Raw genomic sequence first — 115,343 nt, 5'->3', positions numbered from 1 at the left:
GAGACCCCCTGCGATCTCAGCCGACCTCAGGATATCCCGCTGGAAGACACGGCATACATCCGCGTTTGCCGGGATGAGGAAATACTGAAACACTGTGATATCATTGACCTGCCGGGTATTTCTGATCCCAATATGGCGGCAGATGTCTGGGAACGCATGCTGCCCCTCGCCGACGGTGTGGTATGGTGCAGCCCGGCGACACAGGCCTGGCGACAGAGTGAGGCCGCGGTCTGGGAGGCAGTTTCATCCGACAAATATGCGCATTCGATCCTGCTTCTTACCCGCGGTGATATGCTTGTGCGCGACCGTGACCGTGAACGCGTACTCCGGCGCGTTCGATCCGAAACCCGCGACCTCTTTGCTGAAACACTGATGGTTTCCCTGGTACTCGCCCGGGATTGCGGCGATGACGAGGAGATGTGGGAGCAAAGTGGCGCAGAACCCTTTGTCACGCGGTTTCTTGATATTGTTGAGACTCTCAAGGAAGTCGTGGCATCCCGCGGTGAAACGGATAGCGGCACAGTTCTTCCTGTGGCGTCACCTGAGGAAGACAGAGTTCTTCCGGACAACGCTCCGGCAAAGCGCGTGCCGGGGCCTGTGGCCGATGGCACGGTCATGCCCAGACGACCGGTTGCGCGCGGCCGCCGCGGTGCCGGTACCCCCCGTCCTTTGGCAGAAGACGAAGATGAACAGTCATTTGCGCCCAAATTCTCCTGAGGGCGTTAACCAAAATTGCATGATCCGAAGATACTCATAAACAGCGTTCCTGACCCGGACGCTGGTTCAATGTTGTTCTTCGGTGGCTGCGATGACGATGAATGCCCGGCTGAATGATCTGCGTGCCCGGTTTCCCGGATGCAGTATTGCTGCATTTGCGGATCTGTCGACGGGCATGGTTCTTGTCTCCAGCACACAAAAACCGACCGGGCAGGAAACCCTCGATGCGCTCTGCCACGCAGCACTGCGATTGTTTGCGCCAGGCATGCCCACAGGGCTGAACAGTGCTCAGTCCGGTCCTTCAGGTAACACGCCATGGTACGCGGTTTCCTGCTTTCGTGGACAGTTGGCGTGTTTTGTACGCTCTCCTGTTCTTGCCGAAGAAGCTGTTTGCATGGTGTGCAGTGACCCCGCCGAGATCCAGCAACTGACGGCAGCGGCACACGGGTTGCTCTGCGAAACCGGTGTTGATGCATGAGCAAAGGTGCAGAACACTCTGGTCTGACCGATGCAGTCGCGGCGCTGCGACACGCGCCGGGCGAACGTGGCGCACACGGCAGAAGTATTTTCCCTGCTGGCACGGCCGATCCATTCCACGCGGTTGTCAAGGAGTTGCACGAAACCATACTTACACGCGTTCTGACATTTGTCCGGCAGGACGGTACCGAACTCGCAGTTCTTGCCAGCGACCGCCGGCTGTGCAGGGCATTGCCTTCCGGGGGGCTGGGGGCGTCGGCTCTTTCAGGACAGAACCTGACCGAAAACGAAGCCGAAGACCTGAGAACCGCAATGATCCGTTTCTGTAACACGGCCGAAACAATTGATGTCGTTACGCAGTTTCCCGAACCAGATATCGGTGAGATAGCATCAGGCATTCCGGCTATCGACCTTCTCGGGGCAGGCAAAACCGGTCCGGACGACTCTGAAGCGCTGCTCGCGATCGTTCTGGAAGCATCCGGCGCTACCCTGGAACTGGAGGACGGCGAGACAAAAACCAAGAAGGGGGATGCCTCGGTGCTGTCTGAGCTGCTGGCGTTTCGCGACTGGTTTTATGCGCTTCAGGAGACAGATGAAGAAACCGAGACGATCCTCTGGACGGGCGTATTCAAGGATGACACGTCTGTAGTGCTGCATCGCCGCGGCACGTCGGAATTATGGGCTCTGGCGCACATGGATACAAAAGAGACAGTTTTCCGGTTGATTGCTGCGGCCGCCTGATACTGTGCGCGAGCTGATCTTCAACACTTGTTTTGGTTGGACATCCGTGGAACCGTCCCCGCAACAAATACAAAGCACAGGACATGGAGGCGGACATGGGGCAGACTCTTGACTGGGCCACAATGCGTGCGGCAGATTTCGATACCATTGATCCGATGGATACGATCGCAGTTGTGCCTGTTGCCGCCGTAGAGCAACACGGTCCGCACCTGCCTCTGGGAACAGATATGCTGATCGCAGAAGGCATGCTCGAAGAACTCAGGCGGCAGAATACAGACGGCCTGGATCTGCGTATTCTGCCCGTGCAGCCCATCGGGAAATCGGACGAACATGCCCATCGTGCGGGAACTGTTTCACTGGGCCGTGACACAGCAATGGCAATGTGGTCCGATATCGGCCTGTCGGTCGCCCGGGCCGGCATCAGAAAAATTGTTTTTGTGAACAGCCATGGCGGAAACGCAGATCTGCTGTCAGTCCTCGTGCGGCAACTCCGGATTGATGCGGACATGCTGGCGGTGCGCTGTCAGTGGGGCGCATTCGGGTACCCCGACGGCCTTTTTTCCGAGCAGGAACTGACACATGGGCTGCATGGCGGGGACGTTGAAACATCGCTGATGCTTGCGTTTCGTCCGGATACGGTGGACATGGAAGCTGCCGCAGACTTCAGATCAGCCGCTGAAACGTCGCCGGTGATGCCGACCGGACCGGTTGCCTGGGGCTGGATTGCATCTGACCTCAACCCGGACGGTGTGACGGGAGAGGCTCACCTTGCAAGCGCACAGAAAGGTCGGACGACAGCGCATCACCAGGTGCGCGGGTTCATCCAGATGTTGCGCAGGCTTGTGCAGATGCCACTTCCCCGACCTGCCGCCTGAAAAGCTATCCCGCGACGACGACGCCGGTATCCCAGCCACGGCATCGTTCGGCCAGTTCACTGGGCAGCGGAAGATCTGTAAATACAGTGCTGAGGGATCGCATAGAGGCGATGCGCGCCGGTGCGGTTCTGGAAAACTTGGAATGATCGGCAACAAGAAACGCTTTGCGGGACTGGGTGATAATCGTCTGACTGACACCGACTTCCTGGGTGTCAAAGTCCAGCAGATCGCCGTCGGTATCCATTGCCGAACAGCCGATTACAGCAATGTCGAATTTGAACTGGCGGATCGTATCGATTGTCACATTCCCGATCAGCCCCCCATCGGCACGACGCACGGTGCCACCGGTCACGATGACCTGGCAATCGGGGTTTTCGACAAGGATATTCGCAACATTCATATTGTTTGTGACGACCATCAGATCGCGGTGACGCAACAGCTGACGGGCAACCGCCTCGGTGCTGGTGCCGATATTAAGAAAAACAGAACACCCTTCCGGAATATGATCAGTGCAGGCCCGGGCGATGGACAGCTTGGCGCCCTCATTCAGGTTCCGGCGCTCATCATAGCCGATATTTGTGGTGCCTGAGGGCAGTATCGCACCGCCATGAACCCGCTCCAGTTTATTGGCTTCGGCCAGTTCAGTCAGGTCGCGCCGGATAGTCTGCAGTGTGACGCCAAAATGTGCGGCGAGCTCTTCGACGGTCACTTTCCCCTCGCGCCTGGCGATCTCCAGGATATCAGGGTGACGGAAAGTCTGGGACATATACGCGGTCTCCTCATCCCGAGTGTGGTGCACATTTCTTTCGTTTTCAATGCTGTGCGCGATTTCATTCGAATACGCAGACGAGTTTCCGAAGGGCAACAAAGGTGAATGCAGATAAAAATATTTTAAATCAGCTATATAGATCGATTTTAGTAGAATATTACTCCTGAGATCGATCAGGTTGCCCACGTGCAAAGCGAACAAAAGCGAAAATATTGACTTGAAAGCGCGCATTACCTGCGGTAGTGATCTGGCCTGAGGATTGAAGAGTCGGGAGGGACCTTTGTCACGCAGCGAGAGCCCAGTTTATGACGTTTTCGTCATTGGTGGCGGGATCAATGGCTGCGGTATTGCGCGTGACGCTGCAGGTCGCGGGCTGAAGGTCGGACTGGCCGAAATGAATGATCTGGCCTCTGCCACGTCGTCTGCGTCCACCAAACTTTTCCATGGTGGCCTGAGATACCTCGAATATTTTGAAATCCGGCTGGTGCGGCACGCTCTTGAAGAGCGGGAGACACTGCTGCGGGCCATGCCGCATATCAGCTGGCCCATGCGTTTTGTGCTTCCATACCATCCTGACATGCGGTTCGAGGGGTCGACGCCGACCTCGCGCATTCTGAACACGGTGATGCCCTGGATGAAGGGGCGCAGGCCGGCATGGCTGATCCGCTTCGGTCTTTTTCTGTATGACAGTCTCGGGGGGCGGAAGATCCTGCCATCCACGACAACTCTGTCGCTGGGCGGAACACCCGAAGGCGCGCCGATCGAGGAGCGTTTTGAGAAAGCCTATGAGTATTCCGACTGCTGGATCGAGGACTCGCGGCTGGTGGTTCTGAACGCGCGTGATGCCGAACAGCGCGGCGCAGACATCATGGTGCGCACGCGCGTTGTCTCGGCATCCCGGGTGGACGACGTCTGGCAGGTCGTGACCGAAGACACCATGAGCGGCGAGCAGCGACAGGTTTCTGCGCGCATGCTGGTCAATGCAGGCGGCCCCTGGGTCGGCGACATTATTCAGCAGAAGGTGCGGATTAATTCGACCGAAGGTGTGCGTCTGGTACGCGGCAGCCACATTGTCACGCGGCGCCTCTATGACCACGACAAGTGCTATTTCTTCCAGGGAGCAGACGGGCGGATTATCTTTGCGATACCCTATGAAACTGATTTCACTCTGATTGGCACGACCGATGCGGAGCACAGCGATCCGGACACAGTACCGCACTGCACCGACGAAGAGCGCGATTATCTCATCAGTTTTGTAAACCAGTATCTGCGCCGGGATATCAGCGCCGAAGACGTCGTCTGGAGCTATTCCGGGGTGCGCCCGCTTTATGACGATGGCGCAAGCAGTGCGACTGCGGCAACGCGCGATTACACGCTAAAGGTGGATGACACCGGCGGCGCGCCGATACTGAACGTTTTCGGGGGCAAGATTACGACTTATCGAAAGCTCGCCGAAGATGCGATGGAAAAGATCGTGCCGTTCTTCAGCGGGACATCCGGGCACTGGACTGCCGGAGTGGCGCTGCCGGGTGGTGATTTCGCGGTCGATGGTTTTGACATGCTGGTCACGCGCCTGCACGAAGACTATCCGTATCTGTCTGAATTCTGGGCACGCCGGCTGGTGCGTGCCTATGGCACCGACAGCTGGAACGTGCTGGGGGATGCGGCCGGTGAAAAAGCGCTGGGGCGCAATTTTGGCGCGACGCTGACCGAACGCGAAGTGCTCTGGCTGATGACACGCGAATACGCCCGAACGGCCGAAGACGTGGTGTGGCGGCGCAACAAGCTGGGCCTGAGACTGACGGATACAGAAGTGGCCGATCTGGACGCGTTTATGCGTGAACAGTGGCCGAACCTGCAGTCGGAGGCTGCAGAATAATAAGGGGGAGGATGGCATGACCCTGATTCTTGAGGGAGTGTCGAAAACGGTAGGTGGGGAAACCCATATTTTCCCGACTGATCTGGAGCTGCAGAGGGGCACGATGAATGTGCTGCTCGGGCCTACCTTGTCGGGAAAAACATCGCTGATGCGGCTCATGGCTGGTCTCGATGTGCCGGCAACGGGGCGCGTGATCTGGAATGGCGACGATGTTACGGGCATGCGCGTGCAGGACCGCAAGGTGGCCATGGTCTATCAGCAGTTCATCAACTACCCGTCGATGACCGTCTACGATAACATCGCCTCGCCGATGAAGCTGATGGGGCAGACGCGCAAGGAAATCGATGCGCGTGTCCGCGAGACGGCGGAGCTTATGCAGCTGACGCCGATGCTCGACCGCAGGCCGCTGGAGCTTTCTGGCGGGCAGCAGCAACGGTGTGCGCTGGCGCGTGCCCTGGTCAAGAACGCAGGTCTGGTGTTGCTGGACGAGCCGCTTGCAAACCTCGACTACAAACTCCGCGAAGAACTGCGGGCCGAAATTCCGCGCATTTTCGAAGAGTCCGGGTCCATTTTTGTCTATGCCACCACCGAGCCGGAAGAAGCACTGCTGCTGGGCGGAAATACTGCGGCCCTGTGGGAGGGGCGTGTAACTCAGTTCGGACCAACGCCATCGGTTTACCGGCGCCCGGTCAATGCAACGACCGCCAGAGTGTTCTCTGATCCGCCTATGAATTTTCTGCCCGTCCGCAAGGAGGGCAGTGAGCTGCGCTTTGGTGCGGGCCAGTCGACGCCCGTTCCTGCGACCGCGTCGGGTCTCAGTGACGGTGAATATACCGCCGGTTTCCGCCCCAATCACCTGGAACTCGCGCCGCATGTTGCTGGCACCATGCGGTTCGACACGCGGCTGAGCGTAACCGAGATCACCGGGTCGGAAACATTCGTGCACCTTGATCACGGCGGAGCGCGCTGGGTCGGGCTGGTCCATGGCGTTCACAGCCTTCAGCCGGGCCAGGATCTCTCTGTCTACCTTGATCCTGCGCATGTCTATCTCTTCGGAACCGACGGCGCGCTTGTGTCGGCAGCACCCTATGCGGAGGCGGCGTAATGGCCAAGATCACCCTCGATAACCTGGCGCATTCCTATCTTGCCAACCCGAAATCCGAGGACGACTTTGCCCTCAAAGAGCTGAACCACGACTGGGTAGATGGTGAGGCTTATGCACTGCTTGGCGCGTCCGGTTGTGGCAAATCCACTCTTCTGAACATCATTTCCGGCCTTTTGCACCCCAGTCAGGGACGCATTCTGTTCAATGACGAGGATGTCACCTACGCACCAACGGCCGAGCGCAACATTGCACAGGTTTTTCAGTTTCCGGTTGTGTATGACACCATGACGGTACGCGACAATCTTGCGTTCCCGCTGCGCAACAGGGGCGAGGACGCGGCCTATGTCGCGCAACGGGTGTCACAGATCGCTCAGATGATCGGCATGGAGGCAGAACTGGACCGCAAAGCCCGTGGGCTGACCGCCGATGCCAAACAGAAGATCTCTCTGGGTCGTGGTATGGTGCGCGAGGACGTGAATGCACTGCTTTTTGACGAGCCGCTGACGGTGATCGACCCGCATATGAAGTGGGAGCTGCGTACGCAGCTGAAGTCTCTGCACCACGAATTCGGCCACACCATGATCTACGTGACCCACGATCAGACAGAGGCACTGACCTTCGCGGACAAGGTGGTGGTGATGTATGATGGACGGGTTGTGCAGATCGGAACGCCCCAGGAGTTGTTTGAGCGGCCTGCACATACTTTCGTGGGCTATTTCATCGGCTCGCCGGGCATGAACCTTTTTGATGCTGAGATCGACGGCCACACCGCGCGTATTGCCGGTGTCCGCGTGCCACTCGGCGCTGCATATCAGCCTGCAGGCAGCAAGCTGCAGGTCGGCGTGCGTCCGGAGTTTATCAGGATCGGCAATGCCGAAAACGGCCTGCCTGCGCGGATCAAACGGGTCGAGGACGTCGGTCGCCACAAAATCGTGCGCCTTGATGTGGACGGGACCGAAATCAGCGCCATCGCCGGTGAGAATGACCAGATATCGGCCGATGCACCGCGCGTCACCTTCGATCCGAAGGGCATCAATGTTTACGCCGACGACTGGCGCGTACCACCGCAGGGGGAGGCGGCCTGATGAACAAGACAGTCAATCAGAAAGCCTGGTTCCTGGTGCTGCCGGTTCTTGTACTGGTGGCTTTTTCGGCGGTGATCCCGCTGATGACCGTGGTCAACTACTCGGTTCAGGACACATTCGGGAACAATGAGTTTTTCTGGGCAGGGCTCGAGTGGTTCGAGGTTATGCTGGCAGAAGAGCGCATGTGGGACGCGCTCTGGCGCCAGCTGATGTTCTCGGGAATTATTCTTGCGATTGAGATTCCGCTGGGAATTTACGTGGCGCTGAACATGCCAAAGGGAGGGTTCTGGGCCTCTTTCTGCCTGGTTCTGATGTCACTGCCGCTGCTGATCCCGTGGAATGTGGTCGGTACGATCTGGCAGATTTTCGGCCGCGTCGACATCGGCCTGCTGGGATACACGCTGGATAAAATGGGTATCTCCTACAACTATACACAGGATATCGTTGCCGCCTGGGTTACCGTGATCGTCATGGATGTGTGGCATTGGACGTCGCTTGTGGCACTGCTGGCCTATGCCGGGCTTCAGTCGATCCCGAACGCCTATTACCAGGCGGCCAAGATCGACCAGGCCAGCCGCTGGGCCGTGTTCCGCTATATTGAACTGCCCAAGATGGCCGGCGTTCTGATGATCGCGATCCTGCTGCGGTTTATGGACAGCTTTATGATCTACACCGAGCCCTTCGTGGTGACCGGCGGGGGGCCTGGCAATGCGACGACCTTCCTGTCGATTGACCTGGTGAAAATGGCGCTGGGTCAGTTTGACCTCGGACCGGCAGCTGCCTTCTCGATCATGTACTTCCTTGTGATCCTGCTGATCTCCTGGGTGTTCTACACCGTGATGACGAACCTCGACAAAAGGGATGGTGTCTGATGTCTGATGCAACTGTTCAGGCCCCTGCGGGCACCGTATCCAGCAGCAGCGCCGCGGTTGCACGGCGCAGGCAACCCCGGATCAACCGGTCTGCCATCGTGATGGGGCTTTATCTGCTCTTTCTGCTGCTGCCGATCTACTGGCTGCTCAACATGAGCCTCAAGACGAACACCGAAATTCTGGGTGAGTTTTCTCTGTTCCCGCGCGACCTGACGCTGGCCAATTATGTGAAAATTCTGACGGATGAGAGCTGGTACATCGGCTATGTCAACTCGCTGATCTACGTGGTGATGAATACCGTGATCAGTCTGGCTGTGGCGCTGCCTGCGGCGTACGCGTTCAGCCGGTACAGTTTTATGGGGGACAAACATCTGTTCTTCTGGCTGCTGACGAACCGGATGGCGCCGCCAGCCGTTTTCGCGCTGCCGTTCTTTCAGCTTTATTCGTCGGTCGGCCTTTTTGATACGCATATCGCGGTGGCTCTGGCGCATTGTCTCTTCAACGTGCCGCTGGCGGTCTGGATCCTCGAAGGTTTCATGCGCGGCGTGCCCAAGGAAATCGACGAAACAGCATATCTTGATGGCTATTCTTTCCCGCGTTTCTTCGTGCGCATTTTCATGCCGCTGATCGCGAGCGGGATCGGCGTCGCGGCATTCTTCTGTTTCATGTTCTCCTGGGTAGAACTGCTGCTCAGCCGTACTCTCACAACGGTTGACGCCAAGCCGATTGCTGCCATCATGACGCGAACGCAGGGGGCTGCGGGCATCGACTGGGGTGTGCTGGCCGCGGCAGGTGTCCTGACGATCGCGCCGGGGGCTTTGGTGATTTATTTCGTGCGCAACTACATCGCCAAGGGCTTTGCCCTGGGCCGGGTATAAGGGGGGAAGCACTATGGCATGGATGGCCTGGACGATACCGACCGCAATTTTCTTCGGCGTGATCGCCTGTCTGCTGATCACCTTCACAATTCTTGCAATCAAATTTCCGGAGACGCCGCGCGTCGGCATTCTCCGCATTGAAACAACGCGGGGTGACCGTCTGTTCATCACGCTGTTGGGCTCGGCCTTTATCAATCTGATCTGGCTGGGTCTTGAGGTCGCACCGCAGCCCTATGCGCTGCTGGCGTGCCTTGTCTGGGCCGCAGTGGTTTTCCGCTGGGTCTGAGACAGGAAGAATGGTGCGTCCGGCTACGTTCCGGGCGGCCGTACATACAGTTCAAAGAGTCTAAGGGAGGGCCAGAATGAACTTTTCACTGAAATCAACCACAGCTGTGGGCGCGATGGTCGCGTGTATGGCAATGCCGGCGTGGGCCGACATGGAGGCTGCAAAGGCGTTTCTCGACAACGAGATTGCCGGACTGTCCGTGCTGGACCGTGCGGAGCAGGAAGCGGAGATGCAGTTCTTTGTTGATGCTGCGGCACCGTTCCAGGGCATGGAAATCAAGGTGGTATCCGAGACGATCACCACACATGAATATGAAAGCCAGGTTCTTGCACCGGCATTCACAGCCATTACCGGCATCAAGGTCACGCACGACCTGATCGGCGAAGGTGACGTTGTTGAGAAGCTGCAGACACAGATGCAGTCGGGCGAAAACATCTACGACGCCTATGTCAACGACTCCGATCTGATCGGCACGCACTGGCGCTATCAGCAGGTGCGCAACCTGACCGACTGGATGGCAGGCGAGGGCGCGGATGTTACGCTGTCCACGCTGGATGTCGATGATTTCATCGGTACGTCCTTCACCACCGGACCGGATGGTAAACTCTATCAGCTGCCCACACAGCAGTTCGCGAACCTGTATTGGTTCCGCTACGACTGGTTCAATGACGAAAAGAACAAGGCCGATTTCAAAGCCGCCTACGGGTATGATCTCGGTGTTCCGGTCAACTGGACAGCCTATGAGGATATCGCTGAGTTCTTCACAGGTCGTGATCTGAGCCATATGGGTGTCGAAGGCGAAGTCTTTGGCAACATGGACTACGGCAAGAAAGACCCGTCGCTTGGCTGGCGTTACACCGATGCGTGGATGTCCATGGCTGGCATGGGCGACGTTGGTGAGCCAAACGGTCTGCCGGTGGATGAATGGGGTATCCGTGTGAACGAGAACTCCCAGCCGACAGGATCCTGTGTGGCCCGCGGTGGTGCGACCAACTCGCCCGCTGCTGTTTACGCGGTGACCAAGGCCATTGAATGGCTGCAGAAGTACTCGCCACCAGCCGCTGCCGGTATGACCTTCGGCGAAGCGGGTCCGATCCCGGCGCAGGGTAACGTCGCCCAGCAGATGTTCTGGTACACGGCCTTTACCGCGGCAACAGTCGAGCCCGGTCTGCCCGTGATGAACGAGGACGGCACGCCCAAGTGGCGCATGGCGCCCAGCCCGCACGGTGTTTACTGGAAAGAAGGCCAGAAGATCGGCTACCAGGACGCAGGCAGCTGGACACTGATGGAATCCACACCTGTGGACCGTGCAAAGGCCGCATGGCTCTATGCGCAGTTCGTGGTCTCCAAAACGGTTGACCTGAAGAAGTCTGACGTTGGTCTCACGTTCATCCGTGAATCCACCATCGACAGCCAGCACTTCACCGACCGTGCCGACAAGCTGGGTGGTCTGGTTGAATTCTACCGTTCGCCGGCGCGCGTTCAGTGGTCTCCGACCGGTACAAACGTACCTGACTATCCGAAGCTGGCGCAGCTGTGGTGGCAGAACATCGGCGACGCAATGTCCGGTGCCAAAACGCCTCAGGAAGCACTTGATGCTCTGTGCGAAGATCAGGAGCGCGTGCTTCAGCGTCTTGAGCGCGCAGGCGTCCAAGGAGATCTGGGTCCGGTCCTGAACGAAGAGCAGGACGCACAGTACTGGTTTGATCAGCCTGGCGCGCCCTATGCCAAGCTGGAGAACGAGGACGAAGAGCCGATGACCGTCAGCTACGACGAGCTGATCAAGTCCTGGCAGTAAGTCTCTGAGACCGGGGCCGGGGTGCGCTGACTTGCGCCCCGGCCTTTTTTGCGGGTTAATCCCGCCCGAAATACACATCAAATGTCCGGGGGACCCATGACCCATATTCTCGCCATTGATCAGGGAACCACATCGTCGCGCGCCATTCTGTTTGACGCCGACATGAAGATTAAAGCGACCGCCCAGGAAGAGTTTCCGCAACACTTCCCTGACAGTGGCTGGGTCGAGCATGACCCGGGCGATCTGTGGTCGACAACCGCAGGGACCTGTCGGGCGGCAATCGAGAAAGCGGGGCTGGGCCCGGACGAAATAGCCGCCATCGGCATCACAAATCAGCGCGAAACTGTCGTGGTGTGGGACAGGGAGACCGGCAAGCCTGTGTATAATGCAATCGTCTGGCAGGACCGCCGCACAGCGGATTACTGTCGCGAACTGCGCGATGCCGGACACGACAAGATGATCACGGCCCGGACCGGTTTGCTGGCAGATCCTTACTTTTCGGCGACCAAACTGAAATGGATTCTCGACAATGTCGAGGGCGCGCGGGATCGCGCGGGCCGCGGCGAATTGCTGTTCGGGACTGTAGACTGCTTTCTGATCTGGAAGCTGACCGGCGGAGCGGCGCATGTAACTGATGCCACCAACGCGGCGCGCACATCGCTTTATGACATTCACAAAGGGCGCTGGAGTACGACGATCTGCGAGCTCTTTGACATCCCGATGAACATGCTGCCCGAAGTCAAAGACTGTGCCGCAGACTTCGGCATGACCCGACCCGACCTCTTTGGTCGTCCGTTGCCGATCCTGGGTGTTGCCGGTGACCAGCAGGCAGCGACCATCGGCCAGGCGTGTTTTGAGCCCGGCATGCTGAAATCGACCTATGGCACGGGGTGTTTTGCACTGCTTAATACCGGTGAGACCGCTGTGACATCGAACAACCGGCTGCTGACGACCATCGCCTACCAGTTTGATGGCAAACCGACCTATGCCCTCGAAGGCTCCATTTTCGTGGCAGGTGCGGTCGTGCAATGGCTGCGTGACGGGCTGAAAATTATCCGCGATGCTGCAGAAACCCAGCCGCTGGCCGAAAAGGCCGACCCGAACCAGAACATCGTTCTGGTACCAGCGTTTGTCGGCCTCGGTGCACCTTACTGGAACGCGGAGTGCCGCGGCGCGATCTACGGTCTGACCCGGAACTCGGGCCCCGAGGAGTTTGCGCGTGCGGCGCTGGAGAGCGTGGGATACCAGACCCGCGATCTGCTGGAGGCGATGCAGGCCGACTGGCAGGGCGAAGGGGCGGGTGCGACCCTGCGCGTGGATGGTGGCATGTCGGCGTCTGACTGGGCGATGCAGTTCCTGTCTGACATTATTGGAGCGTCGGTCGACCGGCCCGAGGTTCTGGAAACAACGGCGCTGGGTGCTGCATGGCTCGCGGGGCAGCGGGCGGGGGTCTACCCGGACAAGGAAGGTTTCGCGCAGAGCTGGCGACTGGAGCGGACATTTGATCCGCAGATGCCCGAAGACCTGCGCTCAACAAAATATGGCAACTGGAAACGCGCTGTGTCTTCTACGCTGGCGTACTGAGGTCTGGTGCTGACACCGTTCACCTTTCTGACCGCAGGTCGCGTGGTTTTCGGCCGCGGGGTATCTGATCAGGTCGCCGGCATCGTTTCGGGCTTTGGCGCGCGTGTCCTGCTGGTCAGGGGCCGCTCGGTGCCCTTTGCAGACAGCCTTGTCCGGGCGCTCGAGGCATCGGGCGCGCAGGTCACGCCTGTCAGTTGCACGGCAGAGCCCGACGTGCGGATGGTTTCCAGAGGGCTGGAGGCGGGACGCGGCGCGGCATGCAATGTCGTGGTTTCAGTCGGCGGTGGCGCTGTGATCGATCTTGGGAAAGCGATCGCCGCACTTCTGCCCGGAGGCGGGCAGGTTCTTGATCACCTCGAGGGTGTCGGCGGCGGTGCCCCTCTGATGCAGAATCCGTTGCCCTTTGTTGCCGTGCCGACAACCTCCGGAACCGGTGCCGAAGTGACCAGGAACGCAGTGATCGCGGTGCCGGAGGCAGGTCGCAAGGTCAGCCTGCGCGATGACAGGATGTTGCCGGATGTTGCCGTAATCGACCCTGCGCTGACAGATGGGTCGCCACGGTCCGTTACACTCTCCGCCGGGCTGGATGCGGTCACACAGGTGATCGAGCCGCTGCTGTGCAACAGGCACAATCCGGTAACCGACGCCTTATGCCGCGCTGCGATTCCGCAGGGTCTGCAGGCGCTTGCGGTTCTTGAGCAGCGCGAGGACCGCGATGCGCGCGATGCGATGGCTTTTTGCAGTCTGGCCGGCGGATTGGCGCTGGCCAACGCAGGGCTTGGCGCTGTGCATGGCCTTGCAGGCGTGCTGGGTGGCCGCCTCGGCGCGCCGCATGGTCTGATCTGCGGCCGTCTTCTTGGTCCGGTTCTTGTGGCGAACAGGGATGAAATGCAAAAGAGTGGCGCAGACGTTGCAAGATTTGACGAAGTCCAAGCGATGTTTGCCGGCGCGTTTCACCTGCAGGGGGACGTATTCGCGCAGATCCAGCCGATGCTGGACCGCTGGGGCGTTGCCCGTCTTGGGGCCTGGGTGCGCGATGATACTGATCTTTCTGCCATTGCAGATGAGGCCGAAACGGCGTCTTCCATGAAAGCAAACCCCTGCGGGCTGTCACGCGACACGCTTGTCAGCATCATGCGCGACGCGATCTGAACTCTGTTTCCAAGGTAAACTGTCGGAAGCGGGTTTCCGCACTATCTGGTTTCAGGAGGCTGTCCGGCGCGCAGATATGACGCACCCCGTACGCACGTCAGATGCAAATCAGGCATTGCACTTTTTGCCGGGATGTGATCGTTAGCGCTAACAAGACTTCAGATTGCCCGATGTCATCGCGGGCCAGACGATTCAGGAGAAACACCATGTCGCATACTGTCGGAATAAACGGATTTGGTCGCATTGGCCGTGGCGTGCTGCGTGCGCTGGCAGAAAACGACATTTCCGATGTTGAAGTAACCGCCATAAACGATCTGTCGTCGCCGGAAACGCTGGCGCATCTGCTCAAGTACGACTCTGTTCACGGGCGCTTTCAGGGTGAGGTTTCCGTTCAGGGCAATGCACTTGTTGTTAATGGAAAAACTATCGAGGTCACGGCGACGCGCGATCCGGCAGAACTGCCATGGGACGGTGTGGATGTTGCTATGGAATGCACCGGTTTCTTTACCAAGCGTTCCGCTGCTGAGGCACACCTGAAAAACGGATCCGGGCGCGTTCTGATCTCTGCGCCGGGTACAGATGTTGACCGGACCGTAGTGTTTGGCGTCAACGACAAGGACATGACCAAAGATGACGTTATCGTCTCTAATGCATCTTGCACAACGAACTGCCTGGCGCCTGTTGCCTATGTTCTCGACAATCTGGTCGGTATCAAAACGGGCTATATGACGACAATCCATGCCTATACAGGCGATCAGCCCTCGCACGATTCCGCCCACAAGGACCCATACCGGGGCAGGGCAGCGGCCTTGTCTATGGTGCCGACCTCCACCGGGGCTGCGCGTGCGATTTCGCTCGTTCTTCCGCATCTGGAGGGCCGCCTCGAAGGATCGGCAGTGCGGGTGCCGACGGCGAACGTATCGCTGGTGGATCTGGTCTTTGTGCCGGAGAAAACAGCAACCAAAGACGAGATCAACGCCGCCATGAAGGCCGCGGCAGAGGGTCCGCTCAAAGGTATTCTCGGGTACGAAGCTGATCCGCTGGTATCGATCGACTTCAACCATGATCCGCATTCGTCGACATTCGCTCCGGCACAGACCAGCGTGACGGCAGACGGGCTGATCCGCGTGGTCAGCTGGTATGACAACGAATGGGGCTTTGCCAACCGTATGGTCGACACTGGCCGCAAGCTGGCCGCATTGTCCAAATCCTGACGCGGCCAGTCCGTTACAAACCTTCTCTGAGGAGGTACTATGACACTGAATGACACGATCGCGCGCGTCACTGATCGCATTATTGCGCGCAGCGAAGGCCCGCGGGGCGACTATCTTAACCGAATGCGGGCTGCCCGTTCCAAAGGGCCCGCCCGTGCACACCTGAGCTGCAGTGGCCAGGCGCATGCATATGCCGGCGCCGGTCCTGATCAGGATGCACTGGCCCATAAGTCAGCCGGCAATCTGGGCATTGTGACGACGTACAACGACATGCTCTCGGCGCATCAGCCGTTTGAACGCTACCCGGAACTGATCCGCGAGGCCGCACGTGAAGCGGGTGGTACGGCGCAGGTGGCGGGCGGTGTTCCGGCGATGTGTGATGGTGTCACACAGGGCGAACCGGGCATGGAACTGAGCCTGTTTTCGCGTGACGTGATTGCCATGGCGACTGCTGTGGCCATGAGCCACAACACTTTTGATGCAGCGGTCTATCTGGGTGTCTGTGACAAGATTGTTCCGGGTCTTGTGATCGCAGCGCAGACTTTCGGGCATGTGCCGACCATTTTCCTGCCAGCCGGGCCTATGACGTCCGGGCTGTCCAACGAAGAGAAAAGCCAGGTGCGTCAGAAATTTGCCGCCGGAGAGGTCGGGCGCGAAGAGCTGATGAAAGCCGAGATGGGCGCATACCACGGCCCCGGCACCTGCACCTTTTACGGTACAGCAAACACCAACCAGATGCTCATGGAATTCATGGGAATGCATCTGCCGGGCACCAGCTTTGTGACGCCGAACACCGGGTTGCGCGATGCGCTGACCAAAGAAGGGGCGCGCCGCGCGCTGGCGATGTCGGACCTCGGGAACGACTATACGCCGGTTTATGACGTGCTTGACGAAAAGGCCTTTGTGAACGGCATTGTCGGACTGAATGCCACGGGCGGGTCGACAAACCTGCTGATTCATCTGGTCGCAATGGCGCGGGCCGGGGGCATCATCATCGACTGGGCTGATTTTTCTGATATCTCAGAGGTCACGCCGCTGCTGGCGCGGGTGTATCCGAACGGCCTTGCGGATGTGAACCATTTCCACGCAGCCGGTGGCCTTGGCTATATGATCCACGAGCTGCTGGGCGCGGGACTGCTGCATGCTGATACAACAACGGTCGCGGGCGGTGGTCTGGAGCTTTATACGCAGGAGCCCAAGCTGCGCGACGGCAAAGCCGTCTGGGAGCCGGGCACAACGCGCAGTCTGAACGAGAAAATTGTGCGGCCCGCGGCTGATCCTTTTCAGCAGACCGGTGGTCTGAAACGGCTGACCGGGTCAATGGGGAACGCTGTGATGAAGGTCTCGGCAGTCAAACCGGAACACCAGATTGTCGAGGCACCTGTGCGTGTGTTCAACGATCAGGAAGAAGTCAAAGCCGCCTGCCGGGCGCAGGAAATCAAAACCGATACCGTTGTGGTCGTGCGCTTTCAGGGGCCAAAAGCCAACGGCATGCCAGAGCTGCACAGCCTGACACCATTGATGAAAAACCTGCAGGCCAGGGGCATTAACGTGGCGCTCGTGACAGATGGACGGATGTCCGGCGCATCCGGTTCTGTGCCGGCGGCGATCCACGTCAGCCCCGAGGCTCTGGACGGCGGGGCGATCTGCAAGCTGCAGGATGGTGACATTGTCCGCGTTGACGCGGTTGCCGGCACGCTGGATATTCTCACCGAAGGTGTTGAGGACCGTACGCCCGCCACGGCGGATCTGTCCGGCAATGAATTTGGGCTCGGGCGCGAGCTTTTCCGCAATTTCCGTCGCGAAGTCGGAACCGCCGATACCGGCGCCTGCGTCTTTTACTGAAGGAACGGACTGATGATGACACCCGGTCAGGCAAGCCAGCGCGCCAGAGAAATCTGTGGTCTCGCTCCTATTGTGCCGGTGCTGGTGGTAAAGGACGCAGCGACCGCGCGCCCTCTGGCCGAAGCCCTGGTGGCCGGTGGTCTTCCGGCGCTTGAAGTGACGCTCCGCACACCAGCCGCGCTCGACGTGATCTCTGAGATGGCGAAAGTCCCCGGCGGTGTCGTCGGGGCGGGTACGCTGGTGACGCCGGCGGATGTGGTAGCCGCCAAAGCGGCCGGCGCCACCTTTGGCGTCTCGCCCGGGGCAACAGATGCATTGCTGGCTGCCTGCGAAGAACACGAACTGCCGCTGCTCGCCGGCGCGGCCACAGCCTCTGAAGCGATGCGGCTTTTTGAGCGCGGATATGACGTTCTGAAATTCTTTCCGGCCGAGGCCTCAGGCGGTGCTCCCGCGCTCAAAGCCATCGGTGCGCCGCTGCCGCATATTTCGTTTTGCCCCACCGGTGGGGTGAGCCCTTCAAATGCAATGGATTACCTGTCGCTGCCCAATGTACTCTGCGCCGGTGGCAGCTGGGTGGCGCCGGCCGATAAGGTAGCCGCGGGCGACTGGGCAGGCATTGAAACCCTGGCCGCCGAGGCCTCGCAGCTCGGGCGGTGATCTTCCGGGCCAATTGACGCCACACCGTCCGGTCAGGGAAAACCAGACGACAGTTTTTCGGGGAATGACATGATACTGTGTTGCGGAGAAGCGCTTATTGATATGATCCCGACGCCTGTTACGACAGGTGGCACGGGATTTGTGCCACATGCGGGTGGGGCCGTTTTCAATACGGCCATCGCGCTGGGCCGGCTGGGCGTTGGTACCGGTTTTCTCACGGGTATGTCCCGGGACCTCTTTGGCGAGCAGCTGCGCGAAGCGCTTGAACACAGCGGTGTGGATGCACGGTTCGCCGTGTTGTCTGATCTGCCGACCACGCTGGCCTTTGTACGGCTCACAGATGGCCATGCGACCTACACATTCTACGATGAGAATACCGCCGGGCGCAGCCTGTTTCCCGACCAGTTGCCGGATCTGCCGGACAGTATCGAAACGCTTTATTTCGGGGGCATCAGCCTGATCAGCGAACCCTGCGCGGATTTTTACGCCGGTCTTGCGCTGCGCGATGCAGACAGCCGCGCGATCGTCATGGACCCGAATATCCGGCCTGGCTTTATCCGGGACGAGGCGCGGTACCGGGCGCGCCTTGATCTGATGATTGCGCGCACGGACATCCTGAAAGTCTCGGACGAGGATCTGGAGTGGATTCTGCCCGGTCCGGGCCCGCTGGCGGAAAAAGCACAGGCGATCCTGGCGAAAGGGCCAGGCGTTGTGATTGTGACGCGGGGTGGCGATGGCGCTTCGGCGTATCTCGCGGATGGGACCGCAGTTGAAGCGCCCGCGCAAAGGGTCGAGGTCGTCGATACGGTCGGTGCGGGCGACACCTTCAACGCCGGTGTGCTCGAGGCGCTCAGTGCCGGCGGATACCTGAAAAAGTCGCGTATTTCAGACATTTCAGCAGCTCAGATGGAAAAGGCGCTGGCACGCGGTGCCGCCGTCGCCGCCGTCACCGTTTCCAGGGCAGGGGCCAACCCACCCTGGGCCCGTGAGCTTTCGGGCTTGGACCTCGCGTGACTTCGCATTAGGTTCGCCGCTCAGAATCCGGGCACAGGTGTGGCCCCGACAACAGTAAAGAGATTATATGCCTGATCAGAGCATTCCCGACGTTTCCGAGTTCAGCGCCGCGATTCTGCGCCACCTCAAACAATCACTGGGCAAAGACGCCCCGCACGCTTCCCGGTATGACTGGCGCATGTCGCTGTCACTGGCGCTGCGCGACATGGTGGTCGACCCCTGGTTCGAAAGCACGCGCCGGACCTACGAAGCCCGTGGCAAACGGGTGTATTACCTGTCGATGGAGTTCCTGATCGGACGTCTGATCGAGGATGTCGCGGTCAACCTGCGCATGGAAGATGTGGCGCGGGACGCCATGACTGAGCTGGGCCAGGACTATGCGCTTGTCGTCGCCGACGAGCCTGATGCCGCCCTGGGGAACGGCGGCCTGGGGCGTCTTGCGGCCTGTTTTATGGATTCACTGGCAACCCTCGGCATCCCTGCATACGGATATGGCATCCGCTACGAACACGGCCTTTTTGAACAGCATTTTGACAAGGGCCGCCAGGTCGAGACAGCTGAAACCTGGCTGGAACAGCGACATGTCTGGGAGTTCGAGCGCCCCGAAGTCTCTTATCCCATCCGTTTTGGTGGCCACGTCAGCGAAGAGGGCGACCGCTCTGTCTGGCATCCTGCCGAAACTGTCATCGCCTCCGCCTATGATACCCCGGTGGTGGGCTGGCGCGGTCGCTGGGCGAACACCCTGCGCCTCTGGGCAGCACGCCCTGACATCAGCTTTGACCTGGAGAGTTTCAACCGCGGCGACTATCTGGCAGCCAGCGCTCCCGAAGCCCTTGCAAGGACCATCAGCCGGGTTCTCTATCCTGACGACACGACCGACATCGGGAAAGAGCTGCGCCTGAAGCAGGAGTATTTCTTTACCTCCGCGTCGCTGCAGGATCTCATCCGGCGCTTTCTCAGCGAAGAGGGTGATCTGAACACCCTTGCCGATCACGTGGCAATTCAGCTCAACGATACGCACCCGGCCATTGCGGGGCCGGAACTGGTGCGCATTCTGATGGATGATCATGGTTTCGAAGTGTCGCGCGCAATTTCTGTTGCCCGCGGTTGTCTTGCCTATACCAACCATACGCTGTTGCCCGAAGCGCTGGAACGCTGGCCAGAAGATCTCTTTGCGCGGGTTCTGCCGCGACATCACCGGATCATTCAGCTGATAGAAGCGTCCCACTTTGCAGAAGCCGGTGAGGCTGTGCGCATCATCGAACACGGTGAAGTCAAAATGGGTGAGCTGGCTTTTGTCATGGCACATCGCGTAAACGGGGTTTCGGCGCTGCACTCTGATCTGGTGAAGGAAACCGTATTTGCCGATCTGAACGCGGCTTATCCGGGGCGCATCATCAACCAGACGAACGGTATTACGCCACGCCGCTGGCTGTATTCGTGCAATCCGCCTCTGCGCGACCTGATCAACGATACGATCGGAACCGCCTGGCCGGATGATCTGGAACAGCTGCAGGGGCTGAACGCACATCTTGACGACCCGGCGTTTATTGACCGGTTCCAGGCAGCCAAGGATGCCAATAAAACGCGACTTGCAGCATGGCTGAAGGATCGTGACGGCGTGACGCTGAACACAGACGCAATGTTTGATGTTCAGATCAAACGCATCCACGAGTACAAACGCCAGCTGATGAACCTGCTGGAAACGGTGGCCCTCTGGAACGACATTCGTGACAATCCGGCTGCGCAGAAAACGCCACGGGTCAAAATTTTCGCCGGCAAGGCAGCGCCGGGGTACGTGGTGGCCAAAGAGATCATTCATCTGATCAATGATGTGGCCACTGTGATCAACGCCGATCCGGCAACGCGCGACCTTTTGCAGGTGGTCTATCCGGAGAACTACAATGTTTCCATGGCGGAGGTGCTGATCCCGGCAACGGACCTGAGCGAGCAGATCTCAACTGCGGGCAAGGAGGCCTCCGGCACGGGTAACATGAAATTTGCCCTCAACGGCGCACCGACGATCGGCACACTTGATGGAGCGAACGTGGAAATCCGCGACTGTGTCGGGGCGGAAAACTTCTTCCTCTTCGGTCTGACAGCAGCCCAGGTGGCGGAACGGCGGATGGAGCCGGGATATGCCGCGCGCGCGGTTGCTGCCAGCCCGCGTCTCGGCCGTGTCCTTGAACAGATACGCTCCGGTGTGTTTTCGCCCGGTCAGAAGGACAGGTATGCCGGTCTGGTCGAGGGACTGATCAACCACGACTACTTCCTCGTGACCTGCGACTTTGACAGCTACTATGACACCCAGCGCGTGGTGGACGATGCCTTTGCTGACCGCAAGGCATGGACACGGCTTGCGGCACTCAACACTGCGCGGGTAGGGTGGTTCTCGTCCGACAGGACGATCAGCGGCTATGCACGTGACATCTGGAACGTGCAGTCGCTCAGTGCGGAGGGCGGTTCGCGGCGCGACGTCGCCTGATCCGTCTGAGCCGGGAAAGGAGTTGGTCTTTGACCCTCAGTGACACCGACAGACACCGTATTGTTTCGGGCACCCATCCAGACCCCTTTTCGGTGCTGGGTCTGCACAATGCGGACGGACGTTTTACCCTGCGTGCCTTTGTGCCCGGGGCAGAGGTTATTGAAGCCATCGACACAAAGACTGGCAGGCGGATCGTAAATCTGTCGCCGGTACCGGACGCGCCCGGTCTTTTTGAGGGCGTGGCTTCGCGCCGCAAAAAATCTTTTGCCTATCGCTACAGGATAACAGCAAACGGGCATACCTGGACCGAAGAGGATGCCTATCGGTTCGGTCCGGTGATCGGTGAAATGGACGAGCACCTGATCAGCGAGGGCGCCCATCGTCAGCTGTGGCGTGTGCTTGGCGCGCATGTAATGACGCATGAGGGCTCTGCGGGTACGCATTTCGCTGTCTGGGCGCCAAACGCCTCCCGTGTCTCTGTTGTAGGAGACTTTAACCTGTGGGACGGCAGACGTCACACAATGCGCCGGCGCGGCGCCACCGGCGTCTGGGAAATATTCGTCCCCTGCGTTGGCGAGGGGACGGTTTATAAATACGAGCTTCTTGACGCTGCCGGCAAGGCCCTGCCTCAGAAAGCGGACCCCTTTGGCTTCGGGGCCGAGCATCCGCCCCGGACGGGTTCTGTTGTCCGCAGGATCGAAGGGTATGACTGGCAGGATGGCCCGTGGATGGCCCGCCGCGCAGAGTGCCAGCGGTTTGACAGGCCTGTGTCAGTCTACGAGGTGCATCTTGGGTCATGGCGGCGCGTCCCCGAGGAGGGCAACAGGCCGCTGAGCTATCACGAACACGCCAGAGACCTTGTGGCCTATGCCGCCGATCTGGGGTTCACACATATCGAGCTGATGCCGGTGTCAGAATTTCCCTTCGACGGCTCGTGGGGGTATCAGCCTGTCGGTCTTTACGCACCGACAATACGGCACGGTACAGCTGACGAATTCCGTGCGTTTGTCGAGGCCTGTCACAATGCCGGTATGGGCCTCATCCTTGACTGGGTGCCGGGGCATTTCCCCGAAGACGCGCATGGGATCGGTCTGTTTGATGGTACCCATCTTTATGAACACGCCGATCGCAAAGAAGGGTTTCACCCCGACTGGAATACGCTGGTGTTCAACTATGGGCGCGCAGAGGTCTGCAATTATCTGACAGCCAATGCGCTTTACTGGCTGCAGGAGCACCATGTCGACGGCCTGCGTGTTGATGCTGTTGCCTCGATGCTCTACCGCGATTATTCGCGCAAAGACGGAGAGTGGATTCCCAACAAGGACGGCGGGCGTGAAAACTATGAAGCGATCGCCTTTCTGCAGGAAATGAACACCCGGACCTATGGCGAGGTGCCGGGGATTATGACGGTTGCCGAGGAATCCACTGCTTTTCCGGGCGTGACTGCACCTGCGGATCAGGGCGGTCTGGGATTTGGTTTCAAGTGGAACATGGGATGGATGAACGACACGCTCAGCTATATGAGCGAAGATCCCGTTCACCGGAAATACCACCATTCCAAAATGACTTTCGGCCTGCATTACGCGTTCTCCGAGAACTTTGTACTGCCGCTCAGCCATGATGAAGTTGTGCATGGCAAAGGCTCTCTGCTCGACAAGATGCCCGGCGAAGGTGAAGAGAAGTTCGCCAATCTTCGCGCATACTACGGGTTCATGTGGGGACATCCCGGCAAAAAGCTTTTGTTTATGGGGGGGGAATTTGCGCAGGGCCGTGAGTGGAACCACGACGGCAGCCTTGACTGGCATCTGCTCGACAATGCACTGCACCGGGGGGTGCAGAATCTTGTGCGTGACCTGAACGGTGTCTACCGCGAGTTTCCGGCGCTTTATCAGCAGGATGCATCGCCCGATGGGTTTGAATGGCTGGACGAGAACAATGCCGAACACTCTGTTTTCGCGTGGCTCCGGCACGGGCGTGAAGATACACCACCGGTGCTTGTCGTTTCGAACATGACACCGGTAGCGCGCGAAAATTATCTGGTGGGGGTTCCGGAACCAGGCCGCTGGCTCGAGCGTTTGAACACGAACGCTGCCGTATACGGCGGGAACGGGAACGGAAATCTGGGGAGCGCCGAGGCGACAGAGCACGGCGTTTCGGGCAGGTCGTGGGCGCTCAGCCTGACGCTGCCCCCCCTGACCACGTTGTTTTTCGTACCCGCGCGCGACTGATCGCGGTGTATACAGGGAGCAGGGAAATCAGGGGAGGAACTTGAATGAACACGGAATCGCAGCGGCTTGCACAGCAGACTATGGCATTTGTCCTGGCAGGTGGGCGGGGCAGTCGCCTTTACGAACTGACGGACATCCGTGCCAAACCTGCGATGTATTTCGGTGGTAAGAGCCGGATCATCGACTTTCCGCTCTCCAATGCCGTGAATTCGGGTATCCGCCGGATCGGTGTGGCGACACAGTACAAGGCCCATTCGCTGATCCGGCATCTGCAGCGCGGCTGGAGCTTTTTCCGCGCCGAACGCAACGAGTCGCTGGATATTCTGCCCGCGTCCCAGCAGATGAACAATGAGAACTGGTACAAAGGTACAGCCGATGCTGTTGCCCAGAACAAGGACATCATCGAAGGCTACGGGCCGAAGTACATTGTCATTCTGGCAGGGGACCACATTTACAAGCAGGACTATTCCCTGATGATCAAGCACCATGTCGAAAGCGGTGCTGATGTTACCGTGGGATGTATCGAGGTTCCACGGATGGAAGCCACTGCATTCGGTGTGATGAAAGTCGATACAGAAGACCGCATCCTCGACTTTGTGGAAAAACCCAAAGACCCGCCTGCGATGCCGAATGACCCTGATCGCGCGCTGGCGTCTATGGGCATTTACGTCTTTGAGACGGAATATCTTTTCCGGATTATGGCCCAAGCAGCGGCAGAGCCCGGATACAATCACGATTTTGGCGGCGACATCATTCCGAAGATTGTCGCCGAAGGCAAAGCAATCGCGCACCCTTTCAGCCGGTCCTGCGTCCGCACCGAAAACGAGATTGGATCGTACTGGCGGGACGTCGGTACAGTCGATGCCTTCTGGCAGGCAAATATCGACCTTACAGACTTCGAGCCTGACCTTGATCTATACGATACCGAATGGCCGATCTGGACGTATTCGGAACTTACGCCGCCTGCGAAATTCATCCACAACGAGGCAGGGCGACGCGGCCATGCGGTCTCTTCCATGGTTTCCGGCGGATGCATTATCTCGGGATCACAGCTGGACCGGTGTTTTCTGTTTACTGGTGTCCGCACGCATTCCTACTCGGAACTCAGAGGCGTCGTTGCGATGCCCTATGCCGAAATCAACCGGAACGCGCGGCTTACGAATGTCGTAATTGACCGGGGCGTGGTCATTCCTGCAGGTCTTGTCGTCGGTGAGGATGCGGATCTGGACGCGAAACGGTTCCGGCGGACAGACAACGGGATCTGTCTGATCACGCAACCCATGATCGACAGACTGGATCTCTGACAGGATGAAAGTTCTCTTCGTTGCCTCAGAATGCGCGCCCTTTGTAAAAACGGGCGGGCTGGCAGATGTGATCGGTGCCGTTCCAAAGGCCCTGGCGCAGACCGGTGCAGAGGCCCGGGTGATGCTGCCGGCTTATCCCGCTCTGAGGCCCCTGGCAGAACAGGCAAAGGAAGTCTGGTCCCTGCCTGATCTGATGGGAGGTCAGGCGCGTCTGCTTGCCTGTTCGGCCGAAGGTATTGACCTTCTGCTTCTGGATGCGCCGCACCTGTACGACCGACCGGGTGCGATCTATCTCGGGTCTGACGGGCAGGACTGGCCCGACAATGCCGAACGTTTTGCAGCCCTTTCGCGCGCGGCGGCGGCAGTAGGGACGGGTGCGCTGGAGGACTGGCAGCCCGACCTTGTCAATATGCACGACTGGCAGGCAGGGCTTGTCCCGGCTTACATGAGCCAGCTGTCGGCAAATCCGCCCCCCACGGTGATGACGATCCACAACATTGCCTTTCAGGGACTTTATGATCCGAAACTGATGAAAAAGCTCGGCCTGGAGCGCCGCCACTTTACCCGCGACGGGGCAGAATTCTGGGGTCAGCTTGGCTTCCTTAAAGCTGGTCTGGCCATGGCAGACCGCATCACGACCGTCAGCCCGACCTATGCGCGCGAACTGATGCTGCCGGAGTTCGGTATGGGGCTTGAAGGTCTGATGCGCTATCGCCGCCAGGACCTGACGGGCATTCTGAATGGCATAGACACTGACGTATGGAACCCGGCCACCGACCCGCATATCGCGGCGCGCTACACATCGCGGGGTCTCAGATCCAGGCAGAAGAACCGGCGCGCCCTGATGAAACGGTTTGGCCTTGAGGATGGACCCGGTCCGCTGTTCTGCGTGATCAGTCGTCTGACAACGCAAAAGGGTCTTGATCTCCTGCTCGAAGCGTTGCCCTGGCTGGTGTCGCAGGGGGGGCGCCTGGCTGTTCTGGGCAGTGGCGATCGTGCGCTGGAAACGGGATTTGCTGCGGCAGTGCACAAATGGCCGGGTGCCGTTGGTGCCGTCATCGGCTATGACGAGCCGCTGTCGCACCTCATGCAGGCAGGCAGCGACGCCATCCTGATCCCCTCCAGGTTCGAACCCTGTGGTCTGACCCAGCTCTATGGTCTGCGCTACGGGACGTTGCCGGTGGTGGCACGGACTGGCGGGCTTGCCGACACGGTGATCGACGCGAATGAGGCTGCACTGGCCGCAAACGTGGCAACAGGAGTGCAGTTTGCTCCGGTTACTACTGCAGCGCTGGAGGATGCCATTTCACGCACCTGCGATCTTTTTGCACAGCCTGATGTCTGGGCGGGCATGATGCGCAGGGCCATGAAGCACCCGGTCGGCTGGGACAGTGCGGCGAACGACTATATGGCGCTTTACCGCGGCCTTGTCGGCGCCGAAACCTGACGGGACGCCTGGTATGGCCTGTCACATCACTGCGGGCACACCGCATCCCATGGGCGCTGTGCCGCGGGATGACGGGGTAAATTTTGCGGTCTTTTCAGCGCATGCGCACCGGATCGAACTGTGCCTGTTTTCTGCGGATGGCAGCAAAGAAGAACAGCGCCTGGTGCTGCCCGAACGCACGGGCGATATCTGGCATGGGTTCGTTCCGGGGCTGAAACCGGGCGCTGCCTATGGATACCGCGTCTGCGGGCCTTACGCACCGGAGCAGGGTCACCGCTTCAACCCGCACAAACTGCTGATGGATCCCTATACGCGGGAACTCCGCGGTGCCTGGCAGAATGGCCCCCAGTTGCTTGGCTATGATGCGACTGCGGCAAACGAAGACCTGTCTTTTGACACCCGGGATTCAGCGCCTTTCGTGCCCAAATCCGTGGTGCCGGACCTCGCGTTTTTTCGCACCGACGCATCACACCTGCACCGCCCATGGGATGAAACAGTAATTTATGAGGCGCATGTCAAAGGGCTGACACAACTGCATCCTGACGTCAGCGACGCTTTGCGCGGTACATACGAAGGGCTCGCAAGCGATGCGGTCATTGACCACCTGCAGCGTCTCGGGATCACAGCGATTGAACTGTTGCCCGTCCATGCTTTCCTGAATGACGCGTTTCTGCTGCGCAAGGGCCTGACCAATTACTGGGGCTATAACACAGTTGGTTTTTTTGCGCCCGAGCCGCGTTACTTCGGACCGCAGGGTTATGCAGGTTTCCGTGACATGGTCCGCCGCTTTCATGCGGCCGGGATCGAAGTGATCCTCGATGTGGTCTACAATCACACCGCCGAAGGCGACCAGCGCGGCCCGACCCTTTCGTTCAGAGGGCTGGATAATGCATCCTATTACCGTCTGCGCCAGGGTCAGCCCCGTTTTTATGTCAACGATACCGGCACCGGGAACACCGTGAATGTGTCCAGCCCGCATGTGCTGCGTCTGGTGATGGACAGTCTGCGGTTCTGGGCCGGGACGATGGGCGTGGATGGTTTCCGCTTTGATCTCGGGACGACGCTGGGCCGTGAAGACCAGGGGTTTGATCCATCCGGGGGGTTCTTTGATGCGCTGCGGCAGGATCCGCTGCTCGCCGGTGTCAAACTGATCGCAGAGCCCTGGGATATCGGCCCGGGCGGCTACCGGCTGGGTGGGTTTCCGGCCCCGTTTACGGAATGGAATGATGCCTGGCGCGACACGGCCCGCCGGTTCTGGAAACAGGACGCGCACGCAGCCCAGGAACTTGGCGCACGGCTGACCGGTTCGGCAGATCGTTTTGACCACAGCGGCAGACGCGCGTGGAGTTCAGTGAACTTTCTTGCCGCGCATGACGGTTTTACGCTGGCGGATGTCACCGCCTACAACCGGCGCCACAATGAGGCGAACGGCGAAAACAACCGCGACGGGCATCACGGCAACCATTCTGACAACTGCGGGGTGGAGGGGCCCACGGGTGATCCGGATATACTGGCGCGCCGCGGGCTGCGGCAGCGCAACATGCTGGCAACGCTTTTTCTGTCGCAGGGCACTCCGATGCTGCTTGCGGGCGACGAGGCGGGGCATTCGCAGAACGGTAACAACAACGCTTATTGTCAGGACAATACCGTCACATGGATTGACTGGGCGAACGCGGAGCCGGACCTGACGGCATTTGTCGCCGGGCTTGCAGCGTTCCGGCGCGCCCACCCCGTGCTGCGGCAGAGCCGTTTTCTGCATGGTGACACGCGGGACACGGACGGTCTGCCGGATATCAGCTGGTTTGATACAGACGCGCAGGCGCTGAACTGGCGTGATCCGGGTTTATCTGAACTGTGCGTTGTGCTGCGCGGATCCGCTGATGCACCCAAAGAAGCAGATACGGACGACATGGTACACGTTGCTCTGATCAACAGTGACGGCGTGGCAGAGGTGACTTTACCACCGTTGCCCGACGGGCTTTGCTGGTACCGGGGTCTGAGCACCGCTGCCGAAGACGCTTTTGTAAGGCAACCCGCACAGTCGGGCACGTTCACTGTCGTGGGGCCTGTGGTCGTCGCTCATTTTGCGGCGCCGGAGACCGGCGGATGAATGCTGATCAGGCTCTCAGAGCCCTCGCGGATGAGGCAGGGATTTTCCCCGAGTTCAAAGACCTTGAGGGGGTGATCAGGCCAACCGGCGTCGATACGCAACGTGCCCTCCTGCGCGCGGCGGGCTTTGCAGCCGGATCTGGTGCCGAGATTGCCGAGAGCCTCGATGCGCTGGCCGCTGAGAAGGCGGCCGCCCTGTTGCCACCTGATGTCTTTGCAACCACCGGCGCGGCGGCAGAACTGTTAACGCGCGCAGACTGCTCGTGGCATGTCATCGCGGACGGGTCATCAGAAGAGATGGCGTCGGGGATCACCAGCGAATGCCGGTTGTCGTTACCGGCCCTGCCATCGGGCGTGCATCATCTGCACCTGGAACGCAGAGGCGAAGCTCAGGAGGTTCGCCTGCTGGTCAGCCCGGGGAAAACGCCATCTCTGGAGCAAACCGGCGCCGGCGCAAAAACCTGGGGTGTCGTCGCCGCTCTTTATGGCCTGCATTCAGAGTCCAACACCGGACCCGGCTCTTTTGAGGAACTGCAAAGGCTGGCAGCTGTTCTTGGGCTGCACGGGGCGGGGTTTCTTGGGATCAACCCGGTTCATGCGCTGGGCTGGGCAGACAAGGATACGATCAGTCCCTATTCCCCGAGCCACCGTGGTTTTCTGAATACCGGGCAGATCGCCATGCCGGGCGGGCATCGTCACTGCCAGCAGGGCGCGCTGCTGGATTATCCGAAACACAGGGTTTTGCACGAAGCGGCCCTCGAGGCCGCCGGTACTGCATTTTTTCACAATGCCGGCACAGCCGCACAAAGCGCGTTCGACAGGTTCTGCTCTGCGGGCGGTGCAGACCTGCGCGACTTTGCTCTTTTCGAAGCACTCAGCGAGCGCCACGGCCCTGACTGGCGGCACTGGCCTGCGGCGTTGCAACGGCCTGCAGGGGCTGCGACAGGGCCAGAGCCGGACCGGCTGCGGTTTCATCTCTGGCTGCAATGGATGGCAGATCAGCAACTGCGCGCGGCGCAGACCGCTGCTCTTGATGCTGGAATGCCGGTTGGCCTTTATCTTGATCTCGCGGTCGGCGCGCGGCGTGGCGGTGCCGAAGCATGGGCTGCACAGGATGCGCTGGCGCAGGGGGTGTCTGTTGGCGCTCCACCTGACCACCTCAGCCCGGCAGGTCAGAACTGGCAGCTTACCGGCTATGCGCCCCGCAGGCTGCAGATGCAGCAATATGCGCCTTTTCGTCAGGTGCTGGCGGCGACGATGCGTCACTGTGGCCTGATGCGTATCGACCATGTGCTTGGCCTGAACCGCAGCTACTGGATCCCGGATGAGGGCAGTCCGGGCGGGTACATCCGGCAGCCTTTCCGTGCCCTGATGGCCATTGTCGCCATCGAGGCGGAACGCGCAGGAACCGTGATCGTGGGCGAAGATCTGGGTCTTGTTCCCCCCGGTTTCCGCGAAGAGATGAGCGATCGGGGCCTTTACGGTTACACCGTGCAGCAGTTCGAAAAGACACGCGTTGGAAACTTCCGCCGCCCGTCACGCCTGCGACCGCACACGCTCGCATGTTTCGGGACACACGATACGCCCACACTGCAGGGGTATCTGCAGGGGGAAGACATTGCCTGGTGGGAAAAGCTGGGCTGGATTGATGCCGACACGCGTACCCGGGCGGGCAGACAGCGCCGCGCCGACGTCGCCACTTTGCCGGGGGGGCAGGCGCGCGGGCAAACGGCAGACGGCAGACGGGACAGTATCCACCGCGCCCTCGCCGGTGGTGCCACAGCACTGGTTGCCGTGCAGCTGGATGATATGCTGAATGTATCCCAGGCACAGAATCTGCCGGGAACCGTTTCGGAACATCCCAACTGGCAAAGGCGTTACCCGATCGGCGTAGACAAACTCTCCGACCACGCCGGACTGAAAAAGACAGCGCAGATCATGGCCCGGGCTGGCCGGTCTGCGGACAGAAGAAAGGATAACTGATGCAGATCGTTACCGTCGCCAAAGGGCCATTTGAGGGGCAGAAACCCGGTACATCCGGGCTGCGCAAGAAAACCCGGGTGTTCATGGAGCCCGGTTATCTGGAATGCTTTGTGCAGTCCGTCTTCAATGCTATTGGCGGCGCGAAAGGCAAAAGCTTTGTCGTCGGCGGCGACGGGCGGTACTATAACCGCGAGGCCATTCAGAGCATTCTGAAGATGGCGGCTGCAAACGGCGCCTCTCATGTGATTGTGGGAGAGGGCGGACTGCTGTCGACCCCGGCAGTTTCCAACCTCATTCGCCAGCGTGGTACCGACGGTGGTCTGGTGCTGTCGGCCAGCCATAACCCGGGTGGCGTCGACGCCGATTTTGGCATCAAGTACAACATTGCAAATGGTGGCCCCGCGCCCGAACACATCACGGCGGGCATCTTTGAACAGACCCAGTCAATCACCTCTTATGCAACGCTGGAAGCAGGGGACGTCGATCTTGGCACTCCGGGGACTTCGGTGCTGGGGGATATGACAGTCGAGATCGTCGATCCGGTTGCCGATTACCTTGCGCTGATGGAGAAGCTGTTTGATTTCGACAGGATTGCAGCGCTTTTCAGCAGTGGCTTTACCATGCGGTTTGACGCCATGCATGCAGTGACCGGCCCCTATGCGAGAGCTGTCCTTGAGGAGCGCCTTGGCGCGCCGGCAGGGACTGTGGTGAACGCTGTTCCCAGCGAGGATTTCGGCGGTGGTCACCCCGACCCGAACCCTGTCTGGGCCCGTGATCTGATGCAGGAAATGATGTCGGACACTGCGCCTGATTTCGGTGCCGCATCGGACGGTGACGGTGATCGCAATATGATTGTCGGGCGCGGTATCTATGTGACGCCCTCGGACAGTCTGGCGGTGCTGGCTGCAAATGCACATCTGGCACCCGGGTACAGTGCAGGTCTTGCCGGGGTCGCGCGCTCAATGCCAACCAGCGGCGCCAGTGACCGTGTGGCCGAGAAGCTGGGTATCGGAAGTTTTGAGACACCCACGGGCTGGAAATTCTTTGGCAATCTGCTGGATGCCGGCAAGGTCACGCTCTGCGGCGAGGAGAGTGCAGGCACAGGCTCTGACCACGTGCGCGAAAAAGACGGTCTCTGGGCCGTCCTTTTGTGGCTCAACATTCTTGCTGTAACTGAACGCCCCGTGGCGCAGATGCTGCAGGATCACTGGTCGGAATTCGGGCGCAACTACTACTCGCGCCACGACTATGAGGCCGTACCGGCAGAGGCCGCACAGGCGGTCATGGACCGGGTGGCCGGAAACCTGACAGGATTGCCGGGCACAACATCTGCCGGTCAGACAGTCAGTGCCGCGGACAGCTTTTCCTATCATGATCCGGTCGACGGATCGGTGAGTGAAAATCAGGGGCTGCGGATTTCCTTCAAGGATGGGGGGCGCGCAGTGCTGCGCCTCTCTGGTACAGGAACAGAGGGGGCCACGCTGCGGGTCTATCTCGAGCAATATGCCGGCCCCGACGATGACCACGGCCTGGACCCTGAAGCAGCACTGGCGGATGTCCGTGCAGCGCTTCTGGATATCACAGATCTTGAGAACCTTATCGGACGGACTGAACCGGACGTCAGAACCTGACAACCGACTGAACCTGACGGCGTGGAGCCGCAACCGATCACAACGGAAAAGACCAATGCGCGCAAAGATATTCGGCACCCTGATGTTTCTGGGCACAACTGTCATGGCAGGCCCGCCCGCACCGGTGACGGATGCAGATTACGTGCCGACAGACATGGAACAGGTCCGTCTCGGGCAGATGCTGTTCTACGACCCGATCCTTTCCGGAAACCGGAATATCTCCTGCGCGACCTGCCATCACCCGAAATTCGGAACCGGCGACGGCGTTGCTCTGTCACTGGGCGAGGGGGGGCAGGGACTGGGGCCGGATCGGGTCGCTAACCCCGACAACATGCCCGAACAGCGCATCCCCCGGAATGCGCCGGCCCTGTTCAATCTGGGCGCGCGGGAGTTCACGGTTCTTTTTCACGATGGCCGTATTGAGGTCGACGCGGACAAGCCGGGGGGCATCCGTACTCCTATGGGCGCGGAAATGAACCAGGGCTTCGCAAGCCTGCTGTCCGCGCAGACGATGTTTCCCGTCCTGAGCGCCGACGAAATGGCGGGTCACTACAGCGAAAATGAGATCAGCAAAGCTGTACGTCAGGGGCGCATTACCGGACCTGACGGAGCCTGGGATCTGCTTGCAGCACGGGTGCGGGACACTCCCGGCTATGCGCCCCTGATCGGGGCGGCGTTCCCTGATGTGGATGGGTTCGGCTTTACTCATATCTCGGACGCTGTCGCTGCTTTCATGGCCTTCGAATGGCGGTCGGACACCAGCCCGTTTGACGCCTTCCTGCGCGGAGGCGCACCGCTCGGCGATGCCGCTGTTGCCGGCATGGAGCTCTTTTACGGCGAGGCAAAGTGCGGGGACTGTCACAGTGGCAGCTTCCAGACCGACCACAGCTTTCATGCGATGGGCGTGCCGCAGTTTGGTCCGGGAAAAGCTGCGCGTTTTGAAAACCATGTGCGGGACACAGGCCGGATGCGGGTCACCGGCAGAGCGGAAGACGCCTATGCGTTCCGCACGCCATCGCTGCGTAATGTCACCGCCACCGGACCCTGGGGGCATACGGGCAGCCACGCGGATCTCGCTGCATTCATTGCCTATCACGCAGATCCCGCGTCGGCCTTTGACGGCTTTGATCCGGGTTCCGTCGATCTGCCGGACCTGGCAGGCGCGGACGACTGGCGGCATCACAATAACCCGACCGAACAGGCCCTGCTCAGATCGGCTGTTGTCCGGGGGAGCGTGGACCTCAGCGCCGGGGATGTGGCGTCGCTGGTGGCGTTTCTGGACAGTCTTACAGACGAAGCAGCTATAAAAGGACGGCTCGGTATTCCCGCGAAGGTGCCAAGTGGCCTTCCGGTAGACCGCTAGGGGCGCAGGACCAGACGCTGGTTCGCCCTGACGGACTGACGTGTCTGCGTACCGTCTGGCCAGGTAACAGTAACCAGGGCCTGTTCAGCGGTTCCCAGGCCAAAGTGCAGAGGCCCGGCCTGTCCTCCGCCGTGACCGCCGCCCACAGTGACCTCCTGAACCTGGCTCTGCCGGGCTGTTTCGACGGTCACCAGCGCCGAAACGGCCCGCGTATTCGGTGCCGGGGCCCGCAGTTCCGCCTGCAGCCAGTTCCCGGTCTGCGGGGTAACATTCCGATAAAGCTCGATGGGCGCGCGCCGGTTCATGACCACCAGATCCAGCCGTCCGTCACTGTCGAAGTCCGCAAGAGCCGCGCCGCGCGATCTTGCAGTGGTGGCCACACCCGCCGCGACAGAGATTTCTGCAAACGTCCCGTCGGCCTGTTGCAGCAGCAGGCTGTTGGGGTCTTCCATTGCAAGACCCGGCATCTGATCGACATTGCCCTTGGCGATAAAAAGATCGGGGCGGCCGTCGTTGTTGATATCACCAAACTCTGCATGCCACCCGGTAGAGGGCCGGCCGTCGTCGCCGATATGCGGTCTCTGGGCATAGGTGCCGATTGAATAGGGGGCGGCCTGATAGGTGCCGTCTGCACCGGCAATCTGCATCAGCTGGTCGCCCATAGACGTCAGCATCACCTCAGAGACGCCGTCACCGGTAATGTCGCGGCTGGCAATGCCCATACCCCAGAGCTGCACATCCGCCCAGCCGTCGCCAGGGCCGAGAAACCGGCCCTCGTCGATGTCGTACAGTTGTTCACTGCCACCGCGCACATAGTAGTGGCGGTCGTTTGACAGGCGCAGGCGGGTTGTGCCTGTGGCGTCACGTGCAAACAGGGCAGAGAGGGCGCAATACCCGGGGCTCAGCGTGGTGGATGAAAAACCAGTGCCATCCCAGTGGTGAAGCTGATTGTCATCACAGGCCTCAAAGGGACCATCCGGGTCATTGCGATCAACGTAATTCCCCACCGCCATCACCGGGCCGTTGTCCGTCCAGGTGGCCGAAAAAGAGGTTGACCAGGCGTCGCCCCCATCGAACCCCAGCAGATCGTTGACGGGCGTAAGTCCGCAGGCCCCGTCCCCGCGCAGCAGCTGGTTCTCGCCCACCCGAAGCACCATCACGTCGAGGTGGCCATCTCCGTCGGCATCCAGCGGCCAGGCGCCGGTTGTGCCGGTCAGTTCGGGCAGTGGCGCATCCTGAAAGCGCAGACCGCCGGTATTGCGCATCAGACGGGCAGGGTTCTCGCCACCCGCAGCGAGCAGGTCCGGCAGGTCGTCTCCGTTGCAGTCAAAAACCGCGACACCCCCACCGACGAAATGCTCCCAGCCGCCGTCATAAATATGCGCCGGCAGCTGATCGGAGACGTCTTCAAACAGCACATCCGCCGAGGCGACCTGCGCGCTGCAGACAAGGGCCAGCCACCTCATGTGCGGCCCTCTGCCATTGTGTCCGCGACTTCGGAAAGCGCGAGCGCGGCCGCGCCATGCGCCCACATCAGATCTCCCCAGGCGTGGGTTTCGACCTGTTGCGGAGAATCCTCGGGGCGGTTGAGCGCCAGACGGTGCATTTCGCCCATCACATCGTCCGCATACAGGTAATCGTACTGCATCCGCTCTCCGGCCAGGATGATGAGCGAAGGGTCAAAGAGGTTCACAACATTCGCAAGTCCGAGTGCGAGAAAACGCCCGGCACGACGGAAAATGATGCGCGCGGCCTCGTTGCCTGCCTTGGCCTGTTCGTAGAGCTGCTGGAGCATCACATCCGCGCCCATGGTGGCATCTGTGACGGTATCGAGCGCCGTGGAGGCTTCGCGTACGAGTGCGTAGTCGGCGACATAGGCCTCAAGGCACCCGCGCTGGCCACACTGACAAAGGGCACCGTCCAGCTGCACTTTGGTGTGGCCCAGCTCCATCCCCAGAGATCCGGCACCGCGGTACAGACGGTGGTTCAGCACAAGCCCCATACCAACGCCCTGTTCGATCGTCACAACAGCAAAATCCGCCATCGCGCGACCTTTGCCGAACCACAGTTCGGCCAGGGTCACCAGATTGGCGTCGTTGTCGACGGCCACGGGCACACCGAACATATCCTCGGCAAGGGCGCGGAGTGGACGGTCGGTTTCGGTCAACAGCGGCGACCATACCATCCGGCCGGTGCTGTATTCGATCATGCCGGGCATCCCCAGCCCGATGCACGAAATGTCGGCCCGCTGCAGATCGGTCTGTTTCAGCAGGGCGTCCAATACGCGCCCGGTCTCTTCGAGAACCTGATCAAGCGTGCGGCGCCTCTGATCTGTTTCCAGGCTGAACTGGGCCAGCGGCTCGCCTGCTGCATCCACCAGCAGCGCCGTGTGGCGCGTGCGCGAAAGCTTGATTCCGACAACATAGCCCGCCTGAGGCACGACGGAGAGCGCGACAGGGGGGCGACCGCGCGTTGTGGCCCGGCTGCTGTCGGGGTTTTCCTGTAACAGGCCCAGGTCCAGCAATTCGCCAGCGACGGTGGTCACAGACGCCGGGCTGACGCGAAGCTGTTTGGCGACATCAATGCGTGGTATCTGCCCTGCAGAGCGGACGCATTCGAAAACACGGTGGCGCAGACTGCTGGAAGGCGCCTCTGATTCGGGGCGGATCGGGCCACAGCCGGCAGGAAATCCGGTTTCCGCACCGCGCGTCAGTTCCACATTCATTTATTCAGTTCCTCAAAAATTAATCCGGAATATTACCGCATTCTATAGGAATCACATCAGTCTGAGCCAGTTTCGCACAAGAAATTTGCGCGAAATGAACAAATTTATTTTGACAGCTGAATTAAAACAGTCAATCTTTATTGCCATGCCAAAACAAAGAAACGGCATCAACAGACACTGAGATGTCCCTTGGGAGGATAGAATGAAGAAAATTGCAATTATGGGAGTCGTCCTGTCGGCCGCACTGTCAACGACCGCGCTGGCAGACGGCCACTCGATGACAGTGGGCGTCAGCTGGTCGAACTTCCAGGAAGAGCGCTGGAAAACCGACGAAGCGGCGATCAAAGCGGCTCTGGAAGCTGCAGGCGCGGCTTATGTTTCCGCTGATGCGCAGAGCTCCTCTGCAAAACAGCTGTCCGACGTTGAGAGCCTGATTGCTCAGGGCGTTGACGCTCTGATCATTCTCGCGCAGGACGCCGCAGCAATCGGCCCGGCTGTTCAGGCCGCCGCAGACGAAGGCATTCCGGTAGTTGGCTATGACCGCCTGATCGAAGATCCGCGCGCCTTTTACCTGACGTTTGACAACGTCGAGGTGGGTCGCATGCAGGCCCGTGCCGTGCTTGAGGCGCTGCCCGAAGGCAATTACGTCATGATCAAAGGCTCGCCCACTGATCCGAACGCAGACTTCCTGCGCGGTGGTCAGCAGGAAATCCTCCAGGGCGCCATTGACGCCGGCAAGATCAACATCGTTGCCGAAGCCTATACAGACGGCTGGCTGCCCGCGAACGCACAGCGCAACATGGAGCAGATCCTGACAGCAAATGACAACAATGTTGATGCTGTTGTGGCGTCCAACGACGGTACTGCTGGCGGTGTTGTTGCTGCCCTGACCGCACAGGGCATGGAAGGCATCCCGGTTTCTGGTCAGGACGGCGATCATGCCGCTCTGAACCGTGTGGCCAAGGGCACTCAGACCGTATCGGTCTGGAAAGACGCGCGTGATCTGGGCAAAGCCGCCGCAGAAATCGCGGTATCCCTCGCAGAAGGCACCGAAATGTCCGCTGTGGACGGCGCCCAGGAATGGACGTCCCCCGGTGGCACCAAAATGACAGCACGTTTCCTGGCACCCGTGCCGGTAACCGCTGCGAACCTGTCCGCTGTCGTTGATGCGGGCTGGATCACACAGGAAGCACTCTGCCAGGGCGTCTCCGGCGGCCCGGCTCCCTGTAACTAATTCTCCCTGAAAACCGGCGGGCCCCACTCCGGGGCCCGTCCACCCTGCGATGCCCCGCCGGTCCGGCGCGGGCAAACCCCTTGTTTTACCCCTCCCGGAGCGCGCCATGACGGATGTATCCGCACCACAGGTAAAGAAACGCACAGGCTTTCAGGCGCTGGAGGTCGATACGCGGCTTCTGGGCATGATCGGCGCGTTTCTGGTCATTTGTATCTGCTTTAATATACTGACTGAAGGGCGCTTTCTGACGCCCCGGAATATTTTCAACCTGACTATTCAGACGGTCAGCGTCGCGATCATGGCAACGGGTATGGTCTTTGTGATTGTCACCCGCCACATTGATCTGGCGGTCGGCGCACTGCTGGCGACCTGTTCGGCGTTTATGGCGATGCTGCAGACCCGCTATCTGCCGGACGCATTCGGTCTTGGGCTCGGGCACCCGCTCACCCCATGGATCACGATTGCCGCAGGCCTGATTGTCGGCTCCGTTGTTGGCGCGTTTCAGGGCTGGCTCGTGGGCTATCTTGCGATCCCTGCCTTTATCGTCACGCTGGGTGGGTTGCTCGTATGGCGCAACGTTGCGTGGTATCAGACAAGCGGACAGACGATTGGTCCGCTGGACCCGACCTTCATGAAGCTGGGTGGGATCAACGGCACCCTCGGAGAAACATGGAGCTGGATATTCGGCATTGTTGCGGTCGTCTGGGCGCTCTGGGCGCTCTGGTCCGCACGTCGTGCCAAGATTGCACATGACTTTCCGGTAAAACCTGCCTGGGCGGAAGCAACCATCGCGGCTGTTATTGCGGCCGGTATCATGGGCTTTATCGCCATACTGAATGCATATCAGATCCCCGAACGCCGCCTGGAACGCATGTTTGAGGCGCGCGGCGAGACAATGCCGGAGGGCTTTTCCGCAGCCTATGGTCTGCCGTTGTCTGTTTTGCTCCTGATCGCTGTGGCGGTGGCCATGACACTCATCGCACAACGCACCCGGCTGGGGCGCTACATCTTTGCAACGGGCGGCAATCCGGATGCCGCAGAGCTGTCCGGCATCAACACGCGGATGCTGACGGTCAAAATCTTTGCGCTGATGGGCTTTCTCTGCGCGCTGTCAGCGGTCGTTGCCTCGGCCCGCCTGACAAACCACTCCAACGATATCGGTACGCTGGATGAGCTGCGCGTTATCGCAGCCGCCGTGATCGGCGGCACGGCTCTCGCGGGCGGCATCGGTACCATCTATGGAGCGATCCTTGGGGCGCTGATCATGCAGTCGCTGCAGTCGGGTATGGCCATGGTGGGGGTTGATGCCCCCCTTCAGAACATCGTCGTGGGCACAGTTCTTGTGGCCGCCGTCCTGATCGACACGATTTACCGTAAAAAGACCGGAGGCCGCTGATGGCACCTTTATGTGAAATGCGCGATATCTCGATCTCTTTCGGCGGAGTGCGCGCTGTGGATGGCGTTTCAATTCACGTCAACCCCGGCGAGGTGGTCGGACTTCTGGGCCACAACGGGGCTGGAAAATCCACGCTGATCAAAATCCTGTCGGGCGCCTACAAGGCCGACAGCGGCGAGATTTTCGTGGAAGGTGAACAGGCCCATATCGCCAGTCCCCGTGACGCACGCCGTTACAATATTGAAACGATTTACCAGACGCTCGCGCTGGCGGATAACCTTGATGCCGCGTCGAACCTCTTTCTGGGGCGGGAGCTGACAAACTGGATGGGCTTTGTCGATGACGACAAAATGGAAGCCGAAACACGCAGGATCATGGCGCGGCTGAACCCGAACTTCCGCAAGCTGAAGGAGCCTGTTTCAGCGCTTTCCGGCGGCCAGCGGCAGTCTGTTGCAATTGCCAGAGCGGTTTACTTCAATGCGAAAATCCTGATCATGGACGAGCCAACAGCAGCACTCGGGGTCCATGAAACACAGATGGTGGCAGAACTCATCCAGGAGCTGAAAAAGCAGGGACTGGGCATCTTCCTGATCAGCCATGACACGCGCGAGATGCTTGAACTGTGTGACCGCGTTTCCGTCATGAAAAACGGAAAACTCATCGGTACAGAGCGTGTCGAGGATGTGACTGAAGACGATATTCTGAGCATGATCATCATGGGCAAGAAACCCGACAAGGCGGCCTGATCCATGTATCTGGGACTGGACCTTGGCACCTCCGGACTGAAGGGCGTTCTGACGGATAACGATCAGAACGTGGCCGGAGAGGCCACCGCACCCCTGACGGTACAGCGTCCGCACGATGGCTGGTCAGAGCAAAGGCCTGCCGACTGGCTGGCGGCAACGGAAAGCGTGATCGCCTCGCTGGGGCAGGATCATGATCTGTCCGCAGTCCGTGGCATCGGTATCAGCGGCCAGATGCATGGCGCGACGCTTCTGGATCAGGCGGGTGACGTACTGCGACCCTGCATGCTCTGGAACGATACGCGCAGCCATGCACAGGCCGCTGCCATGGATGCAGATCCCGACTGGCGGGACATTTCCGGCAATATCGTGTTTCCCGGTTTTACAGCACCCAAAGTTGCATGGGTGTTTGCAAATGAGCCTGAAGTGTTTGCAAAGTGTGCCAGGGTGTTGCTTCCTAAAGATTATCTTCGGTTCTGGCTTACAGGTGAGGCGGTATCTGAGATGTCGGACGCCGCTGGTACCAGCTGGCTCGATACCGGTGCGCGTGACTGGTCGGATAAACTGCTTGCCGCGTCGGGTCTCTCACGAAAACATATGCCACGCCTTGTCGAAGGGTCTGAGCCCACGGGAACCCTGCGCGCCGATCTGGCACAGCGCTGGGGCATGCGCCCGGATGTGATCCTGGCAGGTGGTGCAGGTGACAACGCGGCCGCGGCGGTGGGGATGGGCGTGGTCCGCCCCGGGCAGGCCTTTGTGTCGCTCGGCACATCCGGTGTGCTTTTTGCGGCAAGCAGTGCCTATCAGCCTGATGCGCCTGCCGCGGTCCACACGTTCTGCCATGCGCTGCCGGACCTGTGGCACCAGATGGGTGTCATACTTGCCTGTACAGATTCGCTGAACTGGTATGCTTCGCTGGTGGGGTCTGACGCCGCGACACTGACGGAAAGCCTCGGGATGCTGCAGGCGCCGTCGCAGACGCTGTTCCTGCCGTATCTGGGCGGCGAAAGAACGCCGCATAATGACGCCGCAGCACGCGGGGCATTCTTGGGCCTCGGACATGCGACGGACAAAGAGGCCGGTACCCGCGCCGTTCTGGAAGGCGTCAGTTTTGCGTTTGCAGACTGCCTTGACGCCCTGCAATCCACAGGAACGCGTATCGACAGCCTGGTGGCCGTCGGAGGTGGCAGCCGGTCCGGGTACTGGCTGCAGGCACTGGCCACAGCGCTGAACATGCCCGTCGACGTGCCCGAAGCGGGCGATTTTGGCGGAGCTTTCGGTGCCGCGCGTCTGGCGCAGATGGCCGTGACCGGGGGCGGTGCCGAACTGGCTGCGCCGCCACGCATCGCACAAACCGTAGTGCCGGATACAGCTCTTCTGGACGCGTTTTCTGCGGGCCATGCCCGCTATCGCGCCGCATATCATGCCCTTAAGGAGGCCCTATGACAGATTTTTTCGCCGGAACAGAACCGCTCCGCTATGCACCGGACGCGCCGGCTGATCAGCTGGTCTTCCGCCACTACAATCCCGATGAGGTGGTTGCCGGCAAAACGATGTCGGAACACCTGCGGTTTGCCATCGCCTGGTGGCACAGTTTTGCCTGGCCTGGCGGCGATCCGTTCGGCGGCCAGACCTTTGACCGTCCGTGGTTTGGCGAAACCATGGATCTGGCCCGCCTGAAAGCAGATGTCGCCTTTGAGATGTTTGCCCTGCTTGGGCAGCCCTATTACTGCTTTCATGATGCAGACATCCGGCCCGAGGGTTCAGATTTTTCTGAAAACACACGAAACCTTAATGAGATAGCAGACTATCTTGAAGAAAAAATGGCTGCTGGCGGTCCGCGTCTTCTGTGGGGTACGGCCAATCTTTTCTCGCACAGGCGCTTCATGGCCGGTGCGGCAACCAACCCTGATCCCGAAGTTTTCGCCTGGTCTGCGGCAACAATTAAATCCTGTATGGACGTAACGCATCGCCTCGGGGGCGAGAACTACGTGCTCTGGGGCGGGCGTGAAGGCTATGAGACACTGCTCAATACGGACCTTGCGCAGGAGCGGCAGCAGGCGGGTCGCATGCTGCAGATGGTTGTCGACTACAAACACAAGATCGGTTTTTCGGGCGAGATCCTGATCGAACCCAAACCGCAGGAGCCGACAAAGCACCAGTATGATTATGACGTTGCTACAGTTTACGGGTTTCTCAAGGATTTCGGTCTCGAGAACGAAGTGAAAATGAACCTTGAGCAGGGACACGCCATTCTGGCCGGGCACAGCTTTGAGCATGAGCTTGCGATGGCCGCATCGCTTGGCATCCTTGGCTCCATCGACATGAACCGCAACGACTATCAGTCTGGCTGGGATACAGATCAGTTTCCGAACTCGGTGCCGGAAGTCGCGCTGGCATATTATGAAATCCTGAAGGCGGGTGGCTTTACGACCGGTGGAACAAACTTTGACGCCAAGCTGCGCCGCCAGAGCCTTGATCCGGTTGACCTTATCGCGTCGCACGCCGGCGCAATGGACGTATGTGCGCGCGGTCTCAAAGCGGCAGCTGCAATGCTGGAAGATGGCGGGCTTGAAGAGGCTCGGTCGGCACGTTATGCGGGGTGGCAGAGTGATCAGGCGCAAAGCTGGCTGACGTCAGAGAGCCTGGAAAGCATCTCCGCAACGGTTGTGGAGCAGGGTATCAACCCGCAGCCCAGATCCGGGCGGCAGGAGATCCTTGAAAACTACGTAAACAGATTTGTCTGAAGGCAAGGGCGGATGGTACTGATACTGGCGGATGTTGGGGGCACGAATGTGCGTTTTGCGACAGCGCAGAACGGCATGATCGACCCTGCCGGTGTCCGCCGGTATCGCAACGACAACTACGCCAGTTTCGATGCCGCACTGGAGGATTATGTCGCCTCTGAGAACATCGCCAACGTCGAGGCCCTGACCGTCGCGGTGGCAGGACCGGTAAATGGCACGAAAGCGCGGCTGACAAACCGGGGCTGGGATTTTGACACCCACGCATTGGCTGAAAAACATACGAATGCCGCTGCCTTTTTGCTGAATGATCTCAGTGCACTGGGATACGCTCTTGACAGTTTGGGTGAAGAAGGTGCCGAGGTTGTTCTGCAGGCGCCTGCCAACGATCAGGACCAGCGTCTGGTTGTTGGTGCAGGCACCGGTTTTAACGTGAGCCCGGTGCTCAGAGCCGGTGACCAGACCATCTGCCTCAGAGCAGAGGCTGGCCTGTGCAGCCTGCCGTCGCGCGTTCAGAAGATCATGGAAGACTACATCGGCGGGCCCGCCGGATGGGTGCGGTGTGCCGAAGATGCGGTACGTGGCCCGGGCCTCGCTGAACTGCATGCAGCAGCCACTGGCACGCCAAAAAAAGATGCCAGCGAAGTGATGGCCGCGGCCTCATCCGGTGACAGTGCCGCCCTGGCGTCAACGATGGTCTATGCCCGGATGCTGGGTGCTTTCGTGCAGGACCTGCGGCTGCTTTATATGTCGGGCGGCGGGATTTATCTGGCCGGTTCAGTGGTTCGCGGGCTGTTGAGCAGCCCCGCCAGAGACACATTTATCGAAACGCTTCACGAACAGCCCACAGTCAAGCAGACGATGCAGCCTGTTCGGGTTTCGGTGATCACACAGGATGAAGCAGCGCTTTTGGGGTGTCTGGCCTACGCCCGCTCAGTGGTCTGACGCGGCCACCAGACGACACCAGCCGCCGGGATCGTCTCTCCGTTGAATACCACCGGCTCCGGCCCGTAATTAAACGCAAATCTGTGGTGCTGCGTATCCCGCAGCCGCAAGCCTTCGGGCAGGGGGGTGACTTCGATGCCGGCCTCACCAGCGAGCCGCGTTACGATCTCTGACCACAAAGCATCGTCGGGCCATGCACCGAGGTAGTGTGTCTGCCCATCTGACATCAACATGGGCGCGCCCGTCGCATCAGCCAGACTGACGTTTGCACTGCCTTCCAGTGTTTCGACCCAGCGCAAAACTGCACCGCCGGGTGCCACGGGGCGTCTGATGCCTGGTGGCAGGCTTTCGACCCGTGTGGCCGTTACATCAAAGCCCGGTATAGCAGGGCCCATTGGTTGCGGGATGCACAGCTCGTCGGTGACCGCGTTCGTCCGGGGGCCGAGCAGCACGGTCTGCCCCTTAATTGCAGCCATCAGGGGGGCGGGCACAGACGCCATGCCGGGGATCAGCACGAGCGCATAGCCCGCCAGCGAAGTCGTGTCCGAGGGCAGGATATCCACCGACAGTCCCTGCCGCCGCAACGCCCGGTAGGTATCAAGCACCAGACGGAAATAGCTGAAATCAGCGCCCTGCGGCAGTGTGCTCCAGGCCCATTCCGACGGATAATCGAACACCAGTGCCACGGGCGCCTGGGCGATATCCGTGTCGGGCATTTCGGCCAGTTCGCACGCGACCGTTTCGGCCTCGTGCTGCCCGGGCGCGGGTGCGTTGTCCGGGCGGCGCAGACCGGCGTGCATCTGTTCCTGCGCAAAAGGTGCCTGACGCCAGCGGAAATAGCTCACGACCTCCGCGCCATGCGCAAAGGCCTCCCATGACCACAGGCGCACCATGCCAGGCAGTGGTGCAGGGTTATAAGGTGCCCAGTTGACCGGTCCGGGCTGCTGTTCCATCACCCACCAGCGATTATCGTTCCCGACAGCCCGGTAAAGATCATGGTGAAAGGCCTGCATATCCGGATCGCCCTGCCGCAGATACCGTGCCTTGTGTTCGGGCGTGCCCTCCAGCCGGTCAGACAGAAACCCGATGGGGTAGCTGTCCCAACTCGCAATATCGATGGATGATCCGACCTCAAAATGATCGAAATCGAGCACACGGCCCATATAATTGTGCACCAGTGGTGCGTCGGTGCGCGGACGCAGTGCTGCGACCTGCGCCTCGTGCCAGCGCACCACCTGATCAGAGCTGAATCGGCGGAACGCGAGTTCATGGCTGGGGTTCGGCTGGGTTACCATCAGGTTGGGCAGGCCGATCTGCTCAAAACTGCTGTACTCCATCGACCAGAACACATTGCCCCAGGCCGTATTCAGCGCATCAATCGTACCATAACGGTTGGCCAGCCAGGTCTGGAATGCCTCATGCGCGGTATCGGACCACGACAGGATGGTGTCGTGGCAGCCGTATTCATTGTCGATCTGCCAGGCGTGAATGCGGGGGTCACGGCCATATCTGTCGCCAAGAATGCGACAGATTTCTGCCGCCGCCTCGCGGTACCCGCTGTGACTGAAGCAATAGTGCCGCCGCGAGCCGAAACCGCGCACGTGCCCCTGCGCGTCCCGCGCAAACATGTCCGGAAATCTTTCGGTCATCCAGACCGGCGGTGTACAGGTCGGGGTGCCGAGAATGACTTTCAGGCCTGCGTCGCTCAGCACTGCTATGGCATCATCCAGCCAGTCAAAGTCATACTGGCCGGGCACGGGTTCGATACGGCTCCACGCAAATTCGCCGATCCGTACCCATGAGATGCCAGTTGCGACCATGTCGGCGGCATCCTGTTCCCACATCGGGCGGGGCCAGTGTTCGGGATAGTAGCAGACGCCAAGGCTGCGTTTCATAGCAACAGAACCCCTGGTTCGGGCAGGCCCCGGGCCACACCGGTGATTTCAAATGTCTGACCGTGGGCATGGTCACCCGACAGCGCCTGCCGGGCAATACCCTGGGTCGCGGATGTCGCAAAGAGTGTCGTGAGGTCATTGCCCCCAAAGGCCGGACAGGTGATGTGATCGGCTGGCAGATCGACCGCACGGACGAAGGCGCCATCGCGATACGCCGCGACCCGTCCGGCGCCCCATTGTGCCACCCAGAGCGTTCCGTCAGCGGCCGTCACGGCACCGTCCGGTGCCAGCCCGTCTTCTGAAAGGTCAATGTGGACGCGGGCGTTTCCGGCCGGCCAGCCACTGCGATCCAGCGGTATTTGCATGATCTGGGACGTCTTTGTATCGGTATAGAAGGCATGGCCACGATCCGGTGCAAAACAGATCGCGTTTGAAATAGTGATGCCGGCGACGACGCGGCGCAGCTGGCCCTGATGAAAGCGGTAGATTGATCCGGCGCCGGGCTCGGCATTGCGACCCATTGTTCCGATCCAGAATCCGCCCCAGGGGTCGGCACGGCCATCGTTGGAGCGTGTGACGCTGTTGCCTGCCTCGAGGGGGCAGAGCTTTTGCCGGCTGCCGTTATCAAGGTCAAAGGACCACAGGCCCGAAGCGGAGGCGATCAGCAGCTGTGTCTGGCTGATCCAGCCCGCGGCAGAAACCTCTTCATCGAAGGCCCAGCTCTTTTCTGCGCCGTTTTCACGCGTCAGAAGCTTTCGGTCGAGAATATCGAACCAGAACAGCTGCCTGCGCAGCGGGTGCCAGAGCGCGCCTTCTCCCAGACGGCAGTGCCGCTCGTCAAAGACGCGCACATTCATGAGGTGGCTGCGCGCCAGGCATTGACGATTGCGGTCGCACGCTCTGCCACTTCTGCTGCGGTAAGGCCTGGTTTGTAAATTGCAGACCCCATGCCGAAACCGTCCGCGCTTGCGGCAATCCAGTCAGAGAAATTGTCCGGCCCTGCGCCGCCCACAGCATAGACCCGGGTGCCCGGTGGCAGAATGGCCCGCATTGCCTGAAGACCCGACGGGCCGGCCATGGAGCCGGGGAAAAGTTTCAGCCCGTCAGCTCCGGCATCGAGCGCCGCAAAGGCTTCAGTGGGGGTGAACACACCTGGCCAGCTCTGCATGCCGCGTGCCCTGGTCGCGCGGATGACTTCCGGTTTGCAGTCAGGCGAGACAATCAGTTTGCCGCCTGCGTCAGCCACATCTGCTACGTCCTGTGTGCTGAGAACAGTTCCCGCGCCGATCAGGGCTGTATCGCCGAACTGACGCGCCAGAGCGGCGATGCTGTCCAGAGGATCAGGTGAGTTGAGCGGCACTTCGATCTGAGTGATCCCCGCGTCGATCAGGGCGGCACAGATGGCCGGAGCTTCGGCAGGTGTTACGCCGCGCAGGATCGCGATAATGGGCAGGGTCATGTTGTCTCTTTCAGCAGTCTGCGGGCCGCTGTCAGTCCGGCCAGGGTTGCACGTTCTGTATCGACCATCAGGCAGCTGACCCCCTGAGGTGCCAGCGCATCCCGATAGGCGCAGGCCTGAGTGCCGGTCCCGAGAATGGCCATGTTCTGACCCAGCCAGTAGGGTCGGGCGGCTGCCAGTTCTGCGCCGATAAGCAGACCGGAGAGAGCAGCGCGGGCCGTTGAAGGATCGGTTCCGGTGAGCAGCTGTCCCGCGCGCAGGCCAAAGAGCCTGCCGGCCAGTTTTTCCGGTCGTGCCAGGGTGTCGCCCACAGCAGCCTCAAAAGCGTCACTGTCCCAGCCTTCGCCGGATACGGAATGACGCAGGACCGAGGCTCCGCTCACAAGCGCAAAAAGTTCGCCTGTCATAAAGGTCTGAAAACTGACGACTTCGCCTGCGCTCAGGTGCACCCATTTGGTATGTGTGCCGGGCAGGCAAAGCACGCCGTCCCAGCCCGGATTGAGTTGCAGAAAGCCTGCAATCTGGGTCTCCTCGCCGCGCATGACGTCCGGTGGGGTGGTCTGCGACAGGCCGCTGACAATATGGACGGACAGATCACCGGACGCCGGGGCGCGTGTCAGTGCGCTTTCTGCGGGGGCGCATGGCACCTGACGATAGGGCGCTTCTACCCAGCCCTGCCGCGATCCGACCATGCCGCAGGCGATGACCGGCACCGGACCATGTGAAAGCCAGGGCGAGACCAGCGCTTTCAGCGCCGGCTCAAACGCGTCCTGCGACAGACTGCCCATTCCCTCATCGGAACACGCACGGTCCAGAACCCGCGTGCCCCGCATGGCCCAGGCCCGCAGGTTGGTGGTGCCCCAGTCAACGGCAATCCAGTCTGGTGTCACGGTGTCGTTCATGCGCTGCTTATCCGGTGGTTACCACGCCGCCGTCAACAACCATACACTGGCCGGTCATCATCCGGCTTGCCTCTGAGGCAAGAAAAAGCGTGGCGTCGACGATATCCTGCGGCACGAGGTGAGTCTTCAGGCACTGTCGTTCAAGATGTGCCGCCAGACCTTCCGGCGTGGCCCATTTGTCGAGCTGTTTCTGCGTCAGCACCCAGCCAGGCGCCAGGGCGTTTACACGCACGCCGTCCGGACCGAGTTCACGGGCAAGGCTGCGGGTCATGGCCGTTATGCCACCGTTTGCCGCGGTATAGGCCGGGTAACCTGCGTTACCCATCATATAGCTGATGGAACTGAAGTTGATGATCGATCCGGCCCCGCGGGCAATCATCCCCGGTGCAACCGCCTGGGCGGCAAAGAGATAGGCCTTGAGGTTCACCGCAAGCAGGCTGTCCCATTCCCCGGGTGTCAGCTCCAGCCAGTTGTGACGTTTGTCATTGGCGGCATTGGATACCAGCACCTGAACAGGGCCGTGGGCCGCGGCGGCCTCGGCAATGGTACCGCGCAGCCTGTCCGTATCGGTAATGTCCCCCTGAAAAAACAGCGGCGCACGTCCGTGTTTTTCGGCCATCTGTTCTACGAACGCGCTGGCATCCGAGCGGCCGATAAAAGCCACCTGCGCGCCCTGCGCCATAAAGCCGTCCGTCAGGTCTGCGCCGATGCCGGACCCACCGCCCGTAATATAGACGGATGCGCCTTTCAGATCGTGAAATGTTGCAGTCTGGGACATTGGAGAGCCTTGTTGTAAGAGGGCGCGAAAAGCGTCGGCCGGTCAGAGCCGCCGCCCTTCAAGCACCCACATGGTTTCAGGGAAATGCCAGGGCAGGGTCAGCCCGTTGTGCATCAGCGCCGTCCCGGTCAGGGTGACAGCACCGTCTTTCAGTCGCAGCTTGCCGCGTGACAGCGCCGGGGCAGAGGCACGGTTAACGAGGCTGACCTCGTAGCGTGCCTGCGGGTCCAGTCGGGTCATCCGCAACGGGCGCGGCGCGATCTGCGGCGATGTGCCGGACTTGCCGGCAAACACGACAAACCTGCTGCCATCACGGGCCTGTTGTTGTTCGGCGATCACCGACGCGTCCGAGGCGTCCAGCCGCAGGATATCTGCATCATACATCCAGTCGCGGTTGTCTTTCCACCATCCGGTAACCTCGCGCAGCACACTGGCCTCGTGGTCGGTCAGTTCGCGCGGGTCCATCTCGAACCCCATATGACGCTGGGCGGCGACCCACGCGCGGAATTCAATATCCAGGGTGCGCCCGGAGGTATGACAGTGGCGCGGCCCCACATGGCTGCCGGTGACAACGGAGGGCAGATAGAGTGCTGCGTTGTGCTGCATGATCAGCCGCTCCAGCGCATCATTACTGTCTGACAGCCAGACACGCTGTGTCCGGCTCAGGATGCCGAAATCAATCCGGCCACCGCCGGACGCGCAGCTTTCGATCTCCACATGCGGAAAATCAGCACGCAGCCGGTCGATCAGCGCATAGGAGCCGCGTGTCTGAGCGGCATCCGGCATCGGCAGAACACGGTTGTGGTCCCACTTGATATAGTCGATCGGATGCGCAGCCAGCAGGGCGCCGATGCGGTCATAGAGAAAATCGCGCACCTCTTGCAGCGCCATGTTCAGCGCCTTCTGCTGCCGGCCAAGGATCTGGTCTTCAGACCCCAGCGCCCAGTCCGGATGGGCGCGGTGAATGTTGCTGTTGGGATTGATCATCTCCGGCTCAAACCAGATACCGAATGTCATACCCTCGGCGTGGACGTGATCAATCAGTGGCCCCAGACCGTCCGGGTATTTGCGCGGATCGACCTCCCAGTCTGACAGGCTGGAGGTGTCATCGTCCCGCTGACCGAACCAGCCGTCATCCAGCACGAACCGTTCCGCGCCAAGGCTGGCGGCGCGAGTCGCAATATCCTTGAGCTTGGGCAGGTCATGGTCAAAATAGACCGCTTCCCAGCAGTTATAATGCACCGGACGCGGGCGACCGCTGTCGGTCCAGGTCACGATTCGGTCGCGCAGATGGCGCTGGAAGGAAACAGCACAGCCGTTCAGACCGTCCGAGGAATAGACCGCATACAGCGGTGCCGTGCGGAATTCAGTGGCCGGCGCCGTTTCCATACGGGCGGCGTGACCAAACTGGATCTGACGGCGTCCGTCTGGCAGCTCTTCGGCGATCATGCGGTGCCCGCCAGACCAGCCATAGTGAAAGGCAAAGGTCTCGCCGGTAGCATTGGTGGCCCCGCGTGCGGGCACCATCAGACCGGGAAAGTGTTCGTGCCCCGTCCGCCCGGTGCGGTTCTCGCGGTAGCGGATACCGGGTGACCACGCGGTCCGGTTCATCTGAAACTCGCCGCACCAGCGCCCGGCGAAATCGATCATATCGTCCGAATGCTGGGGCGCCGGCAATACGGGGGCCGCGAGCCAGTGCAGGTGCAATGGCCTGTCAGCGTGCAGCCGGGCGCTCATTTCGATTACATGGGTTTCCGGGTCCAGCGAAAACCGCGCCTCATACGTCAGCCGGTTTGCGGTATCCTCGCAGACCACGGTCAGCGCCTGCGGCGCCTCGTTGACCTCTTTCAGTCTGAACTTGGGCAGCAGCGGTGTGCCGTCCTGGTCGCGCACCACCAGACCCGGCTGGCCGGGAAAGCTGCGTGATGCTTCGGGACAGATCGACAGATCCGGGTTCTCGTCCAGCATGCCGCCCGTGACATCCAGCGTGGCGGTCTGCACCAGCTGGGTCAGGTCCTCGGATGCGGGCAGGGGCGCGCCCCAGTAAATCACCTGTGGGCACAGCCCACCTGTAGAGGCGAGCGCCAGCGTCTGGCGCTCGTCATCCAGCCGCCAGCTTTGTGTCACTTTACGGCCCCCAGGGTCAGACCTGCAATAAAGTGCCGCTGCATCAGGAAGAACATCAGCACCGGTGGCAGGGCAGCCACGATCGAGCCCGCGCTCATCAGATGATAGGCGGCGCGGAACTGGGCGTTAAACGAGGTGATACCGGCAGTTACTGGCTGGCTTTCCGGCCCCTGCGTCAGCACCACGGCCCAGAAATAGTCGTTCCAGATAAAGGTAAAGATCAGCACGCTGAGCGCGGCGATCGCAGGTTTCATCAGCGGGATCACCACATACCAGAAGATTTTCCATTCTGCGATGCCCTCGACGCGCGCCGCCTCGATCAGCTCGTACGGCAGAGCGCGGATGAAATTGCGCATAAACAGCGTGCAGAAGCCGGTCTGGAACGCGACGTGAAAGAGCACGAGGCCGGTCTTGGTATTGTAGAGCCCCATGTCCAGCGTCAGATCCCGCACCGGTACCATCAGGATTTGAAAGGGCACAAAGTTGCCCGCCACGAACATAAAGAAAATCCAGATGTTGGATTTGAATTTGTAGACGCCCAGAGCGAACCCCGCGAGGCAGGAAAGCGCCACGGCACCGATCACGGTAGGTACCGTGATAAAGACCGAGTTCAGCATGTAACGCGGCATGTCCGAGTTGAAGAAAACCTGCCCGTAGTTGGCAAAAAGCTCGAAAGACGACGGCATTCCCCAGTAATTGCCCTGGGTGAAATCAGATGCCGGTTTGATTGAGAAGATCGCCACGGCGATAAGCGGCAAAAGCCACATGATCAGTGCAAGAGGCAGCAGTGACTGATAGGTCAGCTGCCAGGAACGGGGTGTTTTTTCGATCGGTGTCGGAAACATATCAGAGCGCCTCCCGGACGGATTTTGACAGACCACGTCGTATTGTGTCGTAGCTGATGGCAATGCGGTGCTGTGCTTCGTCTTCCTCAAGAGTGGGAAGGTCGAGCTGCACCCAGGACCGGTGGAAGTAAGGAGCCTTTTTTGCGGCACCTGCGTCGATCAGCATGGCAGCGGTGTCCGTGTCAGGGCATTTCACCGCAACATGTTCTGTATTCACGCTGCGTTTCTCTTCGTGGCCAAAGCAGGCAAACATCTTGCCGCCTACTTTCCAGGCGTCGAGTTCGCCGGGCCCGGACAGGACCGCCCCGGGGTGCTCTGCACAGAGATCATCGAACTCCGGACGGGTCATCGGCGCTTCTCCTCGGACCACATGGACCACAGGAAATATGCGATAAAGACCAGCATAATCAGGAACAGCACAACCGCAATCGCGGCGCCATAGCCCATGCGGAACCCGTATTCCGACAGCGCTTTCTCAAACATATAGAACGACAGCACGCGCGTCTGACCGAAAGGACCACCGTTGGTCATGATCGAGATAAGGTCAAAGGAACGGAGTGCGCCGATAATTGTCACGACAAAGGCAATAAACGTCGCAGGCTTGAGCTGCGGGATGATGATGTACCACAGCATCTTCCAGCCCTTGGCATTGTCCAGCCGTCCTGCTTCGATCTGCTCGGGGTCCACAGCGTTCAGACCGGTCAGATAGAGGATCATGCAATATGCCGTCTGGGGCCAGAGCCCTGCAGCGATGATGCCATAGGTGGCCATCGTGGGATCACCCAGAACGTTGACCGGACCCAGACCGACAAGGCCCAGGACACCGTTCAGCAGCCCCTCGTTCGGCAGGTAAAACCACGAGAACACCAGGCCGACAACGACCTGAGACAGAACAAAGGGAAAGAAGAACAGGGACTTGTAGATGCGGATGCCCGTCACGGTCTGGTTCAGGAAGAGCGCGATAAAGAGCCCGCCCGGAATCGCCAGCAGGTAAAACAGCAACCATTTCAGGTTGTTCCAGAGCGAGACCTCAAAGGCGCTGTCATCCATCAGTTCGACATAATTGGCCATGCCGACGTATTGTGCCTCTCCCAGCCCGTCCCAGTCGTAAAAAGAGATCGCGATCGACTGGTAGATCGGCCAGATCACATAGAACGCAAAGAACAGGATCGCAGGGGCGAGAAAGAGCCAGGGTGTCACCGCAATCTCATTGCGCTTGTACCAGCTGCGCTGTGGTGCGGCGACCTGTTGTGCCGGTGTATCGGTCATGGCGGGTTCTCCTCCCAGAGTGGATACGGGACAGGCGGCAAAGCGGGCAGGGCGGGCCCGCGCTGGCGGCTGCGCCGGTCAGCGGTGGGCCCGGGCACCGAAGCGCCCGGGCCGGAACCGGGTTACTTGTAAACCCGCTCCTGTACCTTATCGAGGCGTGCCAGGATGTCGTCCAGGTTATCCGGGAAGACCATGAATTCCTGCAGACCCTGCATGGCTTCAGCAGCCATTTCGGCCGGGAAGTCGCGGTCAAAGAACTGGGCTACACCACCGGGGCTGTTCTGGGACAGCATGGTGAAGCCTTCGTTCAGGAACTTGTCATCATCCACGGCGGACTGCGCGTTTACGGGCAGCTGGCCCAGGTTCGCGCCGTTGTTGATCTCTGTCTGCACGTTGGCAGACACAACAAACCGCAGGAACTCGCGCGCGGCTTCCTTGTTGGAGGCGTTTGCCGGGATGTGGAACGTGTCGGTCGGCGCGTCTTCTGCCAGTTCAACGTTCGGGTTGATTGCCGGGAACTGGTAGAAGTCCAGCTTGCTGTCATCCAGACCTGCCTCGCGCAGCGGTGCGACGGCAAAGTTGCCCTTGAGGATCGCTGCTGCCTCACCGTTCACGATGAAGGGGAGCGATTCCTGCCAGGAGTAGTTCTGGTGGTTGTCAACAAAAGCACCCATGTCGATGAGCTGACGCCAGTTGGCGAAGGTCTCTTTGACGCGGTCGTCTGTCCATTTCACGTTGCCCTGGGCCAGTTCCATGTGGAAATCAAAGCCGTGGGTCCGCATGTTGAGATAGTCAAACCAGCCGCCTGCGGTCCACAGGAACTTGGTGCCGATGGTGTAGCACTTGCGGCCCGAATCAACGATCGCCTGGCAGTTGGACTTCATCTCGTCAAAGTTGGACGGCTCGTTCAGGCCCAGCTCTTCGTAGATATCTTTGCGGTAATAGATGCCCCACTGGTAGTACGTGTACGGCACACCCCACTGCTTGCCGTCGATGGTCATCGCGCCTTTGGTCGATGCCAGGTTCTCGGCGATCTCAGGCTCGGCCCAGAGGTCAGATACGTCTTCAAAGAGGCCGGCGGACACATAGGGTGTCATGCGGTTTGCTGCATACCAGGTTGCAACGTCCGGGCTGTCTGCCGTCAGGAAGTTCCTGATCTGAGTTTTATAGGCTTCGCGGTCGATCACGGTGGTCGAAATCTCGAGGCCGGGATGCTCTGCGCCGAAGTCCGCGATCATCTTCTCCATAGTCGCACGCGGTGCGGGGTTGGATGTATCGAGGAAAATCTTCAGCTCGCCTGTCAGCTCTGCGGATGCAGCGCCGGCAAGCATGGTGGTTCCTGCCAATGCCATAAGCATAGACTTTGTGGTGAAACGCATGGTGTCCTCCCTAAGGTACGTTTGCGGTTTTGGTCCCCCCTGGTTTCCGCATAATGTGTTCCATTATTTGAAACCAAGTTTTATATATTGAAAACTACACTGCACTCTGCCTACACTGTCAACACTCTTCTTGGAATTGACCGGGAAAGAGCATGGCCCCGGGGAGGTCGCGGCGCAGGGGCGCTGCGGGCGGGGCCCGAGGAGGGAGATGCCTGGTATGTCGGGGGACGGCACCGTAGGCAAAGCGCTGGATGTACTGGACCAGGTGGCCGCATATGGCCGCCCCGTACGATTTGCGACTCTGCTGGCTGAAAGCCGTTTTCCCAAGGCGACTCTGTATCGGTTTTTGCAGACGCTGACCTCACAGGGGATGCTGGAATACGATTCGCACAATCAGACCTATGCGCTGGGCGTACGTCTTGTGCGTCTCGCCCATGCCGCCTGGACCCAGAGCAGCCTGGCACCCATCGCCCGTCCGCTGCTGGACCAGCTCAGCGCCGAAGTGGGGCAGACCGTGCACCTGGCACAGATGGATCATGCGCAGGTCCTTTACGTGGACAAGCGCAACGCGGCCCAGCCTGTCGAGATGTATTCAGACGCGGGCAAGGTTGGCCCCGCTTACTGCACTGGTGTGGGCAAGGCGATGCTCGCGTTTCTGCCGGAGGCTGATCTGGAACCTGTGCTGCGACAGCAGTCTTTCCATCGGTTTACCGACCGGACACTGACCAGCAGCGAAACGCTTTGCGCCGAACTGCGCCGGATCCGGGCCCGTGGCTATGCCTTTGACGATGAAGAGCACGAGCCCGGCATCATCTGTATTGCCTACCCGATTCTGACCGATCAGGGCCGCGTGCTGGGCGCGCTGTCCGTGACCGGCTCGACACGTACGACCTCGCTGAACCGGCTGGAGGCGCTCGCGCCCCGGCTTGCCACTGTGGCCCGGTCCATTGCGCGCGATGCGCAGGCCTGGCGGTTCCCGGATTCATTTTTGCAAAATACAGGGACGTAAACCATGACAGGTGTCACGCTTCAGAAAGCCATCAAACGCTATGGTGATGTGCAGGTTATCCACGGGATTGATCTGCAGATTGAGGACGGCGAGTTCTGCGTCTTTGTGGGCCCTTCGGGCTGTGGTAAATCCACGCTTCTGCGGATGATCGCCGGACTGGAGGAAACCACCGAAGGTCAGATGCATATCGGCACGCGTGATGTCACGCATATGGACCCGTCCGAGCGGGGCGTGGCCATGGTCTTTCAGACCTACGCGCTCTATCCGCATATGACAGTCAAGGAAAACATGGGCTTCGGCCTTAAGATGAACGGTGTGCCAAAGGCCGAGATCGACGCCAAGGTCAAAGCGGCCTCTGACGTTCTGAAGCTGGACAGCTATCTGGACCGCAAACCTGCAGCCCTGTCCGGTGGCCAGCGTCAGCGGGTCGCAATTGGCCGTGCAATTGTGCGTGGCCCCGAAGTGTTCCTCTTCGACGAGCCGCTGTCCAACCTTGATGCCGAACTGCGCGTCGAGATGCGGGTCGAGATTGCCCGCCTGCACAAAGAGATCGGCGCCACAATGATCTATGTGACCCACGACCAGGTCGAGGCGATGACCCTGGCGGACAAGATTGTTGTGCTGCGCCTGGGCAAAATCGAACAGGTCGGCGCACCGCTTGAGCTGTATCGAAACCCTGACAACAAGTTTGTTGCGGGCTTTATAGGTTCGCCTGCGATGAATTTCCTTCAGGGAACTGTGGTCGAGGGCGGTGTCGAAGTGCCGGGCCTTGGCCGTACAGTCGCCGTGGAGGCGACGCTGCCCGCGGCTGGCACGGCTGTGACGCTGGGTATCAGGCCAGAGCATCTGGAAGTTCAGATCGGGCAGGGCGCGCTCAAGGCGGAGCTGTCCGAGGCGCTGGGTGGCGTATCCTACCTGCACCTTGATACGCCGAACGGTGAACGGATCATTGTGGAGGAGCGCGGTGATGAACGTGCCAGCGAAGGGGACACAGTTGACGTCACCTTTGAAGCGCGCCGTGCCATGGTGTTTGACGCCAGCACCGAAGCGCGTATCCGCTGATCCGTATACAGGGAAAATGTTTTAGGTTTAAAATATTTTCCCTTGAAGCATTTTGCGACTCATCCTAACGTTCTGTGGGACGGGCACAGGCAGACTGTGCACAGCAGAGGGATGAGCGATGCTGAACTCTTTGTCAGAGCACAAGGCGCCGCGGTTTCGCGGCGCAATCTGCGCGATCCCGGAAAATTGTCGTAAAAATGTAAGCATCGGGTGCAATATTGAATTCTGGCGGCCGGTTCTGGTTGGTTTACGTATGCTCTTCCTCGCGGCCAACCCGCCGAACTGGCATGGTATCAGGTCAGATCCGGCGTTCTGTAAAGGGTGCGTCGCATGATGCAGCCATCCGGTCACCAGGATACTTTCGCGCGGGACAACCTGCCGTCGTCGGAACAGTGGCCGGATCTGCTGCTGGATGGATTTGACTATCCGGATCGCCTGAATGCTGCATCTGAACTGACAGATACCATGGTTCAGCGGGGTTTTGGCGACCACACAGCGCTGATCGGAAACGGACGCCGCCGTACCTACAAAGAGCTTTCCGACTGGACCAACCGGCTGGCGCATGCGCTTGTGTCGGACCTCGGTGTAAGGCCCGGAAACAGGGTGCTGATCCGCTCGGCCAACAACCCTGCAATGGTCGCGTGCTGGCTGGCTGCGACCAAGGCGGGCGCTGTTGTGGTCAACACGATGCCGATGCTGCGGGCGGGGGAGCTCTCCGCCATCGTGGACAAGGCAGAGGTCAGCCATGCGCTCTGCGATACGCGGCTGATGGACGAGCTGACTGCCTGTGCCAAGACAAGCCGGTATCTGAAATCCGTTGTCGGGTTTGACGGTACCTCAAACCACGATGCTGAACTTGATCGCCTCGCTCTGGAAAAGCCGGTCCGGTTTGAGGCCGCTGATACAGCGCAGGATGATGTGGCGCTGCTGGGTTTTACCAGCGGAACGACCGGATCGCCCAAGGCAACAATGCATTTCCACCGCGATCTTCTGATCATTGCCGATGGCTACGCGCGCGAGGTGCTTGGGGTCACGCCCGATGATATCTTTGTCGGCTCGCCGCCGCTGGCCTTTACCTTTGGGCTGGGCGGGCTGGCCATCTTTCCGCTGCGCTTCGGTGCGGCAGCGACGCTGCTCGAAACGGCATCGCCGCCGAATATGATCGAAATCATCGAAAAATACCGTGCGACGGTCTGTTTTACTGCGCCCACCGCCTATCGTGCGATGCTGGCCGCGATGGAAGAGGGCGCTGATCTGTCGAGCCTGCGGGCCGCGGTTTCCGCCGGCGAGACACTGCCCGCACCGGTCTACGAAGATTGGAAGTCAAAAACCGGCAAGCCGATGCTGGACGGAATCGGTGCGACCGAACTGCTGCATATTTTCATATCGAACCGGTTTGACGATCACCGTGCGGCCTGTACCGGTAAACCTGTAACGGGTTACGAGGCGCGCGTTGTGGATGCGCGGGGCGCGGAGGTTCCGCGTGGCACAGTCGGGCGGCTGGCTGTGCGCGGACCCACCGGGTGCCGGTACCTGGCCGATGACCGCCAGGCGGCTTATGTCACGGATGGCTGGAATATTACCGGAGACAGCTTTTACATGGACGCCGAGGGGTATCTGCATTTTGCCGCCCGCAATGATGATATGATCCTCTCGGCCGGCTATAATATCGCAGGCCCGGAAGTAGAGGCCGCTCTTCTGTCACACCCGGCTGTACAGGAATGCGCCGTAGTCGGGCAGCCCGATGAGGCACGAGGCAGCATCGTTCAGGCTCATGTCGTGCTGAACGAAGGAGAGGTCGGAGATTATAATATGATCAGTAATTTACAGGATCATGTTAAAGCGATTATTGCGCCGTACAAATACCCGAGGGACGTGCGTTTCACCAATTCATTGCCAAAGACGGCCACTGGAAAAATCCAGCGATTTGCCCTGCGGTCAGGATCATGACAGACAACCCTGCGTCCGGCGCAAAAATGGATTTCTCCCGGGACATGTCGTACGGCGATTATCTGCGTCTGGAGGCGGTTCTGACTGCACAGCATCCCCGGTCCGATGCGCATGACGAAATGCTGTTTATTGTACAGCACCAGACGTCCGAGTTGTGGATGCGTCTGGCCGTCCACGAACTGCAGGCTGCACGGGAGTCCATTGCCGGCGGCGAACTGCGCCCGGCGTTCAAGATGCTCACGCGGGTCGCCCGTATTTTCGAGCAGCTCAATAACGCCTGGGACGTTCTGCGCACAATGACGCCCAGTGAATACACCGCCTTTCGCCCTGCTCTCGGTAACTCCTCAGGTTTTCAGTCTCATCAGTACCGGCTGATAGAGTTTCTTCTGGGTAACCGGAACCGCAGACTGATGCAGCTTCACGAGCCCAATCCCACCGCCTGGCAGACGCTGGGTGCCGAACTTGATCGTCCCAGCCTCTACCAGGTGTCGCTTTCATTTCTGGCGTCGCGTCTGGAAGACACCGATTACGCTGGCCCGCCAGGCGATGGGCCATGGACTGCGCGCGATGAGGTGCAGCAACAGTGGAAGACGGTCTACGGGGATCCCGCGACGTACTGGGAAGTTTACGAACTTGCCGAAAAGCTGGTTGATCTTGAAGATTACTTCCGTCGCTGGCGTTTCAACCATGTGACAACCGTTGAGCGGGTTATTGGATTTAAGCGGGGTACAGGTGGCACGTCAGGTGTCGGCTACCTGCGAAAGATGCTCGAAGTAGAGCTGTTCCCCGAGCTCTGGCACGTAAGAGGTGTGTTGTAGGTGTCTGATGTAAATAGAAAAAGCCTTTTCCATATTCCTGATGGTGTTATCTACCTCGACGGTAACTCGCTGGGGCCGCTGCCCAGGGCAGTACCGGATGCAATGGCGTCCGTACTGGCGGAGGAATGGGGCAATCTGCTGATCAAAGGGTGGAACGCAGCCGGCTGGATGGAGCAGCCGTCGCGGGTGGGCGATATCGTCGGACGGTTGATCGGTGCCCCCGCACGCTCGGTCGTGATGGGGGATACGCTGTCCATCAAAGTCTACCAGGCCGTTGCTGCGGCCCTCAAAATGCGACCCGGACGAAAGGTTATTCTCTCTGACACCGGTAATTTCCCGACAGATCTCTATATGGTTGAAGGTCTGATCCGCACATTGGACCAGGGGTATGAACTGCAGACCGTCGCACCCGACGACGTAGAATCTGCGATCACCGAAAACGTTGCAGCAGTCATGCTGACCCAGGTCGACTACAGAACAGGTCGCATGCATGACATGAACAGCCTGACGGCGCAGGCCCATGCCAAAGGTGCGGTGATGATCTGGGACCTGGCGCATTCGGCTGGTGCCATCCCGGTTGATCTGTCGGCGAGCAATGCCGAACTGGCGGTTGGCTGTACCTACAAATACCTCAACGGCGGACCCGGCGCGCCTGCGTTTATCTACGTGCGTCCGGATCTTGCCGATACAATAGATCCGGCTCTCAGCGGCTGGCTGGGTCACAGTGAACCCTTTGAATTCAAGCTGAATTATAAACCCGGAGAAGGAATTGAACGGATGCGGGTTGGCACGCCGCCCGTTTTGCAAATGGCCGCTCTGGAGTTTGCAATGAAGGCCTGGGAAGGTGTCGACATGCAGGAAGTGCGTGACGCCTCGGTTGCGCTTCAGGAGCAGTTTATTGCCGGTGTAGAAGGTGCCGTTCCGTCGCTCGAGCTTGTCAGCCCGCGCGACCCGGCCCGCAGGGGCAGCCAGGTCTCCTTCCGGTTTGAGCATGGCTATGCTGCGATGCAGGCTCTGATCCACAACGACATTATCGGAGACTTCAGGGCGCCGGATATCATGCGGTTTGGTTTCACGCCGCTCTATCTTGATGCAGGCGATATTGAAATTGCGGTGGAACGGATCGCCCGGGTCATGCAGGATCGGCTGTGGGACAACCCGAAATTCAAAACGCGCAACAGGGTCACCTGACGCAGTATTCATGGTGCATAAGCATCGACAACAAAAGGACCGGAACGGGTCTGTATAATGGGAGACATGGGATGAAACTGAAATCACTGATACTGGCCGCCGGGCTGGCCGCTGCAGGCAGTTTTGCACTGGCCGACGGCCATGCAGGCAAAGTCAAAGTCGGCATGATAACCACGCTGTCCGGTGGCGGTGCAGGTCTGGGCATTGATGTCCGCGACGGGTTTATGCTGGCGGCGAAGATGGCCGGCAATGACAACCTTGAGGTCGTGATCGAAGATGACCAGCGCAAACCGGAAATTGCGGTGCAGCTTGCCGACAAGATGATTCAGTCGGAAAAAGTCGACGTTATGACCGGTATTATCTGGTCGAACCTGGCGATGGCGGTCGTGCCGGCGGCGACGGCCCAGGGCAAATTCTATCTCTCGCCCAATGCAGGCCCGTCGGCTCTGGCCGGCAAGGGTTGCCACCCGCTTTATTTCAACGTTGCCTGGCAGAACGACAATCTGCACGAGGCTGCAGGGGCTTATGCCAATGATGCAGGCTATAAAAACACCTTTATCCTTGCGCCGAATTACCCCGCCGGGCAGGACGCGCTGACCGGATATAAACGCATGTACGGCGGCGAACTGGCCGGTGAGATCTACACCAAGCTGGGCCAGACGGATTATGCCGCCGAGATCGCCCAGATCCGGGCATCCGGTGCGGATTCGGTGTTCTTCTTCCTGCCCGGTGGCATGGGGATTTCCTTCCTCAAGCAATATGCAGGCTCCGGTGTCGACCTGCCGGTTGTCGGCCCCGCGTTCAGCTTTGATCAGGGCATCCTGCAGGCCGTGGGCGAGGCAGCGCTGGGTGTGAAAAACACCAGCCAGTGGAACAAGGACATCGATAATGCGGCCAACAAGGCCTTCGTCGAGGCCTTCCAGGCAGAATACGGGCGGCTGCCGTCGCTGTATGCCAGCCAGGGGTATGACACCGCCAACCTGCTGCTGAGCGCCATGGCCAAAGCCGATGTCAGCGACGCAGACGCCTTCCGCGCGGCGCTGGCTGCAGCTGAATTCGACTCCGTGCGCGGCGATTTTGCCTTCGGGCCGAACCAGCATCCGGTGCAGGACTTCTATGTCCGCGAGGTGATCAAAGAGGGTGACGTCTTCACCAACAAAATCATCGGTGCCAGCCTGACAGATCACGGTGACGCCTACGCCGCTGACTGCAGCTACTGATCTGACCGCCGCCCGCGGCACCCCGCGGGCGGCTTTTCCCACCATGCATTGACACACCCGCGTCCGCGGGACGGAGAACGCAACCCTCATGTCGACCATTCTGCTCATCGAACAGGTGCTCAACGGGCTGCAGTCCGGTGTGATGCTGTTTCTGATGGCCGCCGGGCTCACGCTGATTTTCGGGGTCATGGGCCTGATCAATCTGGCGCATGGGTCGCTCTATATGGTCGGAGCCTTTGCGGCCGCGGCTGTAGCGGGGGCTACGGGGTCCTTCGTGCTGGCACTCATCGCCAGCCTGGTGGCAGCGGCTGCGGCCGGGGCCGTGGTTGAACTGACGGTGATCCGCCGGCTCTATGACCGTGACCACCTCGATCAGGTGCTGGCCACTTTTGCGCTTATTCTGATCTTCTCAGAGGGGACACGCTGGATTTTCGGATCCTTCCCGCTTTTTCTGGACATTCCTGATGCGCTCGCGGGCCCGGTGATGCTGCCGGGCGGCATTCAGTATCCGCTGTACCGGCTGGTGATCATCGGCGTCGGCCTGGTCGTTGCCATTGGTCTTTTCCAGCTCATCGCCCGTACGCGCATCGGCATCCGCATCCGCGCGGGCGAAAGTGACCGCGAGATGATCGCAGCCCTCGGTGTGGACATCTCGAAACTCTATACGATCGTTTTCGCCCTTGGCGCGGCGCTGGCGGGCCTTGCCGGTGCGCTGGTCGGGGCGATCCAGTCGGTACAGGTCGGTATGGGCGAGCCTGTGCTGATCCTTGCGTTTGTTGTCATTGTGATCGGCGGCATTGGTTCTATCAAAGGTGCACTTGTGGGGGCATTGCTGGTCGGACTGACTGATACTCTCGGCGGGGTGCTGCTGCCGGGTTTCTTTGCAACCTTCATGGAACCGTCCGCGGCCACTGCGGTTGGTTCATCTCTGGCTTCCATGTCCATCTACATCCTTATGGCGGGGGTGCTGCTGTTCCGGCCCACCGGTCTCTACGGGGGTCGCTGAGATGTCGCGCACCGGCCTGATCAATCTGGCATTGTTCGCGATGCTGCCGCTGACGGCAGGCGCTGCACTGATGCTGGACGAGCCGTTTATCATAACGCTCGCAACCAAGGTGGCGATCCTGGCGCTCGCGGGTGTCGGACTGAACATCGCGCTTGGCCTCGGAGGGCTTGTCAGTCTCGGGCACGCGGCGTTTTTCGGGATCGGCGGATACGCAATGGGTATTCTGGCCTCGCACGCACAGAGTTTCGTGCCCCTGATGGAAACGCCGTTTCTGATTGAGGGCACCAGATCCATGCCGGTAATCTGGCTTGTGGCGGTGATTGCAGGCGCGCTGGCGGCGCTGGCAATCGGGGCGCTTTCTTTGCGCACGACGGGGGTTTACTTCATCATGATCACCCTCGCATTCGGCCAGATGCTCTATTATTTCGCGATCAGCTGGCCCGCGTACGGGGGAGAAGACGGGCTGTCGATCTATGTGCGCAATGGTTTTCCCGGCCTGAACACGCTGGACCCCATACAGTTTTTCGGCATCGCCTTTGTCATCCTGGCGCTGGCGCTCTGGGGAGCAGGGCGACTGGCGGCATCGCCATTCGGTCTGGCCCTGTCGGCAGCGCGTCAGAATGAAGCCCGGGTCGAAACTGTCGGTTTGTCACCGTACCGGCTGCGGCTGCTGGCTTTTGTGATCTCGGGCGCGGTCACGGCGCTCGCAGGTGCTCTTTTTGCCGACCTCAACCGGTTTGTCAGCCCGACAATGCTCAGCTGGCAGATGTCCGGAGAGATCATGATCTTTATCATTCTGGGGGGTGTTGGCCGCCTCTATGGCCCTGTTGCCGGTGCGGCACTGTTCATTCTGCTTGAACACGTGCTGGGCGGACTCAGCGATTTCTGGCACGTATATCTGGGGCTTCTGCTGCTGCTTGTGGTGCTCTTTGCCCGGGGCGGTATCATCGGCGCGCTGGCAGGGCGGGAGGTCGCTCATGACTGAACCGTTGCTCCGGACCAAAGGGCTGAACAAGGCGTTTGGCGCGCTGCAGGCAACCGACAATGTCTCGCTCACTCTGCAACCGGGCGAAATTCACGCGCTGATCGGGCCTAACGGCGCGGGTAAATCGACGCTGATCAAACAGATCGCCGGTGGGCTTGCGCCGGACACCGGCCAGATTTTCTTTGATGGACAGGACATAACGGGCCTCTCCACAGTCGCCCGTGCGCGCGCCGGTCTTGGGCGCACTTTCCAGATTTCTGCCCTGGCGATGGAATACACGGTTCTGCAGAACGCGATGCTGGGTGCGCTGGGGCAGGCGGGGACAGTCTGGCGGTTTTTCCGACCCGTAATGCAGGATGCGGCCCTGCGCGGCGCCGCGCAGAATGCTCTGGAGCGGGTGGGACTTGCCGGGCTTGCGACAAGGCGGACGGCAGAACTGAGCCACGGTCAGAGACGCCTGCTGGAAGTCGCGGTGGCTCTGACCCTGAAACCGAGGGCGTTTCTGATGGACGAACCGATGGCGGGTCTGGGCACAGACGGATCTCAGGCGCTGACTGCGTTTCTTGATCAGTTGCGCACAGAGGCGCCGATCCTGCTCGTCGAACATGATATGGACGCGGTGTTCGCGCTGGCAGACCGTATCTCGGTACTGGTTTACGGCCGGATCATTGCCACCGGAACCGCTGCTGAAATCCGCGCCGATGCGCAGGTGCGCGAAGCCTATCTGGGCCAGGAGGAAGGCGCATGAGCTTTCTGAAACTGGATGGTATAACAGCCTCTTACGGACCGGCGCAGGCGCTTTTCGGTGTCGACCTGTCCCTTGCCGAAGGTGAGGTCTGTGCCCTGATGGGCCGCAATGGTATGGGCAAATCGACAACGGTCAGGGTAATCTGCCGGCTTCTCGCCCACAGTGGCGGCAGCGTCACATTCAACAACCGTGATATCGGTGCCCTTCCGCCGCACAAAGCCGCGCGTCTTGGCATCGGGCTGGTGCCCGAAGGGCGGCGCTGTTTCCCGAACCTGACCGTTAGCGAAAACCTGATCGCGGCCGCGCGTCCGGGGGATTGGGATCTTGCGCGGGTGGCGCAGCTTTTCCCCCGGCTGGAAGAGCGTCGCGATCAGATGGCTGTTTCGCTGTCTGGTGGAGAGCAACAGATGCTGGCCATTGGCCGCGCGCTGATGACCAATCCGCGGCTGCTCATCCTCGACGAGGCGACAGAGGGCCTGGCCCCGGTCGTCCGCCAGGAGATCTGGGCTGCTGTCGGACGCCTGAAATCCGAAACCGGAATGGGCATTCTGCTGGTGGACAAATCCATTTCCGAGCTGCGCCTTGTGGCAGACAGGGCCGTTATACTGGAACGCGGTGCCTCTGTATGGTCCGGGGTTATGGCCGATGTGAACCATGCACTGGCTGATCAGTACCTGGGCGTATAACTGCGCCACACACCCGAAAGGAGCCCTCTATGGCGCATCAGATCATTCATCCCAAGGGCTGGAAACCCGCAAAAGGCTACGCCAACGGCATGCTCTGCGCGGATGGTACACTTTATGTCGGCGGGCAGATTGGCTGGACGGCCGAGCAGGTGTTCGAGGCGCATGATTTTATCGGCCAGATGCGCCAGGCGCTGAAAAACATCCGCGATGTGGTGGAAGCCGCCGGCGGCGCGCCCGAACATATCACCCGGCTGACGTGGTATGTCACGGACAAGCAGGAATACCTTGCGGCACAGGCCGATGTCGGAGCGGCGTACCGGGAGGTCATGGGGCGGCATTTCCCCGCGATGACAATGGTGGTCGTTGCGGGGCTTGTCGAAGACGACGCCCGCGTGGAGATAGAAGCCACCGCTGTGATCCGCTGAGGTCAGGCCCGGGCACGCAGCGATTGCGTGATGCAGAACACTGCGGCTGCCAGACTGACAATGGTCGGGCCGGTGGGGGTGTCGAGCGCAAAGGATACAAGCAAACCGCCCAGGGCCGCGCCTGCGCCGATGAGCATGGCGACACATGCCATAGCCTCGGGTGTGCGGGTCAGGGGGCGCGCAGCAGCTGCCGGAATGATCAGCAGGGCCGCGATCAGCAGCGCGCCGACGACTTTAATCGCGACGGCAACCGTCACGGCCAGCGCGAGGGTCAGAACGAGCTGTTCGCGGCGCGGGTTTACCCCGGCGGCCTGCGCCAGATCAGGGCTGAGAGTGGCAGACAACAGCGGCGACCAGCGCCAGGCCATAAGGGCAGTAACGATCGCCGCGCCAGCCCATATCAGTCCCAGGTCGCCGCGTGATACCGCCAGAATATCCCCGACAAGATACCCCATCAGGTCAACGCGCAGACCCGGCACCAGCGAGACTGCAACCAGACCGAGCGCGAGGGCTGCATGGGCAAAAACGCCCAGCAGCGCATCGCTGCTGACACCGCGACCGGTCAGCGCGGTCAGGGCCAGCGCCATTGCCAGTGCAACCGCCAGAACACCGCCGGTGACCGGCAGCTCGAGCGCCAGCGCCAGCGCCACGCCAAGGATCGCGGCGTGGCTGGTCGCATCGCCGAAATAGGCCATGCGACGCCAGACGACGAAACACCCCAGCGGGGCAGCGGCCAGCGCCACGCCCAGACCCGCCAGGGCCGCGCGCACCATAAAATCATCCAGCATTATTCGGCAGCCTCATGGCGGGCAGGGTGGGCGTGTCCGTCATCATGGTCATGATCACAATCCGGCCCGTGGCTGTGGCTGTGTTCATGCCGGTAGAGGGCCAGCGCGCCCTGGGTACCCGTGCCGAACAGCGCCCGGTATTCCGGCGCACTTGCGACGATTTCCGGTGTGCCCTCGCAGCAAATATGCCCGTTTACGCACAGAACCCTGTCAGAGGCCGCCATGACGACATGCAGATCATGACTGACCATCAGGACGGCACAGCCGGTCTGTTGGCGTACGGCTTCGATCTGCTGATAGAAGGCCGCCGCACCAGGCTGATCGAGCCCCTGCGTGGGTTCATCAAGAACCAGCAGTTCGGGGGCATCCAGCAGCGCACGCGCGAGCAGAACCCGCTGGAACTGGCCCCCGGAGAGATCGCGCATCTGCCGCGCGCCCAGATCCGGCACGCCCGCTTCTTCCAGCACTCTGGCCGCCCGGTCTGCCGGAATCCGCCGGGGCAGGCCAAGAAACCTGGTCACTGTCAGCGGCAGTGTTGCGTCGATGGCCAGCGATTGTGGAACATAGCCGATCTTCAGCCTGCCGGAGCGGATGACCCGGCCACTGGCAGGTTGGACAGCACCGATACAGGCGCGGATCAGGCTGGACTTGCCCGACCCGTTCGGACCAACGATCGTCACGATCTCGCCGGGCGCAATGCTGAGATTAACATCGCGCAGCACGGTCTGCCCGCCATACGCGAGGCACAGGCCGGTTGTTTCGATCAGCGCATTCATGGAGCCGGAACCTCCTGGCAGTCGGGGCAGAGACCCTGCGCTTCGACCACGGTGCGTTCAATGTGAAATCCTGTGGCGCGGGCCGCTTCGCCAAGCCGCCCGGAAGCCAGTGCCGTGTTTGCCTCGGCGACGGTATTGCACCCGCGGCAGATCAGAAAGGCAGGTGCATGATCCCCGCCGCTGTGGGTGCAGGCGACGTAAGCGTTCAGTGCTTCTATTTTATGTGCCAGCCCTGCGCTCACCAGAAAATCCAGCGCGCGATAGGCGACAGGTGGCTGCGACCCCAGCCCGTCCTCAGCCAGGCGCGCGAGCAGGTCATAGGCGCCGATGGCGCGGTGTTCGTCCAGCAGGATTTCCAGCGCCCGGCGCCGCACTGGCGTAAAGTTCAGGCTCAGCTCTCTGCAGCGCGCATCGGCCCGCGCCAGCATGTCAGACATGCAGGCGTCGTGGTTCTGACAGGAAAAACCTCTGGCTGGCATCAGAGCTCCGGAAGATTTATGATTGATATGTTATAACATCCCTGATACCCGACCGCTGTTGGTTTCACAAGGGGGCACTATGAAACGTTTAACTGGTCTGACACTCTCCGGTATCCTGTTTGCCGGGGCAGGCGTTGCGGATGCACCACGCGTGGTTACGGACATCGCGCCGGTCCACAGCCTGGTCGCCCAGGTCATGGAAGGGGCTGGTACGCCCGACCTGCTGGTGCCGCCGGGGGTGTCGCCCCATGCCTATGCCATGCGACCGTCCGAGGCACGGGCGCTGTCGCGTGCGGATGTTGTATTCTGGATCGGGCCGTCTCTGACCCCCTGGCTCGAAGCGCCGGTCGAAACGCTGTCCGGATCGGCCCGCCATGAGGCGCTGACAGAGGTGCCCGGCGTGGTGCTGCTGCCGTTCCGCGAGGGTGACAATTTCGAAGGCCATGACCACAGCGACGACCATGCCGCAGAGGGGCATGATGATCATGGGCATGACGACCATGACGATGACCATGCTGATGCCGCGCATGACGAACACGATCACACCGAGGCGCATTCGGACAAGGACCACGACGCGCATCACGACGATGAAAAAGAGCACGACGAGCACGATCACGCAGAGGATCACACCGAAGCCCACAACGATCACGGCGACACCCACGCAGGTCACGACGATCACGCGCACCACGGCACCACCGACCCACACCTCTGGCTGGACCCGGTGAACGCACTGGCCTGGTTGCAGCATATCAGTGCAGTTCTTTCCGCACAGGACCCTGAAAACGCGTCACTTTATGCGGCCAACGCTGAAAAATCAGCGGCGGCTCTGCTGGTGCAGCAACAGGCAATTACCGCGCAGCTGGCTCCTTATGCTGACATTCCTTTCGTGGTTTTCCACGATGCATATCACTATTTCGAGGCGCGGTTCGGTGTGTCTGCGGTGGCGGCGATCACGCTCGCGGATGCCGGTGCCGCCAGTGCGGGCCGTCTGGCCGAGGTGCGCGCATCTGTCCGGCGGACGGGCGCGGCCTGTGCACTCAACGATCCGGCCTCCGGCGAGGGGCTGATTGATGCAGTTTCGTCCGAAGATGGCCTGCGGATTATGACGGCTGATCCGGTCGGTGCAGGTCTGAACCCTGGTACGGGTTTCTATACCGTACTGCTGCAGCAGATCGCCGATGCGCTGAGTGACTGCCTCGGGGGGGCATGACCCGGATACGGGCCAGAACGGGTGACCACTCAATGTGCCCAAAGGCCTGCATTTTTGATTTCGTGACGAAGTGGGACTAGCATGATGCAGCATGATCCACTTCGAAGAGCGAAACCATGTCTGATCCATACTCTGATCTTGGAGCGCAAGATACCGCGCTTCAGGAACGGATTGCAGCAGCGATGGAAGCCCGCTGCCTTGAGCCTGCACAGGTCGCAATTCGTAAAGCCTACCTGAGTGACCTGAAACTCCCCGGCAATGCACGCGCGCTGGAACTGGGATCCGGTACAGGTCATGTCACGAAGGACCTGCTGGATCTCGCAGGCGCAGAAACTGCACATGGTCTGGAACCTTCGCCGGTTATGGTGGCACGGGCGCAGGAAACCTTTGGAGATGACGCGAGGCTGACGTTTGGCATCGGAGACGCCAGGCGCACAGGATTTGAAGACGCCTCATTCGACCTTGTTTTAATGCATACCCTGCTGTGCCATGTGCCCGGCCCCGAAGATGTCGTGCAGGAAGCCTTCCGCATTCTCAAGCCAGGTGGTGTGCTGGCAATCTGTGACGGCGATTACAACACCGCGACGGCGCAGATTGCGGACTTTGATCCACTGGAGCAGCTCATCAGGTTTATGATCAGTCAGAACGTCACAAATCTTTGGATCATGCGACAGATTTCCGGCATGCTTGCCAGCGCAGGCTTCGAGGCCGGAGCGCGCAGAGGTCATGGATACGTTGCCGAGGGCGAAGCGACCTATTTCCTGACAGTCATTGATCGGGGTGCAGATCGCATGGTCGAAGAGCGTTTGCTGTTCCCCGAAACAGCAGAAGCATTGAAAGCTGAGGCAAGACGTCGGGTTTCCGCAAAAACCTTCTTTGGTTTCATGACTTACGTGAGCCAGATCGCGACCAGGCCATTGAACCATTAAGCACTGTCCAGGACCCGACCTCCGTTCGCGACGGACCATTGCGCAGCCTGAGCTCAAGGCGACAACCACAAGGAAAACCCCGCCTCATCACTGAAGCGGGGTTTCGCGTTTTAAAAGCCCCTGCGGTCAGACGGCGATTTTGCCGCCGCCCTGTTTCGTGACCACAACAACCGACGGCCGGGGTGGCATCGCCGGGTCAAAGTCGGGCCAGCGGGTCGCCGGGTCCTCAAAGGTTGAATCGCGCTCGAACCCTTTGAAATCCTTGGTGCCATCTGTGCCCGGGTGCTGTACGGCCAGGAACAGCGTCTCGCCGCTGTCATGGAAGTACGGACCACAAAGCTCACCGCCGATAGGGCAGCGGAAGAAGAGCTTCGAGGTGCCGCGCAACTCGCCGCTGGTCTCCAGCGCATAGAGCCCGTCGGACTTGCCCGTCTTGCCCCAGCCGGAGCCCTGGTCGGTCGAGATCCACAGCCGGCCCTCGGCATCGATGGCGGCGTTGTCGGGCGAGCCGAACCAGCCGTTTTCCGAGGTTTCCGGGTTCCACTGGGCGCCCACTTCGGCAATCGCCGGATCACCGCATTTCACCAGGATCGACCAGGTGCCTGTGGTCGCTGCGTGATCCCCACCTTCCTCTTTGATCTCGATGATATGGCCAAACGAGCTTTCCGCCCGCGGGTTGGCGGCGTTGACCTGATCGGGCTTGCGCCGCGTGTTGTTGGTCAGCATCAGATAGGCCGTGCCATCGGGGCCGGGCTGCGCGTCTTCGGGGCGGTCCATCGGGGTGGCCCCGAGCAGATCCGCGGCGAGGCGCGTGTCGATCATCACATCCGCCTGGCTGTCAAACCCGTTCTCCGCTGTCAGCGGGCCCTCACCATGCACCAGCGGCATCCATTCGACCGTGCCGTCGGCGTCAAAGCGCGCCACATAGAGCGTGCCGTCCGATAGCAGCGAACTGCCAAAGCCCGCGTCGTCCGTCACGGTGCCGTTGGAGACATATTTGTACTGGTAGTCAAAACGGTTGTCGTCGCCCGAATAGACCACCAGCTTGCCGCTCGACGAAATGGTCGTCTCTGCGCCCTCATGGCGGAACCGTCCCAGCGCGGTGTGTTTGATCGGTGCGGCATCAGGGTTGCGCGGGTCCACCTCGACGATCCAGCCCCAGCGGTTGGGCTCATTGGGCTCTTTGTCGATGTTCCAGCGGTCGTGGTACTGACCCCAGGCATACCAGCGGCCCGGCACGCCATAGCGCTTCATGCTGGCGGCTTCCGGCTGTTCCGAGATATCCGGCTTGCCATCTGCATCTACCTTGTCGGTCCAGAAATAGCCGTGGAAGTTCTCTTCGGCCATCAGGTAGGTGCCCCAGGGCGTCATGCCACCCGCACAGTTGTTCACCGTGCCGATCACGGTCATGCCCTCGGGGTCGGCGTTCGTCTGCATCCGGGCATGGCCGGCGGCGGGGCCGCTTATGGTCATCTCGGTGCTGTGCGGGGTGATGCGGCGGTTGTACCGGCTGTCGCGCACCAGCGCCCATTTGCCATCGTCTCCCTGCGCGATCTCCACGACGCTGCCCCCGTGGGCGGCCATCTCGATGTCGACCAGCTCTTTGGTCATCCCTTCAAAACCGGCGCGGTCCTGGCGGCCAAGGCCGGGGAACATCACTTCCTCGTTGGTGTATTCGTGGTTTACACAGAGCAGGCCGCGCGTGCCTTCGTCGTTCAGGGCGGTAAAGCCCACATAGTCATTGTTATACCCAAACTGCTTCAGCTGTGCCTCGGCGGTCTGGTTCATCACGTCGAACTCGGGTGCGTCCGCCGTGATCGGATCGCCCCAGCGCAGCAGGATGTCGGCGTTGTAGCCTTCCGCGATATGGTGCTCTTCGTCGTTCCCCCAGGTCAGCTCCTCAAAGTTGTAACGGCCACCCGCGGCGGCAGAGGCCTGCTTTGGCGCGATCATTGCAGAGGTCCCGAACAGTGCGGTTGTGGCGCTGACGCCAAGGATGCCTTTCATCACGTCGCGGCGGCCGTAACGGGCGTTAATCACGTCCCCGATGGTGCGGCCCAGGTTGGGGTTTGTCGGAATGTCGTCAAAGGCCTCAAACGCTTCTGCTTTGTTGCCGTGTGCCGGGTCATCGATAATCTTTTTGCGGTCCATTTCTGGCTCCCTTGCTGGAAATGTATGGCGATCCCGCAGCCGGCGAATCCCGGGCTGCGCAGGTCTGTAGCTTCACTGCACGCTTCTGATGACGTCTGTATGACATCTGCCCCCATACAACTTTGTCGGGAACTGCAGGCGTTTGCAAGTCTTTCAGGCGAGTGCGTCGACCAGTTCCGGGATGTGTTTGCGGAACGGGAAAAAGCCGCGGGTGGCATGTGGCCATGCCCGCTGATCGTAGTCTCTCGTGATCTGAGCGATCCGTGGAGCATCAGGCCGCGAAGCCAGTGTGGCCAGACAGTCTGCCACCGGTCCGACCGGCGCGCGTGGTGTGATGATCTGCTCCAGGTTCTCTGCAGCAGCCCAGTTCTCAAGGGCCTGTGCGTCTGTAACTGGTGTCGGAGCGCTCCCGATCCGGCCGGCCCAGCGTTCTGCGGCGTCTTTTGCCGCAGCGGTCCGAAACCCTGCGACATGTGGCGCCGGATGCAGGGGGCTGAACCCCGTCTGAGGGGCCAGTACCGCGGCAGCGATCAGGTCAGTATTTTCAAGCGCAAAACCGGGGCTCAGGTCGTCTTCGTGCAGCAGAAATCCGCTCCGCAGGCCCGGCCGCGGCGTGTCTGGCGGGGGCAGGATGCCCGCCGCCGGCGGGGCAGGGGCCTCGATGGCCCGTGCCTCGCCCGCCAGCTGCCATCGGGGGTGAAAACGGCCTTCTGTGAATTTTGATATATTGCTGGTCCGGGCGAGGTATGTCTTGCCCGGGGTCTGTATGCCCGCAACCCAGCGCCAGCTCAGCGTATTTGACGCCGGATCTCCGTCCAGCAGGTGACGCAAAAAGAAATCGGCCCCAAGTTCCCAGGGCAGTTCCAGCGTGAAAATCCAGATCGAGGCAAACCACATCCGTGCGTGGTTATGCAGATATCCTGTTTCCCTCAGTTCGCGGGCCCAGAAATCGAAACATCTGATCTCTGTGGCACCACTGCATGCAGCCTCCCAGCGGTCGCGCAGTCCGCTCTGGGTCTGCACGTCGTCATGGCGACGGCGCAGATCAGTTCGGTACTGATCCCAGACTGACGGACGCAACTGCAGCCAGCCCTTCCAGTACGTACGCCAGAAGACCTCCTGAATGAACTTTTCGGCCGTGGCCAGGCTGTGCCGGCCCAGAACCGTGCGAATGACTTCCTCTTCGGTGATGAGCCGGCATCGCAGCCATGGAGACAAAGTGGACACTGACGTATGAGCACCAGGTCCATGGTCGTAATTGCGTCGTGCGGCATAGTCGCGCCCGGCCTTCGGCGCAAAGGCTGCGAGGCGTTCCAGTGCTGCGGTCCGGTCGGGTGGAAAAAGGGTCAGGGCTGTCATGGCTCCCTACCTGGCGCCCGCCGTCCGCAGTTCAACGCAGAGTGGCAAGTTTCGTGGTGGCCCCCTTGCAGCCCCCCGACGGCGATACTAATGTTTCATCAACGGTCAGTCGGGTATGGTCCCCTCTGACAACAGCAGACAGGCATCCCACATGAAAGATCCCATTGAAACCTATATGAACCTTGTTCCCATGGTGGTCGAACAGACCAGCCGGGGCGAGCGCGCCTATGACATTTTCTCGCGTCTGCTCAAAGAGCGGATCATCTTCCTCAACGGCCCCGTGCACGACGGCATGTCGTCGCTTATTGTGGCCCAGTTGCTGCACCTGGAGGCCGAAAACCCCTCCAAGGAAATCTCCATGTATATCAACAGCCCGGGCGGCGTTGTGACATCCGGTCTGTCGATTTACGACACCATGCAGTACATCAAACCCAAGGTGTCGACGCTGGTGATCGGCCAGGCGGCCTCCATGGGTTCGCTGCTGCTGACAGCCGGCGAAAACGGCATGCGTTTCTCGCTGCCGAACTCGCGCGTCATGGTTCACCAGCCCTCGGGCGGCTATCAGGGACAGGCCACAGATATCATGATCCACGCGGCCGAGACCCAGAAGCTCAAGGACCGGCTGAATGAAATCTATGTGAAACACACAGGCCAGACACTGAAAAAGGTCGAGGCCGCGCTTGAGCGCGATAACTTCATGTCGCCTGAGGAAGCAAAGGATTTCGGACTGATCGACGAGATTGTCGAAAGCCGCGGCAAGGCAGATGACGACAGCTGAGCAAAGCCGGCGGGTGCACACTGAGTTTACCAATTAGCGATTGTGGACCTGTCAGCGCTGGCTTAAGCTGGCATAAAGGGTCCGGTACTGCCTGCGTCACAGGCATACCGGACGACACCCAGGACCTGAAAGGGTTGACATGGCTACAAATTCGAGCGGCGACAGTAAGAATACGCTCTATTGCAGTTTCTGCGGCAAGAGCCAGCACGAGGTGCGCAAACTGATCGCCGGACCAACGGTATTCATCTGCGACGAATGCGTCGAGCTCTGTATGGATATCATCCGTGAAGAGACCAAGGCCTCCGGGCTCAAGGCAACCGACGGCGTCCCGACGCCCAAGGACATCTGCGAGGTCCTTGATGATTATGTGATTGGCCAGGCGATGGCCAAGCGCGTGCTCTCGGTTGCGGTGCACAACCACTACAAACGGCTCAATCACGCCCAGAAGGGCGGCGATATCGAGCTGGCGAAGTCCAATATTCTGCTGATCGGTCCAACGGGCTGCGGCAAAACGCTTCTGGCGCAGACGCTGGCGCGCATTCTCGATGTGCCGTTCACGATGGCAGACGCGACAACGCTCACCGAAGCCGGCTATGTGGGCGAAGATGTCGAGAACATCATTCTCAAACTGCTGCAGGCATCTGAATATAACGTGGAGCGTGCGCAGCGCGGCATCGTCTACATTGACGAGGTCGACAAGATCACGCGCAAGTCCGAGAACCCCTCGATCACCCGCGACGTATCCGGAGAGGGCGTGCAGCAGGCGCTGCTCAAGCTGATGGAAGGTACCGTTGCCTCGGTTCCGCCTCAGGGCGGGCGCAAACATCCGCAGCAGGAATTCCTGCAGGTGGACACCACCAACATCCTGTTTATCTGCGGGGGCGCATTCGCCGGTCTGGACAAAATCATCGCCGCACGCGGCAAGGGCTCGGCCATGGGCTTTGGTGCCGACGTCCGCGACAATGACGAACGCGGTGTAGGAGAAATCTTTACAGATCTTGAGCCAGAGGATCTGCTGAAATTCGGTCTGATCCCTGAATTCGTCGGTCGCCTTCCGGTTCTGGCAACGCTGGAGGATCTGGATGAGGACGCGCTGGTCACAATCCTGACCCAGCCGAAAAACGCTCTGGTCAAACAGTACCAGCGTCTGTTCGAGCTTGAGGATACACAGCTCAGCTTCACGGACGATGCGCTGATGGCCATCGCCAAACGCGCCATCGAACGCAAGACCGGTGCGCGGGGCCTGCGGTCTATCCTCGAGGACATTCTGCTCGACACGATGTTTGAACTTCCGGGCCTCGACTCGGTGACCGAAGTGGTTGTGAACGAAGAAGCGGTGAATTCCGACGCGGCACCTCTCATGATCCATGCCGATGCCGAAAAGGCTCCCGCCAGCGCGGGCTGATCTTTCGGGCAAAAGCTGAAAAGAAATCGCAAAAGGCAGGTCTGTGACCTGCCTTTTGCGATTCCGTCTGGCGTGATACCGCAGTATGAAACCGCTGTGACTTTGCAGGCAGCGCGCATGCATAACGCCGGTATTTCCCGGCGATGAACGTAAATACCAAAGTGGGGGCATGATGGGCATCACACGCATTCATTCGGGCGGAGAATTTGAACAGAAGATTGGCTATTGCAGGGCCGTCGTCGCGGGCGGATGGGTCCATGTGGCCGGCTGTGTCGGTCAGGGTGACAACGTTACCGACCAGTGCCGCTCAGCTCTCGGTGTTATCGGAAACGCGCTCTCAGAGGCCGGTTGCAGCTTTGCCGATGTGGTCCGTGTGACCTACATGCTGCCTGACCGGGCCGAGTTCGAACCCTGCTGGCCGATCCTGCGCGACGCTTTTGCCGACAATCCTCCGGTCACAACGATGATCGAATGTGGCCTGATCGATTCGAAATACCGCATCGAAATCGAAGTTACAGCCCTGCTGCCGGGCGCAGGCTGATACGGGCAGAAAGCCGCAGGTCTGGCCGTCTATGCCGCTGGACCTTTGCGGCCTGATCAGCCATATGTGAGACAACAGTGCGAGCGGAGATTATACCCATGGGCATTCTGAACACATTGCTGCGCGCCGTGACCTGGTGGAACGGCCAGACGCTGAACACGCAGCTCTGGACTTCGCGCCACGGCATCAAGGTCGGCGAGGACAGCCAGGGCAATGTTTTTTATGAAAACAGGGACAAGTCGCGCCGCTGGGTGATCTACAATGGCGAAGCCGAGGCAAGCCGGGTCGATCCGGACTGGCACGGCTGGCTGCATCACACCTGGGATGAGCCGCCTACGGATGCCCCTCTGACGCACAAGGTCTGGGAAAAACCCCACCAGGAAAATCTGACCGGCACGGCGCTCGCCTACGCCCCTGCAGGGTCAATCCGCCGGGGCGATCCTGCCCCGCGCCGGGACTATGAGGCCTGGACGCCGGAGTAAGCACCAATGTCTGAGAATACGACCGAAGTCCTGACGGGGGCTGCCGTCCTCGCCGCTGCAGTTGCCTTTGTGGTCTATGCAGGCCAGGTGTCCGGATTTTCCGGCGGGGCACAGACCTATCCGCTGGAGGCCAGTTTCCGGAGCCTCGAAGGCGTGAGCGTAGGAACGGACGTACGCCTTGCGGGCGTGCGCGTGGGTTCTGTGACAGAGGTTGTTCTGAACCCCGAGACCTATCGCGCAGACACAACGGTGTCTGTCCAGCGCGGTATCGAAATTCCTGATGACAGCGCCATCGTGATATCGTCCGAGGGTCTTCTTGGCGGTAACTTCGTTGAGATTGTTCCCGGCGGTTCACCATTCTTCTATGCAGAGGGCGATTCAATCGAAGACACGCAGGGCGCAGTCAGTCTGATCAGCCTGTTGCTGAAGTTTGTGAGCGGCCAGGCGGAATGATACGGGCGGCAGCTCTGGCACTCCTGCTCGGTGCGGCGCCGGTGCCGGCTCAGCAGGCCGCGACAGATGCGCCTGGGGTTGTGCTGCGTGGCCTCGACAAGATCAATGGTCTCGTTTTTGATATCGAACTTCCTGTGGGTCAGACCGCCAGCTTTGGTGATCTGCGGATTTCACTGACCTCCTGCAGATATCCGGTCGGCAACCCTGCGGGCGATGCATTTGCAGCTTTGGAAATTCGCGATGTCCTGCGGGACGAAGAGGTCTTTGAAGGCTGGATGATTGCCTCGACCCCGGCTCTGTCGGCGATGGATCACGCGCGCTATGACATCTGGGTCATGCGGTGCGCCACATCATAAAGACTACGTACGGGTGGCGCCAGAAAGTCCGCATCCGCATTTCTGGCTTCAAAAAGTTTTGACCGGTACTGCGCCCGCGAAATCTCCACAGCACCGAGAGAGGCCAGATGTGCTGTGAGAAACTGCGTGTCAAAGAGCTGAAAACCACCATCCTTCAGGCGGTCCACCAGGCAGGCCAGTGCGATTTTCGACGCATTGGTTCGCCGTGAAAACATACTTTCCCCGAAAAAGGCGGCCCCGAGGACTACGCCATAGACGCCGCCCACCAGTTCACCTGCGTCGCGCACCTCGAGCGAATGTGCCTGACCCCGTGACCGAAGCGCCAGATACAGCCCGCGGATAGTATCATTGATCCAGGTGTCCGGCCGGTCCGCACAGGCATCGACCACACCGGCAAAGTCCTCGTTGATGGTCACCGTGAAGGCACTGCGGCGCATTGCCCGTCGCAGCGACCGGGACACGTGAAACCCGTCCAGCGGCAGGATCCCGCGCCGCCGCGGGTCGACCCAGAAAACCTCGTGGTCGTGCCGGTGCTCGGCCATCGGGAAAATCCCCGAAGCGTAACCCTGCATCAGTACTTCCGGTGTCAGCTGCATTGCAGCCCCGCGTCAGCCGTCGCCGAGATTGGTTTCGAGCCAATGCTCCAGCCAGTGGATATTGTAGCCACCGGACAACACCGCTTCCTCTTCGAGCAGAGCGTGGAACAGCGGCACTGTTGTATCGACGCCATCTACAATCAGTTCACCCAGCGCGCGTTTCAGCCGTGCCAGTGCCTCCGTCCGGTCGCGGCCATGCACGATCAGCTTGCCAATCAGACTGTCGTAATAGGGCGGGATCGAATAGCCATCATAGAGCGCGGAATCCATCCGAACGCCCAGACCGCCCGGCGCATGATACTGCGTGATCCTGCCCGGGCAGGGCGAGAAGTTGGGCAACTTTTCCGCGTTGATGCGGACTTCAATGGCATGGCCGTTGATTGTCAGATCCTCCTGCACAAAGGACATATCCATGCCGGAGGCAACACGGATTTGCTCGCGCACGAGATCCACACCAAAGATGGCCTCGGTCACCGGGTGTTCCACCTGCAAGCGCGTGTTCATTTCGATGAAGTAGAACTCGCCGTTCTCATAGAGAAACTCGATGGTGCCGGCGCCGATATAATTGATGCGCGCCACCGCTTCGGCACAGGTCTTGCCGATGGCGGCACGTTCTTCGGGCGATATCGCGGGGCCGGGGGCCTCTTCAAAAACCTTCTGGTGACGGCGCTGCAGCGAGCAGTCCCGCTCGCCCAGGTGCACCGCGCGGCCCTTGCCGTCGCCAAAGACCTGAATTTCGATGTGCCGTGGCGTGGTCAGGTATTTCTCGATGTAGACTTCATCGTTGCCAAAGTTGGATTTTCCTTCGGCGCGCGCCGTCATAAAGGCTTTTTCCATTTCGGCGGCATTCTTTGCGACTTTCATGCCGCGTCCGCCACCTCCAGCCGTTGCCTTGATGATGACCGGGTAACCGATCTCTTCACCGATACGCTGTGCATCTTCCAGCGTCGCAACACCCCCGTCAGACCCGGGCACACAGGGAACGCCCAGTTTCTTCATCGTGTCCTTGGCAGTGATCTTGTCGCCCATGATGCGGATGTGTTCCGCAGTAGGGCCGATGAATGTCAGGTCGTGATCCTCGACCACCTGAACAAACTGTGCGTTCTCGGACAGGAATCCATAGCCCGGATGGATCGCCTCTGCGCCGGTGATCTCGCAGGCGGAAATGATCGCAGGGATCGAAAGATAGCTCTGCGTGCCGGCCGGGGGGCCGATACAGACGGATTCGTCCGCCATCCGGACGTGCATTGCATCGCTGTCTGCGGTCGAGTGTACGGCAACTGTGGCCACACCCATCTCGCGTGCGGCGCGCACAACGCGCAGCGCGATCTCGCCGCGGTTGGCAATCAGGATTTTACTGAACATGGCGCGCCCTCCTATTCGAGGATGACAAGGGGGGTGCCGAATTCCACAGCCGCGCCGTCCTCGACCACGATCCGTCTGATCGTGCCGGACCGCGGTGCCGGGATGTGGTTCATGGTCTTCATCGCTTCGACGATCAGCAGCGTATCGCCTTCGGCGACTTTTGCGCCGACGCTGATAAATGGTGCTGCACCGGGTTCGGCCTGCATATAGACAGTGCCAACCATTGGCGACGTGACCGCGCCCGGCAGGTCGGCCGGGTCACTGGTTTCGGTTGCTGATGCCGGGGCGGCGGGCGCTGCCGGTGTCGCGGGTGCCGGCGCGGCGGCGGGGGCTGCTGCAACGGTCTGCACCGCAACCTGCTGAGTGTGACGGCTGACACGCACATTGAGGCTGTCATCCTCGCCATAGTCGCGTTTGACCTGCAGTTCCGTCAGGTCGTTTTCCCGCAGCAATTCCGCCAGGGCCTGGATAAAGGCCACATCAGCGTCATGGTTCTTTTTTGTCATGTAAGTCCTCAACCAATCGACGGGCCTTGTCTGTCCCGGCCCTGTTCTGCCAGCCCGTTATAGGACAAGGGTTACGCCATGGAAACCCGCCTCTTGCACGGCGTGGCGCCCGGCTTATCCTGCGCCCCGGGGAGGCAACACATGAATCTTGCTGAATGGCTGGCGCAAACAGCGCGTCTTGATCCGGACCGTCCGGCGCTCTTTCTGGGGCGTGACTGCGTCGCGACCTATGGCGTGTTCTTTGATCAGGCCCTCGCCGTCGCCGGCTGGCTGCGAGACCGTGGTGTCAAACCCGGTGACCGGGTCGCGGTTTTCATGCCCAACAGCCCCGCGTATCTCGTTCTCTTCTACGGCGCCTGGTGTGCCGGCGCTGCTGTCGTGCCGATCAATGCGCGCCTGCATGCCCGTGAGGCGGCGTTTATCATCGACGATTCCGGTGCAGAGGTGATCTTCACATCCGAAAATCTCGGGCGAACACTTGCGCAGGCGGGTGTCGAGGACGGTGTCGTCATCGCCGGGGGGCAGGACCATCGCGCTGCTCTGACACATGCGCCGCTGGAGCGTGTAACGGACAGGGCACCTGATGATCTGGCCTGGCTGTTCTATACGTCGGGAACGACCGGCAGGCCCAAGGGTGTGATGATCACCTTTCGTATGCTGATGTCGATGGCCCTGTGTTATCCGCTGGATGCGGACCCGGTACTGCCGGAGGATGCGACGCTTTACGCGGCGCCCATGAGTCACGGAGCGGGCATTTACAATATCATGCACATACGTGTCGGCGCACGGCATGTCTGCCCGCCCTCCGGCGGTTTTGACCCTGCGGAAATATTTGATCTCTGCGAGCACTTTGGCAGCGTGCAGATGTTTGCAGCCCCCACAATGGTGCAGCGCATGACGCGTGAAGCGCGCGCAGGTGGCGTGACGGCCACCGGCTTGCGCTCCGTCGTTTATGCCGGCGGGCCGATGTACAATGCGGATATCATCGAGGCGGTTGACACCTTCGGTCCGGTATTCATCCAGATATATGGGCAGGGTGAGTGCCCGATGGGCATCACCGCCCTCTCACGAGCGGATGTTTCGGACCGCACCCGCCCGGGCTGGGAGGCCCGTCTGCAGTCTGTCGGCCGTGCACAGTCCGCGGTCGAGGTAAAAATAGCGGATCCCGACGGCCATGAGGTTGCATGTGGCGAGCATGGAGAGATCCTGGTGCGCGGTGACACTGTTATGCCGGGGTACTGGAACAATCCTGCGGCGACGGCAGGGGTGTTCCGCGACGGCTGGCTGATGACAGGTGACATGGGATTCATGGATGCCGCTGGCTATGTAACCCTGCAGGACCGGTCAAAGGATATGATCATTACTGGTGGGTCAAATGTGTATCCGCGTGAAGTCGAGGAGGTTCTGCAGAGCCACCCTGATGTTTCAGAGGTGTCTGTTGTTGGCCGGCCCCATGAGGAGTGGGGTGAGGAGATCGTCGCATTTGTCGTCGGTGATGTGGCCGCTAATGTGCTGGACCAGCATTGCCTGCAAAGCATCGCCCGGTTCAAAAGGCCCAGGGAATACATCTTTGTCGATGCCCTGCCAAAGAATAATTACGGCAAAGTGCTCAAGACGGACCTGCGGGCCAGTCTGGTGCGGGGCCGGGGCACCGGCAGCTGATCCACAGGACGACAGAGCGCAGCAAGATCACAGAATCTGCATGGAGCGACGTGTTTCCGTCGCAAATGGAGCACCTCCGCGTCTGAATTTGTATACAAAATGTATACAAGGAGGGCCGATGTCCGGGAATCAGAAAGAAATCTGCCTCGAAGACCTGAAGCTTCGGATACTGCGTATGGATCTGGAGCCAGGCGCGATGTTGGATGAAGCCTCTCTGGCGTCTCACTATGGTCTTTCGCGCACGCCTCTGCGGGAAATCCTCCAACGGCTCGCAGGCGCGGGTTTTATTTCCACGCGTGAGAACAGGGGTGCCAAAGTTGCGTCAATGGACGTCGCGACAATGCGTGTGTTTTTTCAGACGGCCCCGATGGTTTATGCCAACATCAGTCGTCTGGCCGCCGAAAATCATTCGTCCAGGCAGCTGGGCGATTTGCAAACAGCTCAGCTGGAGTTTGCAAAGAGCACAGAACGCGGCGACGCACCCGCAGCTGCGCTGGCCAACCACCGCTTTCATGCAATCATCGGAGAGATGGCACACAACCCGTACCTTGTGGCTGCACTGAACCGTTTGCTGATCGATCACACCCGTCTGAGTCAGACATTTTACCGTCCTGCAGATCCACACGAAGAGCAGCTCGTGGTGCGCGCATCAGAGCAGCATGACGCCCTCATCAGCGCGATTGAGGCCCGGGAGGGCGCACTGGCGACAGATCTGACCTTGCAGCACTGGGACCTGTCCCGGGACCGTATCGAACGCTTCGTCCGGCCGGATCCGCTTCCGGTCGATGTCATTTCTATGAAGGAGCACCGGGGTGCAGTTTGAGGGAATATACACACCTGTAGTAACACCTTACAATGCAGATTACTCACTTAATTTAAATGAGTTGGAGCGTGTTGTTGATCTTTTGGCTGAAGCTGGTGTTCACGGTCTGATCGTTGCCGGTACAACCGGTGAATACTATGCGCAATCGATGGAAGAACGTCTCGAACTGATCGGCACGATACAGAGCATGATTGCAGGCCGGGTGCCGCTCATCGTTGGAACGGGGGCCATGCGCACCGAGGACAGCGTAATTTACGCCACAGCAGCCAGAGACCACGGTGCAGATGCTGTTCTGGTTGCGACCCCGCCGTATGCATACCCGAACGATCGCGAAATCGCACTTCACTGCCTCGCGGTGGACCGGGCCGCCGATCTGCCGGTCATGCTCTACAACTACCCCGGGCGGATGAGTGTGAACATGGGGCCTGAATGTCTTGACCGTCTGGGCCGCAGTCCGAATTTCTGCGCCATCAAGGAAAGTTCAGGCGAGCCGGACAGGCTGCATATGCTTGCCCGCGATTATCCGCATATCGGGCTGAGTTGTGGAATGGACGACCAGGCGCTGGAATTTTTTGCCTGGGGCGCGCGCAGCTGGGTATGCGCAGGATCCAACTTCGCCCCCGAGGCTCATATCGCGCTCTACCGGGCTTGCGTGGTTGAGGGCGACTTCACGAAAGGGCGCGCCATAATGTCGGCCATGATGCCGCTGATGCGCGTCCTGGAACAGGGCGGTACATTTATCCAGTGCATCAAACACGGGCTGAGCATGCGCGGTATTGATGCAGGACCGCCGCGCAAACCACTGCAGCCACTGAACAAAGACGAAAAACGCACCCTCGAAGAGGTGATCCGTACAATGAACACGGCCATTGCCGCCATTGAAGGAGGCCATCCATGACAGATCTGCTGACCCGCGCGGAATATGCCGCAATTGCCGGAGAGATCGATCTGCCGGCGACACCTTATATCGACGGTAAATTCCGGCGGGGTTCCGGGCCGCTGATGCCAACGGTCAACCCGGCCACCGGTGAAGTCCTGAAAGAGATATCCACGGCCGGAGCGGATGATGTGGATTTTGCCGTTCTCAAAGCCCGTGAAGCATTTGATCAGGGCCACTGGTCGCGGATGCATCCTGCAGAACGCAAGGATATCCTGATCCGCCTGTGCAAACTCATCTCCCGCCGCCGCAGGGAACTGGCGGTGATGGAGAGTATTGATTCCGGGAAGCCGATCCGGGACTGCGAGCTCATCGATATCCCGGAAACGATCCACTGCATCAGATGGCATGCCGAAGCGATCGACAAAATCTACGACCAGACTGGCCCCGCAGGAGAGAATGCGATCTCTCTGATTGTACGCGAACCGGCAGGCGTCGTTGCGGCTGTTCTGCCGTGGAACTTTCCGCTGATGATGATGGCATGGAAAATCGGGCCGGCGCTGGCTGCGGGCTGTTCTGTCATCGTCAAACCCGCTGAGCAGACAAGCCTGACGGCACTGCGCGTCGCCGAGCTGGCGCATATGGCGGGTGTACCGCGCGGCGTGCTGCAGGTTCTGCCCGGGGACGGCCCGTCGGTGGGGGCGGCTCTGGGTCTGCACCAGGGTGTTGATATGGTCAGTTTTACCGGCTCAACCGAAACCGGCAGGCGGTTTCTGCGGTATGCCGCTGACAGCAACATGAAAAAGGTGGTTCTGGAGTGCGGCGGCAAAAACCCTGCGGTTGTGTTGTCAGATGCAGAAAACCTGGACCATGTGGCAGAACACGTGGTCAACGGCGCGTTCTGGAATGCGGGCCAGAACTGCTCAGCGGTGTCGCGGCTGATTGTGCACAGGGACGTTAAGGGCCCGCTGATGGAGCGTATTCACGCAAGGTTGCGCGACTGGAAGACCGGCGACCCTCTGGACCCGGCAAACCACATTGGTGCTCTGGTGGATGCGGAGCATTGCGGCAAAGTTCGCAGTTATCTGCAAGAAAAAGGTAACGGCCCTTATGTGTCACCGGTCGTGATGGATGCCGGGCCCGCCGACGCGGTCATGCGGGAAGAAATTTTCGGCCCCGTCCTGGCCGTGACGGCAGTGGCAACGAATGATGAGGCCATCGCGCTGGCCAACGACACAGACTATGGCCTGACGGCAAGTGTTTTCACCGCCAGCACGCGCAGGGCATTGCGCGCCGCACGCGACATCCGCGCGGGGACCGTCACGGTCAACTGCTATGGGGAAGGCGACATCTCAACGCCCTTTGGCGGGTACAAACAGTCTGGTTTCGGTGGTCGGGACAACGGGATCCATGCGCATGATCAGTACACCGAGCTCAAGACGATCTGGGTTGACCTGACGGATCCCGCAGACGGAGACAACATAGGATGAAGCGGATCGGATTCATCGGCACAGGCCATATTGCAGCCCCCATGGCCCGTTTTCTGGCGGGGAAGGGTCACCCGGTCACCGTATCGGCGCGCAATGCTGATGTCGCGGCAGGCCTGGCCGCGTCACACGGTGTGGCTGTTGCGGACAACCAGGACGTGGTTGATGCAAGCGATGTCGTTTTTCTGTGTGTGCGCCCACCGCTTGCGCAGGAAGTGCTGCAACGGCTGAGCTTCCGGAGCACGCACCAGATCGTCTCTGTCATGGCTGGTGTGCCGGTAACCATGTTGAAAGCCCTGTGTGCGCCCGCTGCCGAAATAACTGTCACCATTCCCCTCGGGTATCTGGAGCAGGGCGGCTGCCCGCTGCCCGGTTTTCCGGACGGCAGGGTCCTGCGGGACCTTTTTGAGCCCGAGAATCCGGTACATGACGTCGCCACCGAAGATGCCCTGAATATGCATTTTGCAGTCTGTGCGATGGTGCCCGGAATTCTCGACATAATCGCCACTGGTAGTCAGTGGCTGGGCCAGAGAACCGGTGATGCCGCCGCTGCCGAAACCTACGCAACACAGCTGGTGTCCGGATACCTCGCCTGCATGGCACGCGGTGCGGGGCGGCTGGCAGCGGAACGCGACAGCCTCGCAACCGAGGGCACCATCAGCCTGCAGATGACCCGCGCGTTGCGCGAGGGCGGCGCGCATGACGCACTGACGGGCGCCATGAATGCAATCGGCGTGCAGCTGGGGGAAAAGCGATGAGCGTGGATGCGGTTGGCACCGTCCGCCGAGGCCGTGGCGCGCGTCGCAGAGTACGCGAGACCCGGGATGTGTCTATGCTGCCGCCGCTGCACAGACGTATGCCGCTGACCGAGCCGATGAGCGGCGAGCAGATTGCGCGCATTGACGCGGCTTCGATGGATATCCTGGAAAATATCGGTGTGGTTTTTCGCGACGAAGTTGCGCTGGAAGACTGGCGGCGCGCGGGTGCGGATGTGCGTGGCGACCGGGTACATCCCGACCGTGGACTTGTGCGGGAGCTGGTTGCGACGATCCCGGAGACTTTCACCTATCACGCACGCAACCCGGCGAAAAACCTCGCCTTTGGCAGAGATCACGCCATCTTTGTGCCCATGACCGGGGCGCCGTATCTGCGCGACCTGGATGATGTCCGCCGGAACCCGACCCTTGATGACCTGGCGAACTTTCACAAACTCAGCCATATGCTGCCGGCGATGCATTCCTCGGCGCACCACATCGTCGAGCCCTGTGATCATCCGATCAGCCAGCGGCACCTGCGCATCACCTATTCCTCGATGAAGTATTCTGACAAGACGTTCATGGGCATGACCACCAGCCCCAGGAATGCCGAAGACGTGCTGGAAATGTGCGCAATATTGTTTGGCGATGAGTTTCTGGAAACCCACCCGGTGGTCACCGGGAACTGCAACGGCAACTCGCCGCTGGTGTGGGACGAAACCATGCTCGGTGCGATGCGGGCCTTTTCCCGCCGCAATCAGCCTGTGCTGTGCTCTCCCTTTGTTCTGGGCGGCGCGAACACGCCTGCCTCTGTGGCGCCCACGGTGGCGCAGCTCAACGCCGAGGCGCTGAGCGCGCTGGCCTATACACAGATCATTCGCAGGGGCGCTCCGGCAATCTACGGGCATTACCTGTCGACCGTTTCCATGAAGTCAGGCGCGCCGATGGCCGGCACACCGGAAATCTCTCTGATGAATCTGATGATCGGGCAGATGGCCCGGTTTTATGGTGTGCCGTGGCGGTCCTCGACAACACTGGGCGGTGCAAAGACCTTTGACGCACAGGCAGGCTATGAAAGTGCTGTGACACTGATGGCGCTGCAGATGGCCGGAACCAATTACATGTGGCATGCAGCGGGCTGGAATGAAGCCGGTATGCACTGCTCAATGGCCAAATTCGTCGTCGACGCCGAACAATGCGCCATGGCGTACCGCATGGCGGAAGGCATCCGCTGGGATGATTTTGAGGAAGGGCTTGCCGCCGTGGCCGACATCGGGCCGGGTGGACATTACCTGGGGCACCCGCACACGCTTGAGAACTTCCAGCGCGCGTTTTTCATGCCGGAGCTGTTCGATAACAATTCCATCGAGCAATGGCAGGCCGAAGGCAGTGTCGAGGCGAACGAACGTGCGCTCCGGCGCTGCCGCGATATGCTCAGTGAGTATCAGGAGCCGAAACTGGATGCGGCAACCGACGAGGCGCTGCTGGACTACATCGCCCGCCGCGAGCGGGATATCCCGGCAGCAGACGCGCTGAACCAGGATCACTGACTGTGGCCGGTTCTGTCAGCCGGTTGCCGCGTGATCCGGGGCCCGCAGGGTGGAATGCACTGTTGCCGGATGCCGCGGTACCAGTGCATCAGGAAGGGGCACTGAACGCTGACTGGCTTGTGATTGGCGCGGGGTTCGCAGGTCTTGCAGCTGCTTACAGACTGGCGCAGCTCTGTCCGGGCGACAGGGTCGTTGTGCTCGAGGCCAGCCGGGTCGGCGAAGGGCCGGCGGGGCGGAATTCAGGTTTTATGATCGATCTGCCGCACGATCTCGCGTCGGACAATTATGGTGGTGCGCTTGAGGCAGATCTGGCTCAGACAGCGGATAACCGCAGAGGGATCGCGCTGGCCGCTGAAATGGCCCGGGTCTATGGTCTTTCGGCAGAAGCCTTTGTTCAGTCAGGTAAAATCAACGGGGCAGCAGGGCCCCGTGGTGACAGGCACAACGCGGAATTTGCAGAACACCTGCAGGCAATGGGCGAGCCCTTTGAGATGCTTGATGCGGCTGCGATGAAGGACCTGACGGGAACTGGTTACTATACCGGTGGATTATTCACGCCGGGTGCCGCGATGATCCAGCCTGCGCTTTTTGTGCGCTCGGTCGCCGGCGGGCTGGTTTCAAACCGCGTTCTGGTTTTTGAAGACAGCCCGGTGACCGGTCTGACCCGTAAAAACGATGACTGGATAGCCACCACGCCCTGTGGAACCGTTGCCGCACCGCAGGTCATCCTGGCGGTCAACGGGCACCTGCAGAGTTTCGGATATATGCCCCGGCGGCTGATACATGTTTTTACCTATGCCTCTATGACCCGGGCGCTGACGGACGAGGAATGCGCGCGCCTCGGCGGTGCCGCCGTCTGGGGGCTGACGCCGGCTGACCCACTGGGCACGACGGTCCGGCGGATTTCAGGGACAGGTGGCGACCGTATCGTGATCCGGAACCGCTTTACGTTTGATCCGTCGATGGAGGTGCCTGACGCCCGCCTGACCCGGGTTGGGAAAGATCATGACCGTGCTTTTGCCGACCGGTTTCCGATGCTGGGAAGTATCCCCATGGAGTACCGTTGGGGCGGCAGGCTGTGCCTCAGCCTGAACAATGTACAGGTTGTCGGCGAGCTGGAGCCGGGTCTGTGGTCGGCCTGTTGCCAGAACGGCCTTGGTACTGCCCGGGGAACGCTGGCCGGTATGCTGGCCGCAGAGGCCGCCAACGGTGTGACTTCCGCCGCGCTGGAGCGCATGCGCCAGGCGGAAGCTCCGAAGAAGCTGCCGCCCGGGCTGATTGCCCGCGCCGGAGCCGCGGCGCGATTACGGTGGGGAGAATGGCGGGCAGGGGCCGAGCTGTAACGGGTCAGTTTTCAGGTTGGAGAACCTGGCAGGTTGACCCATTGGCCCCGAGGACCAGAACATCCTCGATCTCCCCTTCACCGGCTGTGCCGGTGCCGCTCCACGGCTGTTCCTGACCCAGGCCCTGTTGCCGATCAGAGACGATCACCCGGGCCCACATGCATTCGGGCATGCCGCTTGTACCGATCGGAAAACGGATCGGGGGCATGTCATAGGTCACAAACCCGTCGCGGATGCTGACGCGGTGGTTCCGCACGGCCCATTCTCCGGGGCCGACAGCCGGTGAATCTTCCCAGTCGCCGTCCCGGTTGGCGTCAACAAGGATGTTGAAATAGACCTCGTGCTGTCCGATGCTGTTAATCTGGATGCGAAAATTCAGCTCCGCCGGTAGTCTTTCCGGCGTTGACTGTGCCGCGACCAGCCAGTCCCAGGTCACCCCGTCATCGTAATCGGTTGTGATGTTCGGAACATCTGTTCCAGGTGGCCGGCCCTGTGGGTTCACGGGATCAGGGTCAGTGGCATCGGTGTAGCCGTCCTCGGCGCTGACGAATTCGCCGATCCAGTAACGGCACAGAACCTGTGCGCGGGGGCCATCGCTGCTGCGCCGTGTCGGAAACGCCCCGGTATCGGCCCCCGGAGCAGTGTATCCGGTGGGTGTAAGGTCCGGCGCGTCCCCGAAATCCTCGCCGTCGATGCCGACGCAATTGCCTGTGGAAAACGGGTCCTGGGTGATCAGGACACAGGCGGAAAGACCGGCGAAACAGGATAAAAAGGTGAAATAAATCAATCGGTAAGAGGCAAACATAGCTGTACTCCTCAATGATCAGATGGTCACTGAGTGTGCGCCTGATGCCCGGTCCGGTCAAATTGCGACAAAAAACCCGGCCCGGGTTGTGCCCCGTGGAGCTCTGAAAAGAGACCTCAGATCGCGAGGTATTCTTCGCGCAGTTCTTTGTTTTCCAGCACTTCGGCCGCGCTGCCATCAAAGACGATGCCGCCGGTGTCCATGATCACAGCGCGATCTGCCAGCTGCAGAGCGCGCACCGCATTCTGTTCAACCAGTATCGTGGTGATCCCCTGATCCTTGATGATCCGCAGCGTCTTTTCGATCTCGTCCACAATGACTGGCGCCAGACCTTCGTAGGGTTCATCCAGCAGCAGCACTTTAATGTCCCGGCACAATGCGCGGGCAATGGCGAGCATCTGCTGTTCGCCGCCCGACAGGGTGACACCCTCCTGGTTGCGGCGCTCACGCAGGCGCGGGAAAAGGTCATAGACACGGTCCAGTGACCAGCCGACGGGCGGAGCGATCTGCGCCAGCTTGAGGTTTTCCTCGACCGTCAGACCCGCGATGATCCGGCGGTCCTCTGGCACGAGGCCCAGACCGGCCTGGCTGGCCTGATAACTGCTCATCTTGTGCAGCGGCTGGTGGTCCAGCCAGATCTCACCATGTCGGACCTCCGGATCTGCAAGACGCGCAATGGCCCGCAGGGTGGATGTCTTGCCGGCGCCGTTCCGCCCCAGCAGGGCAAGGATCTCGCCTTCGTGCACGTTAAAGCTGATGCCCTGAACGATATAGCTTTCGCCGTAATAGGCATGCATGTCCCAGACCGACAGAAAAGCTGGTGCTGTCGCCGCATGGTTGGCGTTTTTGGAGAAGTCGGGTTTGACGTTCATCTGAAATACTCCTTACGCCGCTGTCTGGGTTTCGCCCAGATAGGCTTCGCGCACCTTGGGGTGACCTTTGATGTTGTCGGGGGTGTCCTCGACCAGGGGAGTGCCCTGAGCAAGTACGGTGATGCGCTCTGCCAGGCTGAACACCACATGCATGTCATGTTCGATGATCGCGATAGTGATGTCACGCTCTTCGCTGATCTGTTTGAGCAGGTCGATGGTGTTGTTGGTGTCCGCGCGGGCCATACCCGCGGTTGGTTCATCCAGCAGCAGCAGGCGCGGTTCCTGGCTGAGACACATGCCGATCTCAAGGCGACGCTTGTCGCCACGGGACATCGAACTTGCGGTCATGTGGCGCTTGTCGGCCATGTTCATGTCCTCAAGCATATGTTCAGCGCGTTCCAGAATATCCTTCTGGCTGGAGACAGATGAAATCCCGTTCAGCTCAAACGCGCCATCACGTTTGGCAAAGCAGGGGATCATCATGTTTTCCAGCACCGACAGATCACCGAAGATCTCGGGTGTCTGAAACACGCGGCTGATGCCCATCTGGTTGATCTCGTAAGGCTTGCGCCCCAGTACCGACTGGCCGTCAAAGCTGACCGAGCCTGTGTCCGGGATCAGTTTGCCCACCAGGCAGTTCAGCAGAGTGGACTTACCAGCGCCGTTCGGACCGATGATGGCATGCACCGAGTTTTCGGCAACCGAAAGGTTCACGTCGCCCAGAGCCTGCAGACCGCCAAAGCGTTTGCCGACGTTTTTGACTTCAAGAATACCCATAACGTCGTCTCCTTATTCTGCAGGTGTGGTTTTGCCGTCGGCTGCGTCGTCAGACGCTTTCTTGCCGCGGAAAAGACCAGCGATTTTCTGACCACCCTGCACCAGGCCACCTGGCAGGAAGATCACGACCATCATGAACATCAGACCCAGCGTCAGGTGCCAGCCTTTGCCGATGAAGGGGTAGACGATCGTGATAAAGAAATCTTCCATTCCGTCAGGCATGAAGGCGAACCACTGCTCCAGGATCGATTTGTTGATCTTGGAGACGATGTTTTCCATGTACTTGATGAAACCCGCACCCAGAACCGGACCGATGAGCGTGCCGGCACCGCCGAGAATGGTCATCAGCACGACCTCACCCGACGCGGTCCAGAACATACGTTCTGCACCTACCTGCGTGTCCATTGCCACAAGCAGACCACCCGCCAGACCAGCATACATGCCAGAAATCACAAAGGCCGCCAGTGTGTAGGGTTTCGAGTTCAGCCCGGTGTAGTTCAGGCGTTGCTGGTTGGATTTGACCGCCCGCAGCATCATGCCAAAGGGTGAGCGGAAAATGCGGATCGACAGGTAAAAGGCCAGGAGCATCACTATTGCCGCGATGTAGTAGCCCGCGTTGAAGGTAAAGACCCAGTTGCCCACGACCATTTCATAGCTGGTGCCCATTTCGAGGCCGAAAAGATTGGCGCGTGGTGTCTGACCGGATTGCAGTGCGCCATCAAGGATACGCGGGTCGTCCACTTTCGGCTGAAGGCCGGTTTCGCCGCCTGTGATCGGTGTAAGAACCGAGTATGCCAGCGAGTAGGACATCTGCGCGAAGGCCAGCGTCAGGATTGAGAAGTAGATGCCCGAGCGGCGCAGCGAGATCCAGCCGACCAGCAGCGAGAAGAGACCTGCCACGATCACCGAGATCATGATTGCCGGGATGACGTTCATTGTCAGCAGCTTCATCATCCAGATTGCCGCATAGGAACCCACACCCAGGAAGGCCGCATGACCAAAGCTGAGGTAACCCGTAAGGCCGAAAAGGATGTTGAACCCGATGGCAAAAATCCCGAAGATCACCAGCCGCTGCATCAGGTCAGGATAGCCTGCGTTGAACTGTGCCATCGCCGAACCTTCGGGGAAGGGGTTCAGGATGAAGGGGGCGAAGATTGCCAGAACGGCAACAATGATCAGAAGGGTTGTGTCTTTTTTTGTCAGTCCGAACATGTCTTATTCCTCCATCACGCCTTTGCGGCCCATGAGACCACGCGGACGGGTAAGCAAGATAATGATGGCGACCAGATAGATGATGATCTGGTTGATACCGGGCAGCACCTCGAGCACTGCGCCCATCGAGGCGAAGCTTTCCAGGATACCCAGCAGGAAGCCGGCGAGAACAGCGCCCGAAAGCGAGCCCATACCGCCCACAACGACCACCACAAAGCTCAGCACCAGAAAGTCCATGCCCATGTGATAGTTCGGAGAGTTGATCGGCGCGTACATGACGCCTGCAAGGCCCGCGACAGCGGCGGCGATGCCGAACATGATGGTAAAGCGCTTGTCGATGTTGATGCCCAGCAGGCCGACGGTTTCGCGGTCTGCCATACCGGCACGCACGACCATTCCGAAGGTGGTGAACTGCAGGAAGGCAAAGACGGCGCCGATGATGATGGCCGAGAAGGCAAAATAGACGAGACGCCAGTAGGGATAGATGATCGTGTTGGGATCAAAGCCCAGCATAGCGCCGAAATCGAACGAGCCGGTAAAGGCTGCCGGTGCAGGGGTGGGGATCGGGTTCGCACCGTAGAAGTATTTGATGATTTCCTGCAGGACGATTGCAAGGCCGAACGTCACGAGGATCTGATCCGCATGGGGGCGCTTGTAAAAGTGCTTGATCAGTCCGCGTTCCATGGCAAAACCGATGGCGACCATCACCGGGATCGAGAACAGGATCGAGAGCGGGACCGCCCAGTCGATGATCACATCGCCTGTTGCCTGTCCGAAGATATCATAGATGTAGGGCACCTCGACCTTGAGCGGGTTGCCCAGAAAGTCTGTTTTGGTGTCGTCAATGATCGTGTGGCTGAGTGTCAGGATACGGCTCAGTGTCACGGCACAGAATGCACCGATCATAAAGAGCGCCCCGTGTGCGAAGTTGACGACCCCGAGGGTGCCGAAAATCAGTGTCAGGCCGAGAGCGATCAGCGCATAGGCTGATCCTTTGTCGAGGCCGTTCAGAACTTGCAGGATGATTGCGTCCATGGTCCCACCTTCAGGATGCGTGTTCAGGCACATCGGTGCCCGGGTGGTGCCGGGCGGCGTGTACCGCCCGGCGTCGTTTTCGTGTGTGCCGCTTACGCGCCCGGGTTACATGTCCCGAGGTTGCCGCCCGCGAACTGCGGGTGGTCAGGCTCGTATGTCACCTGAGCGACCGGCGTGACTTCTACGATTTCGAGAAGGTCGAACTCGGATGTCGGGTTCTCTTTACCCTTCACAACCAGCACGTCCTTGAAGCACTGGTGGTCGTCGCCGCGATAGAGCGTCTTACCGTTGCCCATACCGTCGAACTCGAAGTCTTCGAGTGCTTCCACAACCGCACAGGGGTTGAACGAACCGGCACGTTCCACCGCATCAGCGTAAAGCAGCGCCTGAACATAGCATGTGTGCGCAGCCTGGCTCGGCGGGAAGCCGTACTTGGTGCCAAAGGATTTGACGAATGCCTGTGAGCCCTCGTCCTGCAGCGACCAGTGCCAGTTTGTCGAACCGAAGATGCCCTTAACGTTGGCACCCGCACCCTTCGCCATCAGGCGGGAGTAGAGCGGAACGATGATCTGGAAGTCTTTGCCGTTGACCTGTTTGTCACGCAGACCGAACTGAACCGCGTTGGTCAGCGAGTTCACCATGTTGCCGCCGTAGTGGTTCAGTACCAGTGTATCGGCGCCGGACTGCAGAACAGGTGCGATGTACGAGGAGAAGTCAGTCTGCGTCAGCGGCGTTTTCACTGCTGCGACTGTTTCCCAGCCCATGGCTTCGGTCGAGGATTTCACCGCTTCTTCTGTGGTGTAGCCCCAGTTGTAGTCCGCTGTCAGGTGATACGCCTTACGGTCTGTGCCGTAGTTCGCCGCCAGAACGGGCGCGAGTGCTGCGCCGGACATGTAGGAGTTGAAGAAGTGGCGGAAACCGTTGGCTTTGCGGTCTTTGCCTGTTGTGTCGTTGGAGTGCGTCAGGCCGGCCATAAAGATGACGCCGGCTTCCTGGCAGAGCGCCTGCACGGCAACAGCCACACCAGAGGACGAACCACCCGTGATCATCACGGCACCGTCTTTTTCGATCATGGAGCGGGCAGAAGCGCGCGCCGCGTCAGATTTCGTCTGTGTGTCGCCGGTGACATATTCGACTTTCTTGCCGAGGATGCCGTTACCTTTGAGCGCTTTGGACGAGAAAGTATTCATCATGCCGCCGTCGCCGCCACCGTTCAGGTGCTCGACCGCCAGCTCGTAGGCGCGCAGCTCGTCTGCGCCCTCGTCGGCATAGGGACCGGACTGCGGCACGTTAAAGCCGAGTGTCACGGTGTCGCCAGTAGGTGCGTTGGTAAAGCCGGCGTGGCCGTCCGCACGCAGATACGTCGGCAGCGTCAGACCGGCAGCACCGGCCACAGCGCCGGTCTTGATCAGACCACGACGTGTGAGTTTCGAATTGGACATGAATATCCTCCCAGTTGATAAGATCAGGCCTCCGGCGGACTCCTCCGACGGGGACATGAAGCACAGATGTGCAAACATCTTATCGCTTGGGAAGTGAAAATTGCGCAACAAGTCCCTTGAAATGAACAATTATTTTGTAAATAAATCTACAATATCGACATGTATTCTGTAAATTGTGTGATGTCGCAACGCAGAAACCCGTTGATAAAGCGCGAAAACAGGGGAGGGATCATCATGCCACGCGAGGGTCTGACCGGCAGCAGGATCCGGGAGCGGCGATCGGTTGCCGGAATGCGCCAGGCTGATCTGGCGCGCAGCCTTGGGATCTCGGCCTCTTATCTCAATCTGATCGAGCATAACCGCCGCAGAATCGGCGGCAAGCTGCTTCTGGATATCGCACGGACACTGGGTGTCGAGCCGACCATGCTCACCGAAGGCGCCGAAGCAGCACTGATCGCGACGCTGCGCGAGGCTGCGACCGGCGCCAGCCTCGCACCGGGCGAAATTGAGCGTGCGGACGAACTTGCAGGACGGTTTCCGGGATGGGCCGAGGTTCTCGCGGCGAGCCATCGCCGCATTGCAACTCTGGAAAGGACGGTCGAGACCCTGAATGACCGCCTGACGCATGATCCGCAGCTTGCAGCCTCGGTGCACGAGCTTTTGTCCACGGCAGCGGCCATCCGGTCAACGGCATCTATTCTGGCCGACGAAAAGGACCTCGAGGATCAGTGGCGTGACCGGTTCCACGCAAACCTCAACGAAGACAGCCGCCGGCTGGCGGACAGTTCCAGATCGCTGGTGGAATATTTCGAGGCCGGTCAGGGTTCCGATGATGCGGCCTCCAGCCCGCAGGACGAGGTAGATGCCTTTCTGTCAGAGAACGCCTGGTATTTTGAGGGCCTTGAGGCCGGCGCGGATGATCCGGAAAGTGTCGTCGCGGCAGCGCCGGCACTGCGCAGTCAGGCAGCACGCGAACTGGCGCGCGTCGTACTGCGTCGCATGATCGAAGATGCCACGCAGGTCTCGATCCCGGTCCTCGAGGGCGCTCTGGAAGAGGTTGGTCCCGATCCGGTAGCACTGGCCGGGATGCTGAAAGTGCCGGTCGCGCTGGTCATGCGGCGGATGGCGAGCCTGCAGGAGCTTCAGGCCGGACTTGTGGTCTGTGACCGCGCCGGCAGCATTCTTTTCCGTAAACCGGTCAATCAGTTTGTGATCCCAAGGTTTGCACCCGCCTGCGTGCTCTGGCCTTTATTTCAGGCACTGGGTCAGCCCGGACAGGTCATCCGCACGCCGATCGTTCAGCTGGGGCGCGGCCGCGCAGGATTTGACTGTTTTGCCGTCTCCGAGATCACCGGCGTGCCCGAATACAACCGGCCACCGCTGCTGCAGGCCAGTATGCTCGTTCTGCCGTCGGTGGCCCCCGAAGAGCAGGCGGTTTCCGAAGTCGGCAGCACATGCCGGGTCTGTCCCCGCGACCGGTGTCCGGGCAGGCGCGAACCCTCCATCCTTCGGGACGGGCTCTGAACGGGATCCTCCGGCACCGCAAAGCGCCGGGCGCAGACATATGCAAAACCACAGCCGGACGGCGGTTTGCGATATGTCCTGCGGCTGCCGAAAAACCGGCCCGCAGCAGCGCACCTGCTTTGACTTGATCCGGGGAATCCGACAATATCCGGTGCAGGCGTGCGGCAAGACGGTTCGGGAGAGACCGCCGGCACGTTCCCTGGGAGGAGGGGCCAATGAGTCACCACGTTCTGTTGGTCGAAGATGAGACAAACATCATCGAGGCCATCCGTTTTCTGCTGAGCCGTGAAGGCTGGCAGGTGGACACACATTCGAACGGAACAGATGCCGCGGAAGTTATCCGCAACATGAAACCCGACATCGTCATTCTTGATGTGATGCTGCCCGGCAAAAGCGGTTTTGACATTCTTGAAGAACTGCGTGCACACGAACAGACGGCTGATCTGCCGGTGCTGATGCTGACCGCGCGTGGTCAGAGCCGCGACCGCGAGATGGCCGAAAAGGCCGGTGTCAGCCGGTTCATGACCAAGCCGTTTTCCAACACCGAAGTGCTGAACGCGGTGCGCGATATGCTCTACGTGCACCGGCAGCAGAGCTGATCCGGTGGCACCGCGCGGCCAGCCACCTGTATTCCTTGAACGCGGAAGTTACCGGCAGCGGCGGGTGACGGATGCGGTGCGGTTGCTGGCTGTGCTGGGCGCTGTGCTCTGGATGATACCTTTGCTCTGGCCCACGGGAGAGGTTGCCGAAGGGACAGGCATGCCGATGTCCCGTGCGCTCAGCTATGTGTTCGGCGTCTGGCTGCTTCTGATTTGTATCGCGGCGGCCCTGGTTGCACGCATGCGGCGAATGCCTGAAAAGAAGCAGGACGCCGACAGGGACGACGCGCCGTGACATCACTGAATGTTCTCATAGCCGTGTGCCTTGCCTATGTGGCGTTTCTGTTCGGTGTGGCTTTTGCTGCAGAGCGCGCAGGGGTGCGTGGCCGGACCGACTGGCTTTTGCGTTCGCCGCTTGTCTATACGCTGTCTTTGTCGATTTACTGCACAGCCTGGACGTTTTACGGCGCGGTTGGCAACGCGGCACGCTCCGGACTGGAATACGTTACAATTTACCTCGGTCCCAGCCTGGTGATCATCGGCTGGTGGTGGATCCTGCGGCGTCTTGTACGGATCGGACGCAGCCAGAAAGTCACCTCGGTCGCGGATCTCATTTCCTCGCGTTATGGCAAGTCAAACACCCTGGCGATTGTCGTGACCGTTATGGCCGTGATCGGCGTCACCCCCTACATCGCCCTGCAGCTTCAGTCTGTCGCCCTGTCGCTGTCAATTTTCTCCTCTGCTGAGACGGGTGGGGTCATGGATCCCGACGCCTCAACCGCAGGCGGGTTCTGGATTGCCGTGGGCCTTGCGCTCTTCACCGTTCTTTTCGGCACACGCAATCTGAACGCCAACGAACGCCACCACGGGGTGGTGATTGCGGTCGCAGTCGAGGCGGTTGTCAAACTGGTAGCGCTGCTGGCGGTCGGTGTTTTTGTTGTCTGGGGCGTTGCGGGCGGGCTGTCGGCAACGCTGGAGCGCATTGATGCATCGGCGCTGGGCACATGGCAGACCGACGGCAGCCGCTGGGCCACGCTGACGCTGCTGTCGGCCACGGCGTTTCTGTGCCTGCCGCGGATGTTCCAGGTTATGGTCGTGGAAAACGATGACGAGCGCCACCTGCAGGTCGCGAGCTGGGCATTTCCGCTCTACCTGATGTTGATGAGCCTGTTTGTCGTGCCGATCGCGGTGATCGGCCTGGAGGTGTTGCCCGCCGGTTCCAACCCGGATTTCTTTGTTCTGAGCCTGCCACTGAGCGAAGGCCGGGAGGGGCTGGCTATGCTGAGTTTTCTGGGGGGCTTTTCGTCGGCAACATCCATGGTGATCGTTGCCACACTGGCCCTTTCCACGATGGTTTCAAACCACGTGGTGATGCCGGTATTTCTGTACCTGCGGCAGGGCGGCGCGACCCAGTCCGGCGATGTGCGTAACGTTGTTATCCTGTCGCGGCGCCTGTCAATTCTGGGCATTATTGCACTGGGCTATGTGTATTTCGAAGCCTCCGGCGGGTCTGGCGCGCTGGCGGCGATCGGGCTGATTTCCTTTGCCGGCGTGGCCCAGTTCCTGCCTGCGATGCTGGGAGGGCTCTTCTGGCGCGGGGCCACGCGCGTGGGGGCACTGGCCGGTCTGGCCATCGGCTTTACGGTCTGGATGTTCACCATGCTTCTGCCCAGCTTCGGGCCGGGTGCTGTGCTGTCGGCGGATACTTTTGAATATGGTCTGATGGGTATTTCCTGGCTGCGTCCGCAGGCGCTGTTCGGTATCGCCGGTATGGATCCGATGGTGCACGCAGTTTTCTGGAGTCTCTCGCTCAATGTGCTCGGATTTGCAGTCTTTTCCCTGGTCAGTTTTCCGCTGCCGCTGGAACGGCTGCAGGGCGCACAGTTTGTCAATGTTTTCGATCATTCCGGTCAGGCGCGCGGCTGGCATGCCTCCTTTGCCGAAAGCGAAGACCTGATGATCATGGCGCAGAGAATCCTCGGATCAGAAGAAGCGCGGCGCTTGTTTGAGGGTGAAGCGCGGGGGCAGGGCATGCCCGGTCATCTGCCCGAACCGACCCCGGATTTTCTGCAGAAACTGGAGCGGGAACTGGCAGGTTCAGTCGGGGCGGCAACTGCCCATGCCATGATCGGCCAGATTGTCGGGGGCTCGGCTGTTTCGGTGCAGGATCTGATGGCCGTGGCTGACGAATCTGCTCAGATGCTGGAGTATTCCAGTCAGCTTGAGGCCAAGTCTCTGGAACTGAGTGATACCGCTGCTGAGCTCAGACGAACAAATGACAAGCTGACACAGATCTCGCTGCAGAAAGATGCGTTTCTGAGCCAGATCAGCCATGAGCTGCGTACCCCCATGACATCAATAAGGGCGTTTTCGGAAATTCTGCGGGACACTGATGGTCTGGGACCAATGGAGAAAATCAAATACGCCAGCATCATCCACACCGAAGCAATCCGGCTGACGCGGCTGCTCGACGATCTGCTGGATCTTTCGGTGCTTGAAAACGGACAGGTCACGCTCAACCGCCAGAGCGGCAGCCTGGCTGACCTTCTGGATCAGGCGATCGCGACAGCACAGGCAAGCGAAGCGCGGCGGATCACGATCCGCAGACGGCGGCTCGAAGAGACAATCAGCCTGGATACCGATCTTGACCGGCTGGCGCAGGTCTTCATCAATCTGATCACCAATGCTCAGAAATACTGTGCGTCTCCCACGCCGGAACTGCGCATCGAAGCTGCACGTCAGGGAGAGACAGTATACATTGATTTTCTCGACAACGGCGACGGCATTCCGGATGATGCGCGCGAGGTCATGTTCGAGAAGTTCAGCAGAATTGGGGCGCAGGACAGCAACGGCGCGGGCCTGGGGCTGGCGATCTGCCGTGAAATTATGGTGCGCCTGGGGGGGGATGTGACCTATCTCGACAACACCGGCGGCACGGCATTCCGTGTCATTCTGCCCCAGAAACTGGCGCTCGCCGCCCAGTAAGCTCTGCTGTTAACGTACCGGATACGCTGATTTTTAAAGGCTATGGTAACCATTGGTCTCTAGTCTGCGGACCAAAGGTTTCGGGAACACTGCGTTTTCCGGAGCCGCAGAACAAGGGCGACAGATGTCAGTTTTGCAGCGCAAAGCGCAGGCAGGAAAACAGGAACATCAGGCGCGGTCTGTGACCGTGCCCAAAGCCGTGCGCCTGAGCATGGCAAAGGTTGCAGACAGTCTTTTCGATATGGCACTTGCCGTGATCGCTGTGACGCAGGACAGGTTCGAAGGCGACAGCCTGCAGGAGCTGGTCGAAGAAGACACCATGCTGATACTGCTGGATGGCCCGGATGGTTCGACGGCGGGTATCTCGATCGGGATGGGGCTGGTACAGGCGCTTATCCAGCAACAGACCACAGGCCGCGTCCAGAAGCTGTCGGAAGATGTCAGCCGCAGCCCCACGTCAACAGATGCCGCGCTCTGCGCACCACTGATCGACAGGTTTTTTGCCCGCTGCCACGAAACGGTTGAAATGCCTGCCGACAAGCGAATGATCCGCCCGTACCGGTTTGGCGCGCGCGCTGAAAACCGCCGTCTGTTCGACCTCGCGCTTGAAGGGGGCGAATACTCAGTTCTGCGGCTGACAATCGACATTGCGGGTGGTGTCGGGCAGGCACCTGTTGTCATTTTGATACCCACGCCGGAAACGGCGGTGGAGCCTGCACCTCAGAGCGAAACTGATCCGGCAGAGCCCAGGGCACCGGTGACGCTTGAAAATTCGGTGATGGAACTGCAGGCCGACCTGACCGCTGTTCTGACCCGCGTCCGTCTGCCGCTGTCGCGGATCAGCGCGCTGGCCGAGGGAGACACGCTCAAAATTCCTGTGGACTCCTTCGACAAAGTGTCTCTGGTAACGGGACAGGGCAAAGTGATCGCCTCTGGTGCGATGGGTCAGATTGACGGATTCCGTGCACTGCAGCTGGAACAGCGGATGCCCGGACAAGACAACAGATCAAAGTCCGGATCAGAGGGAATGGCGATGAGCGCTGCCATGGGGCTTCAAGGTTCTTCGGCCGGTGCCGCCGTCCCGGGCATGCCATCTGTGGACGATACCGGACTTCCGGATCTCCCCGATCTGCCCGATATCGAACTGTCGCCCGAAACAGATTTTTCCGAAGCGCTCCCGGGAGAATTGCCGGACCTGCCGGACCTGCCAGATCTTCCTGACACAGCATCTGACGGTCTGCCGGACCTGCCCGAACTGGACGGTGATGGCCTGCCTGAGTTACCGGACCTTGATGACCTGCCGGACCTTGGCGATCTGCCAGATCTCGGAGACCTGCCGAAACTGAACACTGCCTGACCGAACGATTGCAGTTTACCCGGCGAGCGTTACCAGTGTCTGGCGCAACCCGGACAGGTCGTACCCACCGCGTCCGGCCGCCTCAATAATATCGTCTGCTGCCATCGCACCCGCCGACCCGAGCGCCCAGGCGATTGTTGACCTGGTGCCGGACGCGCAATAGGCCACAACCGGCCCGTCGCAGTCACAGATCAGGTCATGATTGCGGGCGATCACGTCAGGGGTCATTGTATGGTGTGTGAGCGGCTGTTCGGCAAAGGCAATACCGGCTGCTTCGGCTGCGGCACGCAGGTCCGCGGCCCGATAGCCGGGCGGCACTTCTTCATCCGGACGATTGCACAGAACAAGCCTGATGCCTGCATCCTTCAGAGCGGGAATGTCTTCGCAGGTCAGTTGCGGAGCCGCGAAAAATGTCGGGGTAATCTGCCTGATATCCATAAATCAAGGATTAGGTCAGGCCGCCCGCAGTGTCCAGCCGTCTGCGTGCAGGAACAGCGATAAGCATGCCGGCAATCATGGCCACCAGAAAGATTACGCCGCCTGAACCACCGTAGCTCAGTGAGGCCATGGCGGGGCCGGGGCACAGACCCGCCAGGCCCCAGCCCATCCCGAACAGTATCGCGCCGGTTGCGAGGTTTCTGTCCGGCCGGTGTTGGAGAGGGGCCGGAAACGATCCGCCGTACCTTGGTGTCCTGCCCTGTGTCAGCCTCCAGGCGATGGCCATCGGCAACAGCGCCCCGCCCATGACGAACATCAGTGTCGGATCCCAGGTACCTGTAACATCCAGAAATCCCTGAACTTTACGGGTGTCTGTCATGCCCGACAGGTAAAGTCCGATCCCGAAAAGTGCGCCGCAGACCGCAGCCGTCAGTATGCGCATCATCACAGGCCTCCCAGAAAGCGCAGCACGGCCACGGTTACCATGCCGGCTGCGATAAACGTTACGGTTGCGACGATCCCGCGGATGCTAAGGCGTGAGATCCCGCAGACACCGTGGCCTGAAGTGCAGCCATTTCCGAGGCGTGTACCGAGCCCGACCAGCAGACCCGCGGCCACGATCAGAAAGATGTTACCGGTCAGTCCGGTCGCGGCCGGGGTGGGATCAAGCGCCCTTATGATGGCTGGCACGGTGACAAGTGCTGAAATGAAAGCAATCCGCTCGACCCGGTCGTGACGGGCCGTTCCGTCGGCAAGCCCCCCGAGAATACCGCTTGCGCCCATGATCTTCCCGTTGCCCAGCAGATACAGTGCCGCAGCACATCCGATCAGCAGCCCGCCGGCGGCGCCGGCAATCCAGTCAGTCATTTTGTTGTCCTGTCAAATCTTGTTCAGTGGCACCTTGAGCATCACATCGCCGTGCTCATCGGGCTCCGGCATCTGACCAGCCCGCATATTTACCTGCAGGGACGGGAGAATGAGCCTGGGCATGCCAAGTGTCGCATCGCGCGCTTCGCGCATCTCGACAAAGCTGCTTTCGTCACGCCCGTCGCCGACATGCACATTGGCGGCCTTCTGTGCGCCGACTGTGGTCTCCCATGCGAATTCCTCGCGACCGGGGGCCTTGTAGTCGTGCCCCACAAAAATGCGCGTTTCATCCGGTAAAGAAAGAATTTTCTGGATCGATCTGTACAGGTCATGCGCCGATCCACCCGGGAAATCGCAGCGGGCCGTACCGAAATCCGGCATGAACAGCGTGTCGCCGACAAAGGCGGCGTCTCCGATCACATAGGTCATGCAGGCCGGCGTATGGCCCGGTGTGTGCAGCACGTCCACACGCATCTGGCCAATATGGAATGAAGACCCTTCCTCAAAAAGGGCATCGAACTGGCTGCCGTCGCGCTGAAACTCGGTTCCTTCGTTAAAGACTTTGCCAAAAGTGTCCTGGACCGTCGTGATCTGAGCGCCGATACCAATTTTCCCGCCCAGATGTTCCTGAAGATAGGGAGCCGCAGAAAGGTGATCGGCGTGCACATGCGTTTCGAGGATCCATTTCACCTGGAGCCCGGTTTTGCGCACATGGGCGATCACACGGTCGGCTGATGCTGTGTCAGTCCGACCCGCTGCCTGATCGAAATCCAGTACCGAGTCGACGATCGCGCAGGCCGTCCCGTCAGGGTCCTGAACCACATAACTGACTGTATTGGTGGCCGTATCGAAAAATGCTGTGACGTCTGGTGACATGCGCGCGCTCCTCTGATCCTGCGCCAGCATATGTCTGACATTGCCGGCAGCGCAAGCGCCGTATCAGCCGAGGAATATGCCGATGATCACGAGCACCAGCCCGATGACCGACAGAAAGAGGGCGCCGAGGTTCAGTGGGAGCGCCTTGCGCAGAACGGCGCGCATTTCTTCATCCGGCAGACGGGCGCGCCGTGCTCTGGCGACATAGACGATGCACCACACAAGCCCGACCAGCCCGAGCAGCGAAACGCCGGCACCGGTCCAGATGATGATGTCGAAAACGGTTGTCTGCTCGCTGGAATCCATGCGCAGGGGCTACTGAATCGCGCTTGTTTTGGCAAGGCTGCATCGTGCGTGTGTTCGCCGTGCTGAACGTGCTTGCAGCAGGAAGGGTGGGGCGGTAGGCAGTCACCTGATCAGTTTATTGCACCAGGAGCACAGCATGAGCGATACCGCAACCGACCCTTCCACCACCGAATCCCAGGCTGATGCTTCATACCGGGCGTCTTCCGGTGAACTGAGGCAGTTTGTTGAACGGATTGAGCGGCTGGACGCCGAAAAGAAAGATATCGCAGAGCAGCAGAAAGAGGTGATGGCCGAAGCAAAGGCACGTGGGTATGACACCAAGGTGCTGCGGAAAGTCATTGCGCTGCGCAAACGTGACGCCGATGACATCGCCGAAGAGGAAGCGGTGCTTGAGATGTACAAGGAAGCACTGGGCATGTCATGAACGGGGCGCACCGGGCAGTTGTGTTTGACCTCGATGGCACGCTGATCGACAGCGCGCCGGATCTCCATGCGGCGGTAAACGTCGCACTGGAGACCCTCGGGCGGCCGCATATCTCGCTGAAGCAGGTGATTGGTTTCATCGGGAACGGCGTCAGCAAACTGGTCGAACGTGCTCTCATGGCGACGGGCGGCGCATCGCCGGAAATGCACACCGAGGCTCTCGCCCTTTTCATGGAAAGCTACAGCGCGAACATGACCCGGCTGACGGTTCCCTATCCTGGCGTAGTCGCCTGTCTGTCCGGATTGCGCGACCGGGACATTCCCATGGGTCTTTGTACAAACAAGCCGCAGGAGCCGGCTCAGCTGATCTGTGATGCCCTCGGCCTCAGCTCTTTTTTCGGCGTCGTTCTGGGGGCCGGCAGAGATATGGCACACAAACCAGATCCGGCCCCTTTGCTGACCTGCATTGAGGCGCTGGGGGCCGCGCCGGATACCACCGTTTACGTGGGCGATGGTGCGGTTGATCACGAAACGGCCCGCCGTGCGTCTGTGCCTTTCCGGTTTTTCACGGGCGGATATCTGAACAGCCCGCTGCCACCCATCGCAGAAGATCACCGGTTCGACGACTGGAGTGATCACGGCCTCTGGCAGTGACGCAAATCTGAATTTATTGCCTGAAAAGACGTCCCGGTGCGTCATGCAGCCGCGCGGCCGGTGCCGACTTTGCCATATGCCAGGCCAGCACCTGATTGCTGCTGAGCACCGGCAATCCGAGCCTGTCTTCGAGATCGTGGATGATATCGAGAGTGCGCAGGTTGGTGCAGGACAGGAAAACTGCGTCACACGGCGCGCGCGACGCAACTTCAAGTGCCGCTGCGTGGATCGACCCCGGGTCAATCCTGGCCACCCGCTCTTCTTCTTCCTCGCCAAAGGACAGTGTCGCAGGAACTGTCAGGCCGCCCCGTTCAAAAGCTTCACGGATCGGAGTGGCGACCGGAGCAATATATGGCGAAACAATCGATACAGACTGCGCTGCGACGGCCTTGCAGGCAGCCAGTGCCGCCGTCAGCGGGTTGGTTACCGTGCGGACACGGGCGTGTTCGTGAACCAGCTGTGCGACGGTCTCTGGCCCGATCAGCGTTGCACCCGATGTGCAGCAGTATCCGATTACGTCAAATTCCGCGGCGCCCGGCAGCAGGTTTGCCGCGTCCGGCAGCGCCTGCCGCATCGCGCAGAGTGTTTCGGGTGTAACGTCCGCACCGCTGGGAATGCGGGTGACGAAAAGTGAGGTCTCCGGGGTTCTGAAAAGCCTGCGAAAGTCCTGTTCGATGGTTTCATCCGTCTTCAGCACGATCAGACCGAGTGTAGCAGCCGTTTCGGCAGGCACGCTGAGCTGATAGGGAAAACACTCCATCTTTCAGTCCAGCACCGGTAATTCTGCAGCAGCCCGCCGGTTCAGCAGTTCCGGACCACCGGCCCGCAATACGATGTTCTCTTCGTGTACCATAATGCGCCCCGGACTGATCTCGGCACCCGGTTCAATCGTCAGGACCATACCTTCGCGCAGCTCGGTCTCGTCGTCCGGAATGAAAGACGGCCATTCGGTCAGCGTAACACCCAGACCATGCCCCAGTCTGCCACCGCAGGGCGATACACCGGCATGCTCGAGGCCGCCGGCCAGCATCCGGTGGGCGTCGGCGGCTGTCATGCCGGGTCTCAGATCCTGTAAGACAGTTTCCGTTGCCGCATAGAGCGCATCATACGTGCGGCGTACGTCGTCCCCGGCCTCGCCAATGGCGTAATTCCGGTCAAAATCGCAGAAATAGCCCCCTTTCACGGCACCGGTATCAAGCATCAGCAGGTCGCCGCGGGACAGAGGCCGGGTCGGGGCAGGCGAGATAACATCGCGGTAACCACCGCGCCCCGCACCGCCTGCCACATAGCTGACCCAGTCGGCACCTGCCGCGAGCAGTGCAATCTGAAAGTCGCGGAATACCTGATCCAGTGGCACCCCCGTGCCCGCGATGTCGCCGATCTGTGCAAAGGCCATATCGGCGACCCGGCAGGTCGCGCGAATGCGTTCTATCTCGCCGTCGGATTTGATTTCGCGTACCCGGCGCACAACGTCCGTGGCGTCGACAACCCGCCGGGGTGTGAGCTGGGCAATCACATGCTGGAAGTCCGCCAAAGGCATACGCACGTGCGTTTCGGCCCCCATCGGAACGCCCAGACGACCGTCTTCGGGGATGACAGACCGCAAGGTGTCAGCGAGCAGTGATACCCCGTCATCGCCAGGCGCCGGCGCGTCCCAGGTGCGGATATCACGCAGCCAGGACTTTGACATCAGATCGAGGCCAATCGAGGGGATCACGGCAATCGCGGATGTGAAAGCAGGTACAATGACAAACCACGGGCGGGCAGGGCTCTCCCAGAAGCGCGTCAGGAAACCGGTCACATAAAAAATGTCCGCGGGACCCGTCAGCAGTAACGCATCCATGTCCGCCGCGCGCAGCCCCGCCTGAAGGTTCTCGACCCTGATGCGGTATTCGCTGTCAGGAAAGAGCGCGCCGCGATCAGGCATCTTCGGGGCCTTCGCTCATGACTGTAAGAACTGTCGTCCCTGGGCCGCATTCCGGCAGACCGGCCAGCAGAGCTGCGAGACCTGCTGCACCAGACGGAGTGGTTGCCAGCCCCATGTCGCTGAGTTTCGCCACCGCGTCACCGGCTTCCGCCTCGCTGATCGTCACAAACAGGTCGGCGTCGCGTGCCAGCCCCTCCAGCGCGACAAGCGACGGTGTCTTGCAGTCCAGCCGCCCCATGGCAGATACCGGCCCGTCCGCGTTGACCAGTGTACCTGCGCGTATACTCTCTGTCAGCGCAGGCGCGGCTTCGGGTTCGACAACGATAATCACCGGCGCATCCCCCCAGATATTCCGGAAATGAGCGGACAGTGATGCCGCAAGGCCACCGACGCCTGCCTGCAGCAGAATGACATCGGGCGCCCTGGTCATTTCATCAGTGATTTCCGCCGCCATCTGCAGATAGCCCTGCATGACGGCACCGGGCCATTCGGTGTACCCGGCCCAGGAACTGTCTGACAGCAGCTGCCAGCCGTTGGCATCGGCGGCATCGGCCGCGGCCTGCATACTTTGTTCATAGGTCTGTCCGGCGCGGACAACGCGCGCACCGGTCGCAGTCAGCCGCTGCGCAAAAGCTTCCGGCACGGTCTCTGCAAGGTAGATCACAGCCTGTGCGCCGAAAATGCGGGCCCCGGCAGCGACCGACAGCCCATGGTTCCCCGCACTCGCAGTAACATACACCCGGTCTGTCAGAGCACTTTGCCAGTCCCCGCGGCGCTTGCGCCGGGCATCTCCGGCAATAGCAAAGGCAGCGCCCAGTGCCTTGAAACTGCCCAGGCCCATTCTTCCGCGTTCGTCTTTTATGAAAACGGTGCTGACACCTGCGGCTTTCGCCACATCCGGGGCCTCCCTGAGCGGGGTCACTGCGTGTTTGGGACACAGCGCCAGAAGTTCTGCTACGGCGTCATGGCCGGTTGAGGGAAACACCCTTGGTTCTGCCGGCCCCACGGGCAACCCCGCGCCGCGATACGGATTGGAAAGCGACCTGACCAATGCTACCCCCCCCAAATTGTCCTTTCCGCGCCCGTGTCTGGATGCGCGGCTCCCGGGACACCTTCACCGCAGAACAGGCAAAAAGCCACCGTTTTTGCAAAAATCGCTCGGGACCCGGGCCGCGTATTGGTTTCTGCCAGATGTGGTCTAGATATCAGCCTCACTGCAGGGAGGCAGACAACTGTCCGAGTTTCACCACAGACCCAGAGGCATCGCCGTGCCCGGTACGCGGCTGGCGCGTATGTCCCGTCTGGGCGGCATGGCACTGGGTGTTGCCGGCAGCGTTGCGGTTAATGGCGGCCGCGAATGGCTCAGCGGCAGCAGACCCGATATAGACAGGCTGCTTCTGACCCCTGCCAATCTGGCACGGGTAACGCGGCAACTGGCACACATGCGCGGCGCAGCAATGAAAATGGGCCAGCTGCTGTCGATGGAGGGGGGCGATTTTCTGCCGCCCGAACTGGCTGACATTCTCGGGCGGCTGCGAAATGACGCACATTTTATGCCGCCAAAGCAGCTTAAAACGGTTCTGTCCCGCAACTGGGGCCCTGATTTTACGAGAAAATTCCGGCGTTTCGATGTGCGCCCTGTCGCTGCGGCCTCAATCGGGCAGGTGCATCGGGCAACGACGGTCGACGGGCGCGAGGTCGCGGTAAAGGTGCAGTATCCCGGGGTGCGGCGCAGCATCGACAGTGATGTTGCAAATGTTGCGTTGCTGATGCGGATGTCCGGGCTGGTACCTTCAGAGCTGGACCTTGATCCGCTGCTGTCTGAGGCATGCCGGCAGCTGCATGAGGAGGCAGACTACGAACGCGAGGGGCGCATGCTGGCGCGCTTTGGCGCATTGCTGTCCGGGGATCCGGATCTTCGTGTGCCGGCCCTCTGCAAAGATCTGACAACTGATGAAATTCTTGGAATGAGCTTTGCACCCGGAGTGCCGGTGGACCAGCTTGCGGATGCACCCCAGGATGTGCGCGACCACGTTGTGTCCGTGCTTATCGGTCTGATGATGCGCGAGATTTTCGAGTTCGGGCTGATGCAGACGGATCCGAATTTCGCCAACTATGCCTGGGACGCGGATAACGGAAAGGTGATTTTACTGGATTTCGGGGCCACGCGGGCTTTCGCGCCGGAACTGACAGACCAGTACCGGAAGTTGCTGGAAGCAGGGCTGGAGGGCGATCGTGCGCGTGCCATGCAGCAGCTTGAGGCGATCGGCTTTCTGGCATCCGAGCCGCAGGCGCACCATGCAGAGGCGATCTGGGGCATGTTCGATATGGCGATGGCGCCGATGCGCAGAGGGGGTATCTTTGATTTTGCCACCAGCGATCTGGCGCAGCGATTGCGCGAAGCTGGCATGGAATTTGCCGCACGGGGGGATTACTGGGTCGTGCCTCCGGCGGATGCGCTTTTTCTGCAGCGCAAGATCGGAGGTATGTTCCTGCTGGCAACGCGCCTGAAAGCGCGCGTAAATCTGGATGATGTTCTGAGTATGGTCTGAGGTCACTGCCGGTCGCGTCAGAATGCCGCTGCGCTGATCCCGTCCGTGACCTGCTGCGTATGTCTCTGAAAGGAGACCGGAATGCAGCAGAAAAGACAAAGTAAAGCAAAGACCTTTCTGATCCTCGACGACGATGTCACGTTCCGTGAACGGCTCGAAAAAGCAATGATCAGACGCGGGTTTGACACGCTCTGTGCGGGCAGCGTGGCTGAAGCGACCGGCATAATCTTGGCGGGGCGGATTGACTATGCTGTGATAGATCTGCGGCTTGAGGACGGTAACGGTCTTGAGATTGTAACGCTGCTGCGCAAGTGCTGGCCGTCCGCCCGCGCCGTGGTGCTCACCGGCTATGGCAACACGCCCACTGTTGTGGCGGCCATCAAGGCCGGTGCCGTTGATTATCTGGCAAAACCGGAGGGTGCCGATGAGATCGTCGCCGCGCTGAAAGCACCGCGTAATGCCCAGCCCGCCCCACCCGAGGCGCCCATCACGCCGGAAGAAGCGCGGATCGCTCATATTGAGACTGTATTCGACTCCGCCGGTCGCAATGTCTCGCAGGCGGCGCGGCTGCTCAATATGCACCGACGCACGCTGCAGCGCATTCTCAAGCGCCATCAGAACGGAGAAGACGCGACCTCGTGAACGACACCGCAGAGCCATCCGATGCTCCGGCGCCACCCTGGCGGCGGCTGCTGGACCTGGTCACCGGGTTGCGCCACGCACCGCCGGGGGCGGGCCGGATCATCCCGGCGGTGGTGTTTGGTGCGCTCTGCCACGCTCTGTTTGCTGTCGCAGTCGGCGCAATGATCCTTGTGATGTACTCTGGCATGACACTGGGGCAGGGCGGGTTTTCGGGTGTGACGGCAGGTCTGGTGAACCTTGTGCTCATCGTGCAGTTCCCACTGGCGCATTCCGCGCTTCTGACGCGGCGCGGGCGTAAACTGACAGCCGCGCTCTGGCCAGGTCCACGTGGCGCGGATATGAGCACAACGACCTTTGCCGTGGTCGCTTCCGCTCAGCTGTCGCTGCTGTTTGTATGCTGGTCCCCGAGCGGTATCGTTTGGTGGCGCGCGGAAGGCCCGGCACTCTGGACCGTGACATGCCTTTATGCACTGTCCTGGGGGCTTCTGATTCGCGCCAGCTATGATGCCGGCGCCGAAGTGCAGTCCGGTGCTCTCGGCTGGATGTCGGTGGTGCAGAACCGCAGGCCTGTCTATCCGGACATGCCCGTTACGGGGCTGTTCCGTATCATCCGGCAACCGATCTACCTTTCATTCGCGCTGACGCTCTGGACAGTGCCGGTCTGGACGCCGGATCAGCTGGGGCTGGCTGTACTGCTGACGCTCTATTGTGTGTTCGCTCCACGGCTCAAGGAAAAGCGGTTCAGCGCGCGCTATGGCGCAGGTTTTGACGCCTATCGTGCGCAGGTTCCCTATATGCTGCCATGGCGCCGTTCCGGCACGCAAATCACGCGCGGTTCAGAAGGCATCAGCCGGTAAGCGTCACGACGTCTCCGAAGGCGGGCGGCGACGCGGGCACCCCCGGAACCGCCCAGATTACAGGGACACCGGGTCGCGCACCCATCGGACCGTCAAGGTCCGTGAGGATGACGATTGCCGACGGATCCAGTGCTTCGGCTTTGAGCAGTACATCCACAAAGGATGTCCCGCCGCCGCGCCGCAGAACAAGTCCGGCTGCTGGCACAACCGGGCTGCCCGGACCAGGACGTATGTGGTCATAAACATCCTGATCAAAGGCCAGCAGATGTATCTCAGCGGCGCTCCTGCGGGTGATGCCGCTCAGTTCAGCGCAAAACCGTCCGAGCAGGGCATCCGATACTGACCCTGAACTGTCCAGACCGACGGCGATCCGGGGTCTGTGCATGTCGCGGACATATCCGGGCTGGAACAGAGGCGCAGGCCCACCCGCCGCGCGCGCCAGCGCCTCTGCAGCAATCCATCTTCGCGCGGGGCGGCGCCATGAAGCTGTCTGTCCCGGCGCGATTGCCCGGGCGACAAGACCCCGCAGAATGACCTCCCAAGGGGTTCGGTCTTCGGCAAACTCGGCAATGCGCGCAACGATCGGCCCGATGCCGCGACCTGCGCCCCGCGCGGTGCCCACCGCGCGTATCAGGTGCCCCTGCCAGGCATCCGGGGTTTGTTCGGTTTCGCCGGCTCCTGCGGACGGTACCAGATCGGCCTGAAAACGATGATCTTCTGTGTAATTCCGGCGCCGCGCGCGGCCCTGGGCATCCTGCGCGCTCAGAAGCGTATAGAGCCGGTCTGTGTCCCAGTCCGCAATCAGCGGCGCATCGTCGGCGATGTCATGTCCGGCCACCCTGGTCAGCAGGCCGCGCAGCGTCACCGCCGGACGCGGTATCGCATGGCCGGCTTCGAGCAGGATTTCATTGGTGACTGCATCCGCGGCCAGAGCGAAAAGCTCCGGATCAAAACTGTCGCCTGCGCGCCTCGCCATATCGGCGGCGCGGGCGCTGTGCCGCAGTGCTGCATGCAGGATGTGGTGCCCGGCCAGACCAATCTGTTCGCGCAGAGCGAGCGTGCTGAAATCTTCACCAATGGCAATCCGGTGGCCTGTGGTTGTAGTGACGGATGTGCCGTCCGGGGCATCGGTGATGTCACACCACAGTGCCAGAAGCGCCAGAGCAGGGTCGGCGCCGGCCAGATGTGCTATGGCCTGCCCGGCGCGCAGTGATCTCTGTGCCAAGGCTCAGTCCAGTCCGGCGGACTGACGATCCGCGGCATATCGTGCATAGGCATCGGAGCCGGCAAAGGCGTCGGCAGTATCCTCGCGCAGCGCCCGCGCCATCAGCATCTCGAACCCGAAGCTGCAGAGTTCTGACAACGGCAAAGCGGTAAACCCCTGACCAGGTCGCAGCGCATCAAGGTGTCTGATTGCTTCCATAGCGTCGATTGCCGGGGACATGCGGGCTTCTGAGGCGGCACCGACCAGCCCAAAGACAACCGCATTCAGCCCGTGCAGCGTTGTCGGATAATGGCCGGGCCGGTCTTTGTCAGCGGCCGAGAGCAGCGCGTCGATGTGAACTGTTGCTGCGATGTCATCGGCGACAACGGCAAATTCTGCTGCCACGGCCTCGCCCAGGGTGCCTGCGATCAGTGGCTGCTGATCGGCGCGGTCTGGCACGGCGGCCATGATGCGGCTCACACGTTCCCACGCGCGGGGCGTACAGGCGATCATCTGGCCGCGCTGCAGGCTGTCAGACGTGGTGTCGAGCAGATCAGGTCTGCCGCGCAGAAAGGCGGTCACAGCCGGTTCGAGCCCCCGCGGAGCTGCAAAATTTTCCAGCCAGTCGCCGGTTTCCGGCTGGAGCAGGAGGTGGATCAGACGGTCCGACAACGCGGTGCCCATTTCATACGCGACAGCGCCATCCCCGATCATATTCCCGGCAGCTGCAACAAAAACCGTGTCCGGCAGACGGTGCCGTCCGACACGGCGCTCCTGTAAAAGACCATAAACCGTGGGCTGCAGCATCGGCGGCGCCGCCGTCAGTTCGTCCAGAAACAGGATGGCGGGTTTCTCAGGATCGTCAGGCAGATCTTCGGGCCGGTACCACACGGTTTTGCCAGCTTCATGATCGTAGTAGGGCAGGCCCCGCAGGTCCTGAGGCTCGATGGTGGTCAGGCGCAGATCAAAAAGCTGAGCGCCTGTCTCATTTGCCAGTTGCCGCACAATATCCGTTTTGCCTACCCCTGGTCTGCCATGGAGCATCCACGAGCTGGTCAGTGCCCCGTCGCGCTGCGCCTGCCACCCTTTCCGGAGCAGGTCGAGAGCCCGCCCGGGCGTAACAGGCGTTGTATTGACAGACATTCCCTAAGCCTCCTGCAGTTCGCGGGTGCTGGGCTTTTCGCCCATAAGCGCCGCCATGCGCGCGTGGGCCGGTACAGAGGCCGTATCCAGCACTGTTTCGTGCAGGTTGCGGTTCTCTCGCAGGGAGACCAGATGCAGGCTGCGCTCGGTCAGTGTCTCATCAAACAGCCCGTCACGCAGCATTGCTAGGTCTGCGACATCCAGTGGCAGTACTTCAGGCGCCGGGCCGCCGCGTTGCACGGATACGAGTGTCAGAGGCGGAACACGTGCGATTTCCGATTGCTCTACCACCAGATGCAGGTTTCCCTGCACGATCCTGTGACGCGCGGCGATCCGGGTCAGCATCCTGAGGCCGTTGAACCGCAGCGCATCCAGCTGTCGCGCCATGTCGTCGTCGCTGATCAGCTGTGCGCGTGCGTCGGGCCGGACGGTGAACACTTTTGTTTCAACAACGGCGATGACAATCAGCATCGGAATGGGCGCCTGGGAGATCGGCAGCGCGAGATGGGGCCAGATCAGCATAGCAAACACAAAAGGCGCCAGTGCCATCAGGTACCGCAGGATCTGAACTTCGAATATCAGCCGCAGGATCACCGCCGGACGCGCGCCGCCCCGGGGCAGAATGGTGATGCGTCCCAGCATCCGCTTTGGAACGGACACTGTTTCCAGAGCAGACCTGTTCAGAACGGTGGTGGGGCTCACTATCAGCATGTGTCAGACGTAGGGCGGTATACCAGAGCGGTCGAGCCTGCGGCACATTTTTCCTGTCACCTTCCCGTGGGTGCATTATGTCCCGCACTATGCAGGCGGGCAGACACATATATGCGGTTCTCTGGACCGCGCTTTTCGCAGTGGTGGCGGTTCTGGCCGTATGGAAACTGGAAAGTCACCGGGTGGGCGTGAACGTGTCGTCTGTCGCCACGCCGGGTGGGCCGGCAACGGTCTATACGGCGCAGGACACGCAGGCTCCGGGGCCGCTGGTGCTTGTGGCGCATGGGTTTGCCGGCTCCACGCAGATGATGCAGACAATCTCGCTGGATCTCGCGCGCGCGGGTTTTACCGTGGCCGCCTTTGACTTTGCTGGACACGGGCGCAGCGTGGAACTGCTGTCTCCGGACATCGGCAACATCGCTGGCACTACCCGGCAGCTGGTAGATCAGGCAGAGACTGTGCTGCGGGCCGTTCGGGAACAGACCGGAACGACCGGACCGGTCGGGCTCGTCGGGCATTCCATGGCAACCGACATCATCATCCGGCTGGCCCGTCGTGTGCCGGATGCGGCCGGGATTGTGGCTGTTTCCATGTATTCCGAAGCTGTCAGCCCGACCTTTCCGGAACGGTTGCTCATGATTTCCGGAGCCTGGGAGGCGCGTCTGCGAGAGGCCGCGCTCAACAATATGTCGATGGTGGCACCGGATGCATCCGAGGGGGAAACGCGGGGGACAGATGGCGTTCTGCGCCGGGCCGTCGCCGTTCCGGGTACTGAACATGTTGCGGTCCTGTTCAGCACCGTAACCCTTCGGGAGACGCGTAACTGGCTGGGCGCTGCGCTGTCCCATGAACCGCGGGGCCGGGTCGTGCACACCGGTCTTTGGGTTCTGGTTCTGCTGGTGTCTCTGGTTGCCGCCCTCCGGGGGGTGTCGCGGGGCCTTGGCCATACGGCTCAGGAACCGGACCCACCCGGTACGGTCCGGTACCTCTTGATACTGCTTTCAGGCGCGGTTGCTGGCACCGTTGCCGGGTTTCTGACAGATGGCAGTCTGCTGGGGATGGCCGGATTTGGCGGCCTGTTCGCCTTCATGGCGGTATGGGGTCTCGTAACGCTTGCGCTGCTCTACCGTTCCGGCATGCGTATGACCGCGCCCCCTGTGCCCGGCCTGCTGCTTCTGCTGGTGTGGGGACTTGCCGTTTTCGCCCCAGCCATGGATCGCTATGCTGCTTCCTTTGTGCCTGCCGGGCCGCGTGTTGTGCTCATGGCGCTGCTCATGCCGGCGGCAGTGGCGTTCATGCTGGCGGACCGCATTCTGCACGCCGGGGCCGCGCCCTGGCAACGTATGGTCGGGCGCATTATGCCTGTCGCCGCCCTGGCCCTTCTGATGATCGCCGGTGGTGGCGGTATCGCCCTGCTGTTTACCGTACTGCCCGTTCTTGTCCTGTTCTTTATCGTCTACGGCACGATGGGGACCTGGATCTCCCGCAGGAGTGGACCTGAGGCGGCGGGCGTCGCGCTGGGGGCCTGTCTGGCATGGGCGATAGCGGCCAGCACGCCGCTTTTCGCGGGCTGACCCTGCTTCAGACGGTGATGCGTCTGCACGTCTGACGCACATTAAGGCGGATGGCACAGTCAATCCTGATGGTCCGGACCGTATGGCCAGCAATGATCGCGGCCAGCTGCTGGCCCGCAAGGTGGCCGATTTCGCGCGCAGGCAGACGGACAGTTGTCAGGGCCGGTGTCATTTCCTCCGAACCTCTGAAATCGCCGATGCCGATGATGGAGAGGTCCTCCGGGACGCGCAGACCCAGCTCCAGCGAACGGTACAGCGCGCCCGCTGCCAGAACGTCATTGCCGCACAGCAACGCCGTAGGCCGCACCGCTCCCCGGAGCAGACCAGTAACCGCATCTTTTGCATCGCGCAGACTGTAAAGAGCTTCGGCCAGCATATCGCCACCCGGCTGAATACCGGCTGCCTGAAGGGTCCGCATCGCGCCGATATAGCGCCCACGTGCCCGGTCATTCTCCTGGCGGGGCGGGAACAGCAGCGCGATGTCGCGGTGACCGTGATCGAGCAGACACTGTGCGGCCAGCTGGCCGGCCAGGGCATTGTCCGAACCTACGCAGGACAGGCGCGAGGCGGGATCGTGGTTCCACATGGAAATGGCCGGTGTGCCGTTGCTTTCCAGCAACTGGTAGGTTTCTTCTGAATGATCCTGACCGATCAGAGCGACACCATCCACGCGGTGCTCCAGAAATTTCCGCACCACGGCATATTCCTTTTCCAGATCATAACCGTGGCTCGCCACAAGGATCAGAAACCCCTGTTCCTCGACCGACTGAGAAAAGGAATGGATCAGTTCGGCAAAGATCGTGTGGTCAATTGTCGGCACGACCAGGCCGATCGTTCCGCTGCGGATACCG

The 115,343-nt window shown here is 60.4% G+C and carries 107 protein-coding genes (2 of these 107 cut by a window edge); 68 read left to right on the top strand and 39 right to left on the bottom strand.

All coding sequences use genetic code 11. The features are described 5' to 3' along the window. From Q0792_RS04925 to Q0792_RS04910, 4 genes are all read left to right on the top strand, one after another. Positions 1-717, top strand: the 3' portion of a protein-coding gene (locus Q0792_RS04925) for a dynamin family protein (protein ID WP_298837006.1). Its footprint begins 216 nt before the window's first position; the window shows 717 of its 933 coding nt (coding positions 217-933); the start codon falls outside the window, past its left edge; it ends in the stop codon at positions 715-717. Positions 718-808: 91 nt separating this feature from the next. Beyond that, complete coding sequence (locus Q0792_RS04920; RefSeq protein ID WP_298837005.1) at positions 809-1,195, top strand: hypothetical protein; 387 nt, start codon at positions 809-811, stop codon at positions 1,193-1,195. Further along, on the top strand, positions 1,192-1,935 hold the full coding sequence (locus Q0792_RS04915) for a hypothetical protein (RefSeq protein WP_298837003.1): 744 nt from the start codon (positions 1,192-1,194) through the stop codon (positions 1,933-1,935). The genes Q0792_RS04920 and Q0792_RS04915 overlap by 4 nt, the downstream gene beginning before the upstream one ends. A 95-nt stretch (positions 1,936-2,030) precedes the next feature. Beyond that, positions 2,031-2,810: a creatininase family protein gene (locus Q0792_RS04910; protein WP_298837001.1), complete on the top strand. Its 780-nt coding sequence runs from the start codon at positions 2,031-2,033 to the stop codon at positions 2,808-2,810. 4 nt (positions 2,811-2,814) lie between these two features. Here Q0792_RS04910 and Q0792_RS04905 read toward each other — a convergent pair whose 3' ends face one another. Continuing rightward, complete coding sequence (locus tag Q0792_RS04905; protein WP_298836999.1) at positions 2,815-3,576, bottom strand: DeoR/GlpR family DNA-binding transcription regulator; 762 nt, start codon at positions 3,574-3,576, stop codon at positions 2,815-2,817. A 283-nt stretch (positions 3,577-3,859) separates the two neighbouring features. Between Q0792_RS04905 and glpD the strand changes: the two genes are divergently transcribed. The 21 genes from glpD to Q0792_RS04800 all read left to right on the top strand — a co-directional run bounded on the left by glpD (position 3,860) and on the right by Q0792_RS04800 (position 33,498). Next, positions 3,860-5,458, top strand: a complete 1,599-nt coding sequence (glpD, locus tag Q0792_RS04900; protein WP_298836997.1) for a glycerol-3-phosphate dehydrogenase — start codon at positions 3,860-3,862, stop codon at positions 5,456-5,458. A 16-nt stretch (positions 5,459-5,474) separates the two neighbouring features. Further along, positions 5,475-6,563 (top strand): ABC transporter ATP-binding protein, encoded by a 1,089-nt coding sequence (locus Q0792_RS04895; protein WP_298836995.1) that lies wholly within the window; start codon positions 5,475-5,477, stop codon positions 6,561-6,563. Continuing rightward, positions 6,563-7,648 (top strand): ABC transporter ATP-binding protein, encoded by a 1,086-nt coding sequence (locus Q0792_RS04890; protein WP_298836993.1) that lies wholly within the window; start codon positions 6,563-6,565, stop codon positions 7,646-7,648. Before Q0792_RS04895 ends, Q0792_RS04890 begins: the two co-directional genes overlap by 1 nt. Next, a complete protein-coding gene (locus tag Q0792_RS04885) occupies positions 7,648-8,520 on the top strand; it encodes a carbohydrate ABC transporter permease (RefSeq protein WP_298836988.1) in 873 nt (290 codons plus the stop codon). Before Q0792_RS04890 ends, Q0792_RS04885 begins: the two co-directional genes overlap by 1 nt. Further along, a complete protein-coding gene (locus Q0792_RS04880) occupies positions 8,520-9,398 on the top strand; it encodes a carbohydrate ABC transporter permease (RefSeq protein WP_298836986.1) in 879 nt (292 codons plus the stop codon). The genes Q0792_RS04885 and Q0792_RS04880 overlap by 1 nt, the downstream gene beginning before the upstream one ends. Before the next feature lie 13 nt (positions 9,399-9,411). Continuing rightward, complete coding sequence (locus Q0792_RS04875; RefSeq protein ID WP_298836984.1) at positions 9,412-9,684, top strand: DUF2160 domain-containing protein; 273 nt, start codon at positions 9,412-9,414, stop codon at positions 9,682-9,684. 76 nt (positions 9,685-9,760) lie between these two features. Further along, a complete protein-coding gene (locus tag Q0792_RS04870; RefSeq protein WP_298836982.1) occupies positions 9,761-11,482 on the top strand; it encodes an ABC transporter substrate-binding protein in 1,722 nt (573 codons plus the stop codon). Positions 11,483-11,578: 96 nt separating this feature from the next. Next, on the top strand, positions 11,579-13,066 hold the full coding sequence (gene glpK / locus Q0792_RS04865; RefSeq protein WP_298836980.1) for a glycerol kinase GlpK: 1,488 nt from the start codon (positions 11,579-11,581) through the stop codon (positions 13,064-13,066). Between the two features lie 9 nt (positions 13,067-13,075). Beyond that, a complete protein-coding gene (locus tag Q0792_RS04860) occupies positions 13,076-14,218 on the top strand; it encodes an iron-containing alcohol dehydrogenase (RefSeq protein WP_298838620.1) in 1,143 nt (380 codons plus the stop codon). A 206-nt stretch (positions 14,219-14,424) separates the two neighbouring features. Continuing rightward, the gene (gap, locus tag Q0792_RS04855; protein WP_298836978.1) at positions 14,425-15,432 is read left to right on the top strand and encodes a type I glyceraldehyde-3-phosphate dehydrogenase; all 1,008 of its coding nucleotides are present in this window, start codon (positions 14,425-14,427) and stop codon (positions 15,430-15,432) included. Positions 15,433-15,471: 39 nt separating this feature from the next. Beyond that, entirely contained in the window at positions 15,472-17,277 is a 1,806-nt protein-coding gene (edd, locus tag Q0792_RS04850; RefSeq protein WP_298836976.1) for a phosphogluconate dehydratase, read from the top strand. Positions 17,278-17,292: 15 nt separating this feature from the next. After that, positions 17,293-17,934 carry a bifunctional 4-hydroxy-2-oxoglutarate aldolase/2-dehydro-3-deoxy-phosphogluconate aldolase gene (eda, locus tag Q0792_RS04845; RefSeq protein WP_298838619.1) on the top strand — a complete coding sequence of 214 codons (642 nt, stop codon included), beginning with the start codon at positions 17,293-17,295 and terminating at the stop codon, positions 17,932-17,934. Positions 17,935-18,003: 69 nt separating this feature from the next. Then, positions 18,004-18,948, top strand: coding sequence for a carbohydrate kinase (locus Q0792_RS04840; RefSeq protein WP_298836974.1), 945 nt, complete (start codon positions 18,004-18,006; stop codon positions 18,946-18,948). A 67-nt stretch (positions 18,949-19,015) separates the two neighbouring features. After that, entirely contained in the window at positions 19,016-21,433 is a 2,418-nt protein-coding gene (locus tag Q0792_RS04835; protein WP_298836972.1) for a glycogen/starch/alpha-glucan phosphorylase, read from the top strand. Positions 21,434-21,462: 29 nt separating this feature from the next. Beyond that, positions 21,463-23,661, top strand: a complete 2,199-nt coding sequence (gene glgB, locus Q0792_RS04830; protein WP_298836970.1) for a 1,4-alpha-glucan branching protein GlgB — start codon at positions 21,463-21,465, stop codon at positions 23,659-23,661. 44 nt (positions 23,662-23,705) lie between these two features. Next, entirely contained in the window at positions 23,706-24,965 is a 1,260-nt protein-coding gene (gene glgC, locus Q0792_RS04825; RefSeq protein ID WP_298836968.1) for a glucose-1-phosphate adenylyltransferase, read from the top strand. A 4-nt stretch (positions 24,966-24,969) separates the two neighbouring features. Then, complete coding sequence (gene glgA / locus Q0792_RS04820) at positions 24,970-26,412, top strand: glycogen synthase GlgA (RefSeq protein ID WP_298836966.1); 1,443 nt, start codon at positions 24,970-24,972, stop codon at positions 26,410-26,412. Between the two features lie 13 nt (positions 26,413-26,425). Beyond that, positions 26,426-28,522, top strand: coding sequence for a glycogen debranching protein GlgX (gene glgX / locus Q0792_RS04815; RefSeq protein ID WP_298836964.1), 2,097 nt, complete (start codon positions 26,426-26,428; stop codon positions 28,520-28,522). After that, the gene (gene malQ, locus Q0792_RS04810) at positions 28,519-30,504 is read left to right on the top strand and encodes a 4-alpha-glucanotransferase (RefSeq protein WP_298836962.1); all 1,986 of its coding nucleotides are present in this window, start codon (positions 28,519-28,521) and stop codon (positions 30,502-30,504) included. Before glgX ends, malQ begins: the two co-directional genes overlap by 4 nt. Further along, positions 30,504-32,135 (top strand): alpha-D-glucose phosphate-specific phosphoglucomutase, encoded by a 1,632-nt coding sequence (locus Q0792_RS04805; protein ID WP_298836959.1) that lies wholly within the window; start codon positions 30,504-30,506, stop codon positions 32,133-32,135. Before malQ ends, Q0792_RS04805 begins: the two co-directional genes overlap by 1 nt. Positions 32,136-32,190: 55 nt before the next feature. Continuing rightward, positions 32,191-33,498 carry a cytochrome c peroxidase gene (locus Q0792_RS04800; protein ID WP_298836957.1) on the top strand — a complete coding sequence of 436 codons (1,308 nt, stop codon included), beginning with the start codon at positions 32,191-32,193 and terminating at the stop codon, positions 33,496-33,498. Here the strand turns inward: Q0792_RS04800 and Q0792_RS04795 are convergent. Next, entirely contained in the window at positions 33,495-34,964 is a 1,470-nt protein-coding gene (locus Q0792_RS04795; protein WP_298836955.1) for a CRTAC1 family protein, read from the bottom strand. The genes Q0792_RS04800 and Q0792_RS04795 overlap by 4 nt on opposite strands. After that, positions 34,961-36,223 carry an ROK family protein gene (locus Q0792_RS04790; protein WP_298836953.1) on the bottom strand — a complete coding sequence of 421 codons (1,263 nt, stop codon included), beginning with the start codon at positions 36,221-36,223 and terminating at the stop codon, positions 34,961-34,963. The genes Q0792_RS04795 and Q0792_RS04790 overlap by 4 nt, the downstream gene beginning before the upstream one ends. 202 nt (positions 36,224-36,425) lie before the next feature. Between Q0792_RS04790 and xylF the strand changes: the two genes are divergently transcribed. The 6 genes from xylF (at position 36,426) to Q0792_RS04760 (ending at position 43,285) form a co-directional block, all read left to right on the top strand. Next, positions 36,426-37,457: a D-xylose ABC transporter substrate-binding protein gene (gene xylF / locus Q0792_RS04785; protein WP_298836951.1), complete on the top strand. Its 1,032-nt coding sequence runs from the start codon at positions 36,426-36,428 to the stop codon at positions 37,455-37,457. Positions 37,458-37,563: 106 nt separating this feature from the next. After that, the gene (locus Q0792_RS04780) at positions 37,564-38,853 is read left to right on the top strand and encodes a sugar ABC transporter permease (RefSeq protein ID WP_298836949.1); all 1,290 of its coding nucleotides are present in this window, start codon (positions 37,564-37,566) and stop codon (positions 38,851-38,853) included. Further along, a complete protein-coding gene (locus Q0792_RS04775) occupies positions 38,853-39,599 on the top strand; it encodes an ATP-binding cassette domain-containing protein (protein ID WP_298836947.1) in 747 nt (248 codons plus the stop codon). Before Q0792_RS04780 ends, Q0792_RS04775 begins: the two co-directional genes overlap by 1 nt. Before the next feature lie 3 nt (positions 39,600-39,602). Further along, positions 39,603-41,042: a xylulokinase gene (gene xylB, locus Q0792_RS04770; protein ID WP_298836945.1), complete on the top strand. Its 1,440-nt coding sequence runs from the start codon at positions 39,603-39,605 to the stop codon at positions 41,040-41,042. Beyond that, entirely contained in the window at positions 41,039-42,343 is a 1,305-nt protein-coding gene (gene xylA, locus Q0792_RS04765) for a xylose isomerase (protein WP_298836943.1), read from the top strand. The genes xylB and xylA overlap by 4 nt, the downstream gene beginning before the upstream one ends. A 12-nt stretch (positions 42,344-42,355) precedes the next feature. Further along, positions 42,356-43,285 (top strand): glucokinase, encoded by a 930-nt coding sequence (locus tag Q0792_RS04760; protein ID WP_298836941.1) that lies wholly within the window; start codon positions 42,356-42,358, stop codon positions 43,283-43,285. Here the strand turns inward: Q0792_RS04760 and Q0792_RS04755 are convergent. The 10 genes from Q0792_RS04755 to Q0792_RS04710 form a co-directional block, all read right to left on the bottom strand. Then, positions 43,264-45,180 carry a beta-galactosidase gene (locus tag Q0792_RS04755; RefSeq protein ID WP_298836939.1) on the bottom strand — a complete coding sequence of 639 codons (1,917 nt, stop codon included), beginning with the start codon at positions 45,178-45,180 and terminating at the stop codon, positions 43,264-43,266. The genes Q0792_RS04760 and Q0792_RS04755 overlap by 22 nt on opposite strands. Further along, complete coding sequence (locus Q0792_RS04750) at positions 45,177-46,037, bottom strand: SMP-30/gluconolactonase/LRE family protein (protein ID WP_298836937.1); 861 nt, start codon at positions 46,035-46,037, stop codon at positions 45,177-45,179. The genes Q0792_RS04755 and Q0792_RS04750 overlap by 4 nt, the downstream gene beginning before the upstream one ends. Further along, positions 46,034-46,639: a 2-dehydro-3-deoxy-6-phosphogalactonate aldolase gene (locus Q0792_RS04745; protein ID WP_298836936.1), complete on the bottom strand. Its 606-nt coding sequence runs from the start codon at positions 46,637-46,639 to the stop codon at positions 46,034-46,036. The genes Q0792_RS04750 and Q0792_RS04745 overlap by 4 nt, the downstream gene beginning before the upstream one ends. After that, complete coding sequence (locus Q0792_RS04740) at positions 46,636-47,541, bottom strand: 2-dehydro-3-deoxygalactonokinase (RefSeq protein WP_298836934.1); 906 nt, start codon at positions 47,539-47,541, stop codon at positions 46,636-46,638. The genes Q0792_RS04745 and Q0792_RS04740 overlap by 4 nt, the downstream gene beginning before the upstream one ends. Positions 47,542-47,548: 7 nt before the next feature. Beyond that, on the bottom strand, positions 47,549-48,319 hold the full coding sequence (locus Q0792_RS04735) for an SDR family NAD(P)-dependent oxidoreductase (protein ID WP_298836932.1): 771 nt from the start codon (positions 48,317-48,319) through the stop codon (positions 47,549-47,551). A 42-nt stretch (positions 48,320-48,361) separates the two neighbouring features. After that, positions 48,362-50,446 carry an alpha-galactosidase gene (locus tag Q0792_RS04730; RefSeq protein WP_298836930.1) on the bottom strand — a complete coding sequence of 695 codons (2,085 nt, stop codon included), beginning with the start codon at positions 50,444-50,446 and terminating at the stop codon, positions 48,362-48,364. Then, positions 50,443-51,291 (bottom strand): carbohydrate ABC transporter permease, encoded by an 849-nt coding sequence (locus Q0792_RS04725; protein WP_298836928.1) that lies wholly within the window; start codon positions 51,289-51,291, stop codon positions 50,443-50,445. The genes Q0792_RS04730 and Q0792_RS04725 overlap by 4 nt, the downstream gene beginning before the upstream one ends. Position 51,292: 1 nt before the next feature. Continuing rightward, complete coding sequence (locus Q0792_RS04720) at positions 51,293-51,640, bottom strand: MmcQ/YjbR family DNA-binding protein (protein WP_298836926.1); 348 nt, start codon at positions 51,638-51,640, stop codon at positions 51,293-51,295. Further along, complete coding sequence (locus Q0792_RS04715) at positions 51,637-52,560, bottom strand: carbohydrate ABC transporter permease (RefSeq protein ID WP_298836924.1); 924 nt, start codon at positions 52,558-52,560, stop codon at positions 51,637-51,639. Before Q0792_RS04715 ends, Q0792_RS04720 begins: the two co-directional genes overlap by 4 nt. Positions 52,561-52,682: 122 nt before the next feature. Next, a complete protein-coding gene (locus tag Q0792_RS04710; RefSeq protein ID WP_298836922.1) occupies positions 52,683-53,939 on the bottom strand; it encodes an ABC transporter substrate-binding protein in 1,257 nt (418 codons plus the stop codon). A gap of 217 nt (positions 53,940-54,156) precedes the next feature. Between Q0792_RS04710 and Q0792_RS04705 the strand changes: the two genes are divergently transcribed. The 11 genes from Q0792_RS04705 (at position 54,157) to Q0792_RS04655 (ending at position 65,039) form a co-directional block, all read left to right on the top strand. Continuing rightward, complete coding sequence (locus Q0792_RS04705; RefSeq protein ID WP_298836920.1) at positions 54,157-54,948, top strand: IclR family transcriptional regulator; 792 nt, start codon at positions 54,157-54,159, stop codon at positions 54,946-54,948. A gap of 3 nt (positions 54,949-54,951) precedes the next feature. Next, positions 54,952-56,010 (top strand): ABC transporter ATP-binding protein, encoded by a 1,059-nt coding sequence (locus tag Q0792_RS04700; protein WP_298836919.1) that lies wholly within the window; start codon positions 54,952-54,954, stop codon positions 56,008-56,010. A gap of 330 nt (positions 56,011-56,340) precedes the next feature. After that, positions 56,341-57,960, top strand: a complete 1,620-nt coding sequence (locus Q0792_RS04695) for an AMP-binding protein (protein ID WP_298836917.1) — start codon at positions 56,341-56,343, stop codon at positions 57,958-57,960. After that, positions 57,957-58,778, top strand: coding sequence for a tryptophan 2,3-dioxygenase family protein (locus tag Q0792_RS04690; RefSeq protein ID WP_298836915.1), 822 nt, complete (start codon positions 57,957-57,959; stop codon positions 58,776-58,778). The genes Q0792_RS04695 and Q0792_RS04690 overlap by 4 nt, the downstream gene beginning before the upstream one ends. After that, positions 58,779-59,969, top strand: coding sequence for a kynureninase (kynU, locus tag Q0792_RS04685; protein WP_298836913.1), 1,191 nt, complete (start codon positions 58,779-58,781; stop codon positions 59,967-59,969). A 71-nt stretch (positions 59,970-60,040) separates the two neighbouring features. Then, positions 60,041-61,189, top strand: coding sequence for an ABC transporter substrate-binding protein (locus tag Q0792_RS04680; RefSeq protein WP_298836911.1), 1,149 nt, complete (start codon positions 60,041-60,043; stop codon positions 61,187-61,189). 88 nt (positions 61,190-61,277) lie between these two features. Next, complete coding sequence (locus tag Q0792_RS04675; RefSeq protein ID WP_298836909.1) at positions 61,278-62,195, top strand: branched-chain amino acid ABC transporter permease; 918 nt, start codon at positions 61,278-61,280, stop codon at positions 62,193-62,195. A gap of 1 nt (position 62,196) precedes the next feature. Beyond that, positions 62,197-63,180, top strand: a complete 984-nt coding sequence (locus Q0792_RS04670) for a branched-chain amino acid ABC transporter permease (RefSeq protein ID WP_298836907.1) — start codon at positions 62,197-62,199, stop codon at positions 63,178-63,180. After that, complete coding sequence (locus Q0792_RS04665) at positions 63,173-63,928, top strand: ABC transporter ATP-binding protein (RefSeq protein WP_298836905.1); 756 nt, start codon at positions 63,173-63,175, stop codon at positions 63,926-63,928. The genes Q0792_RS04670 and Q0792_RS04665 overlap by 8 nt, the downstream gene beginning before the upstream one ends. Further along, the gene (locus Q0792_RS04660) at positions 63,925-64,614 is read left to right on the top strand and encodes an ABC transporter ATP-binding protein (RefSeq protein WP_298836904.1); all 690 of its coding nucleotides are present in this window, start codon (positions 63,925-63,927) and stop codon (positions 64,612-64,614) included. The genes Q0792_RS04665 and Q0792_RS04660 overlap by 4 nt, the downstream gene beginning before the upstream one ends. 29 nt (positions 64,615-64,643) lie before the next feature. Then, complete coding sequence (locus Q0792_RS04655; RefSeq protein WP_298836902.1) at positions 64,644-65,039, top strand: RidA family protein; 396 nt, start codon at positions 64,644-64,646, stop codon at positions 65,037-65,039. Between the two features lie 2 nt (positions 65,040-65,041). Here Q0792_RS04655 and Q0792_RS04650 read toward each other — a convergent pair whose 3' ends face one another. Genes Q0792_RS04650 through Q0792_RS04640 form a run of 3 tightly spaced genes read right to left on the bottom strand, consistent with a single transcriptional unit; the run spans position 65,042 to position 67,082 of the window. After that, positions 65,042-65,827 (bottom strand): metal ABC transporter permease, encoded by a 786-nt coding sequence (locus tag Q0792_RS04650; protein WP_298836899.1) that lies wholly within the window; start codon positions 65,825-65,827, stop codon positions 65,042-65,044. After that, complete coding sequence (locus Q0792_RS04645; RefSeq protein WP_298836897.1) at positions 65,827-66,603, bottom strand: metal ABC transporter ATP-binding protein; 777 nt, start codon at positions 66,601-66,603, stop codon at positions 65,827-65,829. The genes Q0792_RS04650 and Q0792_RS04645 overlap by 1 nt, the downstream gene beginning before the upstream one ends. Continuing rightward, the gene (locus tag Q0792_RS04640) at positions 66,600-67,082 is read right to left on the bottom strand and encodes a Fur family transcriptional regulator (RefSeq protein ID WP_298836893.1); all 483 of its coding nucleotides are present in this window, start codon (positions 67,080-67,082) and stop codon (positions 66,600-66,602) included. Before Q0792_RS04640 ends, Q0792_RS04645 begins: the two co-directional genes overlap by 4 nt. A gap of 79 nt (positions 67,083-67,161) precedes the next feature. Between Q0792_RS04640 and Q0792_RS04635 the strand changes: the two genes are divergently transcribed. Both Q0792_RS04635 and Q0792_RS04630 read left to right on the top strand, forming a co-directional pair. Next, on the top strand, positions 67,162-68,292 hold the full coding sequence (locus Q0792_RS04635) for a zinc ABC transporter substrate-binding protein (RefSeq protein ID WP_298836891.1): 1,131 nt from the start codon (positions 67,162-67,164) through the stop codon (positions 68,290-68,292). Positions 68,293-68,408: 116 nt separating this feature from the next. Then, positions 68,409-69,221, top strand: a complete 813-nt coding sequence (locus tag Q0792_RS04630) for a methyltransferase domain-containing protein (RefSeq protein ID WP_298836889.1) — start codon at positions 68,409-68,411, stop codon at positions 69,219-69,221. 126 nt (positions 69,222-69,347) lie between these two features. Here the strand turns inward: Q0792_RS04630 and Q0792_RS04625 are convergent, their stop codons facing one another. Both Q0792_RS04625 and Q0792_RS04620 read right to left on the bottom strand, forming a co-directional pair. Continuing rightward, positions 69,348-71,372, bottom strand: a complete 2,025-nt coding sequence (locus Q0792_RS04625) for a PhoX family phosphatase (RefSeq protein ID WP_298836888.1) — start codon at positions 71,370-71,372, stop codon at positions 69,348-69,350. A gap of 153 nt (positions 71,373-71,525) precedes the next feature. Beyond that, entirely contained in the window at positions 71,526-72,731 is a 1,206-nt protein-coding gene (locus tag Q0792_RS04620; RefSeq protein ID WP_298836886.1) for an FAD-binding domain-containing protein, read from the bottom strand. Between the two features lie 151 nt (positions 72,732-72,882). Here Q0792_RS04620 and Q0792_RS04615 point away from each other — a divergent pair, with 151 nt between their 5' ends. The 6 genes from Q0792_RS04615 (at position 72,883) to Q0792_RS04590 (ending at position 76,746) form a co-directional block, all read left to right on the top strand. Next, complete coding sequence (locus Q0792_RS04615) at positions 72,883-73,509, top strand: ATP-dependent Clp protease proteolytic subunit (RefSeq protein WP_298836885.1); 627 nt, start codon at positions 72,883-72,885, stop codon at positions 73,507-73,509. Positions 73,510-73,648: 139 nt separating this feature from the next. Then, complete coding sequence (gene clpX, locus Q0792_RS04610) at positions 73,649-74,914, top strand: ATP-dependent Clp protease ATP-binding subunit ClpX (RefSeq protein WP_298836883.1); 1,266 nt, start codon at positions 73,649-73,651, stop codon at positions 74,912-74,914. 172 nt (positions 74,915-75,086) lie between these two features. Next, positions 75,087-75,455 carry a RidA family protein gene (locus Q0792_RS04605; RefSeq protein ID WP_298838617.1) on the top strand — a complete coding sequence of 123 codons (369 nt, stop codon included), beginning with the start codon at positions 75,087-75,089 and terminating at the stop codon, positions 75,453-75,455. 98 nt (positions 75,456-75,553) lie between these two features. Beyond that, a complete protein-coding gene (locus tag Q0792_RS04600; RefSeq protein ID WP_298836880.1) occupies positions 75,554-75,937 on the top strand; it encodes an NADH:ubiquinone oxidoreductase subunit NDUFA12 in 384 nt (127 codons plus the stop codon). 6 nt (positions 75,938-75,943) lie between these two features. Continuing rightward, positions 75,944-76,390, top strand: a complete 447-nt coding sequence (mlaD, locus tag Q0792_RS04595; RefSeq protein ID WP_298836878.1) for an outer membrane lipid asymmetry maintenance protein MlaD — start codon at positions 75,944-75,946, stop codon at positions 76,388-76,390. Then, positions 76,387-76,746: a DUF2155 domain-containing protein gene (locus Q0792_RS04590; protein WP_298836876.1), complete on the top strand. Its 360-nt coding sequence runs from the start codon at positions 76,387-76,389 to the stop codon at positions 76,744-76,746. The genes mlaD and Q0792_RS04590 overlap by 4 nt, the downstream gene beginning before the upstream one ends. Here Q0792_RS04590 and aat read toward each other — a convergent pair. From aat to accB, 3 genes are read right to left on the bottom strand one after another with little or no spacing between them, the layout of a single operon-like run. Beyond that, positions 76,710-77,342: a leucyl/phenylalanyl-tRNA--protein transferase gene (gene aat, locus Q0792_RS04585; RefSeq protein WP_298836874.1), complete on the bottom strand. Its 633-nt coding sequence runs from the start codon at positions 77,340-77,342 to the stop codon at positions 76,710-76,712. The genes Q0792_RS04590 and aat overlap by 37 nt on opposite strands. A 12-nt stretch (positions 77,343-77,354) precedes the next feature. Continuing rightward, on the bottom strand, positions 77,355-78,707 hold the full coding sequence (gene accC / locus Q0792_RS04580) for an acetyl-CoA carboxylase biotin carboxylase subunit (RefSeq protein WP_298836872.1): 1,353 nt from the start codon (positions 78,705-78,707) through the stop codon (positions 77,355-77,357). A gap of 11 nt (positions 78,708-78,718) precedes the next feature. Then, a complete protein-coding gene (gene accB / locus Q0792_RS04575; protein WP_298836870.1) occupies positions 78,719-79,213 on the bottom strand; it encodes an acetyl-CoA carboxylase biotin carboxyl carrier protein in 495 nt (164 codons plus the stop codon). A 141-nt stretch (positions 79,214-79,354) separates the two neighbouring features. Between accB and Q0792_RS04570 the strand changes: the two genes are divergently transcribed. The 7 genes from Q0792_RS04570 (at position 79,355) to Q0792_RS04540 (ending at position 87,710) form a co-directional block, all read left to right on the top strand. Next, positions 79,355-80,875, top strand: coding sequence for an AMP-binding protein (locus Q0792_RS04570; protein WP_298836868.1), 1,521 nt, complete (start codon positions 79,355-79,357; stop codon positions 80,873-80,875). 118 nt (positions 80,876-80,993) lie between these two features. Continuing rightward, positions 80,994-81,698, top strand: coding sequence for a GntR family transcriptional regulator (locus Q0792_RS04565; RefSeq protein WP_298836866.1), 705 nt, complete (start codon positions 80,994-80,996; stop codon positions 81,696-81,698). Beyond that, positions 81,688-82,596, top strand: coding sequence for a dihydrodipicolinate synthase family protein (locus Q0792_RS04560; RefSeq protein ID WP_298836864.1), 909 nt, complete (start codon positions 81,688-81,690; stop codon positions 82,594-82,596). Before Q0792_RS04565 ends, Q0792_RS04560 begins: the two co-directional genes overlap by 11 nt. Next, complete coding sequence (locus tag Q0792_RS04555; RefSeq protein WP_298836862.1) at positions 82,593-84,065, top strand: aldehyde dehydrogenase; 1,473 nt, start codon at positions 82,593-82,595, stop codon at positions 84,063-84,065. The genes Q0792_RS04560 and Q0792_RS04555 overlap by 4 nt, the downstream gene beginning before the upstream one ends. Then, the gene (locus Q0792_RS04550; protein WP_298836860.1) at positions 84,062-84,820 is read left to right on the top strand and encodes an NAD(P)-binding domain-containing protein; all 759 of its coding nucleotides are present in this window, start codon (positions 84,062-84,064) and stop codon (positions 84,818-84,820) included. Before Q0792_RS04555 ends, Q0792_RS04550 begins: the two co-directional genes overlap by 4 nt. Beyond that, positions 84,817-86,367, top strand: coding sequence for a trimethylamine methyltransferase family protein (locus Q0792_RS04545; protein ID WP_298836858.1), 1,551 nt, complete (start codon positions 84,817-84,819; stop codon positions 86,365-86,367). The genes Q0792_RS04550 and Q0792_RS04545 overlap by 4 nt, the downstream gene beginning before the upstream one ends. A gap of 2 nt (positions 86,368-86,369) precedes the next feature. Further along, entirely contained in the window at positions 86,370-87,710 is a 1,341-nt protein-coding gene (locus Q0792_RS04540) for an FAD-binding oxidoreductase (RefSeq protein ID WP_298836856.1), read from the top strand. Positions 87,711-87,714: 4 nt separating this feature from the next. Here Q0792_RS04540 and Q0792_RS04535 read toward each other — a convergent pair whose 3' ends face one another. From Q0792_RS04535 to Q0792_RS04510, 6 genes are all read right to left on the bottom strand, one after another. Then, complete coding sequence (locus Q0792_RS04535; protein WP_298836854.1) at positions 87,715-88,515, bottom strand: hypothetical protein; 801 nt, start codon at positions 88,513-88,515, stop codon at positions 87,715-87,717. Positions 88,516-88,631: 116 nt separating this feature from the next. Then, positions 88,632-89,387: an ABC transporter ATP-binding protein gene (locus Q0792_RS04530; protein WP_298836852.1), complete on the bottom strand. Its 756-nt coding sequence runs from the start codon at positions 89,385-89,387 to the stop codon at positions 88,632-88,634. A gap of 12 nt (positions 89,388-89,399) precedes the next feature. After that, positions 89,400-90,164: an ABC transporter ATP-binding protein gene (locus tag Q0792_RS04525; protein WP_298836850.1), complete on the bottom strand. Its 765-nt coding sequence runs from the start codon at positions 90,162-90,164 to the stop codon at positions 89,400-89,402. A 12-nt stretch (positions 90,165-90,176) separates the two neighbouring features. Next, positions 90,177-91,376 carry a branched-chain amino acid ABC transporter permease gene (locus Q0792_RS04520; RefSeq protein WP_298836848.1) on the bottom strand — a complete coding sequence of 400 codons (1,200 nt, stop codon included), beginning with the start codon at positions 91,374-91,376 and terminating at the stop codon, positions 90,177-90,179. Between the two features lie 3 nt (positions 91,377-91,379). After that, on the bottom strand, positions 91,380-92,411 hold the full coding sequence (locus Q0792_RS04515; RefSeq protein WP_298836846.1) for a branched-chain amino acid ABC transporter permease: 1,032 nt from the start codon (positions 92,409-92,411) through the stop codon (positions 91,380-91,382). A gap of 92 nt (positions 92,412-92,503) precedes the next feature. Then, complete coding sequence (locus Q0792_RS04510) at positions 92,504-93,853, bottom strand: substrate-binding protein (protein ID WP_298836844.1); 1,350 nt, start codon at positions 93,851-93,853, stop codon at positions 92,504-92,506. A gap of 234 nt (positions 93,854-94,087) precedes the next feature. On the opposite strand from Q0792_RS04510, the gene Q0792_RS04505 reads away from it, so the two are divergent. The 5 genes from Q0792_RS04505 (at position 94,088) to Q0792_RS04485 (ending at position 100,318) form a co-directional block, all read left to right on the top strand. Continuing rightward, on the top strand, positions 94,088-95,377 hold the full coding sequence (locus tag Q0792_RS04505; RefSeq protein WP_298836842.1) for a short-chain fatty acyl-CoA regulator family protein: 1,290 nt from the start codon (positions 94,088-94,090) through the stop codon (positions 95,375-95,377). A 215-nt stretch (positions 95,378-95,592) separates the two neighbouring features. Continuing rightward, the gene (locus tag Q0792_RS04500; RefSeq protein ID WP_298836839.1) at positions 95,593-95,976 is read left to right on the top strand and encodes a response regulator transcription factor; all 384 of its coding nucleotides are present in this window, start codon (positions 95,593-95,595) and stop codon (positions 95,974-95,976) included. A gap of 4 nt (positions 95,977-95,980) precedes the next feature. Beyond that, positions 95,981-96,271 (top strand): hypothetical protein, encoded by a 291-nt coding sequence (locus tag Q0792_RS04495; RefSeq protein WP_298836838.1) that lies wholly within the window; start codon positions 95,981-95,983, stop codon positions 96,269-96,271. Then, positions 96,268-98,961 carry an ATP-binding protein gene (locus tag Q0792_RS04490; protein ID WP_298836837.1) on the top strand — a complete coding sequence of 898 codons (2,694 nt, stop codon included), beginning with the start codon at positions 96,268-96,270 and terminating at the stop codon, positions 98,959-98,961. The genes Q0792_RS04495 and Q0792_RS04490 overlap by 4 nt, the downstream gene beginning before the upstream one ends. A 124-nt stretch (positions 98,962-99,085) precedes the next feature. Beyond that, positions 99,086-100,318, top strand: coding sequence for a FliM/FliN family flagellar motor C-terminal domain-containing protein (locus Q0792_RS04485; protein WP_298836836.1), 1,233 nt, complete (start codon positions 99,086-99,088; stop codon positions 100,316-100,318). 15 nt (positions 100,319-100,333) lie between these two features. On the opposite strand, the gene Q0792_RS04480 is transcribed toward Q0792_RS04485, so the two are convergent. The 5 genes from Q0792_RS04480 to Q0792_RS04460 form a co-directional block, all read right to left on the bottom strand. Beyond that, positions 100,334-100,756, bottom strand: a complete 423-nt coding sequence (locus Q0792_RS04480; RefSeq protein WP_298836835.1) for a TIGR01244 family sulfur transferase — start codon at positions 100,754-100,756, stop codon at positions 100,334-100,336. Between the two features lie 10 nt (positions 100,757-100,766). Further along, positions 100,767-101,198: a DUF6691 family protein gene (locus Q0792_RS04475; RefSeq protein WP_298838615.1), complete on the bottom strand. Its 432-nt coding sequence runs from the start codon at positions 101,196-101,198 to the stop codon at positions 100,767-100,769. Between the two features lie 2 nt (positions 101,199-101,200). Then, positions 101,201-101,623, bottom strand: a complete 423-nt coding sequence (locus tag Q0792_RS04470; RefSeq protein WP_298836833.1) for a YeeE/YedE thiosulfate transporter family protein — start codon at positions 101,621-101,623, stop codon at positions 101,201-101,203. Between the two features lie 12 nt (positions 101,624-101,635). Then, positions 101,636-102,499, bottom strand: coding sequence for an MBL fold metallo-hydrolase (locus tag Q0792_RS04465; RefSeq protein WP_298836831.1), 864 nt, complete (start codon positions 102,497-102,499; stop codon positions 101,636-101,638). A 63-nt stretch (positions 102,500-102,562) separates the two neighbouring features. Continuing rightward, positions 102,563-102,805 (bottom strand): hypothetical protein, encoded by a 243-nt coding sequence (locus tag Q0792_RS04460; protein WP_298836829.1) that lies wholly within the window; start codon positions 102,803-102,805, stop codon positions 102,563-102,565. Positions 102,806-102,941: 136 nt separating this feature from the next. On the opposite strand from Q0792_RS04460, the gene Q0792_RS04455 reads away from it, so the two are divergent. Beyond that, entirely contained in the window at positions 102,942-103,229 is a 288-nt protein-coding gene (locus Q0792_RS04455; protein ID WP_298836827.1) for a DUF2312 domain-containing protein, read from the top strand. After that, positions 103,226-103,882, top strand: a complete 657-nt coding sequence (gene gph / locus Q0792_RS04450) for a phosphoglycolate phosphatase (protein ID WP_298836823.1) — start codon at positions 103,226-103,228, stop codon at positions 103,880-103,882. Before Q0792_RS04455 ends, gph begins: the two co-directional genes overlap by 4 nt. Before the next feature lie 13 nt (positions 103,883-103,895). On the opposite strand, the gene Q0792_RS04445 is transcribed toward gph, so the two are convergent. Genes Q0792_RS04445 through Q0792_RS04435 form a run of 3 tightly spaced genes read right to left on the bottom strand, consistent with a single transcriptional unit; the run spans position 103,896 to position 106,794 of the window. Further along, positions 103,896-104,642, bottom strand: coding sequence for an aspartate/glutamate racemase family protein (locus Q0792_RS04445; RefSeq protein WP_298836821.1), 747 nt, complete (start codon positions 104,640-104,642; stop codon positions 103,896-103,898). A 3-nt stretch (positions 104,643-104,645) separates the two neighbouring features. Continuing rightward, positions 104,646-105,809: a Xaa-Pro peptidase family protein gene (locus tag Q0792_RS04440; RefSeq protein ID WP_298836819.1), complete on the bottom strand. Its 1,164-nt coding sequence runs from the start codon at positions 105,807-105,809 to the stop codon at positions 104,646-104,648. Continuing rightward, positions 105,802-106,794, bottom strand: a complete 993-nt coding sequence (locus Q0792_RS04435; RefSeq protein ID WP_298836817.1) for a pyridoxal-phosphate dependent enzyme — start codon at positions 106,792-106,794, stop codon at positions 105,802-105,804. The genes Q0792_RS04440 and Q0792_RS04435 overlap by 8 nt, the downstream gene beginning before the upstream one ends. A 307-nt stretch (positions 106,795-107,101) precedes the next feature. Between Q0792_RS04435 and Q0792_RS04430 the strand changes: the two genes are divergently transcribed. The 3 genes from Q0792_RS04430 (at position 107,102) to Q0792_RS04420 (ending at position 109,860) form a co-directional block, all read left to right on the top strand. Continuing rightward, the gene (locus Q0792_RS04430; RefSeq protein ID WP_298838613.1) at positions 107,102-108,361 is read left to right on the top strand and encodes an AarF/ABC1/UbiB kinase family protein; all 1,260 of its coding nucleotides are present in this window, start codon (positions 107,102-107,104) and stop codon (positions 108,359-108,361) included. Positions 108,362-108,442: 81 nt separating this feature from the next. Next, a complete protein-coding gene (locus tag Q0792_RS04425; protein ID WP_298836815.1) occupies positions 108,443-109,003 on the top strand; it encodes a response regulator in 561 nt (186 codons plus the stop codon). Further along, positions 109,000-109,860 carry an isoprenylcysteine carboxylmethyltransferase family protein gene (locus Q0792_RS04420; RefSeq protein WP_298836813.1) on the top strand — a complete coding sequence of 287 codons (861 nt, stop codon included), beginning with the start codon at positions 109,000-109,002 and terminating at the stop codon, positions 109,858-109,860. The genes Q0792_RS04425 and Q0792_RS04420 overlap by 4 nt, the downstream gene beginning before the upstream one ends. Here Q0792_RS04420 and Q0792_RS04415 read toward each other — a convergent pair. Genes Q0792_RS04415 through Q0792_RS04405 form a run of 3 tightly spaced genes read right to left on the bottom strand, consistent with a single transcriptional unit; the run spans position 109,850 to position 112,909 of the window. After that, positions 109,850-111,085 (bottom strand): VWA-like domain-containing protein, encoded by a 1,236-nt coding sequence (locus tag Q0792_RS04415; RefSeq protein WP_298836811.1) that lies wholly within the window; start codon positions 111,083-111,085, stop codon positions 109,850-109,852. The two genes, Q0792_RS04420 and Q0792_RS04415, sit on opposite strands and share 11 nt — an antisense overlap. A 3-nt stretch (positions 111,086-111,088) precedes the next feature. Beyond that, complete coding sequence (locus Q0792_RS04410) at positions 111,089-112,207, bottom strand: MoxR family ATPase (protein ID WP_298836809.1); 1,119 nt, start codon at positions 112,205-112,207, stop codon at positions 111,089-111,091. A gap of 3 nt (positions 112,208-112,210) precedes the next feature. Next, positions 112,211-112,909: a hypothetical protein gene (locus tag Q0792_RS04405; protein ID WP_298836807.1), complete on the bottom strand. Its 699-nt coding sequence runs from the start codon at positions 112,907-112,909 to the stop codon at positions 112,211-112,213. 86 nt (positions 112,910-112,995) lie between these two features. On the opposite strand from Q0792_RS04405, the gene Q0792_RS04400 reads away from it, so the two are divergent. Then, positions 112,996-114,492, top strand: a complete 1,497-nt coding sequence (locus Q0792_RS04400) for an alpha/beta fold hydrolase (RefSeq protein WP_298836805.1) — start codon at positions 112,996-112,998, stop codon at positions 114,490-114,492. A gap of 7 nt (positions 114,493-114,499) precedes the next feature. Here Q0792_RS04400 and Q0792_RS04395 read toward each other — a convergent pair whose 3' ends face one another. Next, on the bottom strand, positions 114,500-115,343 hold the 3' portion of the coding sequence (locus Q0792_RS04395) for a LacI family DNA-binding transcriptional regulator (RefSeq protein WP_298836803.1). It continues 185 nt past the right edge of the window; only the last 844 of its 1,029 coding nucleotides appear in the window; the start codon falls outside the window, past its right edge — the gene reads right to left on this strand; it ends in the stop codon at positions 114,500-114,502.

This window comes from uncultured Roseobacter sp. (genome assembly GCF_947495025.1).
GTDB lineage: Bacteria > Pseudomonadota > Alphaproteobacteria > Rhodobacterales > Rhodobacteraceae > Roseobacter.
This window is presented reverse-complemented; position numbering and strand designations above follow the sequence as displayed.

Coding starts and splice junctions, on each gene's coding strand:
- Q0792_RS04920 (WP_298837005.1), top strand. CDS start 809: ATGACGATGAATGCCCGGCTGAATGATCTGCGTGCCCGGTTTCCCGGA.
- Q0792_RS04915 (WP_298837003.1), top strand. CDS start 1,192: ATGAGCAAAGGTGCAGAACACTCTGGTCTGACCGATGCAGTCGCGGCG.
- Q0792_RS04910 (WP_298837001.1), top strand. CDS start 2,031: ATGGGGCAGACTCTTGACTGGGCCACAATGCGTGCGGCAGATTTCGAT.
- Q0792_RS04905 (WP_298836999.1), bottom strand. CDS start 3,576: ATGTCCCAGACTTTCCGTCACCCTGATATCCTGGAGATCGCCAGGCGC.
- Q0792_RS04895 (WP_298836995.1), top strand. CDS start 5,475: ATGACCCTGATTCTTGAGGGAGTGTCGAAAACGGTAGGTGGGGAAACC.
- Q0792_RS04890 (WP_298836993.1), top strand. CDS start 6,563: ATGGCCAAGATCACCCTCGATAACCTGGCGCATTCCTATCTTGCCAAC.
- Q0792_RS04885 (WP_298836988.1), top strand. CDS start 7,648: ATGAACAAGACAGTCAATCAGAAAGCCTGGTTCCTGGTGCTGCCGGTT.
- Q0792_RS04880 (WP_298836986.1), top strand. CDS start 8,520: ATGTCTGATGCAACTGTTCAGGCCCCTGCGGGCACCGTATCCAGCAGC.
- Q0792_RS04875 (WP_298836984.1), top strand. CDS start 9,412: ATGGCATGGATGGCCTGGACGATACCGACCGCAATTTTCTTCGGCGTG.
- Q0792_RS04870 (WP_298836982.1), top strand. CDS start 9,761: ATGAACTTTTCACTGAAATCAACCACAGCTGTGGGCGCGATGGTCGCG.
- glpK (WP_298836980.1), top strand. CDS start 11,579: ATGACCCATATTCTCGCCATTGATCAGGGAACCACATCGTCGCGCGCC.
- gap (WP_298836978.1), top strand. CDS start 14,425: ATGTCGCATACTGTCGGAATAAACGGATTTGGTCGCATTGGCCGTGGC.
- edd (WP_298836976.1), top strand. CDS start 15,472: ATGACACTGAATGACACGATCGCGCGCGTCACTGATCGCATTATTGCG.
- eda (WP_298838619.1), top strand. CDS start 17,293: ATGACACCCGGTCAGGCAAGCCAGCGCGCCAGAGAAATCTGTGGTCTC.
- Q0792_RS04840 (WP_298836974.1), top strand. CDS start 18,004: ATGATACTGTGTTGCGGAGAAGCGCTTATTGATATGATCCCGACGCCT.
- Q0792_RS04835 (WP_298836972.1), top strand. CDS start 19,016: ATGCCTGATCAGAGCATTCCCGACGTTTCCGAGTTCAGCGCCGCGATT.
- glgC (WP_298836968.1), top strand. CDS start 23,706: ATGAACACGGAATCGCAGCGGCTTGCACAGCAGACTATGGCATTTGTC.
- glgA (WP_298836966.1), top strand. CDS start 24,970: ATGAAAGTTCTCTTCGTTGCCTCAGAATGCGCGCCCTTTGTAAAAACG.
- glgX (WP_298836964.1), top strand. CDS start 26,426: ATGGCCTGTCACATCACTGCGGGCACACCGCATCCCATGGGCGCTGTG.
- malQ (WP_298836962.1), top strand. CDS start 28,519: ATGAATGCTGATCAGGCTCTCAGAGCCCTCGCGGATGAGGCAGGGATT.
- Q0792_RS04805 (WP_298836959.1), top strand. CDS start 30,504: ATGCAGATCGTTACCGTCGCCAAAGGGCCATTTGAGGGGCAGAAACCC.
- Q0792_RS04800 (WP_298836957.1), top strand. CDS start 32,191: ATGCGCGCAAAGATATTCGGCACCCTGATGTTTCTGGGCACAACTGTC.
- Q0792_RS04795 (WP_298836955.1), bottom strand. CDS start 34,964: ATGAGGTGGCTGGCCCTTGTCTGCAGCGCGCAGGTCGCCTCGGCGGAT.
- Q0792_RS04790 (WP_298836953.1), bottom strand. CDS start 36,223: ATGAATGTGGAACTGACGCGCGGTGCGGAAACCGGATTTCCTGCCGGC.
- xylF (WP_298836951.1), top strand. CDS start 36,426: ATGAAGAAAATTGCAATTATGGGAGTCGTCCTGTCGGCCGCACTGTCA.
- Q0792_RS04780 (WP_298836949.1), top strand. CDS start 37,564: ATGACGGATGTATCCGCACCACAGGTAAAGAAACGCACAGGCTTTCAG.
- Q0792_RS04775 (WP_298836947.1), top strand. CDS start 38,853: ATGGCACCTTTATGTGAAATGCGCGATATCTCGATCTCTTTCGGCGGA.
- xylB (WP_298836945.1), top strand. CDS start 39,603: ATGTATCTGGGACTGGACCTTGGCACCTCCGGACTGAAGGGCGTTCTG.
- xylA (WP_298836943.1), top strand. CDS start 41,039: ATGACAGATTTTTTCGCCGGAACAGAACCGCTCCGCTATGCACCGGAC.
- Q0792_RS04760 (WP_298836941.1), top strand. CDS start 42,356: ATGGTACTGATACTGGCGGATGTTGGGGGCACGAATGTGCGTTTTGCG.
- Q0792_RS04755 (WP_298836939.1), bottom strand. CDS start 45,180: ATGAAACGCAGCCTTGGCGTCTGCTACTATCCCGAACACTGGCCCCGC.
- Q0792_RS04750 (WP_298836937.1), bottom strand. CDS start 46,037: ATGAATGTGCGCGTCTTTGACGAGCGGCACTGCCGTCTGGGAGAAGGC.
- Q0792_RS04745 (WP_298836936.1), bottom strand. CDS start 46,639: ATGACCCTGCCCATTATCGCGATCCTGCGCGGCGTAACACCTGCCGAA.
- Q0792_RS04740 (WP_298836934.1), bottom strand. CDS start 47,541: ATGAACGACACCGTGACACCAGACTGGATTGCCGTTGACTGGGGCACC.
- Q0792_RS04735 (WP_298836932.1), bottom strand. CDS start 48,319: ATGTCCCAGACTGCAACATTTCACGATCTGAAAGGCGCATCCGTCTAT.
- Q0792_RS04725 (WP_298836928.1), bottom strand. CDS start 51,291: ATGTTTCCGACACCGATCGAAAAAACACCCCGTTCCTGGCAGCTGACC.
- Q0792_RS04720 (WP_298836926.1), bottom strand. CDS start 51,640: ATGACCCGTCCGGAGTTCGATGATCTCTGTGCAGAGCACCCCGGGGCG.
- Q0792_RS04715 (WP_298836924.1), bottom strand. CDS start 52,560: ATGACCGATACACCGGCACAACAGGTCGCCGCACCACAGCGCAGCTGG.
- Q0792_RS04710 (WP_298836922.1), bottom strand. CDS start 53,939: ATGCGTTTCACCACAAAGTCTATGCTTATGGCATTGGCAGGAACCACC.
- Q0792_RS04705 (WP_298836920.1), top strand. CDS start 54,157: ATGTCGGGGGACGGCACCGTAGGCAAAGCGCTGGATGTACTGGACCAG.
- Q0792_RS04700 (WP_298836919.1), top strand. CDS start 54,952: ATGACAGGTGTCACGCTTCAGAAAGCCATCAAACGCTATGGTGATGTG.
- Q0792_RS04695 (WP_298836917.1), top strand. CDS start 56,341: ATGATGCAGCCATCCGGTCACCAGGATACTTTCGCGCGGGACAACCTG.
- Q0792_RS04690 (WP_298836915.1), top strand. CDS start 57,957: ATGACAGACAACCCTGCGTCCGGCGCAAAAATGGATTTCTCCCGGGAC.
- Q0792_RS04680 (WP_298836911.1), top strand. CDS start 60,041: ATGAAACTGAAATCACTGATACTGGCCGCCGGGCTGGCCGCTGCAGGC.
- Q0792_RS04675 (WP_298836909.1), top strand. CDS start 61,278: ATGTCGACCATTCTGCTCATCGAACAGGTGCTCAACGGGCTGCAGTCC.
- Q0792_RS04670 (WP_298836907.1), top strand. CDS start 62,197: ATGTCGCGCACCGGCCTGATCAATCTGGCATTGTTCGCGATGCTGCCG.
- Q0792_RS04665 (WP_298836905.1), top strand. CDS start 63,173: ATGACTGAACCGTTGCTCCGGACCAAAGGGCTGAACAAGGCGTTTGGC.
- Q0792_RS04660 (WP_298836904.1), top strand. CDS start 63,925: ATGAGCTTTCTGAAACTGGATGGTATAACAGCCTCTTACGGACCGGCG.
- Q0792_RS04655 (WP_298836902.1), top strand. CDS start 64,644: ATGGCGCATCAGATCATTCATCCCAAGGGCTGGAAACCCGCAAAAGGC.
- Q0792_RS04650 (WP_298836899.1), bottom strand. CDS start 65,827: ATGCTGGATGATTTTATGGTGCGCGCGGCCCTGGCGGGTCTGGGCGTG.
- Q0792_RS04645 (WP_298836897.1), bottom strand. CDS start 66,603: ATGAATGCGCTGATCGAAACAACCGGCCTGTGCCTCGCGTATGGCGGG.
- Q0792_RS04640 (WP_298836893.1), bottom strand. CDS start 67,082: ATGCCAGCCAGAGGTTTTTCCTGTCAGAACCACGACGCCTGCATGTCT.
- Q0792_RS04635 (WP_298836891.1), top strand. CDS start 67,162: ATGAAACGTTTAACTGGTCTGACACTCTCCGGTATCCTGTTTGCCGGG.
- Q0792_RS04630 (WP_298836889.1), top strand. CDS start 68,409: ATGTCTGATCCATACTCTGATCTTGGAGCGCAAGATACCGCGCTTCAG.
- Q0792_RS04625 (WP_298836888.1), bottom strand. CDS start 71,372: ATGGACCGCAAAAAGATTATCGATGACCCGGCACACGGCAACAAAGCA.
- Q0792_RS04620 (WP_298836886.1), bottom strand. CDS start 72,731: ATGACAGCCCTGACCCTTTTTCCACCCGACCGGACCGCAGCACTGGAA.
- Q0792_RS04615 (WP_298836885.1), top strand. CDS start 72,883: ATGAAAGATCCCATTGAAACCTATATGAACCTTGTTCCCATGGTGGTC.
- clpX (WP_298836883.1), top strand. CDS start 73,649: ATGGCTACAAATTCGAGCGGCGACAGTAAGAATACGCTCTATTGCAGT.
- Q0792_RS04605 (WP_298838617.1), top strand. CDS start 75,087: ATGGGCATCACACGCATTCATTCGGGCGGAGAATTTGAACAGAAGATT.
- Q0792_RS04600 (WP_298836880.1), top strand. CDS start 75,554: ATGGGCATTCTGAACACATTGCTGCGCGCCGTGACCTGGTGGAACGGC.
- mlaD (WP_298836878.1), top strand. CDS start 75,944: ATGTCTGAGAATACGACCGAAGTCCTGACGGGGGCTGCCGTCCTCGCC.
- Q0792_RS04590 (WP_298836876.1), top strand. CDS start 76,387: ATGATACGGGCGGCAGCTCTGGCACTCCTGCTCGGTGCGGCGCCGGTG.
- aat (WP_298836874.1), bottom strand. CDS start 77,342: ATGCAGCTGACACCGGAAGTACTGATGCAGGGTTACGCTTCGGGGATT.
- accC (WP_298836872.1), bottom strand. CDS start 78,707: ATGTTCAGTAAAATCCTGATTGCCAACCGCGGCGAGATCGCGCTGCGC.
- accB (WP_298836870.1), bottom strand. CDS start 79,213: ATGACAAAAAAGAACCATGACGCTGATGTGGCCTTTATCCAGGCCCTG.
- Q0792_RS04570 (WP_298836868.1), top strand. CDS start 79,355: ATGAATCTTGCTGAATGGCTGGCGCAAACAGCGCGTCTTGATCCGGAC.
- Q0792_RS04565 (WP_298836866.1), top strand. CDS start 80,994: ATGTCCGGGAATCAGAAAGAAATCTGCCTCGAAGACCTGAAGCTTCGG.
- Q0792_RS04555 (WP_298836862.1), top strand. CDS start 82,593: ATGACAGATCTGCTGACCCGCGCGGAATATGCCGCAATTGCCGGAGAG.
- Q0792_RS04550 (WP_298836860.1), top strand. CDS start 84,062: ATGAAGCGGATCGGATTCATCGGCACAGGCCATATTGCAGCCCCCATG.
- Q0792_RS04545 (WP_298836858.1), top strand. CDS start 84,817: ATGAGCGTGGATGCGGTTGGCACCGTCCGCCGAGGCCGTGGCGCGCGT.
- Q0792_RS04535 (WP_298836854.1), bottom strand. CDS start 88,515: ATGTTTGCCTCTTACCGATTGATTTATTTCACCTTTTTATCCTGTTTC.
- Q0792_RS04530 (WP_298836852.1), bottom strand. CDS start 89,387: ATGAACGTCAAACCCGACTTCTCCAAAAACGCCAACCATGCGGCGACA.
- Q0792_RS04525 (WP_298836850.1), bottom strand. CDS start 90,164: ATGGGTATTCTTGAAGTCAAAAACGTCGGCAAACGCTTTGGCGGTCTG.
- Q0792_RS04520 (WP_298836848.1), bottom strand. CDS start 91,376: ATGTTCGGACTGACAAAAAAAGACACAACCCTTCTGATCATTGTTGCC.
- Q0792_RS04515 (WP_298836846.1), bottom strand. CDS start 92,411: ATGGACGCAATCATCCTGCAAGTTCTGAACGGCCTCGACAAAGGATCA.
- Q0792_RS04510 (WP_298836844.1), bottom strand. CDS start 93,853: ATGTCCAATTCGAAACTCACACGTCGTGGTCTGATCAAGACCGGCGCT.
- Q0792_RS04505 (WP_298836842.1), top strand. CDS start 94,088: ATGCCACGCGAGGGTCTGACCGGCAGCAGGATCCGGGAGCGGCGATCG.
- Q0792_RS04500 (WP_298836839.1), top strand. CDS start 95,593: ATGAGTCACCACGTTCTGTTGGTCGAAGATGAGACAAACATCATCGAG.
- Q0792_RS04485 (WP_298836836.1), top strand. CDS start 99,086: ATGTCAGTTTTGCAGCGCAAAGCGCAGGCAGGAAAACAGGAACATCAG.
- Q0792_RS04480 (WP_298836835.1), bottom strand. CDS start 100,756: ATGGATATCAGGCAGATTACCCCGACATTTTTCGCGGCTCCGCAACTG.
- Q0792_RS04475 (WP_298838615.1), bottom strand. CDS start 101,198: ATGCGCATACTGACGGCTGCGGTCTGCGGCGCACTTTTCGGGATCGGA.
- Q0792_RS04470 (WP_298836833.1), bottom strand. CDS start 101,623: ATGACTGACTGGATTGCCGGCGCCGCCGGCGGGCTGCTGATCGGATGT.
- Q0792_RS04465 (WP_298836831.1), bottom strand. CDS start 102,499: ATGTCACCAGACGTCACAGCATTTTTCGATACGGCCACCAATACAGTC.
- Q0792_RS04460 (WP_298836829.1), bottom strand. CDS start 102,805: ATGGATTCCAGCGAGCAGACAACCGTTTTCGACATCATCATCTGGACC.
- Q0792_RS04455 (WP_298836827.1), top strand. CDS start 102,942: ATGAGCGATACCGCAACCGACCCTTCCACCACCGAATCCCAGGCTGAT.
- gph (WP_298836823.1), top strand. CDS start 103,226: ATGAACGGGGCGCACCGGGCAGTTGTGTTTGACCTCGATGGCACGCTG.
- Q0792_RS04445 (WP_298836821.1), bottom strand. CDS start 104,642: ATGGAGTGTTTTCCCTATCAGCTCAGCGTGCCTGCCGAAACGGCTGCT.
- Q0792_RS04440 (WP_298836819.1), bottom strand. CDS start 105,809: ATGCCTGATCGCGGCGCGCTCTTTCCTGACAGCGAATACCGCATCAGG.
- Q0792_RS04430 (WP_298838613.1), top strand. CDS start 107,102: ATGTCCCGTCTGGGCGGCATGGCACTGGGTGTTGCCGGCAGCGTTGCG.
- Q0792_RS04425 (WP_298836815.1), top strand. CDS start 108,443: ATGCAGCAGAAAAGACAAAGTAAAGCAAAGACCTTTCTGATCCTCGAC.
- Q0792_RS04410 (WP_298836809.1), bottom strand. CDS start 112,207: ATGTCTGTCAATACAACGCCTGTTACGCCCGGGCGGGCTCTCGACCTG.
- Q0792_RS04400 (WP_298836805.1), top strand. CDS start 112,996: ATGTCCCGCACTATGCAGGCGGGCAGACACATATATGCGGTTCTCTGG.